The 115,343-nt window shown below is 70.4% G+C and carries 98 protein-coding genes and 1 riboswitch (2 of these 99 running past the window's edge); of the genes, 58 read left to right on the forward strand and 40 right to left on the reverse strand.

Annotated features, from left to right (window positions below):
- The 5 genes from eccCa to KIK06_RS23675 all read right to left on the reverse strand — a co-directional run.
- Positions 1-748 carry the 5' portion of a type VII secretion protein EccCa gene (gene eccCa, locus KIK06_RS23655; RefSeq protein WP_268645150.1) on the reverse strand. 3,251 nt of this gene lie to the left of the window's left edge, so only the first 748 of its 3,999 coding nucleotides appear in the window; its start codon is at positions 746-748; the stop codon falls past the left edge of the window.
- 87 nt (positions 749-835) lie between these two features.
- The gene (locus KIK06_RS23660) at positions 836-2,290 is read right to left on the reverse strand and encodes a DUF6177 family protein (protein WP_268645151.1); all 1,455 of its coding nucleotides are present in this window, start codon (positions 2,288-2,290) and stop codon (positions 836-838) included.
- A 115-nt stretch (positions 2,291-2,405) separates the two neighbouring features.
- Positions 2,406-2,867 carry a hypothetical protein gene (locus tag KIK06_RS23665; protein ID WP_268645152.1) on the reverse strand — a complete coding sequence of 154 codons (462 nt, stop codon included), beginning with the start codon at positions 2,865-2,867 and terminating at the stop codon, positions 2,406-2,408.
- A 2-nt stretch (positions 2,868-2,869) separates the two neighbouring features.
- Positions 2,870-5,731 (reverse strand): DNA/RNA non-specific endonuclease, encoded by a 2,862-nt coding sequence (locus tag KIK06_RS23670; protein ID WP_268645153.1) that lies wholly within the window; start codon positions 5,729-5,731, stop codon positions 2,870-2,872.
- A gap of 259 nt (positions 5,732-5,990) precedes the next feature.
- Entirely contained in the window at positions 5,991-6,365 is a 375-nt protein-coding gene (locus KIK06_RS23675) for a DUF6507 family protein (protein ID WP_268645154.1), read from the reverse strand.
- A gap of 371 nt (positions 6,366-6,736) precedes the next feature.
- On the opposite strand from KIK06_RS23675, the gene KIK06_RS23680 reads away from it, so the two are divergent.
- The 6 genes from KIK06_RS23680 (at position 6,737) to KIK06_RS23705 (ending at position 12,610) form a co-directional block, all read left to right on the forward strand.
- Entirely contained in the window at positions 6,737-7,066 is a 330-nt protein-coding gene (locus KIK06_RS23680) for a hypothetical protein (protein ID WP_017599161.1), read from the forward strand.
- Between the two features lie 24 nt (positions 7,067-7,090).
- Complete coding sequence (locus KIK06_RS23685; protein ID WP_017599162.1) at positions 7,091-7,393, forward strand: pore-forming ESAT-6 family protein; 303 nt, start codon at positions 7,091-7,093, stop codon at positions 7,391-7,393.
- Between the two features lie 76 nt (positions 7,394-7,469).
- On the forward strand, positions 7,470-8,447 hold the full coding sequence (locus KIK06_RS23690; RefSeq protein WP_026127711.1) for a TNT domain-containing protein: 978 nt from the start codon (positions 7,470-7,472) through the stop codon (positions 8,445-8,447).
- A gap of 68 nt (positions 8,448-8,515) precedes the next feature.
- Positions 8,516-9,841, forward strand: a complete 1,326-nt coding sequence (gene eccD / locus KIK06_RS23695; RefSeq protein ID WP_026127712.1) for a type VII secretion integral membrane protein EccD — start codon at positions 8,516-8,518, stop codon at positions 9,839-9,841.
- Between the two features lie 13 nt (positions 9,842-9,854).
- Positions 9,855-10,763 (forward strand): ATPase, encoded by a 909-nt coding sequence (locus KIK06_RS23700; protein ID WP_268645155.1) that lies wholly within the window; start codon positions 9,855-9,857, stop codon positions 10,761-10,763.
- Between the two features lie 1,379 nt (positions 10,764-12,142).
- On the forward strand, positions 12,143-12,610 hold the full coding sequence (locus tag KIK06_RS23705) for a hypothetical protein (RefSeq protein WP_268645156.1): 468 nt from the start codon (positions 12,143-12,145) through the stop codon (positions 12,608-12,610).
- Between the two features lie 260 nt (positions 12,611-12,870).
- Here KIK06_RS23705 and KIK06_RS23710 read toward each other — a convergent pair whose 3' ends face one another.
- Positions 12,871-13,614 (reverse strand): hypothetical protein, encoded by a 744-nt coding sequence (locus KIK06_RS23710; protein ID WP_268645157.1) that lies wholly within the window; start codon positions 13,612-13,614, stop codon positions 12,871-12,873.
- A 209-nt stretch (positions 13,615-13,823) separates the two neighbouring features.
- Between KIK06_RS23710 and KIK06_RS23715 the strand changes: the two genes are divergently transcribed.
- The 5 genes from KIK06_RS23715 to KIK06_RS23735 all read left to right on the forward strand — a co-directional run bounded on the left by KIK06_RS23715 (position 13,824) and on the right by KIK06_RS23735 (position 23,748).
- Positions 13,824-16,778 carry a sigma-70 family RNA polymerase sigma factor gene (locus tag KIK06_RS23715; RefSeq protein WP_268645158.1) on the forward strand — a complete coding sequence of 985 codons (2,955 nt, stop codon included), beginning with the start codon at positions 13,824-13,826 and terminating at the stop codon, positions 16,776-16,778.
- A gap of 197 nt (positions 16,779-16,975) precedes the next feature.
- Complete coding sequence (locus KIK06_RS23720; RefSeq protein ID WP_268645159.1) at positions 16,976-18,727, forward strand: NYN domain-containing protein; 1,752 nt, start codon at positions 16,976-16,978, stop codon at positions 18,725-18,727.
- A 26-nt stretch (positions 18,728-18,753) separates the two neighbouring features.
- The gene (locus KIK06_RS23725) at positions 18,754-19,326 is read left to right on the forward strand and encodes a hypothetical protein (RefSeq protein WP_026127714.1); all 573 of its coding nucleotides are present in this window, start codon (positions 18,754-18,756) and stop codon (positions 19,324-19,326) included.
- A gap of 305 nt (positions 19,327-19,631) precedes the next feature.
- Positions 19,632-19,824: riboswitch (cobalamin riboswitch) on the forward strand.
- A gap of 152 nt (positions 19,825-19,976) precedes the next feature.
- The gene (locus KIK06_RS23730) at positions 19,977-22,526 is read left to right on the forward strand and encodes a ribonucleoside-diphosphate reductase subunit alpha (protein WP_268645160.1); all 2,550 of its coding nucleotides are present in this window, start codon (positions 19,977-19,979) and stop codon (positions 22,524-22,526) included.
- Between the two features lie 139 nt (positions 22,527-22,665).
- The gene (locus tag KIK06_RS23735; protein ID WP_017599170.1) at positions 22,666-23,748 is read left to right on the forward strand and encodes a ribonucleotide-diphosphate reductase subunit beta; all 1,083 of its coding nucleotides are present in this window, start codon (positions 22,666-22,668) and stop codon (positions 23,746-23,748) included.
- Positions 23,749-23,926: 178 nt separating this feature from the next.
- Here KIK06_RS23735 and KIK06_RS23740 read toward each other — a convergent pair whose 3' ends face one another.
- From KIK06_RS23740 to KIK06_RS23760, 5 genes are read right to left on the reverse strand one after another with little or no spacing between them, the layout of a single operon-like run.
- Positions 23,927-24,127, reverse strand: coding sequence for a hypothetical protein (locus tag KIK06_RS23740; protein WP_268645161.1), 201 nt, complete (start codon positions 24,125-24,127; stop codon positions 23,927-23,929).
- Complete coding sequence (locus tag KIK06_RS23745) at positions 24,124-24,342, reverse strand: hypothetical protein (RefSeq protein ID WP_017599172.1); 219 nt, start codon at positions 24,340-24,342, stop codon at positions 24,124-24,126. The genes KIK06_RS23740 and KIK06_RS23745 overlap by 4 nt, the downstream gene beginning before the upstream one ends.
- Positions 24,339-24,587 (reverse strand): hypothetical protein, encoded by a 249-nt coding sequence (locus tag KIK06_RS23750; protein ID WP_017599173.1) that lies wholly within the window; start codon positions 24,585-24,587, stop codon positions 24,339-24,341. The genes KIK06_RS23745 and KIK06_RS23750 overlap by 4 nt, the downstream gene beginning before the upstream one ends.
- Positions 24,584-24,727, reverse strand: coding sequence for a hypothetical protein (locus KIK06_RS23755; RefSeq protein WP_017599174.1), 144 nt, complete (start codon positions 24,725-24,727; stop codon positions 24,584-24,586). Before KIK06_RS23755 ends, KIK06_RS23750 begins: the two co-directional genes overlap by 4 nt.
- Positions 24,724-25,116, reverse strand: coding sequence for a hypothetical protein (locus KIK06_RS23760; protein WP_268645162.1), 393 nt, complete (start codon positions 25,114-25,116; stop codon positions 24,724-24,726). Before KIK06_RS23760 ends, KIK06_RS23755 begins: the two co-directional genes overlap by 4 nt.
- Positions 25,117-25,334: 218 nt before the next feature.
- On the opposite strand from KIK06_RS23760, the gene KIK06_RS23765 reads away from it, so the two are divergent.
- Both KIK06_RS23765 and KIK06_RS23770 read left to right on the forward strand, forming a co-directional pair.
- Positions 25,335-26,162 (forward strand): helix-turn-helix domain-containing protein, encoded by an 828-nt coding sequence (locus KIK06_RS23765; protein WP_268646155.1) that lies wholly within the window; start codon positions 25,335-25,337, stop codon positions 26,160-26,162.
- 12 nt (positions 26,163-26,174) lie between these two features.
- Positions 26,175-26,375 (forward strand): DUF397 domain-containing protein, encoded by a 201-nt coding sequence (locus KIK06_RS23770; protein WP_017599177.1) that lies wholly within the window; start codon positions 26,175-26,177, stop codon positions 26,373-26,375.
- 137 nt (positions 26,376-26,512) lie between these two features.
- Here KIK06_RS23770 and KIK06_RS23775 read toward each other — a convergent pair whose 3' ends face one another.
- Together KIK06_RS23775 and KIK06_RS23780 are read right to left on the reverse strand one after the other, a co-directional pair.
- On the reverse strand, positions 26,513-27,175 hold the full coding sequence (locus tag KIK06_RS23775; protein ID WP_017599178.1) for a class I SAM-dependent methyltransferase: 663 nt from the start codon (positions 27,173-27,175) through the stop codon (positions 26,513-26,515).
- A 135-nt stretch (positions 27,176-27,310) separates the two neighbouring features.
- A complete protein-coding gene (locus tag KIK06_RS23780; protein WP_026127715.1) occupies positions 27,311-27,754 on the reverse strand; it encodes a glycine-rich domain-containing protein in 444 nt (147 codons plus the stop codon).
- Between the two features lie 182 nt (positions 27,755-27,936).
- Between KIK06_RS23780 and KIK06_RS23785 the strand changes: the two genes are divergently transcribed.
- Positions 27,937-29,247, forward strand: coding sequence for a helix-turn-helix domain-containing protein (locus KIK06_RS23785; protein ID WP_268645163.1), 1,311 nt, complete (start codon positions 27,937-27,939; stop codon positions 29,245-29,247).
- Positions 29,248-29,250: 3 nt separating this feature from the next.
- Here the strand turns inward: KIK06_RS23785 and KIK06_RS23790 are convergent, their stop codons facing one another.
- Together KIK06_RS23790 and KIK06_RS23795 are read right to left on the reverse strand one after the other, a co-directional pair.
- Positions 29,251-29,466 (reverse strand): DUF732 domain-containing protein, encoded by a 216-nt coding sequence (locus tag KIK06_RS23790; RefSeq protein WP_268645164.1) that lies wholly within the window; start codon positions 29,464-29,466, stop codon positions 29,251-29,253.
- Positions 29,436-29,882, reverse strand: coding sequence for a hypothetical protein (locus KIK06_RS23795; protein ID WP_268645165.1), 447 nt, complete (start codon positions 29,880-29,882; stop codon positions 29,436-29,438). The genes KIK06_RS23790 and KIK06_RS23795 overlap by 31 nt, the downstream gene beginning before the upstream one ends.
- A 412-nt stretch (positions 29,883-30,294) precedes the next feature.
- Between KIK06_RS23795 and putP the strand changes: the two genes are divergently transcribed.
- The 5 genes from putP (at position 30,295) to KIK06_RS23820 (ending at position 36,020) form a co-directional block, all read left to right on the forward strand.
- Positions 30,295-31,863 carry a sodium/proline symporter PutP gene (gene putP, locus KIK06_RS23800; RefSeq protein ID WP_268646158.1) on the forward strand — a complete coding sequence of 523 codons (1,569 nt, stop codon included), beginning with the start codon at positions 30,295-30,297 and terminating at the stop codon, positions 31,861-31,863.
- A gap of 135 nt (positions 31,864-31,998) precedes the next feature.
- Entirely contained in the window at positions 31,999-32,583 is a 585-nt protein-coding gene (locus tag KIK06_RS23805; protein ID WP_017602008.1) for a putative glycolipid-binding domain-containing protein, read from the forward strand.
- Between the two features lie 82 nt (positions 32,584-32,665).
- On the forward strand, positions 32,666-33,505 hold the full coding sequence (gene nadE / locus KIK06_RS23810) for an ammonia-dependent NAD(+) synthetase (RefSeq protein WP_268645166.1): 840 nt from the start codon (positions 32,666-32,668) through the stop codon (positions 33,503-33,505).
- A gap of 270 nt (positions 33,506-33,775) precedes the next feature.
- Positions 33,776-35,194, forward strand: coding sequence for an acyltransferase family protein (locus tag KIK06_RS23815; RefSeq protein WP_268645167.1), 1,419 nt, complete (start codon positions 33,776-33,778; stop codon positions 35,192-35,194).
- Positions 35,195-35,204: 10 nt separating this feature from the next.
- Positions 35,205-36,020: an alpha/beta fold hydrolase gene (locus KIK06_RS23820; protein WP_268645168.1), complete on the forward strand. Its 816-nt coding sequence runs from the start codon at positions 35,205-35,207 to the stop codon at positions 36,018-36,020.
- Between the two features lie 186 nt (positions 36,021-36,206).
- Here KIK06_RS23820 and KIK06_RS23825 read toward each other — a convergent pair whose 3' ends face one another.
- Both KIK06_RS23825 and KIK06_RS23830 read right to left on the reverse strand, forming a co-directional pair.
- Positions 36,207-37,298: an IS110 family transposase gene (locus tag KIK06_RS23825; protein WP_268641451.1), complete on the reverse strand. Its 1,092-nt coding sequence runs from the start codon at positions 37,296-37,298 to the stop codon at positions 36,207-36,209.
- A 303-nt stretch (positions 37,299-37,601) separates the two neighbouring features.
- On the reverse strand, positions 37,602-39,590 hold the full coding sequence (locus KIK06_RS23830) for a cation:proton antiporter domain-containing protein (RefSeq protein WP_268645169.1): 1,989 nt from the start codon (positions 39,588-39,590) through the stop codon (positions 37,602-37,604).
- A 309-nt stretch (positions 39,591-39,899) separates the two neighbouring features.
- On the opposite strand from KIK06_RS23830, the gene KIK06_RS23835 reads away from it, so the two are divergent.
- Positions 39,900-41,222, forward strand: a complete 1,323-nt coding sequence (locus KIK06_RS23835; RefSeq protein ID WP_442789795.1) for an AGE family epimerase/isomerase — start codon at positions 39,900-39,902, stop codon at positions 41,220-41,222.
- A complete protein-coding gene (locus KIK06_RS23840) occupies positions 41,219-42,214 on the forward strand; it encodes a carbohydrate kinase family protein (protein WP_268645171.1) in 996 nt (331 codons plus the stop codon). The genes KIK06_RS23835 and KIK06_RS23840 overlap by 4 nt, the downstream gene beginning before the upstream one ends.
- A gap of 64 nt (positions 42,215-42,278) precedes the next feature.
- Here KIK06_RS23840 and KIK06_RS23845 read toward each other — a convergent pair whose 3' ends face one another.
- A complete protein-coding gene (locus tag KIK06_RS23845) occupies positions 42,279-43,451 on the reverse strand; it encodes a carboxylate-amine ligase (RefSeq protein ID WP_268645172.1) in 1,173 nt (390 codons plus the stop codon).
- Between the two features lie 386 nt (positions 43,452-43,837).
- Here KIK06_RS23845 and KIK06_RS23850 point away from each other — a divergent pair, with 386 nt between their 5' ends.
- The 6 genes from KIK06_RS23850 (at position 43,838) to KIK06_RS23875 (ending at position 51,705) form a co-directional block, all read left to right on the forward strand.
- Complete coding sequence (locus tag KIK06_RS23850) at positions 43,838-46,690, forward strand: helix-turn-helix transcriptional regulator (protein WP_268645173.1); 2,853 nt, start codon at positions 43,838-43,840, stop codon at positions 46,688-46,690.
- A 157-nt stretch (positions 46,691-46,847) separates the two neighbouring features.
- The gene (locus tag KIK06_RS23855; protein WP_268645174.1) at positions 46,848-47,690 is read left to right on the forward strand and encodes an ABC transporter ATP-binding protein; all 843 of its coding nucleotides are present in this window, start codon (positions 46,848-46,850) and stop codon (positions 47,688-47,690) included.
- A complete protein-coding gene (locus tag KIK06_RS23860; protein ID WP_268645175.1) occupies positions 47,687-48,406 on the forward strand; it encodes an ABC transporter ATP-binding protein in 720 nt (239 codons plus the stop codon). The genes KIK06_RS23855 and KIK06_RS23860 overlap by 4 nt, the downstream gene beginning before the upstream one ends.
- A gap of 10 nt (positions 48,407-48,416) precedes the next feature.
- The gene (locus tag KIK06_RS23865; RefSeq protein ID WP_268645176.1) at positions 48,417-49,268 is read left to right on the forward strand and encodes a branched-chain amino acid ABC transporter permease; all 852 of its coding nucleotides are present in this window, start codon (positions 48,417-48,419) and stop codon (positions 49,266-49,268) included.
- Between the two features lie 5 nt (positions 49,269-49,273).
- Positions 49,274-50,365, forward strand: a complete 1,092-nt coding sequence (locus KIK06_RS23870) for a branched-chain amino acid ABC transporter permease (RefSeq protein WP_268645177.1) — start codon at positions 49,274-49,276, stop codon at positions 50,363-50,365.
- Positions 50,366-50,379: 14 nt separating this feature from the next.
- The gene (locus tag KIK06_RS23875; protein ID WP_268645178.1) at positions 50,380-51,705 is read left to right on the forward strand and encodes an ABC transporter substrate-binding protein; all 1,326 of its coding nucleotides are present in this window, start codon (positions 50,380-50,382) and stop codon (positions 51,703-51,705) included.
- An 88-nt stretch (positions 51,706-51,793) separates the two neighbouring features.
- Here KIK06_RS23875 and KIK06_RS23880 read toward each other — a convergent pair whose 3' ends face one another.
- Positions 51,794-52,156, reverse strand: a complete 363-nt coding sequence (locus KIK06_RS23880) for a hypothetical protein (RefSeq protein ID WP_268645179.1) — start codon at positions 52,154-52,156, stop codon at positions 51,794-51,796.
- Between the two features lie 108 nt (positions 52,157-52,264).
- Here KIK06_RS23880 and KIK06_RS23885 point away from each other — a divergent pair, with 108 nt between their 5' ends.
- Both KIK06_RS23885 and KIK06_RS23890 read left to right on the forward strand, forming a co-directional pair.
- A complete protein-coding gene (locus KIK06_RS23885; protein ID WP_268645180.1) occupies positions 52,265-53,071 on the forward strand; it encodes a helix-turn-helix domain-containing protein in 807 nt (268 codons plus the stop codon).
- The gene (locus tag KIK06_RS23890; protein WP_086003059.1) at positions 53,011-53,247 is read left to right on the forward strand and encodes a DUF397 domain-containing protein; all 237 of its coding nucleotides are present in this window, start codon (positions 53,011-53,013) and stop codon (positions 53,245-53,247) included. The genes KIK06_RS23885 and KIK06_RS23890 overlap by 61 nt, the downstream gene beginning before the upstream one ends.
- A gap of 74 nt (positions 53,248-53,321) precedes the next feature.
- Here KIK06_RS23890 and KIK06_RS23895 read toward each other — a convergent pair whose 3' ends face one another.
- Together KIK06_RS23895 and KIK06_RS23900 are read right to left on the reverse strand one after the other, a co-directional pair.
- Positions 53,322-54,260 carry a poly(ethylene terephthalate) hydrolase family protein gene (locus tag KIK06_RS23895; RefSeq protein ID WP_268645181.1) on the reverse strand — a complete coding sequence of 313 codons (939 nt, stop codon included), beginning with the start codon at positions 54,258-54,260 and terminating at the stop codon, positions 53,322-53,324.
- A gap of 305 nt (positions 54,261-54,565) precedes the next feature.
- Positions 54,566-55,975, reverse strand: a complete 1,410-nt coding sequence (locus KIK06_RS23900; RefSeq protein WP_268645182.1) for a cytochrome P450 — start codon at positions 55,973-55,975, stop codon at positions 54,566-54,568.
- Between the two features lie 466 nt (positions 55,976-56,441).
- Between KIK06_RS23900 and KIK06_RS23905 the strand changes: the two genes are divergently transcribed.
- The 6 genes from KIK06_RS23905 (at position 56,442) to KIK06_RS23930 (ending at position 66,214) form a co-directional block, all read left to right on the forward strand.
- Positions 56,442-57,695 (forward strand): SWIM zinc finger family protein, encoded by a 1,254-nt coding sequence (locus KIK06_RS23905; RefSeq protein WP_268646161.1) that lies wholly within the window; start codon positions 56,442-56,444, stop codon positions 57,693-57,695.
- Positions 57,692-59,260: a DUF5691 domain-containing protein gene (locus KIK06_RS23910; protein ID WP_268645183.1), complete on the forward strand. Its 1,569-nt coding sequence runs from the start codon at positions 57,692-57,694 to the stop codon at positions 59,258-59,260. The genes KIK06_RS23905 and KIK06_RS23910 overlap by 4 nt, the downstream gene beginning before the upstream one ends.
- Positions 59,261-60,376, forward strand: coding sequence for an ATP-binding protein (locus KIK06_RS23915; protein WP_017602030.1), 1,116 nt, complete (start codon positions 59,261-59,263; stop codon positions 60,374-60,376).
- A complete protein-coding gene (locus KIK06_RS23920; RefSeq protein WP_268645184.1) occupies positions 60,376-62,820 on the forward strand; it encodes a DUF5682 family protein in 2,445 nt (814 codons plus the stop codon). Before KIK06_RS23915 ends, KIK06_RS23920 begins: the two co-directional genes overlap by 1 nt.
- The gene (locus tag KIK06_RS23925) at positions 62,817-63,989 is read left to right on the forward strand and encodes a VWA domain-containing protein (RefSeq protein WP_268645185.1); all 1,173 of its coding nucleotides are present in this window, start codon (positions 62,817-62,819) and stop codon (positions 63,987-63,989) included. Before KIK06_RS23920 ends, KIK06_RS23925 begins: the two co-directional genes overlap by 4 nt.
- An 836-nt stretch (positions 63,990-64,825) precedes the next feature.
- Positions 64,826-66,214, forward strand: coding sequence for an MFS transporter (locus KIK06_RS23930; RefSeq protein ID WP_268645186.1), 1,389 nt, complete (start codon positions 64,826-64,828; stop codon positions 66,212-66,214).
- 82 nt (positions 66,215-66,296) lie between these two features.
- Here KIK06_RS23930 and pulA read toward each other — a convergent pair whose 3' ends face one another.
- A complete protein-coding gene (gene pulA, locus KIK06_RS23935; protein WP_268645187.1) occupies positions 66,297-69,083 on the reverse strand; it encodes a pullulanase-type alpha-1,6-glucosidase in 2,787 nt (928 codons plus the stop codon).
- A gap of 171 nt (positions 69,084-69,254) precedes the next feature.
- Between pulA and KIK06_RS23940 the strand changes: the two genes are divergently transcribed.
- Positions 69,255-69,998, forward strand: coding sequence for a spermidine synthase (locus KIK06_RS23940; RefSeq protein WP_268645188.1), 744 nt, complete (start codon positions 69,255-69,257; stop codon positions 69,996-69,998).
- A 15-nt stretch (positions 69,999-70,013) separates the two neighbouring features.
- On the opposite strand, the gene KIK06_RS23945 is transcribed toward KIK06_RS23940, so the two are convergent.
- The 4 genes from KIK06_RS23945 to KIK06_RS23960 form a co-directional block, all read right to left on the reverse strand.
- Complete coding sequence (locus tag KIK06_RS23945) at positions 70,014-70,316, reverse strand: hypothetical protein (RefSeq protein WP_268645189.1); 303 nt, start codon at positions 70,314-70,316, stop codon at positions 70,014-70,016.
- A gap of 15 nt (positions 70,317-70,331) precedes the next feature.
- Positions 70,332-71,096 carry a hypothetical protein gene (locus KIK06_RS23950; protein WP_268645190.1) on the reverse strand — a complete coding sequence of 255 codons (765 nt, stop codon included), beginning with the start codon at positions 71,094-71,096 and terminating at the stop codon, positions 70,332-70,334.
- Positions 71,097-71,187: 91 nt separating this feature from the next.
- Positions 71,188-72,990, reverse strand: coding sequence for an alpha/beta fold hydrolase (locus tag KIK06_RS23955; RefSeq protein WP_268645191.1), 1,803 nt, complete (start codon positions 72,988-72,990; stop codon positions 71,188-71,190).
- A 71-nt stretch (positions 72,991-73,061) separates the two neighbouring features.
- The gene (locus KIK06_RS23960; protein WP_268645192.1) at positions 73,062-73,634 is read right to left on the reverse strand and encodes a TetR/AcrR family transcriptional regulator; all 573 of its coding nucleotides are present in this window, start codon (positions 73,632-73,634) and stop codon (positions 73,062-73,064) included.
- Positions 73,635-73,923: 289 nt separating this feature from the next.
- Here KIK06_RS23960 and KIK06_RS23965 point away from each other — a divergent pair, with 289 nt between their 5' ends.
- The 3 genes from KIK06_RS23965 to KIK06_RS23975 are packed head-to-tail and all read left to right on the forward strand — an operon-like array spanning position 73,924 to position 77,263.
- Positions 73,924-75,231, forward strand: coding sequence for an aspartate kinase (locus KIK06_RS23965; RefSeq protein WP_268645193.1), 1,308 nt, complete (start codon positions 73,924-73,926; stop codon positions 75,229-75,231).
- Positions 75,232-75,259: 28 nt separating this feature from the next.
- A complete protein-coding gene (locus KIK06_RS23970) occupies positions 75,260-76,081 on the forward strand; it encodes a 2-amino-3,7-dideoxy-D-threo-hept-6-ulosonate synthase (RefSeq protein WP_017600514.1) in 822 nt (273 codons plus the stop codon).
- A gap of 30 nt (positions 76,082-76,111) precedes the next feature.
- A complete protein-coding gene (locus KIK06_RS23975; RefSeq protein ID WP_394296861.1) occupies positions 76,112-77,263 on the forward strand; it encodes a 3-dehydroquinate synthase II family protein in 1,152 nt (383 codons plus the stop codon).
- A 109-nt stretch (positions 77,264-77,372) separates the two neighbouring features.
- Here KIK06_RS23975 and KIK06_RS23980 read toward each other — a convergent pair whose 3' ends face one another.
- The 5 genes from KIK06_RS23980 to KIK06_RS24000 all read right to left on the reverse strand — a co-directional run bounded on the left by KIK06_RS23980 (position 77,373) and on the right by KIK06_RS24000 (position 82,547).
- Positions 77,373-78,290: a tyrosinase family protein gene (locus tag KIK06_RS23980; RefSeq protein WP_017600512.1), complete on the reverse strand. Its 918-nt coding sequence runs from the start codon at positions 78,288-78,290 to the stop codon at positions 77,373-77,375.
- A 21-nt stretch (positions 78,291-78,311) separates the two neighbouring features.
- Positions 78,312-78,638 carry a tyrosinase family oxidase copper chaperone gene (locus tag KIK06_RS23985; RefSeq protein WP_268645194.1) on the reverse strand — a complete coding sequence of 109 codons (327 nt, stop codon included), beginning with the start codon at positions 78,636-78,638 and terminating at the stop codon, positions 78,312-78,314.
- A 237-nt stretch (positions 78,639-78,875) separates the two neighbouring features.
- Complete coding sequence (locus tag KIK06_RS23990; RefSeq protein ID WP_268645195.1) at positions 78,876-80,261, reverse strand: MFS transporter; 1,386 nt, start codon at positions 80,259-80,261, stop codon at positions 78,876-78,878.
- Positions 80,258-81,670 (reverse strand): FAD-binding oxidoreductase, encoded by a 1,413-nt coding sequence (locus tag KIK06_RS23995; protein ID WP_268645196.1) that lies wholly within the window; start codon positions 81,668-81,670, stop codon positions 80,258-80,260. The genes KIK06_RS23990 and KIK06_RS23995 overlap by 4 nt, the downstream gene beginning before the upstream one ends.
- A 106-nt stretch (positions 81,671-81,776) precedes the next feature.
- Positions 81,777-82,547, reverse strand: a complete 771-nt coding sequence (locus KIK06_RS24000) for an AfsR/SARP family transcriptional regulator (protein WP_268645197.1) — start codon at positions 82,545-82,547, stop codon at positions 81,777-81,779.
- Positions 82,548-83,059: 512 nt separating this feature from the next.
- On the opposite strand from KIK06_RS24000, the gene KIK06_RS24005 reads away from it, so the two are divergent.
- The 8 genes from KIK06_RS24005 to KIK06_RS24040 all read left to right on the forward strand — a co-directional run bounded on the left by KIK06_RS24005 (position 83,060) and on the right by KIK06_RS24040 (position 91,691).
- Positions 83,060-84,193, forward strand: a complete 1,134-nt coding sequence (locus tag KIK06_RS24005; RefSeq protein ID WP_268645198.1) for a helix-turn-helix domain-containing protein — start codon at positions 83,060-83,062, stop codon at positions 84,191-84,193.
- A 121-nt stretch (positions 84,194-84,314) separates the two neighbouring features.
- Positions 84,315-85,409, forward strand: a complete 1,095-nt coding sequence (locus KIK06_RS24010; protein ID WP_268645199.1) for a phenazine antibiotic biosynthesis protein — start codon at positions 84,315-84,317, stop codon at positions 85,407-85,409.
- Positions 85,409-86,782: an aldehyde dehydrogenase family protein gene (locus KIK06_RS24015; RefSeq protein ID WP_268645200.1), complete on the forward strand. Its 1,374-nt coding sequence runs from the start codon at positions 85,409-85,411 to the stop codon at positions 86,780-86,782. The genes KIK06_RS24010 and KIK06_RS24015 overlap by 1 nt, the downstream gene beginning before the upstream one ends.
- Before the next feature lie 16 nt (positions 86,783-86,798).
- Positions 86,799-87,854 carry an NAD(P)-dependent alcohol dehydrogenase gene (locus KIK06_RS24020; RefSeq protein WP_017600503.1) on the forward strand — a complete coding sequence of 352 codons (1,056 nt, stop codon included), beginning with the start codon at positions 86,799-86,801 and terminating at the stop codon, positions 87,852-87,854.
- Between the two features lie 3 nt (positions 87,855-87,857).
- Positions 87,858-88,619 (forward strand): amidohydrolase family protein, encoded by a 762-nt coding sequence (locus KIK06_RS24025; RefSeq protein WP_017600502.1) that lies wholly within the window; start codon positions 87,858-87,860, stop codon positions 88,617-88,619.
- A 27-nt stretch (positions 88,620-88,646) separates the two neighbouring features.
- Positions 88,647-89,948 (forward strand): phenylacetate--CoA ligase family protein, encoded by a 1,302-nt coding sequence (locus KIK06_RS24030; protein ID WP_268645201.1) that lies wholly within the window; start codon positions 88,647-88,649, stop codon positions 89,946-89,948.
- Positions 89,949-90,794: 846 nt separating this feature from the next.
- Positions 90,795-91,130, forward strand: coding sequence for a MerR family transcriptional regulator (locus tag KIK06_RS24035; protein WP_017600500.1), 336 nt, complete (start codon positions 90,795-90,797; stop codon positions 91,128-91,130).
- Between the two features lie 78 nt (positions 91,131-91,208).
- Positions 91,209-91,691, forward strand: coding sequence for a hypothetical protein (locus tag KIK06_RS24040; RefSeq protein WP_268645202.1), 483 nt, complete (start codon positions 91,209-91,211; stop codon positions 91,689-91,691).
- Positions 91,692-91,700: 9 nt separating this feature from the next.
- Here KIK06_RS24040 and KIK06_RS24045 read toward each other — a convergent pair whose 3' ends face one another.
- Positions 91,701-92,210, reverse strand: a complete 510-nt coding sequence (locus tag KIK06_RS24045) for a hypothetical protein (protein WP_268645203.1) — start codon at positions 92,208-92,210, stop codon at positions 91,701-91,703.
- Positions 92,211-93,076: 866 nt separating this feature from the next.
- Between KIK06_RS24045 and KIK06_RS24050 the strand changes: the two genes are divergently transcribed.
- Genes KIK06_RS24050 through KIK06_RS24060 form a run of 3 tightly spaced genes read left to right on the forward strand, consistent with a single transcriptional unit; the run spans position 93,077 to position 99,409 of the window.
- The gene (locus KIK06_RS24050) at positions 93,077-95,044 is read left to right on the forward strand and encodes a type I restriction-modification system subunit M (RefSeq protein ID WP_268645204.1); all 1,968 of its coding nucleotides are present in this window, start codon (positions 93,077-93,079) and stop codon (positions 95,042-95,044) included.
- Positions 95,041-96,267 (forward strand): restriction endonuclease subunit S, encoded by a 1,227-nt coding sequence (locus tag KIK06_RS24055; RefSeq protein ID WP_268645205.1) that lies wholly within the window; start codon positions 95,041-95,043, stop codon positions 96,265-96,267. Before KIK06_RS24050 ends, KIK06_RS24055 begins: the two co-directional genes overlap by 4 nt.
- Position 96,268: 1 nt before the next feature.
- Positions 96,269-99,409, forward strand: a complete 3,141-nt coding sequence (locus tag KIK06_RS24060; RefSeq protein WP_268645206.1) for a type I restriction endonuclease subunit R — start codon at positions 96,269-96,271, stop codon at positions 99,407-99,409.
- Positions 99,410-99,670: 261 nt separating this feature from the next.
- On the opposite strand, the gene KIK06_RS24065 is transcribed toward KIK06_RS24060, so the two are convergent.
- Together KIK06_RS24065 and KIK06_RS24070 are read right to left on the reverse strand one after the other, a co-directional pair.
- Positions 99,671-100,066, reverse strand: coding sequence for an NUDIX domain-containing protein (locus tag KIK06_RS24065; protein ID WP_268645207.1), 396 nt, complete (start codon positions 100,064-100,066; stop codon positions 99,671-99,673).
- A gap of 78 nt (positions 100,067-100,144) precedes the next feature.
- Complete coding sequence (locus KIK06_RS24070; RefSeq protein WP_268645208.1) at positions 100,145-100,624, reverse strand: GNAT family N-acetyltransferase; 480 nt, start codon at positions 100,622-100,624, stop codon at positions 100,145-100,147.
- A 270-nt stretch (positions 100,625-100,894) separates the two neighbouring features.
- Here KIK06_RS24070 and KIK06_RS24075 point away from each other — a divergent pair, with 270 nt between their 5' ends.
- Together KIK06_RS24075 and aspS are read left to right on the forward strand one after the other, a co-directional pair.
- Positions 100,895-101,683: an alpha/beta hydrolase gene (locus KIK06_RS24075; RefSeq protein WP_268645209.1), complete on the forward strand. Its 789-nt coding sequence runs from the start codon at positions 100,895-100,897 to the stop codon at positions 101,681-101,683.
- A 432-nt stretch (positions 101,684-102,115) separates the two neighbouring features.
- Entirely contained in the window at positions 102,116-103,438 is a 1,323-nt protein-coding gene (aspS, locus tag KIK06_RS24080; RefSeq protein WP_268645210.1) for an aspartate--tRNA(Asn) ligase, read from the forward strand.
- 53 nt (positions 103,439-103,491) lie between these two features.
- Here the strand turns inward: aspS and KIK06_RS24085 are convergent, their stop codons facing one another.
- From KIK06_RS24085 to KIK06_RS24100, 4 genes are all read right to left on the reverse strand, one after another.
- Positions 103,492-104,172: a hypothetical protein gene (locus KIK06_RS24085; RefSeq protein WP_268645211.1), complete on the reverse strand. Its 681-nt coding sequence runs from the start codon at positions 104,170-104,172 to the stop codon at positions 103,492-103,494.
- 123 nt (positions 104,173-104,295) lie between these two features.
- Positions 104,296-105,153, reverse strand: a complete 858-nt coding sequence (locus KIK06_RS24090; protein ID WP_268645212.1) for a radical SAM protein — start codon at positions 105,151-105,153, stop codon at positions 104,296-104,298.
- Positions 105,150-106,454 carry a radical SAM protein gene (locus KIK06_RS24095; RefSeq protein WP_268645213.1) on the reverse strand — a complete coding sequence of 435 codons (1,305 nt, stop codon included), beginning with the start codon at positions 106,452-106,454 and terminating at the stop codon, positions 105,150-105,152. Before KIK06_RS24095 ends, KIK06_RS24090 begins: the two co-directional genes overlap by 4 nt.
- Positions 106,455-106,458: 4 nt before the next feature.
- A complete protein-coding gene (locus KIK06_RS24100; RefSeq protein WP_268645214.1) occupies positions 106,459-106,815 on the reverse strand; it encodes a hypothetical protein in 357 nt (118 codons plus the stop codon).
- Positions 106,816-107,083: 268 nt separating this feature from the next.
- Here KIK06_RS24100 and KIK06_RS24105 point away from each other — a divergent pair, with 268 nt between their 5' ends.
- The 3 genes from KIK06_RS24105 (at position 107,084) to KIK06_RS24115 (ending at position 112,445) form a co-directional block, all read left to right on the forward strand.
- Entirely contained in the window at positions 107,084-110,611 is a 3,528-nt protein-coding gene (locus KIK06_RS24105; protein ID WP_268645215.1) for an NB-ARC domain-containing protein, read from the forward strand.
- Positions 110,612-110,639: 28 nt separating this feature from the next.
- On the forward strand, positions 110,640-111,833 hold the full coding sequence (locus KIK06_RS24110; protein ID WP_268645216.1) for a damage-control phosphatase ARMT1 family protein: 1,194 nt from the start codon (positions 110,640-110,642) through the stop codon (positions 111,831-111,833).
- Positions 111,834-111,974: 141 nt separating this feature from the next.
- Positions 111,975-112,445: an NUDIX domain-containing protein gene (locus tag KIK06_RS24115; RefSeq protein WP_268645217.1), complete on the forward strand. Its 471-nt coding sequence runs from the start codon at positions 111,975-111,977 to the stop codon at positions 112,443-112,445.
- 4 nt (positions 112,446-112,449) lie between these two features.
- Here KIK06_RS24115 and KIK06_RS24120 read toward each other — a convergent pair whose 3' ends face one another.
- Together KIK06_RS24120 and KIK06_RS24125 are read right to left on the reverse strand one after the other, a co-directional pair.
- The gene (locus KIK06_RS24120; protein ID WP_268645218.1) at positions 112,450-112,626 is read right to left on the reverse strand and encodes a DUF397 domain-containing protein; all 177 of its coding nucleotides are present in this window, start codon (positions 112,624-112,626) and stop codon (positions 112,450-112,452) included.
- Positions 112,619-113,446: a helix-turn-helix domain-containing protein gene (locus tag KIK06_RS24125; RefSeq protein WP_268645219.1), complete on the reverse strand. Its 828-nt coding sequence runs from the start codon at positions 113,444-113,446 to the stop codon at positions 112,619-112,621. The genes KIK06_RS24120 and KIK06_RS24125 overlap by 8 nt, the downstream gene beginning before the upstream one ends.
- A 180-nt stretch (positions 113,447-113,626) precedes the next feature.
- Between KIK06_RS24125 and KIK06_RS24130 the strand changes: the two genes are divergently transcribed.
- The 3 genes from KIK06_RS24130 to KIK06_RS24140 form a co-directional block, all read left to right on the forward strand.
- Positions 113,627-114,124, forward strand: coding sequence for an ATP-binding protein (locus KIK06_RS24130; protein WP_268645220.1), 498 nt, complete (start codon positions 113,627-113,629; stop codon positions 114,122-114,124).
- A 272-nt stretch (positions 114,125-114,396) separates the two neighbouring features.
- On the forward strand, positions 114,397-114,888 hold the full coding sequence (locus tag KIK06_RS24135; protein WP_268645221.1) for a hypothetical protein: 492 nt from the start codon (positions 114,397-114,399) through the stop codon (positions 114,886-114,888).
- A gap of 202 nt (positions 114,889-115,090) precedes the next feature.
- Positions 115,091-115,343, forward strand: the 5' portion of a protein-coding gene (locus KIK06_RS24140) for a replication-relaxation family protein (protein WP_268645222.1). It continues 587 nt past the right edge of the window; the window shows 253 of its 840 coding nt (coding positions 1-253); it begins with the start codon at positions 115,091-115,093; its stop codon lies off the right edge, out of view.

Below are 115,343 nucleotides of genomic sequence, written 5' to 3' on the forward strand. Positions count from 1 at the left end.
CCGGGTAGGAGACCGCCAGGCCCGCGTCCTCGGGCGCGTGGAAGGCGCCGAACTGGGCGGCCAGGGAGCGGACGAGGCGCATCACGTCGTCGCGTTCGCCGATGACACTGACGTTCCCGGCCATGTCCAGGGGCAGGGTGAGCGGCATCTCCGGGATCGACTCGAACCGCCGGATCGCGGCCTGGGCCTCGGAGAGCATGAAGGGATCGGTGGGGGTGAGGGCGGTGCCCTGCTCGGCCAGCCGCAGGAGACGCCCCTCGGTCAGCCCCGTCCCGACCCGCACCCGCAGGAAGTCGCGATGCCTGCGACGGCGTTCCCACAGCCGCGTGGGGTCGCGAATCACGTCGTAGAGGGCCTCGGGCGGGGGATCGAGGAGCCGGGCGTGGGCACGCGTGCGCTGTTCCCATCCGCTGAGCTCCTCACGCAGCTCCTCCAGGTACTGGAGGTAGAGCTCCCGCTGGTTGCGGCGCTGCCGGGCGACCTGCCCCCGGCGGGAGAACAGCATCGCGAGCGCGCCCAGCAGCGCGACGCACAGGAGCACGCCGCCCAGGGCCATGAACGCCGGGTTGCGCATGACCATCATGATCGTCAGCGACGCCATCATGCCCACCATCGGGAGGATGGACATGAGGGGGTTTCCCTGCGCCTTGCCGTCGGGAAGGGTGGGCGGCGCCTCCACCTCGTGGGTTTCCTGAACCGGAGCGGGGTGGACGGTCCGTGTCGGCCGGTGCACGACGCGGAGGCTCATCGGCGTTCCTCTCGGCTCGGGCTGCGGGGTGCGCGGGGAGGGGCGTGCCGGAGGGGGCACGCCCGGCGCCCACAGGACGCGGAAACCCTATCGAAGTCGGTCCGGACGTGATGTTTCGGCGGAATCCGTGGAGCCGTCGGGGCGCAGATGGGCCATGAGTGCCCGGAACCGGTCCCAGCCGTCGGGCTCGACCCCGTCACCGACGCGGAACCAGACCGAGGGGGTCAGGGGCGGACCGAAGGGGACGCCGTCCACGGGCGCGGACAGGGCCCGGTCCCGTCCGATGTCGGAGACGGCGTCCGGGCCGATCGCCATTCCGACGGGCACGGGCACGCCCGACCACCGAGGGGCGTAGGTCAGGTCTGCGCGTCCGGCCAGGCGCCGCACGACCATGGTCTGAAGCACTCCGCGCGAGGTGAGCTCCCCGACCAGGGGCGCCAGCGACTCGAGGTCGGGCTCCTCACCCGGAGCGTGGCCCACCGCGAAGGTGACGCTCTCCCGGACACCGTGGGCGGTGCGGCTGACGCGCTGGGTGCCGCAGAAGGGCCGGACCCCCTCATCGCGTACGGCCTCCGGAGGGCCGGCGAACACGGTCCAGGTCTGACCGGGGGCACGGCGGCGGCACGTCGCGGTGAGCTCGGCGCGGTCCCAGGCCCGGGGGAGGGGCTCACTGGTCCCCCACAGGGAGGGAGGGGCCCCGCCCAGGGCCTCCGCCAGGAGCTCGGTCGCCGCGCCCAGGACCAGACCGTCCTCGGCGGGGTGCTCCACGTGCAGGTCGATGAGCAGCTGGGCGGCCAGGTCGCGCCCCGACCCCCGGAAGGCCTCGTGGGGGCCGTCCTCGACGCGTGCCGTGGAGTCGACCACGAAGCCGGACTCGGGGTCCCAGACGAGGGGGACGCCGTGGAAGCCGTCGTAGTGGGCGCCGTCCGGGGCGCGCACCACCCAGCGGGCCGTGGGGGTGGCGAGCATCGAACGCAGGGCGTGGGTGACGCGGCTGGTGGAGGGCGTGACGAGTTGGAGTCGGCGCCCCTCCCTCCCGTGGGTGGCGACGGCGTCGACGAGCCAGGGGGACATGGGCACGAGGGGGCGGTCCTGGACGACGACGAAGCTCGTGCGGGTGCTCGCGGCGACGGCCGGATGGTCGGTGGTCCCGGACAGCGGACCGCCGTCCCGGTCCAGACGCGCCTCGGGTTCCCACACGGTGCCGCCGTGCCGGGCGGCCAGGGAGCGCGCGAAGCGGCGGGCGATCGCGGCGGTGTCGGTGCCGGCGAGGTCGGTTCCCCGGGCCTCCACCCAGTAGGGCTGTGCGGGGAGGTCGTCGCTGATCCCGTCGGTGAGGAGACGGTCGGCCTCGGCGGACAGGGCCAGGCGCTGGGCGGCCTGCGCCGCGGCCACCAGCCGCCCGGAGTCGTCGCGCAGCTCGACCACCGCGCCGTCCGCGACGAGCCGGACGCGCAGCCGGGGGCCCGCCTGGACCAGGGCCTTGATCAGTGAGTCCCGACCGGGGGAGCTCGACAGCAGGGCGACCACGTCGTGGCTCACGGGGATCTCCTCGGGGTGTCGTGGCGTGTGTGGGACGCGCCACGCGGACCGGCGGTGCGTGGGTGGCGGGGGTGTCCGGGGCGGGACCGGTTCCGGCCCTCCCCGCCCGGGGGCGTCAGTTCGGGTCGCCCTCCTTCCGCTTCATGGCCTGGTGCGCCTCTACCAGCTTCTCCCTGAGCCAGTCCGGCAGGCTCTCGAAGGGACGGGGGAAGTGGTCGAGGTCCTCGAAGAAGGTCTTCGGGTCGACCTCGAAGCCGAAATCCGGTTCGGAGTCGTAGTCGTAGTCGACGGAGAAGCTTCCCGGACGCCGAATGGTGTACGCGGCCGTGTACCACGTGCCCTTCCCGTCGTCGTGCATTCCCGCGCGGAGCCTGCTCATCAACGGCACCGCCTGGAGGGGGAATTTCCCCTTTCTCGTCTCACCGGTGTCCGTGGTGACGGTGAGATCCGTCGTCGACATTCCGACGACGGCGGAGAACTCGGCCCTGATCTCGGACCAGTCGTCCGGGACCGAGTCCAGGATCAGCCCTCCCACCTGCTGGAGGATCTCGTGCTGTTCGTCCGGGGGCATCGTCATCGTCAACTGCTCGTTTCGGTCTCGGACGCCTCCGCGGCGATGCGCTCGGCGTAGGTCCGTGCGGTGGGGGAGTCACTCCTGCGGTCCGGGACGTTCTGGTACTGGATCGGCTTCTGAGGCTGACCGTCGATGGAGTAGTTCACCTCGACGACGGTGGGGACGTCCCCCTCGTCAGGGTAGACGGCCTCGAACGACACCCGGACGTCGTGGCCCGCGTCCAGTTGGTCGCGCCAGAACTGCTCCAGCCTGAAGAAGTTCGTCTCCTTCGTCGTGCCCTTCTGGATCTGGTTGAGTTCGCGGAGTTGGGCGTACAGGTTGATGGTGTGGCCGCTGCCGCCGAAGCCCGTGCCGAAGAAGTGCCCGCCGTCCCAGTCGGCGTCGTGGAATTCGGGGTCCGATCCGTATTCGGCGCCGCCCTTGCGGCCCTCGGCGCCCTGGTCGGCGGCACGGTAGATGTCGTTCTTCTCCTCGAGGCTGAGGCCGCCCTGGTCCGCGTCGGACCTGACCCGCTGGAGCTCGCCGTGGGCGTGCACGGTCCGGCTCTCGGAGTCGGTCTCGTAGTGGTACCGGTGGCCCCTGTTCTCCAGGACCTCGACCGAGTAGGTGGCGTTCTCCCGGGGGTACTTCAACTCCGGGTTGCGGTTGCCCTTCTCCCCCGCGTGCGTCTCGACGTGGGTGATCCTCCCCTCGTCGTCGGTGTAGAACTTCCCGCGGCCCTTGACGTCGTACATCGAGTTCGGTTCGAGCGGCCACCTCGGGTTGAAGCGGGAGTTCGGGCCGGGGTATCCCTTGTCCCCCTTTCTGAGCTCGTGGACGTTGTCCTCGTGGACCTCGGGAGGCCGGTAACGGGCCTCGGGGTCGTTCCCGCCCCCCGCGCCGCCGGGCCTGTCGGAACCGCCCCCGTCGGAGCCGGAAGCGTGGTCGGAACCGGTGGACGCGGTCCGGAGCACGCCCTCGTGCGGATCGGCGGGGTCCGCGCCGTCCCCGTCGCGGGGCGCGTCCGGGCCCCCGCCGTCGGGCGGGTTCGGGCCCCGGAACGGCGTGGTGTTCCCGGAACCGCCGTTCCCGTCCACGCGCTCGCCCGAGGTCGGAGCGTCCTGGCGGACGATCGGACCGCCGTTGTCCACGCTGTCGGTGACCCCGTTGCGGGGGGTGGTGCCGCCGTCGCCCGCGCTGTTGGTGACCACCGGGCTCCCGTGGGAGGCGTCGGCGTCGGGCACGCGGTCGCCGTCGAGGCCGTCGGGCAGGTCGTCGCCGGTGCCGGTGAGGTTGAACTGGTTCCGGCCGGTGCCGCCGTCGTGTTCCATGGCGTCCGCGCGGGCGACCGCGCCGACGGGCACCTTCGGCGGGGGCGCGTCGGAAGGGGAACCGGGGGTCTGCGACATCTCCCAGGCGGGGTAGTCCCCGGCCGTGGCGTCCATGCCGTCGAAGGTCCGGCTCAGGGAGGGGTCCAGCCCGAGTTCCTCCAGCAGGCGCTCGCTCTCCGAGACCTGCTCGACCGTGGGGTCCCGCGTGGCGTCGTCGCTGTCTCCCGCTCGACTCCGGTCACCGGTGTCCGGGACCTGTCCCTGTCCGTCGTGGGCGTTCAGGCGCAGGAGCCGGTCGATCGTGCCCCGCAGGTCCGGCATCCGCCCCAGGTCGACGTTCCTCAGCGGGTTCAGGCCGCTCAGGTCGACACTGATCCTGGGCATGCCGGGATTGCCGTAGGCGGGCAGGCCGCGCGACAGGTCGATCCCGTCCAAGGACACGTCCGGAACGCGCGATCCGCCCATCTTGTCGAGCATCGCGGCACCGCGCCAGGCCATGAGCGGGACGCCGACCACCGCGCCCACACCGGTCGCGGTCAGGACCGCGCCACCGACGGTCGCGCCGATGTTGAGCAGCGCGGTGCCGATCACGTACCCGGGCCGTTCGCCCCACTCCTCCCAGGGCACGACCGCGTGCGCGGCGTCCTTCCACGCCGAGCCGACGCTGTCCCATCCGGACCAGCCCCAACTGTCGCCCTCGGCGTCGTACATGCCCACCAGGGACGCGGCGGACTGGACCGTGCCCTCCCAGTGCTCCCACATGGCGTCGCCCCAGGAGGCCTCGAACCAGCCCTCGGAGCTGTAGGCGCCGACCATGCCGCCCAGGCCCTCGACCGCGCCCACGCCGTAGTCCCACACCGCGTGTCCCGCGTCCACCCACCAGCCGTGATCGGTCTCCACGGGGGCGCCCCAGGCCATGGGCACGTCGGACAGGTCACCCTCGTAGCCGTGGACGTAGTCGTTCCCGTCCAGTTCCTGTTCCCCGCTGAGATCGCCGGCGACGAAGTTGGTGCGGCCCGTGATACCGGCGTTGATCGCGTTGGCGCAGTTCCGCTCGGCCTCCTCGTACTCCTGCTGGAGCGCGACCGCCTCGGCGTGGAGTTCGTTGTTCCGGCCGACGTTGCCGCTCTCCTTACCCCAGAGCCGGTCCCACCAGCCCTCCGCCTGGCGCCACTCGTCGGTGCTGGTGTCGATGGTGGCGAGGAAGGCCTCGGCCTCCGTCTTCAGGGTGTTCCAGCGTCCCTTGATGTCCCGTGCCCGCTCGGCGAAGTCCTCCAGGGCGCTGGCGGCGTCGTCCATGGACTCCTCGACCTCGTCGCCGTCGGTGGCGACGGGGTCGAGTACCGCGAACAGCGTCTCGGACTCGGGCGCCGCGTAGCACGACGAGAGCCCGGCCCACTGGGACTTGATGTCCTGTCCCACGCCGGCGAGTTCGGATCCGTGGGACCGGAGCCGGGAGGCGAGTCCCTCCAACGCGGAGGGTGAGACCTTGGGGATCGGCCAGGCTTCGGGGTTGACGGCGCCACCCGGGTTGGGCGTACACATGTCAGCGGTCACTGGAGGGTCTCCATCTGAGGCTGAGGTCAGTCAGTGATCCGGGCACGGGTGCGGGGGCCCGACGGTCATGGGTGGACGGGGCGTGCGGGGGAGAGGACGGACGGGTGCTACCGGTGATGATGCCGAACGGCGCGCGAAGGTTCCCTGTGTGTGCGCTCACACACGGAGCCGTGGGGCTGGGTCCTGTTTTCGGGAACGGTGACCCGAGGGGCGTCGTCACACGGTCCGCAGCGCGGCGGAGGATCCGAAGAACACCGCCCTAGAGGTACTGCGCGCCGTCGGGGTTCTGGGGGGCCGGCTCCGGCTCGGGGACCTCGCCCGCGCCCGCCTGTGCCTCGGCGGCCATGTCCAGCTGGCCGTTCACGTAGTGGGTGGTGGCGTCGCTGGCTCCCTGGATGGCACTGACCGTCAGGCTGGCCATGCCGCCCATGAGGCCGAACTGCTCCGTGGCGAACTCGCCCAAGGCGATGGAGATCGGGCCGCTGTCCGCCTCCTCGCTGATCTCCATGACGCGGTCCTCGATCTTCTCCATGCATCCGACGAGGCCCTCGGAGCCGCCCTCCTCGCCGATGAGACCGGCGACGGAGGACAGGACTCCGCCGACCTCGCTCGGCTGGATATCCCATGTCGACATGGTGGTCGCTTCCCTTCGTGAAGTTCGGTGACGGGAGCCGGTGGTGCCACCGGCGCGCGAACGGGGGCGCGCGTCCGGAAAGCTTACGGACGGCCCCGTCCCCGGAGGTCGGAGGTACCCGCGGGGAGGACCGGGGCACGGTGGGGCCGTGGCCGGTTCCGGTCAGCTCCCACGCTGTACCCTCCCCTTTTCCACAGGCGCTGATTCGCGCTTTTTCCGTCGTTATCCACCGCTGTAGTATTTGGAATTCCCACCAGTGGGATGACTGCGACCCGCAGTCGGTTTCGTGGACTCGGAACCGCCACGGCACCGCGCGCGTCTCCCCCCTTGGAGGCGACCGCCTCGCGAGGACCCCGAGGAAAGGTGAACGGATGTCACGCTGGGACGTCGGCGAGTCGACGCTGGCCACCCTGTCGCAGAACACCGCGGGCAGCGGTGACGAACTATCCACCCTCATCACCCAGCTCGTCCAGGCGGCCGAGCCCCTGTCCGGCAAGTTCGACGGACCGGGTAAGGCCGCCTTCGACTCCTTCAAGAGCCGCGCCGACGCGATCACCGCCGACCTGCGCGCCGGACTCGGCTCCGTCCAGGAAGGGCAGTCGGGCATGAACGCGGCGTTCCAGACCGGCGCCCAGACCATGGCCGACGACGCCAACCAGAACATGTCCGCGGCCAACTTCGACGCCGCCAAGTTCAAGTAGTCCCCCGACCTGAAGGAGCTCCAGATGTCCTACGGACGCAACGCCTTCGACACCGGTGCCTCCGCGGAGGTGCAGGGCGACATCAACACCATCACCAACCGCCTCGAGGCGATCATCGGCGAGCGCGACACCGACGTCAGCCAGGCCCTGGCGGACTTCGAGGCCGACGGTGTCTCCGAGGAGTACAGCGCGAAGGAACTCAAGTGGCACCAGGCCGCCAACGAAGTTCGTGACATCATTCGCCTGGTGCGGTCCACGTTGGAGACCAACGACGCCACCGCCCAGGAGTCCCTGAGCCGCGCCAGCGCCGCCGTCGCCAACATCTGACCGGCCGCGGCGAGACAGGCGGTGACAAGGCTGCCCCTCCCCAAGGGGCGGTCCGTGAGCAGAACGAGGAGTGCTGTTGGCCCGCGACTACGACAGCCAGCTGCTTGAGTCCATCGCGGTCCGCCGCCAACGCCTGCGCGAGGCGGTGCTCTTCGGCGGCCAACGCACTCGGCGCCGCCTCGACGAGAACATCGGCAAGGTGGTGATCAGCGCCTGTCTGGCCGCCGTGGTCTGCGGGGCCACGGTCGGCTGGTCGTTCGTCACCACCACGCTCAGCAACCAGCGGATCGAACAGGAACAGGCCGCGTCCGGCCCCGCGAGCAACGCCATCCCGCAGTTCCCCGGGGACTGGGTGGGCGCCGAGGTCACCCTGGAGATGGCCCGTGAGGAGCTGGCGGCGGAGGGCGTCCCCGACTCCCTCTACGTCCTGCCCGGCGACGACCGACCGGAACCCGGGACGGTCGACAGCTACTACCTCCTCACCCAGGACGACGAGGGCTACCTGGACTCCTCCGTCATCGCCTTCGACCAGGGCCGCACCGGGCTCCAGTTCAGAACCGAGGACGAGGCGGCCCGCTGGCTGTTCCGGGAGCTGGCCACCACCGAACCCGAACCCTCTCCGCTGACCGCGGCCGAGGAGGAGGCCATCGCCGCGTCCGCCGCGGAACTGACCACCGAGGTGCGCGAGAACCTGGAGGAGCGCAGCGGCGACTCCTACCGCCACACGCTGGAGGTCGGCGACGTCGTCGACGCCTTCGGCCAGGAGAGCGGCCGGTTCCTCTTCCCCGACGGCACCCCCTTCCCCGCTCGGGGCCTGCCCGAGCACGCCCGCACCGGCCTCGACGGCGAGGACCTCTACCACCGCTACCGGGTCATCCACCCCTTCCAGGTGGGCGCCACCACCGCCCCCGCGAACGGGGCCAGCCCGGGCGGGGGCGTCCGGTTCGGTCTCGACACCGCCGGGTTCGCCGAGGTGCCGCCGGTACCCACCGTGCGCTGGCTGATCGGCAATGGCTACCTTGAACGCGTCGCCGTGGGCGACGTGCCCTCCTGACCACCGCACGATGTCGGACCCCCGACCTGGCGTGACCCCCGCCAGCGAGACAGCACGATTGGAAGGCCATGACCGCTTGGAGCCGGGTGACGCTCGTCGGCGAGGAGCGACGCGTCGACGCCGTCCTGCCCGCGTCGGAGCCCGTGGGCGCGCTCATGCCCGAGGTACTCGACCTCCTCGGTGACGAGGTGAGCAACCCGGCGCGGTTGCGGCACCTGGTCACGGCCTCCGGATCGGTTCTGGCGGGCGACACCACCCTCGCGGACCGGCAGATCACCGACGGCGCGGTCCTGCGGCTGGTCAGTGCGGAGGAACCCGTACCGGCACCCGTCGTGCACGAGGTGCCCGAGGCGGTGTCCATGGCACTCGACGGACACCAGGGGCGGTGGACGCCCGCCGCGGCCCGGTGGACGTCCACACTGGCGCTGGTCGTCCTGACCCTGAGCACGGGTTGGGTGGTCCAGGGCTTCGCGCCCGGAGGCGCCGCGATCGGCGCGATCGGCGCCGCGGCGGCCCTGCTGGTGGCCGTGGGCGCGTCGATCGGACCCACGTGGCGCGAACCCCTCGGCACGGCACTCACGATGAGCGGCGCGGCGATGGGCGGGCTGGGTCTGTGGCTCGCCTGCGACCTGTTCGACTGGCCCCAGTGGGTGCGCTGGGGCGGGGTCGCCGCTCTCGTCGCGGGGCTGGTGCTGCTGCTCGGTCTGACCTCCGGACTGGGCCGGGGCGGGTTGACGGGGGGTGGAGTCGGTCTCGCGCTGGCCGCCGTGTGGTCGGCGGGTGCGGCGCTCGGGCTGCCCCAGCACCAGGTGGCCGCGATCATGACGGTGGCCTGCGTGATCCTGCTGAGCATCCTGCTGCGCCTGGCCCTGATGTTCTCGGGGCTCGCCGTCCTGGACGACAACCGCAGCGCGGGCGGCGCGGTCACGCGCGCGGACGTGCTCACCTCCGTGGCGGGCGCGCACCGCAGCCTGGTCATCGCGACCGTCGCGGTCGCCGTCGCCGCCGCGATGGCGGGCATCGGACTCGCCGGGCGGTTCAATCCCTGGACGGTCGGCCTGTCGGCGGTCCTCGCCATCGTGATCGCCAGCCGGGCACGGCAGTTTCCCCTGATCGCCCAGAAGTCCGCACTCATCGTCGCGAGCCTCGTGGTCCTGGTGAGCGCCCTGTTCTCGCTGGCGGACGCCGTGCCGTGGGGTGCGTGGCCGGCTCTGGGAGCGGCGGTCGCCGTGGCGGCCATCCCCACCGTGGTCCTGTCCATCGAGCAACCCGAACACGTGCGGGCCCGCCTGCGCGGTGTCGTCAGCAGGTTCGAGGCGATCGCCGTCGTCGTGCTGATCCCGTTGGCCGTCGGCGCGTTCGGAACCTACGAGCGGCTCCTTGCCACGTTCTGACCTTGGAGGGACGTTGAGCGTTACGCAGAAGGCGGCCGCGTCCGCCGGTCGGGCGGTCCCGGGTGACAGCGTGCCCCGCAGGGTCGGGCGCGCCGCGTTGCGCCCCTTCCGGCCGGCGGACCAGGTGGCCGAGGCGGTGGAGGTCGGCCGACGGTTGCAGCGGTCCACCGCCACGGGGCGGCGGATCGTCGTGGACGACCTCGGGACGGGCGCGGACACGGCGGTGGTGACCGCCCTGCTCGCCCGGTCCTACGCCCACTACCGGCACGACCGCGTGCTCGCCGTCGACGCGACCGGCCGGTCACCGTCGTTGGGGACGCGGTTGGGCGCCGAGGAGGCGCCGGACCTGGCGGAGGGGGTGGACGGCGCCGCCTTCGAGGTCGCCCGCGAGGGGTTGGCGCAGACCGGTGACGGTCTGTGGACGGTCGCGACGGCCCGGGACGACGCCGCGGTCTACGCGTCCCGCCTGCTCCCGCTGTCCCGGTTCTTCGGGGTGACCCTCGTGGCGGGCGGGGCGGGTGCGGCCTTCACGGACGTCGTCGGTGAGTCGGCGCATGCCCGGGTGTGGGTCGTACGCGCGACCCGTGCCGCGACGGCCCGGGTGGGCCGGGCCCTCGACCTGTTCGTCCAGGGCGGTCGCGAGGACGAGGCGCGGCGGACGGTGGTCGTCCTGTTCGACGAGCGGCGGCGTGAGGATCCGAGGCTCGACGCGGTGCGTGCCGGGCGGATCGTGGCGGAGAGCGGGGCGGGGGTGGTGCGCCTGGCACACGACCGCCACCTGGCCCAGGGGGGAGAGGTGCGCACGCGCCGGATCGCCGAGGCCACGCACCGCACGATTCTCGATGCGGCGGCCGAGGCGCTGAACAGGGCGGTCGACGGCGACCACCCGTACTCGGAGACGCGGAAGGGAGAGCGCCTGTGAACCGACGGGATCCGCACGAGCCCGAGGACCCGGAGCGGCGGGAGCGGCCGACCGGGCCCGAGAACGACCAGCGGCCGGGCCCGCCTCCGCACGGGGCACCCGGTCAGGGGCCCGCGAACGGGAACGGCCAGACGTACATCCCGCCGACCCCGTACGCGATCCAACGGCCGCGACCGTACGAGCCGACCGGACCGAACCAGAGTCCGTGGGAGGCCGCCTCGGGCCCGAACCAGGCGTGGTTCTCCGACTCGGGACCCCAACAGGTCCAGCGGCCTCAGGATTCGGGGCCGCAGCGGCCTCCCACACCTCCTGGGAGGACCCCGCCGTCCTCGCGCGTCGTCGCCCAGGACTCGGTGGCCGAGGCGTTCCTGTCGGGTGCGCCCCGCCCGGAAGCCCCACCCACGAACCCTTCGACACCCCGAGGGACGCCGACACCCCCGGGGGCGCCGACGTCACCGGGCGCCCCGGGGCCGTGGCCCCCGCCACCCGACCCGGCGCGGCGACCCGTGCACGGGGGCGCGGCGGTGCCTACTCCCGGGGTTCCCGGTTCCGCGCCCCCGCCGCCCTCCGGTCCCCCCGGTCCTGGAGCGCCGCGGTCGGGTGCGTCCGGGCACGGCCCATCCGTTCCGGCGGCTCCGCCCTCGGGCACTCCCGGGCGGGGGATGAGGGCGCCGGGCGCACCCGGCTCCGGCGTTCCCCCAACGCCCGTGCCGCGCGGTCCCGGGCAGGGGACCCCACCCTCGGGCACACCTACCCACGGGGTCACCGACCCCGGCATGTCCGTGTCGGGCACGTCCACGTCCGCCGGGGCTGCACACGGGGACGCCCCCGTGTCGCCCTGGGCGCCACCGCCCCCTCCCGGACCGTCCGAGCAGGGGGCTCCCGCGTCGGAGGCGCCCGTGCCGGGGGCACCCGGTCCCGGCGCCGCGGCGCCCGCGGCACAGGGTTTCGCGGCCCCGCCCCCCGGTACCCCCGGGCAGGTGACGCCGGACCCGGACACGTCCGGGCGAGAAGCCGGGGCGTCCGGCGCATCCGGGCCCGGCGTCTCCCCCGCACCCGCTTCGGATGAGCCCCGACCGGCCGACCCCGTGCCCGGTGCGGACACCCCCGACCAGGGTGGGACCGGGAACGGGTCGCCCGAGTCCGAAACCGTGACACTGACGCGCGGTGACCTCGCGTCGGCTGCTCCCGGCCCAGGGGGGACCGCGACGCCGGAATCAGCCGTGTCCGGCGACTCCGGTCCACCCGCCTCCGACACCTCGGGTACGGGCGGCTCCGCGTCGCCCGCGCGGGTGTGGTTCGGGACGGCGTCCCCGCCGGAAGCCCCCCGTCGGGCTCCGGGCTCCCCGCGCCCACCGGTCGACCGACAGCCCCGTCAGGTGGGCGCACCGCGCCCGGCCGACCCCCCGGTCGTCGGTGCTCCGGGGGCGGACGACTCCACGCACCCCGACGCGGAGGAGACGGACGTCTTCGTCGTCCTCGGCTCCGAACGCAGGGCGCGTAAGGAGAGGAGACAGGAGGAGGGTCCGGACCCGCTCCCGTACCTGGGCGCCCCCGTGTCCGAGACCGAGTCGGAACCGGCGGAGGGGGCGGCCGAAGCCGCGCCACCGGAAACCGGGACCGCCCCGGCCACCCCCGCGGCTGGTGCTCCGCCTGTCCCGGACGACCGGGAAGTCCAGGAGGGGGCGGGCGCTCCGGCGTCGGCCGACGCCGGTTTCCTCACCGCCTCCTACACGGCGGTCCCCGGCGGGTACGAGGCGCGCATCACCGAGATCACACCCGTTCCGGTCTCGCGTCTGCGCCGCGCCGTCTTCACGGTGACCGGGGGCCGGGTCAACCTCGGTTGATCCCGTGGTCGGGTGGCATGCGGGGAGGCGCGCCCGCCTCCCCTTGCGGACGCGCCTCCGGGGGCGCCGCGTGGCGGCGCTCCCCTCACCGGCTGGTTCCGTGGGTCGCCCTCACCGAGGGCCAGAAGACCCGGGAACCGTTCCGGCTCGCCGACCCTCCAGCGCCCCTCCCCTCAACGGGGCGGGGGGTCGGCCAGCCGCCCGTGCCGGATCTCGCCTCCCTCATGGCGGACCGCGCGGCACCGGGCGGCGTCATGTGGTCATCCGTCCGCCCTCCCCAATCCGTCGATCAGGGTCATCGCCTCCCTGAGGGCCGGTGGGAGCGGGACCGCCCACACACCGGCGCCGTGTTCCCAGCCCGGTCCCCCGCGCAGCTCGCTGAGCCGCCCGTCCAGGTCCTCCGCCTCCTGCGCGATCACCGCGATCCGGCTCCGGCTGAGCAGGCACACCGACTCGCCGCGGTCGAAGAACCGGCGCAGCTCGTAACCGAGCACGATCAGCCGCGCCGCGCGCCGCCACGGGTCGAGCGTCGGGTCGAGCGTCACCACGATCAGCCGGTGGTCCACGGTGGGGGGTCCGTCGTCACCGATCGGATACAGCTCCCCGAGCCGTGTGCGTAGGTAGGCCGGTGTCGCCAGCCCGGTCAACGCGTCCTGGCAGGTGTTGGCGGCCCGTGCCCCCTCCGCCCACCCCTCGGCCATGGCGCGTACCAGCCTCAACGGGGGGTCCCCCCACTCCACGGCCTCCGTGAACGCGGCCAGGTCCGCGAGGCTCCGCCCGATCCCGATCCCCGCCCGTGCCCGCGCCGCTCCCAGACGTCCGGACGCGTCCGCCGGATCGGCGCCGGTCGCGAAGGCCGCGCAGACGGCGTCCACCGCGGGCGTCCACCAGTCCTCCGTCCGGTCCCACACCGTCTCCCGGCTCCGACTTCCCCACAGGGCACGGAGTTCCCGGACGCGAACTCCGCGGTCGCACGCCCCGGTTCCCCGTCCTTCGTCACCCATGGCACCGCTCCCCCCTGTCGCCCGGACCTTCGGCACGCGGTCGGGGCCCGTACCCTCGCGGTGGGCCGTTCCGCTCGCCTCTGTCTTGGATTACGGAGAACGGTGGCGGTCATGACGCCGATCAGGGATATTTTTTTCGGGGACCTGTAAGTTCGACGCCGATCCGGCGTTTCTCCCAGCTGGCAGGGGATGTCGAGAAAGGACGCCGTGTGACCGACGCCGACGGCAGTCACACAGAGCTACTCACTGGTGACGAAGAATTCATCAGGCGCGTACGCGGTGGTGACACCGCGGCCTACGGTGTGCTCTACGAACGCCACGCGACCGCCGCTCGCGGTCTCGCCCGCCAGCTCCTGCGCGGCGAGGCCGAGGTCGAGGACGCCGTCGCGGAGGCCTTCACCCGGGTGCTCAGCGTCATCCAGCGGGGTCAGGGCCCCACGGACTGCTTTCGTCCGTACCTGCTGACCGCCGTCCGCAACGCCGCCTACGACCGGGGGCGCGGCGAGAAGCGCCAGGTCGTCACGGACGACATGGAGAGCCTCGATCCAGGACAGCCCTTCGTCGACCCCGCTCTGGCGGGCCTCGAGCGCTCCCTCATCGCCCGTGCCTTCCTTTCCCTTCCCGAACGCTGGCAGGCGGTGCTGTGGCACACCGAGATCGAGGGGGTCAAGCCCTCGGAGGCCGCCCCCATCCTCGGTATGAACGCGAACGGCGTCGCCGCCCTCGCCTACCGTGCCAGGGAGGGCCTGCGACAGGCCTACCTCCAGATGCACCTGGCGGGCGGAGGCGCCGCGGAGCCGTGCCGCCCCACCCTCGGCCTGCTCGGCGCCTACGTCCGGGGCGGTCTGGCCAAACGCGACACCGCCAAGGTCGGCGCGCACCTGGACGAGTGCGCTGACTGCCGCGAGGTGTACGCGGAGCTGATGGACGTCAACGTCGGGCTGCGCGGGACCATCCTTCCCCTGGTGGCCGGTGCCGGAGCCGCGGGTTATCTCGCCTCCGTTCCGGGCGGCGCCGCCACCGGCGCCTGGTGGGGGCAGATGTCGCGCGGCCAGCAGCAGGCGACGGTGGGCGCCACGGCCGCGGCCGGGGTCGCCGTCGCGGTCGCCTTCGCGCTCGTCGGCGGACAGGAACCCCTTCCCGACCCGCCAACCGCCGCGCCACCCGTCCAATCAGCTCAGCCCGTCCCCCAGGACGATCCCCCGCCAGCCGACCCGCCGCCCGTGAACCCGCCGCCCGTCGCACCGGTCACCGCCCCGTCCCCCTCGGAGGAGCCCGAGCCCGCGCCGGACCCCGTTCCCGAGGTCGTGCCGCCCGCCGACGTTCCAGAGGCCGAGGTGTCCGGGGAGGAGGCGCCGGAGCCCTTGTTCGCGGCGGGCATCGACCCGGTCGGTTCCCTGGTCCCCGGCGGTGACGGGATCATGGTCATGGACGTGCGCAACATCGGCGCGGCCACCGTGGACGAGGTCGTCGCCCTCATCACGCTGCCGCCCGGTGTCGAGATGGTCTCCTCCGGTGGCGCGGGCAACGCGCTTCCCGGAGCGGCCGGACACGGGGACTGGAGCTGCTCGGCGGGCAGCAACGGGGGCCGCTGCGTGCACCCCGGCCTGGACGCCGGACAGGACAGTACGCAGTTCTTCGACGTCCGTGTGGCCGGGGACGCCGACACCGGAGTCCCGGCCACGGTCGCTCTGTCGACCGGGGACGTCTCCGCCACCGCGACGGGTGAGCGGGGGGTGAGCGCCGACGGGGTGGCCGCGCGCTACGCGACGGCCGGCCGGGTCCGGGCGGAGACCGTCGGCAACGCCCTGATGACGTGTGTCGAACCGGAGCTCCCCGAGCCTCCGGTGATCCCCTGGCCGTGGCCCTGGCCCGAGCATCCGCACGATCACGGGCACGGGCACGGGCACGATCACGACGGCGGCCAGGGGCACCCGGACGGTCGTTCCGACGAGGCTCCGGGCGGGGACGCGTCGGAGGGCCCCGTTCCGTCACCCGAGGCCGACACACGCCGTGCCCCGAGCGACGAACCGCTCGACCCGGGGCTGGACCCGCTGCTCGAGGAGGCTGACGGCGTCGGGGACAACGGGGACGGAGGGAACGGTGAGTCCTCTGGGGACACCGGAGCGACCGAGGGCGACCCCTCCCCGGTCGGCGGGGAGGTGGGCGGCCCGGTGACCGCTGACGGTGGCGACGGCGCTCCGGACACCCCGGGTGTTCCCGCGCCCCCCGTCACCTCCGGGAATTCCCGGGCTTCCCAGGTGCTGGACTCCTCGGAGGGCCAGAACGGCCCCGCGGACGCGGAGAGCCCGGAACCCACGCCCCGCACCGGGGAGGAGGCCACCGAGTCCACCGCGGAGGGACCCTGTGCCCGGGCCCGGTCCCGGGAGGGGTACCTGCTCGACAACGACCACTGGTCGATGGGCCCCCTCGACCGTGACCGGAACCCGGACACCACCTCCTCCAGCTCCGCCGCCTGGGAACTCCCCGAGGGCGGTGAGGTGCGCTGGGCGGGTCTGTACTTCTCCGCGGCCGGACGGCCGCAGACGCCGACCGCGCGGATCAAGGGGCCCGCGGCGGACGAGTACCGGACCGTCGCGGCGGACGAGGTCCACGTCGCCGACCTGCCCGGGTACCCCGTTTACCAGGCCTTCACCGACGTCACCGACATCGTGCGCGCCCACGGTGGCGGTGAGTGGTGGGTCGCCGACGTCCCCTCGGTCGAGGGCCGCGGCGTCTACTCCGGGTGGAGCCTGGTCGTGGTGATGGAGGACCCCGAGGTCAGGTCCTACAACCAGGCGATGGTCCTGGACCACGCCGACGTCGTCTTCCGGGGCGGCGGGGCCGGCTTCCCGGTCTCCGGGCTGCTGCCCGCGGCGGTGCCCTCCACCGTGGACGTCGTCGCCTGGGAGGGGGACGCGGGCCTGGCCGGGGACTCGGTGACGGTGGACGGGACGGTCCTCGCGCCGCACGGCGGACGCGCGGGTGCGGGCAACGCCTTCGTCAGCTCCGCGCGCGGGGCGGTGGGGGACCCCGCCGCGTTCGGGACGGACGTCGTCCGATTCGACGCAGTACTCGGACGGGAATCGGACATCCGAATCCACTCCCAGCAGGATGCCTTGGTGGTCGGTGTGATCGCGCTGACCGCGCCCATGCGGACCTGAGGCCCGACTCGGCATGACATCCCGGTCACGCTGCGTGGGATGCGGAAAGCCCGAGTCACCTCGGATGTTCGTTCATGCGTAGCGTGACCGTAACGGTGGGTGTTCGCGGCTGGCACGCAAAACGAGACAGACTTGGCTAGGCTGTGGCCCGGTCATGGGTATGGCCCCAGAATCAACAGGGAAGGGGGCGGTGTCACGTGGACCGCTGCGCGTTGTTCGTCGACGCGGGATACCTTCTCGCGGACGGCGCGATGGCCGTACACGGAACCCGCAACCGGGACTCCGTCTCCTGGGACTACTCCGGTCTCGTCCAGTTCCTCAACGAGGTGGCGCGGGATCGCACCGGCCTGCCGCTCCTGCGCTGCTACTGGTACGAGGCCGTCGCCGACGACCGGCGCACCCAGGAACAGGACGGCATCGCCGACATCCCCGGCATCAAGTTCCGCGCGGCCCGGATACGGCCCGGTCGCCGCGAGGGAGTGGAGAGCTACGTCCAACGCGATCTCACCACCCTGGCCCGCACCGGTGTGCTGTGCGACGCCGTCCTGGTGAGCGGTGACGAGGACATGGCGTCCGTCGTCGCGGACGTGCAGGACCTGGGCGTCCGCGTCACCGTCGTGCACATCTCCGTCGAGGGCAACTGGACCATCTCCCGCACCCTGCGCCGGGAGTGCGACGACCTCATCGAGATCGGCGCCGGTCACCTGCGCCCACACGTCAACCTGCTCACCAGCGGCGGATCCTCCCAGGAGAACGCGGCCAAGACCACGACGCCGTTCGCGAACGGCCGTGCCCGGTCGGCTCCCGAGACCCCCCGCCAGCCGGTCGAGGCCCAGCCCGGGGGCAGCCGGGTCGAGCCCGCCGGGACCACGGGCGGCGGTCTGGAGGGGATCTTCGCGGGAACCGGGCCCCAGCCCGTTCCGCAGGGCAGTGCCATGGAGCAGTTGCGCGCGATGCGGCGGTCCCTCGCCCAGCAGCGCGGCGACCACCTCGCCGGTCCGGCCACGGACACCCGGCAACCGGGCCCGATCGACGCCAACGGCTTCCCCTCGGGCGCCCAGACCCCGATGAACGGCAACGGCGCCTACCCGGGCACGACGCCGTCGCCGACCGGACCCGGCGGGCAGAACGGCCAGGGGGTCTATCCTCCCGGAGACCAACCGGTGCGGGGCGCGGAGCAGAACGGATACGGCCTTTCCGGCAGACCAGCCTCCCCGCAGCCCGGTGCCAACACCCATGCCGCGGCGGGCCCCCAGCCCGCGTTCACGGCCGGCACGGGGCCACAGCAGTCCTTCGCGGGCGGGACGGGGAGCCAGCAGTCCTTCGCGGGCGCGGCCGACGCGCAGCAGCCGTTCGCCGGTGGGACGGGGCCCCAGCAGTCCTTCGCGGGGGGAACCGGGCCGCAGCGCTCCTTCGCCTCCGACAACCCCCAGGGCCACCCGCCGCCGCAGAGAAGCGGGCCGCCGCCCCAGGCGGACCCACGCTTCGGTCCGGGGGACAATGCGGGTTTCGGGGGTGCGAACGACGCAAACCCTACCTATGGGACCAGTACGGAAACTGACGCCGCCCGCCGCGGCGGGGCGGCTCCCGGATACGGGGGTCCGCCACGTACTGGTCCCGAACACGACGAACGCTTCGATCCTCGGGGACACCAGGAACCCGGTTCCAGTCCTGGATATCCCCAGCAGACACGCGCCGCCGCGCATACCGTTGACGATGCGGTGCATGTCGCACGCAAAGAAGGGAACGACTTCGCGGAGTCGATCGCGCGCGAGGCGCCCGCCCTGTGGGTCGAGGCGGTTCTCGCCCGGAGACCCCGGATGCCCTCCGACCTGGAGGCGCGTCTGCTCCAGGGCTCTTCGCTGCCGATCGACCACCTGTTGAGGGACGAGGTCCGGGACGGACTGCGCCAGGGGTTCTGGCAGGCACTGGAGCGCGCCAGGCCCTGATCGGCGCGTGGGAGTGCGAGTAGGGGATGGGGGCGATGCGGTTGACCCACGTGACGACGGCAGATCTCGACCGTATGGAGTTCCACGCCGTCCGGTCGGGTGAGCACGGCCCCGTCGCCGCCCAGTTGCAGGACCTGGCCAACCGTGTGGACGCCGGGAGCGAGATCACCCGCGCCGAACTGTTCGTCCGCGCGGGGGAGCAGTGGGAGATCGCCCAGGAGTACGAGCACGCGTGCGCGGCCTACCAACGGGCGATCGACGACGGCGGCCCGACGGTGATCGACGCGCGTGCCCTGAGCGCGGGCGCCCTGCTGCAACTGGACGAGGCAGACCGGGCCTATGCGCAGCTCAAACGCCTGGAGAACGAGTCGTTGCTGGGGCTGCCCACCCACGTGCACATCGCGGAGGTGCTCTACGCCCACGACGACCTCGGGGGCGCTGAGCGCTGGGCGACCGCCGGGATCCGCGCGCATCTGGACGCCACCGCCTCCCCGTACGTGCGGGACCTGCTGGACGAGCTCCTGAGGATTCGCTTCCGCATCCGCACCGACCTGGGACTGGGGGAGGACGACCTGGACGGCCTGCTGGACGGCGACTGACCCCCGGCGGGCCCGGTCCGGGCGCCGGTCGTCGGCCGGGTCCGGAGCGCGCCCCCGACGTGACCCGCGACGCGGTCGTGAGCTTTCTGACGCGCCTGGTGCGTCACACCCCTCGCGGGCCCCTAGGCTGTGTCCGGTCGCGGTCGCGAACACCCCCGGATCGGTGAGCGAAACCCCCACGAAGCAGATGGATCGACGCGCCCCATACCACGTCTCGGGCGTGCCCTCAGCCATGGTCGCCGCGGCCAGAAAATCGATGACACGCCATCATCTTGCGGTGTTCCAACGCCCCATCCCCTAGATGTAGTATCTCTCCCGCTGGTGGTTCACCCCCCAGGGGTGAGGCAAGAGGGAACCCGGTGTGAATCCGGGGCTGCCCCGCAGCGGTGAGCGGGATCGATCTGCGTCGCACACGAGACTCCCCCGAGTGACCCCCGGGGAGCGACGGTCAGGAGGGCGCCCGTGAGCCCGAGGACCTGCCGCCAGCGCGCACCGACCGTGCGCCGACGACGGGGCTTCGAGAGCGGGCCACCGCGACCCACCGGTCACGTGACCACGCGCACTCAGCGTGTCGGACCACCGGTGTGCCGTGGCCGTGTTTCTCGTGTCCCTCCCCGCCGGGACTCTTCTACCGAGGTTGGAGCCGCTGTATGACCCTTGACGTCGAGGCCGTGCCCGCATCCGTTCGGCCCGAGCCGACCCACGACGGCGCGCCCCCCGCCGCCGTCGACCGGATCGAGCACGTCGTAACCGAGGCCTGCGCGCGGCTCACCGGTGTTTCGGCGGACAAGGTCCTCACCGAGGCGCGCCGCGGGTTCTACCCCGGCATCTCGGACGCCGAGGTGGAGCTCGCCCTGGTCATGGCAGCCCGCAGCTTCGTGGAGGTCGATCCCGACTACTCCTACGTGGCCGCCCGCCTGCTGCTGGACAAGCTCCGCCGCGAGGCCCTCACCTTCATCGCGGGCGCCCCGCAGGCCGCCAGCCAGTCCGAGATGGCCGACCGCTACGCCGCCTACCTGGCCGCCTACGTCGGCCGCGGCATCGACCTCGGCCAGCTCGACCCGGCCCTGGCCACGTTCGACCTGGAGCGCCTGGGGGCCGCCCTGCGCCCCGAGCGGGACGAGAACTTCACCTTCCTCGGCATCCAGACCCTCTACGACCGCTACTTCCTGCACAGCGACGAGGTCCGCTACGAGCTGCCGCAGGCGTTCTTCATGCGCGTCGCCATGGGTCTGGCCCTGAACGAGGACGACCGCGACGCCCGCGCCATCGAGTTCTACGAGCTGCTGTCCTCGTTCGACTTCATGGCCTCCACGCCGACCCTGTTCAACTCGGGGACGGTGCGCGCGCAGCTGTCGTCCTGCTTCCTCACCACCGTCGGCGACGACCTCCACTCGATCTTCCACGGCATCAGCAACAACGCGATGCTGTCCAAGTACTCGGGCGGCCTCGGCAACGACTGGACGCCGGTGCGCGGCCTCGGCTCGCACATCCGCGGCACCAACGGCAAGAGCCAGGGCGTCGTCCCGTTCCTGAAGATCGCCAACGACACCGCCGTCGCGGTCAACCAGGGCGGCAAGCGCAAGGGCGCGGTCTGCGCCTACCTGGAGACCTGGCACATCGACATCGAGGAGTTCCTCGACCTCCGCAAGAACACCGGTGACGAGCGTCGCCGCACCCACGACATGAACACCGCGAACTGGGTTCCGGACCTGTTCATGAAGCGTGTGGAGGAGGGCGGCTCCTGGACGCTGTTCTCGCCGGACGAGGTCACCGACCTGCACGACAAGTACGGGACCGAGTTCGCCGAGGCATACGCCCACTACGAGGCCGAGGCCGAGGCGGGGCGGATCAAGGTCTTCAAGAAGGTCCAGGCCGTCGACCTGTGGCGCCGCATGCTCACCATGCTGTTCGAGACCGGCCACCCGTGGATCACGTTCAAGGACCCGTGCAACCTGCGCTCCCCGCAGCAGCACTCGGGTGTCGTGCACTCGTCCAACCTGTGCACCGAGATCACGCTGAACACCAGCGCCGACGAGGTCGCCGTCTGCAACCTGGGCTCGGTCAACCTGGCCCAGCACACCGGCCCCAACGGCCTGGACGCCGAGCGCCTGCGCCGCACCGTGCGCACCGCCGTGCGGATGCTCGACAACGTCATCGACGTGAACTTCTACACGATCCCCGAGGCGCGCCGCGCGAACATGCGCCACCGTCCGGTGGGTCTGGGCCTCATGGGCTTCCAGGACGCGCTGTTCAAGCTGCGCACCCCGTTCGCCTCCGAGGGCGCCGTCGACTTCGCCGACGAGAGCATGGAGCTGATCAGCTACTACGCCATCGAGGCGTCCATGGAGCTCGCGGCCGAGCGCGGTTCCTACGAGACCTTCGACGGGTCGCTGTGGAGCAAGGGCGTCCTGCCGATCGACTCGCTGCGCGCGCTCGCCGAGGCGCGGGGCGGTGACCTGGACGTCGACCGGGGCGAGACCCTGGACTGGGACTCGCTGCGTGAGCGGGTGCGCGCCACCGGGATGCGCAACTCCAACGTGATGGCGATCGCCCCGACCGCGACCATCGCCAACATCACCGGTGTGGGCCAGTCGATCGAGCCGGTCTACCGGAACCTGTTCGTCAAGTCGAACATGTCCGGCGACTTCACCGTCGTCAACCCGTACCTGGTCCGCGACCTCAAGGAGCGCGGCCTGTGGGACGACGACATGGTCTCGCAGCTGAAGATGCACGACGGCAGCCTGGGCGCCATCGACCGTGTTCCCGCCGACCTCAAGGCCCTGTACGCCACGGCCTTCGAGGTCGACCCGAACTGGCTGGTCGACGCCGGGTCGCGCCGCCAGAAGTGGATCGACCAGGCTCAGTCGCTGAACCTGTACATGGCCGCTCCCAGCGGTCGCAAGCTCGACGCCCTGTACCGTCGGGCGTGGCGCTCGGGTCTGAAGACCACGTACTACCTGCGTTCGCAGAGCGCCACCCACGTGGAGAAGAGCACGCTGAAGGGAACGGACGGGCGCCTCAACGCCGTGTCCGCGACCCCGGCCCCGGCCCCCGCGCCGAGCCCGTCTCCCTCCCCCTCGCCGAGCCCGAGCCCCGCTCCGAGCCCCGCGCCCACCGCCGCCGGTGAGGACGAGTTCGAGATCGTGGACGGCCAGGCCTGCTCCATCGAGGACCCCGAGTGCGAGGCCTGCCAGTAGCGGGCCCCACCCCGTCGGGGAGCCACGAACCGAGGGGCCGTCCGCGCGCGTCGTGGGCGGCCCCGGTTCGGGCCCCGGCCCCAGACATCACGCAACACCAACGTCCGGCCCGGCCGGAGACACGGAAAGCGACCGCAGCATGACCACAGCAGCCGACAACAGTGCCAGCGCGACCAGCGGTCTCGGGGAGATCGAGCGTGACGCCGAGCGCGTCAACGTCGACGACAAGGCGATGATCAACGCCCGCGCCGACGTCAACCAGCTGCTCCCGCTCAAGTACACGTGGGCGTGGGAGAAGTACCTGGCGGGTTGCAACAACCACTGGATGCCGACCGAGGTCGCGATGCAGGCCGACATCGCGCTGTGGAAGTCCAAGGACGGGCTGACCGAGGACGAGCGCCTGATGCTCAAGCGCAACCTCGGCTTCTTCGCCACCGCCGAGTCGCTGGTGGCCAACAACATCGTCCTGGCCGTGTACCGCCAGCTGACCAACCCGGAGTGCCGCCAGTACCTGCTGCGCCAGGCCTTCGAGGAGGCCGTGCACACGCACACCTTCCAGTACATCTGCGAGAGCCTGGGCCTGGACGAGGGCGAGCTCTTCAACATGTACCGGGAGATCCCGTCGATCACGGCCAAGGACGCGTGGGCGCTCAAGTACACGCAGAACCTGGAGGACCCCGACTTCAGGACCGGTACGCCGGAGGCCGACCAGGCGTTCCTGCGGGACCTGGTCGCGTTCTACGTGATCTTCGAGGGCATGTGGTTCTACACGGGCTTCGCGCAGATCCTGTCGCTGGGCCGCCGCAACAAGATGGTCGGCATCGCCGAGCAGTACCAGTACATCCTGCGCGACGAGTCGATCCACCTGAACTTCGGCATCGACGTGATCAACCAGATCAAGATCGAGAACCCGCACCTGTGGACCGAGGAGTTCCAGGCCGAGGTCCGCACGATGCTCGCGGAGGCCTGTGAGCTGGAGGTCGCCTACGGCCGCGAGACCATGCCGCGCGGCGTGCTGGGCCTCAACGCGGAGCTGTGCGAGAAGTACATGCACTTCATCACCGACCGCCGTGCCGAGCAGATCGGTCTGGCGCCCATCTTCGGCGAGACGGAGAACCCGTTCCCGTGGATGTCGGAGATGATGGACCTGCAGAAGGAGAAGAACTTCTTCGAGACTCGCGTGATCGAGTACCAGACCGGCGGCGGCCTGGACTGGGACTGATCCGCACCGACCCGGCCCTCCCTCCCCGTCGGCGGAGGGGGCGGAGGGCCGATGCGAGAGGAGGCCCGGTAGGCGCGACCGGGCCTTCCCCGCCCGACGGGCGGACGCGGGGGTGCCCCCGTCTCTTCGGAGGCGGGGGCACCCTTTCTCGTGTCCGGGTGTGCTGCCGTGGTCCGCGTCAGAGCGGGGGGTTCGCGGCGGCTCGGAGTACGGCCTGGACGCGGCCGATCGGATCGGTGGCCGCGCGGGGCGCGCACACCAGCGCGAGGCCGACCGCGTCCACCGCCGTACCGGGCGTCGGGGGTGCCTCCTCGTGCCGTCTGGGAGGCCCGGGGTCGGGGCCCTCGAAGTTGTCACCCCACGGGTGGTCGTCGATCACGCGCCCTCCCGCTGGCGTCGGGTGAGCAGTGCCCACATGGTGTGGTGGTCACCGGCCACGAGGCGTTCGTGCGGGTTCCCGGGCCCCTTCCAACCGATCGGCCGATGGGCGACGATCACGCTTCCACCGTTTTCGGTGTTCTCGGTGGTGAGGATCCACCGTCCGGCGATCAGGTCGTCCAGGGCTCGCAGCAGGGCCTGGTCGGTGGCGGTCACCGCTCCACCTCCGGGGTGAGCCGCTCCAGTGGGGAGTGCCAGACGAGCGTGTGGGTGTGCGGGCCGGGGCGCGTGGAGCGGGCTACGCGGACCACCGGCCCCACGATGGCGGCGTAGACGGCGCGGCTCTCCAGATCCGGCCCCAGGTAGCGGACGTCGGCTCCGCGCTCGGCGGCCCACCGCTTCAGTTTCGGCACGTCGGGCAGTTCGCGCAGGTCGCAGACGCGGGTGATCCTGTTCGTCACCGGGTCCTCACCACCCACCTGGCGAGGGCGGTCACGGCGGTCTCGGCCACCGACAGCAGGGTGATCTCAGGCTGCCGTGGCTTCTGGGCGTAGGGGCGTACGCGGGTGAGGCGGCGCGGGCGGCGGCGAGGGGGAGTCATGCGCTCACCCCTGTCAGGGCCCGCCAGGTGCGGACTGCGGTGGCCAACTCCTCCAGATCGACGGGCGGGGCTTCGGAAGGCGGCTCAGGGCGCACGGGGTCGGGGGCGAGGAGGTCGTACTCCTCCGGCACGGCGGGCTGTCCGACGCGGCGGCGCTCGACGGCCAGGAGGTAGGGGCGCGCGAGGTGGGGGTCGTCCATGGGGACCGGGGCCACCGGGAGTGGGGTCGACGCCGGGTCGACGGGTTCCACCTGGAGAGCCGGGGGCCTGGGGTGGGGGATCGGGCGGCCGCCGTCGGGCGCGGCGGGCTGGACGTTCTTCGAGCGGTGGGCGTGGCGTCCACGGGGTGGCTCGAACAGCGCTCGCCACAAGGTTCGCAGGTATCGCATGCGCGACTCTCCTCAGTGACTGCGGTTGGTCAGACCGCTCTTGTTCTGGTGGCTCCATCATGACCTCGATCCACAAAACTTTCAATACAAAGATTAGGATTGCTCTAATCAGATGATCCAAAGTTTCGCGAAACGGGTGATCTACCATCAGCACAGGACGACGAGATACCAGTACGACCAGGGGAGCGCGCGCTGTGCCGGACCGATACAGCCCGACGGTGAGGCGGCGTCGTCTCTCTGCCGAATTGAGAAGGCTGCGGGAGGAGTCCGGCCTCACCGCCAAGCAGGTGGGAGACCGCCTGGGTTGGTCGGGCGGCCGACTCACCAACATGGAGCAGAACAAGTGGAAGCGGCCCGACCCGGTGATCATCCGAGCACTGGCGGGCCTCTACAGCGCCACTCCTGAGGTGACCGAGGGGCTGGTCCTACTGGCGAAGCAGTCCAGGGAGAAGGGCTGGTGGAGTCGGTACAACGACGTGTTCACCGATTCCTACGTGGGGTTCGAGGCCGAAGCATCCGCCGTCAGTACATATCAGTCCATGGTCGTTCACGGGCTTCTCCAGACCCCGGAGTACGCTGCGGCGTCGACGAGGATCGGGAAGTCCAGGTCGCCGAAGACCATCGAACGAGTCGTTCAGGCCAGACTGGAGAGGCAGGAGATCCTTGACCAGGACGATCCGCCCAAACTGTGGTGTGTCCTGGATGAGAGCGTGCTCCTGCGGCCCGCAGGCGACAAGCAGGTGATGCGGAACCAGATCGAGAAGCTCATCAGGCTGATCGAGACGGCCGACCACATCAAGATCCAGGTACTGCCGTTGACTATCGGGTTGCATCCGGGGATCGCCGGATCGTTCACGATCCTGGACTTCGCCAACCCCCTCGACCAGTCCATCGCCTACATCGAGACCCGCACGGACGGCCTCTACCTGGAGGAAGGTGAGGAAGTACAGGTGCACAGGGACGCCTGGGACGAGATCCGGGTGATGGCACTGCACCCGGATGCGAGCGCGGACCTTATGGTCCAGACGCTCAAGAAGTACGAGTAGTAGGAAACCAACGTGTACCAGACAGACCAGAACGAGCTGACCTTCCGTAAGTCGTCCTACAGTGCGACACAGAACGACTGCGTCGAGGTCGCCCACCTGTCGCGCGGTGCTGCCGTCAGGGATACGAAGTCCCGCGAACTGGGGCACCTCGCGTTCGCCGACGCGCACGAGTGGCACGCCTTCCTGGCAAGCGCCAGGCACGCCGACGTGTAGGACCGACGTTCAGCACAACGAGAGGCCCCGGTGACCAAACCGGGGCCTCTTCGTATACCAGAACGCCCCAACTCTACCGACCACCGCTGACTCGGACCAGCGCCCGAACGATCCTGAACGGATCGAACCACTGTCACCTAACGTGACGCGGTCCCGATCAGCGTGCCCACGTGGTCCGGCTCCGGAGCGGGCTCGACCCACACCCGCACGTCCGTGAACCCGTGTCCGGCCAGGATGTCCTCCCACACGTGCGGTTCGTAGGCCCACCGGTACACCCACACCTGCCGCCCGAGGAACCCCTGACCGTACATGCCCTGCACGCCGTAGGAACCGGGGACTGCGGGGGCGTGGGAGAACACCAAACGCCCACCTTTCTCCAGTCGCTCGCGCACCAGCGGGAGCAGTGCCTCCGGGTCGGTGAACCAGAGCCCTCCCCAGATCGAGTAGACGGCTTCCCAACGGCGTTCGGTGTGGGTGAGCGTCTCGACGACGTCGCCCTGGTGGAACTCGGCCGCGGACAGGTGGCCCCACTGGCTCCGAGCCTGCTCGACCTGGACCGGGGACAGGTCCACTCCGGCGGCCTGGATGCCCTTGGTGGCGAGAGAGGCGACGGCGTTGCCGCGGCCGAACCCGAGCTCCAACGTCGTGGCGGGATCGCCGAGCAGTTCCTCGCCGGGACCGTGGTCGTCGTACTGTGTCCACCCGAACGCGGACTTGAGCGCGTCCTCCGGGGTCTGGGGCTTCATCCCAGCCCCGTACCGGTCCCAGTATCCGACGAGGTCAGTGGTGGTCGTGGCCATGTGAGGGTCCTCTGTGACAGGAGGTCAGGACCCGTCTCACGGTAGTCATGTCACGTCCGGTGCGGCAGGGGAACGGCACAAGAGGCCGGAGCCTCCAAGGCTCCGGCCTCTGTCCGGTTCCGGCCGCTCAGGGCATCAGTGGCAGTCGCTCCCCGGTGCGCAGGGGCTGCACTTGGCGGCGTCCCGGTCCCACAGCGGCCAGTCCACGGCGAACCCGTTGGCTTCGATGACGCGTGCGGTGCGCTCCACGGTTCCGTCGTACTTGAACGCGATCTCTGGGACGTGCTCCAGGAACCGGCCGTCGAAGTGGCGGGCGCAGAACTCGCGGTAGTTCACGGTGTCGAGGATGAACCCGTGCACGGCGATGTCCACGAGCGGACCACACCCGATCTCCAGGCTCTGGCCCCACGTCTCCATCGAGGTGATCAGGTAGGCGACCGCCTGTCCGAAGCACCGGTTCGCCATCACGCTGTCCCAGGGGTAGTCCCGGGTGAGCAGGGCGATCTGCCGGTCCCACACTTCGGGCTCGACGAACTGTCGGGGGTCACGGGTCATGGTCGGGGCCGTCGTTGCCGTCATGCCGTTCTCCTTCCCAACCCCGGGTGGCGTCCCGGGGGCTGTCTCCAGGAGACGCCCACACACGTGAGCGCATCAATGCCGCCATGGGTGAGCGAACATTGCCTCGCGCGGCAATGGCCCGGACACCTCACTCCGGGTTACCGTGCGGTCCCTGACCCTCGTTCCGACCCTCGGGAGCCGGATTGGTCACCATCAGCCGCCAGACCCGCGCCCAACTCGCCCGCGACGCCTCCCGCATACGCGCCGACCTCCAACGCCGTGGCGCGTCCGTGGCGGCCATCGCCGCCGAGATCACCCGGCACCTGCCGATCTCGCCCCTGGAGGCGTGGCGTCTCGCCTACGGGTGGTCGCGTCCCCACGTCGTCGAGGCCGTCGGGGAGTTGTACCGCTCCGACGGGTTGGCCGTGCCCGGCCTGACCGCCGCCATGCTCTGCCGGTGGGAGCACGGCACCGTGCGCCCCAGCGCGGAGTACGCGCACGCCCTGGCCAGGATCTACGGTGTTCCCCTGACGCACCTGGGCATCCCTCTGCCCGGCGGCCCCTCGGGTTGGTACGGTCACCTCACACCGCACCCGCGACAGGAGGGCCCCATGCAGCCCGACGCCCACCCCGACCTCACCGCGGTCGCCGACAGCATCGCCCTGAACGGCCCCGGAACCGGGGCGGTCGACCTCGCCGAGCGGGCGGTGGAGTTCTACGCCGCCCGTTACAGCGACTACCCGCCGCGGGTGCTCGCCGCGGAGGTCGCGCGGTGCCGCTCCCTGCTCATCGACGGCAGCGCCACCTCCACCGACACGCGCCGCGTCGTCGGCTGGCTGTCCGGGCTGCTGGGCAGCCTCGCCCACCACACGGGTGACGTGCCCGCCTCGCTCATCCACTTCGGGACCGCGGCCAGGGTGGGCGAGGACCTGGGCGAACGCCGACTGGCCGGGTGGGCGCTCGGCGCCCAGTCGATGGTGACCATGTCCCAGGACCGCCACACCGAGGCCCTGGAGCTGGCGGACCAGGCCGCGGAGTTCGCCGACGACGAGCTCCGCCGCGCCCAGATCACCGCCTGGTGCCGACTGCGTCCGCTGGCCGCTCTCGGCGACCGGGCCCGGCTCGACGACGCCATCACCGAGGCTCGACGGCACATGGACGCCGCCGACCGTGAGGAGCCGGGCCGGTTCGGCTTCGACCGCGCCGAGTTCCACCAGCACCTCGCCGAGTCCCTCGTCGGCCACGACCCCAGCGAGGCCGCACGGCAGGCCGAGACGTCCATCCGGTTGAAACGGGTGGGCTCGCCGGGGTGGGCGGCGGCCACGGCGATCCTCGCGCGCACCCACGCGGCCAGACGGAACCCCCAGGACGCGACCGCCGTGGGCATGACCGTCCTGGAGACCGTCCCGCCCGGGGCGCTGCGCGCGAACACGCGCTCCCGGTTGTTCCGCCTCGTGGAGGACCTGGACGGACACCCCGCTGTGGGGGAGTTGGCCGACGCGCTCAGGGCCTGACGGCTACTCGCACGGGTACGCCCGTGCGCGCCCGACGAGCCCGGTCGCCGCATCAGCGATCGGGCCGTCCTCGCCCTGGAGGGACCGCACGACCTCGGTCGGCGCCATCCCGGCGGCGATGTCGTCGCACACGGCCTGCCCCGACGTCAGGTTGTCCTCGTCGCCGAACCCCCGAAGCGCTGGACCGATCAGTACCCTCCCGTGTAGTACCGGGCGCACGCGCCGTCCAGGTACATCTCCAGTTCCTTGCCGACGATGCCCTCGTCCCGGGCGGTGTACTCGGCGACCAGGCGCATCTGGTGGACCAGGCCGGAGTCCATCGGCAGTCGGAACCGACCCGGGGGCGGCGCTCCCGGGCCGATCTGGTCGAGGACGACCTGAGCCATTCTCTTCGGCTTCACCTTGTCCATCTCCGACGGATAGGAGCGCTTGAGCGCGGCCAGGTGGTTCTTGATCTCCTTCTCGTCCTCATGTCCGGTGAACGGGCGTTCCATGACGTTCCGGAAGAACGCGGACAGCACTCCCAGTAGGGCGTACCCGGCGATCGCGGAGTCCTGCGGGAAGTCCGTCGCCTGTCTGCCGTGGACGAACACTTCCCGCAGCACCCGGTGCGCCGCCTCGATCTCTGGTGTCATCGGCTCTCCGTCCTGAGATTCCACCGTGGAGGCGCATACTGTCACCGCTTTCCGGAGAGCGGCAGGGGTGGGATGCGCGATGGCCGGACACGGCCACCGGTCGGGAACGAAGGCCACCGCTCGATATTTCGCGGTGTCGGGTGATGACGCGTACACACTCGGGCGCAATCAAAGATCCCATCACGGGCTGTCATGTATGTCCGACCGGACAAACGCAACCGCCCCGGCGTGGTGGGGGGAACAATCATGCCTGGTCAAAGACTCGGCCAGGTATCAAAGAGGTGATGTTCCACCAACGGGCGTTGTGACTCGGCGAACACGGGGTCATGATCACCCACATACTTCATAAGTAGCGCGTAAGGGTCACGGCCGCGCGCGTTTGGGAAAGGAGGGGACGATCTTGAACGGTTCCATGCTCGGTTCGGTGGCGACCTTCGCGGTGTACCTCGTCGTGATGGTGGGCATCGGCCTCTGGGTGTACCGGCGTACCGTCTCTCAGTCCGACTTCGTGCTCGGTGGTCGGCAGCTCAACAGCTGGGTCGCGGGCCTCAGCGCCAACGCCAGCGACTTCAGCGGATGGCTGCTGCTCGGCCTGCCCGGCGCCATCTACGTCTCCGGTCTGGGCGAGGCCTGGATCGCGGTCGGCCTGGCCTGTGGTTTCGCGGGAAGCTGGATCCTGCTCGCGCCCCGCCTGCGCGTGTACACAGAACGCGTCACCGACGCCCGGACCGGCGGTGAGTCCGACTCGCTGACCCTGTCCTCCTTCCTGGAGAATCGGTTCAACGACCCGACCCGCCTGCTGCGCGGTGTGTCGGCGGTGCTGATCGTCGTCTTCTACTTCTTCTACGTCGCCTCCGGCCTGGTCGCCATGTCGGCCCTGTTCGACCAGGTCTTCGGCCTCAACCCCGCCCCCGCCATCGCCATCGGCGTCGGCATCGTCGTCCTCTACACCGTGCTGGGCGGCTTCCTCGCGGTCTCCTACACCGACGTCGTGCAGGCCGTCATGATGTGGCTCGCCCTGCTCATCGTGCCGATCATGGCGATCGTCGCCCTCGGCGGCTTCGGCGGTCTCACCTCCGGTGTGGCCGAGCAGAGCGACGGCCTGCTGTCGGTCGTCGGCGGCACCTCGCTGAACCCGGAGACGCTCGCCTGGGAGAGCACCGACACCCTCGGCTGGGTCGTCATCGTCTCCGGTCTGGCCTGGGGCCTGGGCTACTTCGGCCAGCCGCACATCCTCGCCCGCTTCATGGGCATCCGCTCGGTCAAGGACATCCGCCACGCCGGGATCGTCAGCGTCTCCTGGGCCGTGACCGCCATGGCGCTGGCCCTCGTGGTCGGTTTCGTCGGCATCGCCTACTTCGAGACCCCGCTGGAGAACCCCGAGCAGGTCTTCCCGCAGCTCATCGCTGCTCTGACCCACCCGCTGGTCGCGGGCGTCCTGCTCGCGGCGATCCTCGCCGCGGTCATGAGCACCGCCGACTCCCAGCTGCTGGTCGCGGCCTCCGCGCTCACCGAGGACGTCTACCGGGGCTTCGTCTCGCGTGACGCCGACCCGCGCGTCCTGCTGTGGATCAGCCGCGGCACCGTCGTCGCCGTGGCGCTCGCCGCCGCGGGCATCGCCCTCTGGGGCAACGCCTCGGTCATGGAGCTGGTCGGCTACGCCTGGGCGGGCTTCGGCGCGGGCTTCGGTCCGGTGCTGCTGCTCGCGGTGTTCTGGAAGCGCATGACCTGGGCGGGCGCGCTCGGCGGCATGGTCGTCGGCGGCGCCACCGCGATCGTCTGGGACATCGTCGACAGCAACTACCTGGGCATCGGGCTGTACGCGATGGTCCCGGCGGTCATCCTCGCCTTCGCGGCGATCTTCCTCTGCAACGGCCTCGGCCGGGTCACCGGCGCGATGGCGCAGGACTTCGAGCGGATGGAGACCGAGGTCAAGGGTGCCGCTGTCAGTGGCGACGGCCCCGTGGGCAAGGTCGGCTGACCGGCGTGCGACCGGCCCGGAACCCCCGGGGCGGCCGCACCCCCCGAGTCACCCGTGATCCGGGCCCGTACCGCGCGTCGGTACGGGCCCGGACCCGTCTGGCGTGGTGACCGCGCGGAACGGTAGAACGGTGACATGTCGTCACTGACGGAACACCCCGCCGCGTGGACCCGGACCGACGTCCCCGAGGGGCTCGGCCTCGGCACCCTCCTGCCCGAGCCCGACGGGTACCGGCTGGAGGCCGGGGAGGTCGTCGTGGAGGGCGACGAGCGGTTCCTCACCCGGTTCACGGTCCGCGCCGACCTGGCCTGGACGACGCGGGAGGTCCGCGTCGAGGTCGTCACCGCCCGGGGAGCGGAGTCGGTCACGCTCACCGTGCGCGGAGGCACCTGGACCGACGGCGAGGGCAGACCCAGACCCGACCTCGTGGGGTGCCTGGACGCGGACGTCGCCGCGACCCCCCTCACCAACACCCTCCCGATCCGGCGCCTGGGGCTGAACCCCGGCGAGTACCGTGACATCGCGGTGGCCTGGATCGACGTCCCCTCCCTGCGGATCCGGCGCGTCCGCCAGCGATACACCCGCCACCCCTCCGAGGGCGGCCTGGAGCGCTACACCTACCGCGACCCCCAGCGCGGCGAGTACCGGCTGTCCGTGGACTCCGAGGGGCTGGTCGTCGACTACGAGCGGTTCGCCCGGCGGGTCGGCTCCCAGACATGAGGTCCCGCACCCCGGAGTGCGCGCACCGCGCCGGACCGGCGATAATCGGCGGGCACACCCACCACACCCACAGGGGACCGCAGTGACCGAAACCGAGCTGAGCCAGGCCCGCCGCGAGATCATCCGCGACCTCGACGTTCCCGCGCGCTTCGACGTCCACGCCGAGATCGAGCGGCGCGTCTCCTTCCTCGCCGAACGCCTGACCACCACCGGGGCCGCGGCACTCGTGCTCGGCATCAGCGGCGGCGTCGACTCGCTCACCACCGGCCGCCTCTGCCGCCTCGCCGTGGACCGCGTCCGCGCTTTTGGGCACACCGCCGAGTACGTGGCCATGCGCCTTCCCTACAAGGTGCAAAAGGACGAGGAGGACGCCACCCGCTCCGTCGGGTTCACCGCCCCCGACCGCTGCCTCACCGTGGACGTCGGCCCGGCCAGCGACGCCATGGCGGACTCCCTCACGGCCTCCGGGATGTCCTACGCGAGCGTGTCCTCCGAGGACTTCGTGGTCGGCAACGTCAAGGCCCGTCAGCGGATGATCGCCCAGTACGCGGTGGCGGGCGGTCTCGGCGGACTCGTCGTCGGCACCGACCACGCGGCCGAGGCGGTGACCGGCTTCTTCACCAAGTACGGCGACGGCGGGGTCGACCTGGTCCCCCTGACCGGTCTGACCAAGCGTCGCGTGCGCGCCGTGGCCGCCGCGCTCGGGGCCCCCGACGACCTGGTGAACAAGGTGCCCACGGCGGACCTGGAGACCCTTTCCCCGGGCAAGCCCGACGAGGAGGCACTCGGCCTCACCTACGAGCAGATCGACGACTTCCTGGAAGGGCTGCCGGTCGCCGAGCACGTCGAGACGGCCCTCGTCGACCGCTACCGGGCCACCGGTCACAAGCGCGCGCTGCCCACCCCGCCCCCCTCGGCCTGAGTCACCTTCCCCGCGCCGGCGGTGGTGTCAGCACCACCGCCGGCGGGCGGGTGGACCGCCCCGTGGAGAGTGGGACCAGAGCCATCGCGGCGCACCCCGCCGCGAACCTAGGGTCGTATTCGACGACGCACTGGCGGGGACGGCCCCTTCCGTCCCTCCCGAGGCCCGTCGGACCACGTGTCGTCGCCCCCTGAGCCCGGTCGGCGCGACACCTCCTCCACCGCGCGGCGTCCGCACGCTCCCGTGGTGGACACGACCCGGGAGCGACCGATGACCACGACCCTCCGACCACGCGCCAGGGGCGGGACGCCGGTCCTGCCGGCGCCCCCGTCCGGTTCGCCCGCCCTCCCCGTGCCCGGGCGCCGTCCCGGACCCGGGCACGCCTCCCCTTCCCGACCCGGCCGCGACCGTTTCCTCGACGTCCTCCGCCTGCTGGTCATGGTGCTGGTCGTCCTCCAGCACTGGTGGTTCCCCGTCCTCGGCGACGGACCCCGGGGCCTGTCCACCGACAGCGTGCTCTCCGTGCCGGGCGCGTCCGCCATGACGTGGGTCTCCCAGGTCATGCCGCTGATCTTCTTCGTCGGCGGCGCGGCCAACCTCATCAGCCGGCGCTCGGCCTCGTCCGGCGGCGTCGCGCCCACGACCTGGGTGGCGCGGCGGCTGCGCAGGCTCGCCTGGCCGGTCGTCCCGCTCGCGGCGGTGTGGCTCGCCGCCACCCACCTGCTGGCCCTGGGCGGCGTGCCGGAACAGCCGGTGGCGGTCGCCGCGGGGGCCGCGGGGATCGTGCTGTGGTTCCTGGCCGTGTACGTCCTGGTGGTCGTGGCGACCCCGGTGCTCCTCCCGCTTCAGGACCGGTTCGGCTGGCGGGTGGCGGCGGGGCTGTTCGCCGGTGCCGCCGCGGTCGACCTGACCCGCTTCGCGACCGGGGTGGACGGCTTCGGTTACGCGAACGTGGTCTTCGTGTGGCTGGGCGTGCACCAGCTCGGCCTCCTGTACGGGGCGGGGGCCCTGCGTCCGCGCCGGGCCGGAGCGCTGGCGGCGGGCGGCGCGGTCGCGGTGACCGCCCTGATGCTGACCGGTCAGTACTCGCCGAACATGACGGGCGTGTTCGCCATGGAGGCCTCCAACGCCGGTCCGCCGACCCTGGTCCTGGCCGCGCTCGGCGCGGTACAGGTCGGGGCGGCGGTCCTGCTCCGCCGGTGGATCACCGCCTGGGCCGACCGCCCCGGCCCCGCGCGCGTCCTGGACGGGGTCTGCCCGAAGCTGATGACCGTGTACCTGTGGCACATGCTCCCGGTCAGCCTCGTCGCCGGAGTCCAGGTCTACGTCTTCGGTGTCGACACCCCCGAGCCCCTGACGGCCGCGTGGCTCGGGTGGGGTCTGGCGGGGACCGCGGCGCTACTGCCGCTGACCGCCGCGCTGGCCTGCCTCACGGCGCGGTTCGAGACACCCCCGGCACCGTTGCGCGGAGCTCCGGGGACGCTCCGCGCACTGGCGGCGGCCGCGCTGGTCGGAGGAGGCCTGGGCGTGCTGGTGGCGGCCGGACTCGGTACGGGGTGGACGCCCGTGCTCGGCATGGGGGCCGTGGTGGCCGGTCTGCTGTTCACCCGGGGCGCACACGGTGTCCGAGCGGTCGACTTCCCACGTCCCTGGCACGTCGTGTGGCCCGGAACGGTTCGGGCACGGTAGACCGATACACGTGGATCCCACACGTATCGCGTTCGAACGGCGCGGCACCGGGCGCCCGCTGGTCCTGCTGCACGGCCTGGGCGACCGGCGTCAGTGCTGGCGCGCCGTGACGGCCGGACTCGTCGGGGAGTACGAGGTGGTCTGCGTCGACCTCCCCGGTTTCGGGGCCTCCCCGGCGCCGGAGCCCGGTGATCCCTACGACGTCGGGACGCTCACCGACGCGCTCCAGGGGTTCTGCGAGCTGCACGGCTTGGACCGGCCCCACCTCGCGGGCAACTCGCTCGGTGGGTCGGTCGCCCTGGAACTGGGGGTGCGCGGGGTCGCCGGTTCGGTGACCGTGTTCTCTCCCGTCGGTTTCTCCGCCGGGTTCTCGCGGTCCGGGATCCACGCGTTCGGTGCCCTCACCCGCCTGGTCGCCCGTGTCCCGGGGCCCCTCAAGGAGCGGATCGCCGACAGCGCCCCGGCCCGGGCGCTCGCCCGCGCCGTCCTGCGCGGGAACCCGTCCACGCCCGAGGCCAGGTCGGTCCGGTTCGGGGTCGGCGCACTGGAGCCGGGGTCGCCCTTCGTCCGGATGATGCCGAGCGTCGCCGAGTACGCGTTCACGCCCCGCTCCCTCGACTGCCCCGTCACCATCGCCTGGGGCGACCGGGACCGGACGCTGTCGCCGTCCGGCGCCGTGTGCGCACGCCGACGCGTGCCCCACGCGCGCATGGTGTCGCTGATCGGCAGCGGGCACATCCCCATGGCCGACGATCCGCGCACGGTCGCCGACCACATCCGGTGGACCTGCCGGACCGCCGACCGGGACCGGGTGCTCCCGGGCTGACCCGGGGCCGGGCCCTGGGGCGGTCGCCCGAGGGGGCTACCGTCCGGGCGCTGGCAGGGTTCTGCACGACGAGGCGAGCCGCGTAGCGAGGAACGAGCGATAGGCGTGGCCGAGGATGAGGAATCCCTGCCTTCGGGGCGCTCGACGAGAGCGAGTACCGCGCCGCAGGCGATGCTCCTATGGGTGTCAAACGGCTTGGGTGAGGTCTTTGCGTGGGGTGCCGCAGACGGTGCTGGTGGTGCGGATCGACCGCATCAGGACGGGATAGACCTCGCGGGCCACATAGCGTTTGAGGCAGCGCATGATCTCCTTCGTGGACAGCCCATCGCGGGTGCGGCGTTCGACGTAGGCGCGGGTGCGCCCGTCGCAGCTCATCCGGGTCAGCACGATGGTGTGCAGCGCGTGGTTGGCGGCCCGGTCACCGCCCCGGTTGAGCCGGTGCCGGTCCCGCCTGCCGGAGGAGGCCGGGATCGGTGCGGCCCCGCACAGGTGGGCGAAGGCCGCCTCCGAACGCAGCCGGTCGGGGTTGTCCCCGGCGGTGGCCAGTAGCTGCCCGGCCACCTCGGGGCCCACCCCCTTGAGGTTCAGCAGGCCAGGAGCGGTCTGGGTAGTCAGGGGCTTGAGGTGGGTGTCGAGCTCGGTGATCTCCTCGTCCAGGGCACCGATTCGCTTGGCCAGGCGGCGCAGCGCGGCCTTGGTCGCCTGGGTCGGGTCGGCCAGGTCCGGCCCGGGCCGCAGCCGGGCGCACGCCTGGACCAGGGCCTTGGGTGAGAGCCCGCGCAGCGTCGAGCGGAGCTGTTCGGGAGCGGTGACCAGCAACTGGTGGAGCTGGTTGAGGGCCTGGGTGCGGGCTTTGACCGCTGAGCGGCGTGCCACGCGCAGGGCGCGGATGGACTCCACAGCGCCGTCGCGGGTCTTGGGGGTGCCGCTGGCCCGGCCGGAGGCCACTGCTTGGGCGGCGGCGTAGGCGTCGATGGGGTCGGACTTGCCCTTGGACCGGCGTGTCTTGCGGTCGGGGCGGTCGACCTCCACGACCCTCAGGCCGGTGCGGGTCAGGGTGCGGGCGAGTTCAGCGCCGTAGGAACCGGTGCCCTCCACGCCGATGGCGGCCAGGGGGCCGAAGGAGTCCAGCCAGGTGAGCAGTTGTTGGTAGCCGGTGCCGGTGGCGTCGAACTCCTTGTCGGCCAGGTGGCGGCCCAGGTGGTCGATGACGGCGGCGTGGTGGGTGTCGTGGTGGGTGTCCACGCCCGCTGTGACTTTCAGGGCTTGATCGGTCATGCTGGTTACCGCTGTCCTGTCGTTGGTTCCGGTGGGGTGGCACGCGTCGGCCGGGCGGGCGGACAAGACTGTGGTGGGGCTTGTTGGGCCAAGCTCCTATGAGGTCACATGCCCGTCCGGTCGTGTGCGGTGGTTTCCCCGTACGGGTCGACAGATCGTCTGCGAGACAGTCGCTGAGGGCGTCAGTCCGTTGGTGGGTCAGAGCCCGTTGGAGAAGCCACCACACATCCTCACAGTCCGTTGAGGGTGGTGGAGGGCGACGGGCGGGCCGAAGCGAAGCGGCAGGCCCAAGGAAAACAGAGCTCACGCCCCGGCCGGGGTCTCCGCGCTGTGGACCAGATGCGAGTCCAGGACGCACCAGGCCCAGTCGTCGCCGGGCTCGGCGGAGAACATGACGGGGTGGCCGAACGCGGTCGCGTGCGCGCTGGCGTGGCGATCGGGGGAGTCGTCACAGCAGCCCACGAAGCCGCACCCGGCACAGATCCGCAGGTGGACCCAGTCGCGCTTGCCCCTGCGGAGGCAGTCGGTGCAGCCGGGGCTCTTGGGAAGGACGGGTGAGAGGTCCTCCATGTGCGCGCACGCGGCGTCGGGGTCGGGGGAGAACCGGGTGACCACGGTCGGGTCGGGGTGCCCGCGGTGCGTGTGGTCGATGCCGAGGAGGTCCAGGACGGTCCCGCCCAGCGGCTCGGTCGCCGCCCGGTGCGGGTCCACGATCCGCTGGACGTTGGCGTCGTACAGGCCCACGATGTCCGGGGAGTCGGTCGGACGCACCACGATCGGCACGCCCGGCGCCAGGCCGTTGAGGATGTGGGCGATGTGGGTGGCCTCCTCCGACGAGTTCTCCGCGATGACGATGAGCCGCACGCGGTCCATGTCGATCTCGTGCAGGACGCTCGCCTTGGTGACCTCACCGCGCACGACGGTGTGGCCGAAACCCTCCGCGTCGGCCGCGAGGTCGGGGCTGAGCGTGGTCACCGTCGACGGGACTCCGTTGGCGTTCAGGTAGGCGCCCAGGTTCCGGGCGACCGGCCCCCATCCGGAGAGCAGGACGCGGTCGCGCGTGTCGTCGGCCTTCCCGGCGGGCTCGGCGGCGGGGGCGCCCGCGCGCTCGGGCAGGCGGTGGGAGATCGCCTCGCCGAGAGCGCCGAGCGCGGGTGTCAGGGTCATCAGGGCCACGGTGACGGCCACGAGGAGCTGGTCGCCCTCGGGGCCCATTCCGGCGGGGGAGAGCCCGTACTCGGCACCGGAGCGCTGGAGCACGAAGGAGAACTCGCCGATCTGCGCGAGCATGAAGGCCGACGCGACCGCCGTACGGGTGCCCACCCGCAGCGACGAGACCGCCGCGAAGGTCGTCGCCACCTTGACCACCACGACCACGATCGCGGCGATCAGGACCATCCACCACAGCTCGGCCAGGACGGAGACGTCGAGCAGCATGCCGACCGACACGAAGAAGACGGCGCTGAAGATCATCTGGAGCGGCATGATCTCGCTGAGCGCGTGGGCGCTGTGCCGCGACTCGCTCAGCACCATGCCCGCCAGGAAGGCGCCCAGGGCGTTGCTGACCCCGGCGAGCGAGGTCAGGTAGGCCACCCCGAGCGCGATGGCCACGACCGACAGCAGGAAGATCTCCGGTGAGCACAGCCGCGCGATGCGCTCCAGCAGCGGCGGCATGACCTTGCGCGCCACCACGATGACGGCGGTGAGCACCAGGGCCGCGGTTCCGAGGGCCTGGACGATGCCCCAGGTCCCGTCGCCCTCCCCGCCCAGGATCGGGATGAGCAGGACCATGACGACGATGGCGAGGTCCTGGAGGATGAGGGTGCCGACGGACGCCTGGCCGACGGGGCGCTGCGTGATCCCCTTGGCGGCGATCACCTTGAGCACGATCGCCGTGGAGGACAGGGCGACCAGGAAGCCGGTGAAGACGCCGACGCGCCAGTCGAGACCGAACAGCAGGCAGAGCCCGGACACCACCGCGGTGGTCAGCGCGACCTGGAGGGTGCCGCCGCCCAGGACGAACCTCTTGATCCTTCCCAGGCGTTCGATGGAGAACTCCACGCCGATGGTGAACAGCAGCAGCATCACGCCGATGTCGGCGGCCGCCTCCACCTGTGCCTCGTCGGCGACCACTCCGAGCTGGTGCGGGCCGATGAGGACGCCCGCGAGGAGGAAGCCCACGATCGGGACGACCCTCAGCCGGACGAAGAGGGCGCCGATCAGTCCCGCCGCGACCAGCAGCGCGACGATCGGTCCGAGGTAGACGGGGGTCTCCCCCGCGGCGAGCATCATCAGGCGCCTCCTTCTCACTGCCCGGTTCCGGCACGTCGAGCGGCCGCCGCCGACCGGCGCCGACGTCCCCCTGGTCCGGTGGTGTCCACTCGGAGCGTACCGAGGTGGGTTCCCACGCGTCCCGGTGGCCTCGCCGGTCGCGTGGGACCACGGGAGGGGCCACCGGCTCCGCCCGGTCGGGGACGACGTGCGGGAACCGGTCCTCGGGAGGGCGGAAGGGGCGGTCCACAGGCGTCGGTGGGCCCTTCCCGGGGGTGGGGCGGCGCGGATATCGTGAACCGCGTACCGATTCGTGGAAGAGGCAGTGGATTGATGACATCACGACGTCCCGGACCGGGGCACCCCGACTGGTTGCGGACCGAGGAACGGCGCCTGTACTCCTTCGCCGCGGGTGCGGTCGCGGCCGACGGCTTCGGCTGGCTGGACGCGCGCGGTCGGGTGGAGCCGGACCGGCCCACCGCCACCTGGATCACGGCGCGCATGACGCACGTGTTCTCCCTGGCGTCCCTGCGTGGTGAGGAGGACGCCGGGCGCCTGGCCGACCACGGGGTGTCCGCTCTCGCCGGGCCGTTGCGGGACTCCGTGTGGGGCGGCTGGTTCGAGGAGGCACCCACTGAGCAAGCTCTTTGGGAGCGCTCCCATGCAGTGGGTGGGATCGAGGACCGAGCGCCCGGCGGCCTCCGCAAGTCCGCCTACACGCACGCCTTCGTCGTCCTCGCCGCGTCGAGCGCCGTCCTCGCCGGCCGTCCCGGCGCGCGCGACCTGCTGGACGAGGCGCTCCGGGTGGTCGACACCCGTTTCTGGGAGGAGTCGGCGGGCGCCGTCCGGGAGAGCTGGGACCGGGGGTGGACCGAGACCGAGGACTACCGGGGCGCCAACAGCAACATGCACTGTGTGGAGGCGTTCCTGGCCGCGGCCGACGCGACCGGTGACCACGGGTGGACGCGCAGGGCGCTCGCCATCGCCGAACGGCTCGTGCACGGGGTGGCCGCCGAGTACGCCTGGCGGCTGCCGGAGCACTTCACCGCCGACTGGCGGGCGCTTCCCGACCACAACCGGGACCGGCCGGACGACCCGTTCCGGCCCTTCGGCAGCACCACCGGCCACCTCCTGGAGTGGGCGCGACTGCTGGTCCATCTGGAGGCGTCCCTGAGGCAGGCGGGGGACCCCGTGCCCCCCTGGTTGCACGAGGACGCCGTCCGCCTCTTCGACCACGCCGTCCGCCGGGGCTGGTCCGCGGACGGGGAGGACGGGTTCGTCTACACGCTGGACTGGGCGGACACCCCCGTCGTGCGTGAACGCATGCACTGGGTGGTCGCCGAGGCCACGATGGCCGCGTGGGCGCTCGGCGCGCGGACCGGGGACGACGCCTACGCACGCCACTACGACCGCTGGTGGGTGTACGCCGACCGCCACCACCTCGACCGCGAGCACGGGAGCTGGCACCACGAGCTCGACCCGGCCGGTCGTCCCTCGGGCGCGGTGTGGCCGGGCAAACCGGACGTCTACCACGCCTACCAGGCGGCACTCCTGCCCCAGGTCGGCCTGGCCGGTTCCCTGGCCGCCGCGCTCGGGAACGGTTCCGAGGCAGTCCCCGACGAGCGCGTGACCACGGGCGGAGGAACGGCGTGAGCGGCCCGAGCGCCCGGCTGGTGGTGGTCGGGGAGAACGTCATGGACCTGTTGCCCACGTCCCACGGACCCGACGTCCTGCGCGCCGTTCCGGGCGGCGGGCCCGCCAACACGGCGGTGGCCGCCGCCCGCCTGGGCACGCCGACCCGTCTGCTGGCGAGGATCGGGGCCGACGGGTTCGGTGAGCGTATCCGCGAGCGCCTCCTGCGGGAGGGACTCGATCCGGGCGGACTGCTCGCCGCCGACGAGCCGTCCGCCCTGGCGGTGGCCACGGTCGGCCCGGACGGGGCGGCCCGCTACGACTTCCGGATGGACGACGCGGCCGACTGGCGATGGCGCGCCGGGGAGCTGCCTGATCGGCTGGAACCGGAGGTCAGGGCCGTGCACGCCGCATCGGTGGCCCTGTTCCGGGAGCCGGGGGCCGCACGGATCGAGGCGCTGCTGCGGCGCGAGCACGGGAGGGGCCGCGTCACGATCACGCTCGACCCGAACATCCGTCCCGACGTCATCGGTGACCCGGCCGAGGCCCGTGCCCTGGCGCTGCGCCACGCCGCGCAGGCGCACGTGGTCAAGGCGAGCGACGAGGACCTGGCCTTCCTTCATCCCGAGCTGTCCCCGGTGCGGGCCGCTCACGCGATCGCCGCCCTGGGCCCGGCACTGGTCGTGGTCACCTTGGGGGCGGAGGGCGCCGTCGCCGTCACCCACTCCGGTGAGGTGCGGGTCCCCGCGCCCAGGGTCCCGGTGGTCGACACCGTGGGCGCGGGCGACGCCTTCATGGGCGCCCTCCTGCACGGGCTCGACCGAGCCGGCCGGCTGGGGGAGGGACCGCGCGCCCGCCTGGCCGGTCTGGGCGACGGCGACGTTCGCGCGTTGCTGACCCTCGCGACAGCGGCCGCCGCGTGCGCGGTGACCCGCGAGGGGGCCGATCCGCCCCGGTCGGACGAACTCGCCGCCGTGTTGGGGGAGGTGGGCGCCAGGGACACCGTCGGCTGACACGAACGAGGCGGGCGCCGGAGGCCGTTGGTCGAGGGCGCCGGAGGCCCACGGCGGGCAGGCCCTAGGGGAGCCCTTCCCCGGTCTGGGCGGCCAGGTGGTCCACGACGTCGGTGATGCGGCCCCGCCGCTCCAGGTACGCGCGCTGGCGGGCGGCGCCCGACCCGGCGGCGCGCACCCGGTCGAGCAGCCCGACCACGAGGTCGGCGTCCCGGTTCGCCTCCAGTCCAGGCAGAGCCGCACCGAGCATCCGGTCCATGGCGAGGAACCCCGGTAGGGACTCGCCGGTCAACGGGTCGGGCACCCGCCCTTCCAGGCCGTCGCGGGCGGCCCGCCAGATGGCGGCGCGCAGTGCCGGGGCGTCGATCTCCGGTACGGGCACCCCGTCGCGGATGTCGGTGAGTGCCCGGGAGACCAGTCCCCGGGTCAGCGCGGCGAAGAGCAGCGCCTCGTCGGCGGTGGCGGCGACGTCGCCCACGCGGATCTCCAGCGTGGGCAGGTGGTCGGAGAGACGGACGTCCCAGTAGACCATGTGCCGGTCGAGGATCGCTCCGCTCCCGGCGAGCGCGCTGACGGCGCGTTCGTGTTCGGCGAGGGAGCGGAAGAGCGGCGGAGGACCGGCCGACGGGAGCCGGTTCCAGGTGATGGTGCGCCAGCTGGCGTATCCGGTGTCCCGGCCCGCCTGGAACGGCGAGTTGGCCGACAGCGCCACGAGGAACGGAAGCCATCGGCGCAGGTGCCCGCCGACCTCGACGGCGGTCCCGCGGTCGGGGATGCCGACGTGGATGTGGCAGCCGCACACCACATGGGATTCGCGTAACGCGCCGAAGTGGGTGGCGATGTCCGCGTACCGCCGCCCGTCGCTGACCCGGGCCTCCGCCGGGTCGCCCAGGACCGGGGTGCCGGAGGCGACGACCGCCAGCCCGGCCCCGGCGGCGGCCCGGACCAGTTCGAGGCGGGCCGAGCGGAGGAAGCGCGCCGCGTCCTCGGAGGTGTCGCACACGGGGCTGTTGGCCTCCACCTGGGTGCGGGTGAACTCACCGCACAGGTGTCCGTTGAGGTGGCGGACGTTCGCCAGGACGTCGGGGGCCCGGGACAGGATGCGTCGGCTGCGGGGGTCGACGACGAAGAACTCCTCCTCGACACCGAACGTGGGAGGGCCCGTCCGCGCGTCGGCACGGGCGCCGACCGGTGAGCGTTCCCGCGTGCCGTGCGCGGCCAGGAAGCGGTTCTCCATAGACGTGGATCCCTTCTGGTGTCCCGTCCCCCGGCCCCGGGGGAGCGTCTCGCACTGGATATCCCGTGCCGGGCGCCCGCGACAGTGTCCCCGGGAGGACAAAACGCTATCCGAGGGCCGTTATGCCCTAAATGTCGGTATCGCGTGGCGGTGTTGTCGGGAGATTACGGCTTGATAACCGGCCGGTGGCCGCCGAGGGGCTTGGAGGTGAGTCCGTCGCCACCCCCTCCTGTGACTCGTGCCACCATCCCCGTGTGGAGGATGCGCAGGTGAACGCTCTGGTGCCACACTGGGCGCCCCGGCCGACACAGTGCCCGCCCACCCGTCCGGAGACGCCGCGCACCCGTTCCGTGCGACTCCGTCCGGGGATCGGTGAATCGACCAGTATGTGTGCTCGCACCTGCCGTAACGGGGTCCTCATGTGCGATCGTCGGCGTGTGGCTGGCAGGAACACGGACCCCCAGGACATCCGCCTCCGGGGTCGGGACGAAGAGCAGCGGATCCTCGCGGACGCACTGGACGGAGCGAGGTCCGGGAGCGGTGTGTCCGTCCTCCTCTCCGGAGGACCCGGACGCGGCAAGACCGCCCTCCTCGATCACGTGCGCTCGTCCGCCGACGGCCTCACCGTCCTGCACGCGGCCGGGGTCCCCTCCGAGAACGACCTCCCGCTCGCCGGACTGCACCGGCTCCTGCGCCCCGTCGAGGCCGCGGCCGAGCGGCTCGCCGCGCACCGCCGCGACCTCCTCCTCGGCGCCCTCACCCAGGGCATCCTCCAGGCCCCGGACCGGTTCGCCCTCTACACGGCGGTCCTCGACCTCCTCCGCCGCGCCGCCGAGGAGCGCCCGGTCCTGGTCTGCGTCGACGACGCCGACCAGCTCGACGCCCCCTCCCTGGAGGCCCTGTCCTTCGTCGCGCGTCGTCTGTCCGGGCTCCCCGTCTCGGCCGTGTTCACCGCCCGCGGCGGCCACGGCAAGCCCTCGGGCGCAGACCATGACGAGCCCGCCCCCGACACCCTCGTCCCCGGCGTCGCCGAACGCGTCCTCCCGCCCCTGGCAGAGCGCGCGGTCCACGACATCCTCACCGACCGGGCTCCCCTCACCCCGGCGTCGGGCGTGCGCACCGTCCTCGTCCGGGCGGCCCACGGCAACCCGGCGGTGGCCATCAGCCACCTGCGGTCCCTGTCCGACGTCCAACTGCGCGGGGAGGCGCCGCTCCCCGAACCGCTGCGCCTCCCCACCCGGTTGCGTTCCGCCCTGCTCACCGCCTACCGCGGACTCCCCGAGGAGGTGCGCCACCTCCTCCTCGTCGCCGCCCTGGCCACGGACCCCGGCGTGCGCCTGCTGACCGAGGCCGGCGGCAACCCCGACCTGACCGTCCACGACCTGGAACCCGCCGAGGAGCTCGGGCTGATCCGGGTCGAGGGCGCGATCGTCGTCTTCCCCGACCCCCTCGTCCGCGAGGCCATCGCCCAGGACGCCCCCGCGGGACGCCTGCGCGCGGTCCACGGCGCGCTCGCCGGCGCGATCGACCCGGAGTACGCCCCGATCGAGTTCTCCCGCCACGCCGCGGCCGGCGCGGGCGCCCCCGACGCCGGGCTCGCCGACGCCGTCGAGGCCGCCGCGTCGCGCGCCCAGCGGCTGGAGGGCCCGAGCGCCGCCTCCCACGCCCACGAGCGCGCCGCCCACCTGACCCCCGATCCCGATGTCCGCGCCTGCCGTCTGGCCACCGCCTCCTACCAGGCCTACTCGGGCGGCGGCACCGCCCGTGCGGCGCGCCTGCTCGACCAGGCCCGTCCGCTCGCCGTGTCCGACCGCCGCCGCGCGATCATCGACCTCGTCGACGCCCAGCTGTCCATGCGGGGCGGCAACGCCATCGACGCCGCCGAACGCCTGCTCGCCGTCGGCCGGGAGCTGATCGCGCACGACCGTGCCCTGGCCCTGCGCGCCCTGGTGCGCTCCGCGGACTCCGCGTCCCTGGCGGGCGACCCGGTCCGCCACGGCCGGGCCGCCGAGCTGGCCGTGCCCTTGGTGCGTCCCGACGACTCCGCGTCGATGCGCCTGGTCGCCGCCTTCCTCAAAGGGTGCGCCCTGTCCTTCCGGGGCGACTACGTGACCTCCACCCCGCTCCTGCGGGAGGCCGTGCGGCTGTCCGAGGGCATGGACAAGCCCTCCGAGCTCATCTGGGCGGGGGTCAGCGGGCTCCGGCTCGGGGACGCGCCGTTCGTGCGCGCGGTGACCACCCGGGCCGTGGACGTGGGCACCGCTCAGGGCGAGTACGCGATCGTACCGGCCGCACTCGGTTTCCAGGTCTTCTCCGAGTTCTGGAGCGGCCGTTTCCCCTCCGCGGCGGGGCACGCGCTCCACGGCCTCAGGGCGGCGCGCGAGTACGGGCAGCCGGTGTGGGCGACGCAGCACCTCGCCTCCCTGGCGATGATCGCCGCCATCCAGGGGGATGTCGACACCTGTCGTATCCGGGCGCGCGCGGTGACCACCCAGGCCGGGGAGAAGAGCCTCGGTCTTCCGGCCGCTCTGGCGGCCTGGGCGCTGGCCGTCCTGGAGCTGTCGCGCGGCAACGCGGCCGACGCCTTCTTCCGGCTGCGCGCCCTGGTCCACGCCGGTCCTGGGCACGGGCACCCCACGATGCGCCTGCTCACAGCCCCGCACTTCGTGGAGGCGGCCACCAGGATGGGGGAGACCGAGTGGGCCCGCACCTCGCTGGCCGGTTACGAGCGGTGGGCGGAGGGGATCGGGAGCCCGAGCGCCCGAGCCCTGGCGGCGCGCGGCCGCGGGTTGCTGGCGACGGGGGACGAGGCCGCCGACCACTTCGAGAACGCGCTGGCCCTGCACCGGGAGAGCGGTGACGACGACGTCGAGCAGGCACGCACCCACCTGCTGTTCGGCGCCTTCCTGCGTCGAGCCCGCCTGCCCGGTCGGGCGCGCGAGCACCTGTACGACGCGGTGGAGTCCTTCGAGCGCTTCGGCGCGCGGCTCTGGGTCCGCCAGACGCGGGCCGAGTTGCGGGCGATCGGAACCGCCGAGCGCGACCCCGACGCGTCCGCCACCAGCGACCTGACCGCCCAACAGCAGCAGATCGCCCGGTTGGTCGCCGAGGGCGCGACCAACCGCGAGGTCGCCGCGCACATGTTCATCAGTCCGCGCACGGTCGAACACCATCTGCGCGGCATCTTCCGCAAGCTCAACATCAGATCCCGGGTGGATCTGGCCCGTCTCCTCAACTGACGCGGGGCGGGCTCCACACCCTCGGAGCCCGCCGCACGGCCCGAACCCCCCGGGGCACGCATCCCCACTGGCCCGGCCACGACGGAGTGGACGGGCACCCGACCCGTACCAACTGGTCGGTACGTACCTCCGGACGGCAACCGCGAGAGAGGCAGTCATGACAACGACCGCAGGCGATCAGCTCCTGAGCGCGGACGGGGTGACCGTGCGCTTCGGGGGCCTGACCGCCCTCGACGGCGTCGGACTCCGGGTCGCGCCCGGGACCGTCGTCGGGCTGATCGGGCCCAACGGTGCCGGTAAGACCACGCTGTTCAACGTCCTCTCCGGTGTCCTGCGCCCCAGCGCCGGGACACTCTCCTGGAAGGGGAGGCCCCAGCCCGGACGCGGCCCCCACCGCCTGGCCCGCTCCGGGATCTCCCGCACCTTCCAGGGGCTCAACCTCTTCGCGAACATGACGGTCCTGGACAACGTCGTCGCGGGCGCCGACCGCCTCGCGCGTGGCGGACCCCTGTCGATGGTCACCGGCCTGGGACGGCACCACCGGGACGAGCGCGCACTCCGGACACGCGCCCTGGCCACCCTCGACCGCTTCGGCGTGGCGGAGCACGCCCACCGCCTGCCCGCAACCCTGCCCTACGGGATCCAGAAGCAGGTCGCCCTGGCGCGTGCCTGCGTCAGCGATCCCGAACTCCTCCTTCTGGACGAACCGGCCAGTGGGCTGTCCGGACGGCAGATGGACACGCTGGCCGAGCAGATCCGCTCCTTGAGCCGAAACATGGCGGTCGTGCTCGTCGAGCACCACATGGACCTGGTCATGGACGTGTGCGACCACATCGTCGTGCTCGACTTCGGCCGGGTCATCTCCACCGGGACCCCCGACGAGGTCCGCGCCGATCCCGCCGTCACGCGCGCCTACCTCGGCGCCTCCGCCGACGGCCCCGACACCGCCCCGGACACCGACCGGAGCGCCACCCCCACCGATGACGGAGCGGCCCGATGAGCACCGAACCCCTCCTGCGCGTGGACGGCCTCCACGCCCACCACGGCGCCGTCCGGGCCCTCGACGACGTCTCGCTCGCCGTCCCCGCGCGGGGTATGTGCGCCGTCCTCGGCGCCAACGGCGCCGGCAAGACCACCCTCCTGCGCACGCTCACCGGCCTCCACCCGGCCACCTCCGGCCGGGTCCTGCTGGACGGGGAGGACCTCACCCGCCTGCCCGCGGAACGCGTCATCACCCGAGGGCTCGCCCATGTGCCGGAGGGCGGCGGCGTGATCGTCGAACTCACCGTCGAGGAGAACCTCCGACTGGGGGCGCTCTGGCGCTCCTCCTGGCGCGACACGGCGGCGATGGACGAGGTCATGGACCTCTTCCCACCGCTCGTCGAGCGCCGTCACCGGCTCGCCAGCACCCTGTCCGGGGGCGAGCGCCAGATGCTCGCCATCGGCCGCGCCCTCATGGCCAGGCCGCGTGTCCTGCTCCTGGACGAGCCCTCCCTCGGCCTGGCGCCCCTGGTCACCCAGAAGATCCTCACCCTCCTGCGCGACCTGCGCGACGGCACGGGGCTCACCGTCGTGCTCGTCGAGCAGAACGCCGCCGGGGCGCTGTCGGTCACCGACCACGGCTTCGTCCTGAACCAGGGCCGCGTGGTCACCGAGGGGAGTTCCGCCGAACTGCTCGCCGACGACCGCACGCGCCACGCCTACCTCGGCTTCTGAGGAGACCCCCATGACCCACTTCGTCAACCTGACCCTCAACGGGCTGGCGTCCGGGGCCGCCTACGCGGCGCTCGCGCTCTCCCTCGTCATCATCTACCAGGCGACGCGCCTGGTGAACTTCGCCCAACCGGCGCTCGCCCTGATATCGGTGTACACCGCCTACACCGTCACCCAGCTCACCGGCTCCTACTGGATCGGGTTCGCCGCGGCGCTCTTTGCCGGTCTGGTGGCCGGGGCGCTGGTGGAGCGGGTGATCATCCGGCCCATCGCGCGCACCTCGGAGCTCAACGCCGTCATCGTCACCCTCGGACTCCTCCTGGTCGTCCAGGGCGCGGTCGGGATGGTGTGGGGCAACGAGCAGCACGCGCTGGGCTACGCGTTCAGTTACGTGGGGCGCTTCTCCCCGGCCGACGCCTTCGCGCTCGCCTCGGTCGCCGCCGTGGCCGGGCTCCTGTTCGCCCTGTACCGGTTCACGCCGCTCGGACTGCGCATGCGCGCGGCGGCCTTCCACCCCGAGGCCGCCCGGCTCAGCGGGGTCAGGGTCGGGCTCATGCTGACCGTCGGCTGGGGCGTGGCCGCCTTCATCGGGGCCCTCGCGGGGATGCTCGCCGGCCCGCCCTTCATCTCCCCGAACGCCTTCGACGCCGTGTTCGTGTTCGGCATCACCGCCGCCGTGGTGGGCGGGCTCGACAGCCCCTTCGGCGCACTCCTGGGCGGGATGCTCATGGGCCTGGCCATGTCCTACGTGTCCGGCTACGTGGGGCCCGAGGTGGCCACGCTCGCCGCCCTGGCCGTCGTGGTCCTCGTCCTGAGCGTGCGCCCCGACGGAATCCTGTCCCGCCCGACCGCGCGAAAGGTGTAGCCGCCGTGACCTCACCCACCCGCGAGCGCGCCGAGCGCGCCCCCGCTCCCGTCCCGACCACACCGACCACCCCCGCCGACCGCTGGCGCGCCCTGCCCGCGCCCCTGCGGCACCTGCTGCTGGCCGTGCTCGCGCTCACCGGGGTGTGCGGCCTGGTGCTCGTCACCGGCGACCTGGCAGCCCTGCGGTTCGCCGCCGTCGGGTACACCCTGCTGGCCCTGGCCGGGCTCCAGCTCCTGGTCGGCGGCAGCGGCCAGATCTCCCTGGGCCACGGCGCGTTCCTGATGATCGGCGCCTACGGCATGGCACTGCTGGTCCTGCACCAGCCCATGCTGCCGCTGGCCGCCAACCTGGCGATCGTCGTCGCCGTGTCCGCCGTGGCCGGAGTCGCCGTCGGCACCGCGACGGCCCGGCTGCACGGCCCCTACCTGGCGGGCGCCACGCTCATCCTCGCCGTGGGGCTGCCGGGGCTGGCCCACCGCTACCACGAGGTCCTCGGCGGCAGCAACGGGCTCAACATCCGGGCCGCGGGAGCGCCCCCCTTCCTCGAGGGGATCGTCAGCACCAGCGACTGGAGGGCCCTGGTCGTGTGGACGACCGTGCTGCTGGCCCTCACCGTGCTGGCCACGATCTCCTCCGGCCGTCTGGGCAGACGGATGCGGGCCGTCCGTGACGACGAGACCGCGGCGGCCATGGCGGGCGTCCCGGTCGGTTCGACCAAGGTGGCCGCGTTCGTCATCGCCTCCACCGCGGGCGGACTGGCCGGGGGCCTCCAGGCCTACGTGCTGGGCACCGTCACCCCCGGCAGCTTCACGCTCGCCCTGTCCCTGAGCCTGCTCGCCGCCCTGGTCCTGGGCGGGATCGGCGGCATGTGGGGCGCCCTCTGGGCCGCCCTCGCCCTCGTCTACTTCGAGGTGTGGGCGGCGGACCTGGCCGGTGCCCTCGACCTCGGGCGCGACGTCGAGAACAACCTCCCCGTGGTGTTCTTCGGCGTCGTCCTCATCCTCGTCCTGCGCTTCTGGCCCCTCGGGATCCAGGGCCTGGTCCAGCGCCTCCTCGAGCGACGCGGGTCCTCCGCGTCCGCGCCCACCCCCTGACGAAGGAGAACACCATGCGCATCCGCAAAGGAACGACGGCCGCCACGGCGGCGGCCCTGACCCTGGCCCTGCTGGCCACCGCGTGCACCGGCGCCGGTGAGGTGACCGAGGGCGACGCCGTCGACCTGGACGTCGCTCCGGGCGTCACGGACGACGCCGTCGTCATCGGCAGCCACCAACCGCTGACCGGGCCCGCCGCCCCCGGTTACGCGGCTGTCTCCCAGGGGGCGGCCGCCGTGTTCGACTACGTCAACGACCAGGGAGGGGTGAACGGGCGGCGGATCGACTACCGGCCCGAGGACGACGCCTACGACCCGGCCCAGACGATCGACGTGACCCGGGAGCTGGTGATCGAGGACGAGATCTTCGCGATGGTCGGCGGTCTGGGGACCCCGACGCACACCGGTGTCCTGGACTACCTGAACGACGAGGGCGTCCCCGACGTGTTCCCGTCCTCTGGCGCCCTGGCCTGGAACAACCCGGAGGAGCACCCGCTCACCTACGGGTGGCAGACGGACTACACGAAGGAGGCGAAGATCCAGGGCGAGTACATCGCCGAGAACTTCCCCGGGCAGAGCGTCGGCTACCTGTACCAGAACGACGACATCGGCGTCGACGCCCAGGCCGGGCTCGACCAGTACCTCAGCGAGGAGGTCGTGGCGCGGGAGCACTACGAGACGGAGGTCACCGACCTCGGAGCGCAGATCGCCGAACTGGAGCGCTCCGGCGCCGAGGTGGTCGTGTGCTCGTGCATCCCGGCGTTCGTCGCGCTGGCGCTGCTGGAGTCGGCGAGCATCGGCTACGAGCCGCAGTGGGTGGTGTCCAGCATCGGCGGTGACACCGCGACCCTCCAGGGGCTCCTCGCCCGGTTCACGGAGGGCGGCGACGCCGAGGAGGTGCCCGCGGACGCCTTCCTGGACGGGCTGCTCATCACCAGCTACCTGCCCAGGGTGGAGGACACCGAGGACGAGTGGTCCCAGTTCTTCATCGAGGTGCACGAGGAGTACGGGGACGGCGCTCCGCTGACCAACACGCACCTGTTCGGGATGACCCAGGCGGTGATGTTCGCGCAGGTCCTGAAGTCGGCGGGAGAGGACCTCACCCGCCAGTCGCTCATCGACGCGCTGGAGACGCAGGAGTGGCGCGGACCCGGGCTCGTCCCGTTCAGCTCGTCCGGCGACGACCACGGCGGCCACCAGGGCGTGTACGTCACCCAGTACTCGGAGGGTGACGAGATCGAGCTGGTCCAGGGGGCGCGGGTGACCGACCGCTCCGGTGGGTCCGTCGAGGAGATCGACTTCGAGCGGCTCTCGCCCGAGGAACTCGACTTCCACGACTGACGCGCCCACCTGAACCCGGTCCGAGGCGAAGCGGAGGACCAGGAAGACACGGCGGCCCGGGAACCTTCCCGGGTCGCCGCCGTCCGTCCTAGGCCAGGTCGCGGACGAGGCCGACCGCGGCGTCGGTGTACTGGACGGGCACCGAGCCCGTCTCCAGGACGGAACCGTCGTCGAGAACGCGTTGGGTGAGGAAGTATCGGCCAAGGACCCGGGTGCGTGTGTTGCGGGTGTACACCGCGGGTTCGCCGTAGAGGTCGAGCCTGGTACCGGGGACGTCGGCCCGTCGGAGGGCGGCGTACAGCTGCTTGAGCGCCTCGTCCCGGCGAACGGCCAGCGCGCCGTACGTCGTCACGGCGCGGACACCCGCGTCCGGTCCGGCCGGTACGCGTGTCCACCGGCGTCGGCCCTCTTCCGGGGCGGTCCCTTCCGCGTCGGTGCGTGTACTGGTCATGCTGAGAGGTTCGCACCTGCGACGACGCGAGGGAAGGGAGGATACAAAGAGATCACGCTCTGGGCAGTTCCATACACATCAGTACCGAATTCTTGACAGGGTCGGTACATGGTGGACCGACTGAAGCCCGCGTGGGTCGAGTTTGGCAAGCACGTCCGTCGTCTCCGCACCCAGGCGAACTTGTCCCTCGACCGCCTCGCCCGGCTGACGACGTACTCGGCCACCTACCACAGCAAGATCGAGCGCGCGGTTCGGGCACCCAATGTCGGAATTGTCGAGGCCCTGGACCGGGAACTCGGTACAAGGGGCGCTCTGCTCAGGATGTGGCGGGACGTCGAGCGCTCGGAAAGCGGGTCCTGGTACGAACAGCCGGACGAGTATGAGAAGGAAGCGACTGAGATAAGGTTCTTCCATCCCTTTGTCCTCCCCGGCTTCCTCCAGACCGAGAGCTACTCGCGGATCATCACGTCCCACTCCGTTCCGAACATCGACAGGGAGAGCCTGGAGAAGACCGTCGACATGCGTAAGGCATGGCGGCGGCTCCTGCGGGAGAACGAGGAACTCAGGCTGAGCGTCGTCATCCCGGAGTTCGTCCTCACCCGTCTGGTGGGCGGTGCCGAGACGATGCGGGAACAACTGGAGAGACTGGTCCAGGAGTCGCAGACCGAGGGGCTCACCCTCCAGGTCCTTCCGGAGGGGATCAGCGACTTCGCGTGGACCGTGGGGGCCTTCTGGCTGGTATACATTGAGGACCAAAGTCCCATTGTGTGTACCGAACACTGTATCGGCGGACACATGACGAGCGAGGCCAAGTACGTGCGGAAACTGGAGTCCGCGTACAACAGGCTACAGGTATGGGCACTTTCTCCGAACGACTCGTTGCACAAGATCAAGGCACTGAGGGACCTACTGTGAACGAATGGCACAAATCCTCTTACAGCGCGACCGATGTTCGATGCGTTGAGGTCAGGGAGATGTCGGACGCCGTCCTCATGCGTGACACGCAGAACCGGGAACTCGGTCACCTGAGCTTCACCCTTCCCGAGTGGGGTTCCTTCCTCGGGGACCTCAAGGCCGGCTCCGCCGGATAGCGGGGACCCCCGACAGCGGCAGGGGGCGGCGGACCGCGCGGCGCGGCCCGCCGCCCCCTTCGGGCGGGGTGGGGTCAGGAACCGTGCGGGCAGGAGTCCCGGTAGTCCGAGAAGTCCGTGCCCCAACCGGTCCTGGGCGGCGGGCACAGGAACTGCTCGTACCGCAGGTCGTCGTCGACGAACCGCTTCAGCCAGGAGATGCTGAACCGGGCGATCGTCGTGTCGGAGAAGTTCGGCGCGAAGTGGCTCGCGCCGCGCAGCTCCAGGTAGGCCGAGTCCAGGTTCGGGTCCAGACTCTCGTAGAACGGGATGGAGTGCGACCAGACCGGCGCGACCGCGTCGTTCTCCGCGCCGATGACCAGCGTCGGCACCTCCACGTCCGACCAGTCCTTCTGGGTGTGCCAGGGCGTGAGCGGGATCGCCGCCCGGAGCTCCGGGCGGTCCTCCGCGACGGCCAGTGAGCCGCCGCCGCCCATCGAGTGGCCCATCACGGCCAGGCGGTCCTCGTCCACCCGGTCCGCGACGTCGCTGTCGTCCACCAGGTAGTCCAGCGCGGCGTCGAGCTGGCGTCCCCGGCTGTCGGGCTGGTCGTACCGGGTGTTGGTGTCGATGGTGAACACCACGAAGCCCTGCGAGGCGATCCGGTGCCCGTACCAGGACATCGACGACTGGCTCGCCGTGTACCCGGGAGCGATCACCACACCGCCGAAGGTGCCCTCGCTGGTGTCGGTGGGGTAGTAGATCGTGCCGCCGCCGAAGCCCCACACCAGGGACGACACGGAGGTCGTGTCGGTGTCGAAGGGGCCGCGCACGGCGGTGACGCTCTGCTCCGTGGGGTCTGGGCCACGCTCGTAGGGGTTGTCGGCCGCGTGGGCGGGGGCGGCCAGCCCGCCGGCCGCGCCCAGGGTCAGAGCCACGGCCAGGGCCGCCCTCGCGGTGACGCGGCCCGCCCAGGAGCGCGCGGCGCCGGCGGTGTTCGTGTCGGATGGGGCGGGGGGATTCTTCGTTCGCACGTCGTTGTCCTTTTCGTGCAGCGGGAAACGCGGACCGAGGTCGCGTTCCAGGGGGGTTCGTCCGTTGCCGAAAACGGTCGCGCCGTCCGTGTTCGGGGTTCTCCCGGAGGTTCACGTGGAATATCGGATTCCGGTTTCCGGGAACTGCCGGGGGTGGCGGTCGGGCTTCTCCTCTCTGTGTGTCCTGTTTCACTATGGTGTCGTTTCGGTGAAATGGAATCCGTGTGATCACCAGTGGTTCCGACCGACCAGTTCAGCCGCTGTGCCCGCCGCGGAGGACGCCGCCGTGCCCGGCCCCGCCGCGCTCAGTCCCGTTGACGCGGACCCCGCCACCAGGACAGGAGGCGGTCGAGCAGGTCCGGTTCGCGATGACCCTCGTCCGGCTCCGGGCGGGGCTGGGGGAGACGGGGTCCACACTGCGGTTCCGTGGTCTCAGGGGCGGTCCGGCGCGAGGGTTCACCGGGGACGAAGGCGACGGGCAGCTCCCGCAGACCCCGGACGAACACCGAGGGGACCGCGCGCAGTTCCTCGGGCGGGACGGCCAGGTGCAGCCCGGTGAGCCGTTCGTTGAGCGTGCGGACGGCGACGGCCGTGATCATCCGCGCCAGCTCCCGGGCCGGGCAGGCGTGCGGGCCCGCCCCGAACATCAGGTGCGCGCGGTTGCCGCTGACCACCCCCGCGGTTCCGTGCCGCGGGTCGGGCCGGACCGCGGGGTCGCGGTGGGCGGGGGCGAAGCCGATCAGCAGGGCGTCGCCCGCCCGCACGTCGGCGTCCCCGATCCGCACGTCGTGCAGGGCGAACCGGGCGGCGATCAGCTGGAACGGCATGTCCGTCCACATCACGTGGTCGAGGAGGTCCTGGACCGACACGCACGCGTCGGCCTGGGCCTGCCGGAGTCCCGGGTTGGTGAGCAGAGTGCGCATGGTGTTGCCGATGAGGTGTGTGGTGGGTTGGTGGCTGGCGTTGTTGATCAGCGCGGCCTGGTGGGCGACCTCGTGGTCACTGAGCCCCGACGGGTGCGCCAGCATCCACGACACGAGGTCCTCACCCGGGCGCTCCCGCTTGCGCACCACCAGGCCGGCGAAGTACTGCTGGATCCGCGACACCGCGTCCGCGCCCCGCTTGGCGTCCTCTCCGAAGACGATCGAGGTCAGGTCGCCGAGCATGTGGCCGTAGCTGTCGGACAGCCCGTACAGGCGGTTGACCACCAGGACCGGCAGCGGAGCGGCGAACTCCGTGATGAGGTCGGCCCGGCCCCGTGCGACGAACGCGTCCACCAGGTCGTCGGCGATGCGCCGGACCACCCGCTCGGTCGTGGCCAGGTCCACCCTGGACAGGGCGTCCACGATGGGGGCGCGCAGCCGGGTGTGGGCGGCGCCGTCGGTGTACAGGGCGTTGGGGCGCCAGGAGAGGGTGGGGCGGGAGGTGGCCAGGTCGACGCGGCCCTCGACCACCTCGCGCCAGCGGCGGGTGTCCCTGGAGAACAGCCGCTGGTTCCGCAGGACCGTCAGGTTCTCGTGGTAGCCCAACAGGACCCACACGCGGACACCGTCCTCCAGTTCCGCCGGGGCGACCGCGCCGTGGCATTCCCGCAACCGCTCCCAGAGCCCGTCGAGCCCCCTGTCGGGCAAGGACCCGTACAGGCGGGTCAGCTGGTGAGGGCAGTGCGGGGAGGGCTGGTGAGGGTCGTCGCCGTCGGTTCGGATGGTCGTCATCGGGTGCGCGGTCCCCGGCGCGCCGGGGCCGCCTCCCTCCCTTCGAGGAGAAGACACGTCGTCGCGGTGACGGGAGGGGAGGGCGGACCCGACCGGACGTCGGGGCGGGGCCGTGCGGGTCAGCGCTCCTTTCGGAAGGGGCGGGCCGGGCACGGCGGGAAATGGGGATGTGCGCCCTGGTCGTGGAATTCTAGAGGGGAGTCGGTCCTTTCCTCAACAGGCCGGGGAGCCTCGCGGCCCGGTTTTTCATGAGCGGCGGGAGCGGCATGGGAATTCTGATATGTCCGCTGTTGTATTCTTTTTCCGCCGTTCCTCGCGCCCTCGCCTTCCCGCGTGACCCGGTCGGGCGCCCCGCCCCGGACTGTCGGTGCCGGGCCGTAGCTTCGTCCACGTGAGCGATCGATGGAGTACCGACGACGTCTGGGCCCTGGCTCCGGACCCCCCGTCACGCAAGGCGGCGCTCAAGGTGGCCAAGCCGGGTTCTTGGCCCCAGAGCGGAGTGATCACCGACCCCTCCGGCGCCGCCTCAGCCGTGTGGGGCGAGTGCAAGGGGAGCGGCGCCAAGCCCTACCTCGCCGCCGCCCACCTGGACGGTGACGGCGGTCCGGCCTACAAGTGCAGCTGCCCCAGCCGCAAGATCCCCTGTAAGCACGTCCTCGCCCTGCTCGCCCTGTGGGCTCAGGGGACCGTGGACGTTCGCGACGAGCGCCCCGAGTGGGTCGCCACCTGGCTGACCGGGCGCGCCACACGCCAGGCCAAGGCGGCGGAGAAGGCGGCCAGGCCCGTGGACCCCACACGGGCGGAGGCCACGCTCAGGGAGCGGGAGAAGGCCGTCGCGGGCGGCATGGACGAGCTCCGGCTCTGGCTCAACGACCAGATCGACGCCGGGCTCGCCGAGGCGCCCAAGCACCGCTACGACCACTGGGACCGCATGGCCAAGCGCTTGGTGGACGCCAAGGCGGGCGGCGCCGCCTCCGCGGTCACCGAACTTCCCGGAGCCGTCCGGGCGACCGGCTGGCCCGAGGTCCTACTGGAGCGCCTCAGCATGATCCACCTGCTGGTCGGCGCCCACCGCGCCGGAGACGGCCTGGACGAGCGCACGCGCGGTGTGGTCCGCGCCAGGGTCGGCATCACCACCAAGGCGGATGAGGTGCTGGCGGACGGCGAACGCGTCCGCGACACCTGGTGCGTCCTGGGGGCGAGGAACACCCCCACCCCCGAGGGCGACATGACCGCCCACCGCGTGTGGCTGCGGGGCACGGACAGCGGCCGTCTCGCCCTGTCCCTGAGCTTCGCGCGCTCGGGGCAGGCGCCGCGGACCCCCTTCCGGGTCGGAACCGAGGTGAGCACGGAGCTCGCCTTCTACCCGGACGGCCAGCGCGTGGTGCCCGTGGCCGACGGCGACACCCGCACAGCGCCCCCGCCGCGGGGCACGACGGTGACCGAGGCGCTCGACGCCTTCGCCGCGGCACTCGCGGTCGACCCCTGGCGGGACACCTGGCCGATGGTCCTCGACCGGGCCGCCCCCGCCCACGACGACGACCGATGGCACCTGGTCGACCCCTCCGGCACCGCGCTCCCCCTCGTCACCGGTGTGCCCTGGCGGCTCCTCGCCGTCACGGGCGGCCACCCCTCCACGGTGGTCGCCGAGTGGTCTCCCCGCCACGGACTCACCCCCCTGACCGTGTGGGACACGGACGGAAAGGTCGACGCACTGTGACACCGGACCCCCTGGGCACCACGGTGCCCGCCCCCCTCACTCCCGACCCCCCGGCCCCCGCCGACTCGTGGGACCGACTGGTCTCCACCGCGCTCGTGGGCACCGCCCGGCGCGCCGTTCCCCCTACCCCCGACCTCCCCGAGACCCCCTCCGCAGAGGGCGCCGAGGCTCTGCTGGACCGCGCCGCCCTGGCCACGGTCCGGCGGGCGGCCGGATACGCGCCCGGGACCGCCGAACCCGTCACCCCGGACCCGGGGGGCGAACCGGCCCGGATCGAGGGTGCGGCCGCGCACCGGCTCTCGCTGATCCTGGCCCAGCGGCCCGAGCTCCTCCCCGAGTGGTTGGAGCTGGTCGCGGCGAGCGGTCGCGAGGTGGACCGCGCCAACATCCCCGCCCTGCTCGAACGCGGTGAGCGCGACAGCCGGCTGCGCCCCGCGATCGCCGCCGCCGTCGGCACCCGGGGCCGCTGGCTGGCCGGACTCAACGATCGGTGGGCGTACGTGACGGCGGAGACGTTGCCCGGCGACGCCTTCGTCGAGCAGGACTGGGCGGACGGCGGCCCCTCCGAACGCCGCCGCGCCCTCGCCGTCCTGCGCGCCACCGACCCGGACGCCGCCCGTGCGCTCCTGGAGGCGGAGTGGGACGCGCTCAGCAGGGCCGAATGGCGTCGCCTCCTGCTCGACACGTTCTCCGTCGGCCCGGTTCCCGGCGACGCCGCCTTCCTGGACCGCGTCCTCGACGACAAGGCGGCCAACGTGCGTGGTCTGGCCCTGTCCCTGCTCACCCGGCTCCCCGGCAGCGCCCACGCCGACCGTCTGCGCGGCTACGTCCGTGAGCACGCCCGACTCGGCGTCCGCGGGGAACTGGTGGTCGACGACGTCGCCGCCACCCGCACCGACGTCCTCCGCGACCTGGCCCTGGTCGTCCCCGAGGCGTCCCGCTCCGGCGAGGTCTTCGAACGGACCTGGTCCCTGATCACGCACGCGCCCCTGGACATGTGGACCGACCTGTTCGACACCACCCCCGGCGAGGTCTTCGCCGCGGCCGACGCGGCGCGCGAGGTCCGCCTGCGGGACGCGTTCGGCAACGCGATCGGACTCCAGGGGGATCCCGAGTGGGCGCGGGCGGTCATCGGTTTCCTGGGCCAGGGGCTGGTGGGCCAGCTCGCCGACACAGCCCGGGGCCGCGAGGCCGTCCACGTGGAGGCCCTGCTGGGAGTGCTCCCCGCCGAGGAGCGCTGCGCCGCGGCCCTGGCCGCCGCGCGTGACCGGAGCCGTGCCAAGACCCGTGACGCCGACCTCGCCCACCTGGCCCAGGCGGTCGGCGCGCCCTGGAACCGCGACCTGTGCGAGCTGTTCCTCGACCACCTGGGCGGGCCGGCCCCCAAGCACGGCCGCTCCCCGTCCGCCTACCGTTCCCTCTGCGACCTGGCGGCCGAGCGCCTGCGCCCCGAACACCTCGCCTCCCTGCCGGAGGCCCCTCCGCGCGGCGGCGCCGAGGCCGACGCCTTCCTCCGCCTGAGGGAACTCCTCCGCTTCCGTCTCGACATGCACAAGGAGCTCTAGTTGACCAGCAGCACCCCCTCCATCAGCACCGACGCGTCGCAGGCGCTGCGCCCCCACGCCGAACAGACCTACGCCGCCGAACTGGAGGCGCTGGCCAAGACCGACGACCGCCAGCGCCCGCCCGGCTGGCGGCTCTCCCCCTGGGCCGTCACCCAGTACCTGCTGGGCACCACGCTGGAGGACGGAACGGAGATCACGCCCAAGTACATCGGGTCGCGCCGCGTCGTGGAGGTCGCCGTGGCCACCCTGGCCACCGACCGCGCGCTGCTGCTCATCGGTGTGCCGGGCACGGCCAAGACCTGGCTGTCCGAGCACCTCGCGGCGGCCGTCGCCGGTGACTCCACCCTCCTGGTGCAGGGCACCGCGGGCACCTCCGAGGAGGCCGTCCGGTACGGGTGGAACTACGCCCGGCTGCTCGCCGAGGGGCCGTCCGAGGCGGCGCTCGTGCCCAGCCCGGTGATGACGGCGATGGCGCGCGGGTCGATCGGGCGCATCGAGGAGCTCACCCGCATGCCCTCCGACGTGCAGGACGGCCTGATCACCGTGCTGTCGGAGAAATCGCTGCCCGTCGCGGAGCTGGGGATCGAGGTCCAGGCGCAGCGCGGGTTCAACATCATCGCGACCGCCAACGACCGCGACCGCGGCGTCAACGACCTGTCCAGCGCGCTGCGCCGCCGCTTCAACACGGTGGTGCTGCCGGTCCCGGACAGCGTGGAGGACGAGATCCGCATCGTCACCCAGCGCGTGGAGCAGCTGGGGCGGTCGCTCGACCTGCCGGAGGTACCGACCAGCCTCACCGAGATTCAGCGCGTGGTCACCGTCTTCCGCGAACTGCGCTCGGGCGTGACCGAGGACAACGGGACCAAGGTCAAGTCCCCCAGCGGCACCCTGAGCACCGCCGAGGCCATCTCGGTCATCACCAACGGCATGGCGCTGGCCGCGCACTTCGGCGACGGCCGGCTGCGCCCCGCGGACGTCGCGGCCGGGATCCAGGGCGCCGTCGTCCAGGACCGGGTGTCCGACGGCGTGGTCTGGCGCGAGTACCTGGAGACCGTCGCGCGCGCACGCGACGGGTGGGGCGAGTTCTACCGGGCGTGCCGCGAGGTGGGCGCCTGATGGCCCGAGCCCGACTGGACACGAGCGGACTGCACGTCCTGGGCGTGCGGCACCACGGCCCGGGCTCGGCCCGGGCCGTCCGGGCGGCCCTGGAGGAGATCAAACCCGACGCGGTGCTGATCGAGGGGCCCCCGGAGGCGGACGCGCTCACGCACCTGGTGGGGGAGCTGGAGCCCCCCGTGGCCCTGCTGGCGTACGTGAACGACGCGCCCAAGGGCGGTTCCGCGTCGGCCCCCTCGGCCTCCCGTGACGAAGAGGGGGGTGCTGCGGCCGGAGGCCGTCCGTTGAGGGTGGCGGCGGGTGACGGGTGGGCGTTCTGGCCGTTCGCGAGCTTCTCCCCGGAGTGGGAGGCGCTGCGGTACGCGGTCTCCGCCGACGTCCCGGTGCGCTTTTGCGACCTGCCCGCCGCCCACACGCTGGCCGACCGGGTCGCCCGTGCCGAGGCGCGGGCCGCGCAGGAGAAGGAGCGGGTGTCCGGGGGAGGGCGGGACGCCGACGGCCCGCCCTGGGACGAGGACTCGGACGGCCCGCCCGCGGGGGACGAGGACGCGTCCACCGGGCCGACGGCGGCCGGGGACGACCGCGTCCGGGTCGACCCGCTCGGGGTGCTCGCCGAGGCCGCCGGGTACGACGACGCCGAACGCTGGTGGGACGACGTCGTCGAGCAGCGCCGTGACGGAGAGCCCTCCCCGTTTCCCGCGATCGCCGACGCCATGGCCGCGGTCCGCGCCGAGGCCGGTCCGGAGACGGGCCGGGACGCGCGCCGCGAGGCGTACATGCGCCAGACCCTGCGCGCCGTCCTGAAACAGGGGCACGAACGCGTGGCGGTCGTGTGCGGCGCCTGGCACGCGCCCGCCCTGCGCGACGTCGCCGACTACCCGATCAAGGACGACACCGCCCTGCTCAAGGGACTGCCCAAGGCGAAGGTCACCGCCACCTGGGTGCCGTGGACGCACGGACGCCTGGCCGCCGCCAGCGGTTACGGGGCCGGTGTGACCGCTCCCGGCTGGTACCACCACCTGTTCACCGCCCCCGACCGGCCGGTGCACCGGTGGCTGGCCGACGCCGCGCGGCTGCTCCGCGAGGAGGGGCAGCACGTGTCCTCGTCACACGTCATCGAGGGGGTGCGGCTGGCCGAGAGCCTCGCCGTCCTGCGCGGGCGGCCGCTCGCCGGGCTCGACGAGATGTCCGAGGCGCTCACCGCCGTGCTGTGCGAGGGCGAACCGACCCGGGCCGCGCTGGTCCACGGGAGGATGTCGGTCGGCGAGCGTATGGGGTCGGTGCCGCCGTCGACCCCGATGGTGCCGTTGCAGCGCGACCTGATGGCGGCGCAGAAGCGGTTGCGGCTCAAGCCCGAGCCGTTCGACCGCGACCTCGACCTGGACCTGCGCAAGGACAGCCAGCGCGAACGCGGGGTGCTGCTGCACCGGCTGCGGCTGCTCGGGGTCGAGTGGGGCGTGCCGCGCACGCCCGACCGCGGGCGGAGGGGGACGTTCAACGAGTCGTGGCGGATCCGGTGGGAACCGGACATGGACGTCGCGCTCATCGAGGCCAGCCAGTGGGGGACCACGGTGGAGTCGGCGGCGACGGCCAGGGTCGTCGACACGGCCCGGGAGGCGTCGCTGCCCACGCTGACCTCGCTCACCGAGCGGTGCCTGTTCGCCGAACTCGGCGAAGCCCTGCCCGAGGTGCTGTCCCTGCTCACCGACCGGGCCGCCACCGACAGCGACGTCACGCACCTGATGGCGGCCCTGCCGCCGCTGGCGCGGTCGGCGCGGTACGGGGACGTGCGCGGCACCGACGACACGCACCTGCGGGCGGTGGCCGAGCAGATCCTGCGCAGGGTGTGCGTCGGGCTCGCCCCGGCCGTGCGCGGACTGGACGACGACGCGGCGGCGGAGTTCGTCGCGCGGATCGACGCGACCCACACCGCCGCCACGCTGCTCGGTGGCGAGGGCGAGCGGGCGTGGACGGAGACGCTGGTCGCCCTGGCCGTCCGCGACTCGCTGCCGGGCCGGATCGCCGGGCGGGTCAACCGGATGCTCCTGGACGCCTCGCTGCTGGAGGCCGACGAGCTGCGTCGCCGCCTGGGCCTGGCGATGTCGCCGGGCACCGAACCCGCCGACGCCGCCGCCTGGCTGGAGGGCTTCCTCCAGGGGAGCGGGCTCATCCTGGTGCACGACGACCAGCTGCTCAAGCTGATCGACGCCTGGCTGCTGGGACTGCCGGAGGACCGGTTCACGTCGGTCCTGCCCCTGCTGCGGCGCACCTTCGGGGCGTTCGACGGGCCCGAACGGCGGGAGATCGGCGAGGCCGCCACGCGGATCGGGGGCGGCGGCGCGCGGCCGCCGACCGCCGACCGGCGGCCCGTGGACGCGGAGCGGGCCGCCCCCGCGCTGGCCGCCGTCGCGGCCATCCTCACCAACGGAAGGAGTGGGTCGTGAACGCCGTGGACGAACGCGAGCGCCGCTGGCGGCTGGTGCTCGGCAGGGAGGCCCAGTGCTCCGGCCTGAGCGCGGCCGACCAGGGGATGGACGGCGCGCTGGAGGCGCTGTACAACCGGTCCGACCAGGGGTCCGGTAGGGGGTCGAACGCGCTCACCTCCGAACGCGGCGCGGGTCTCGGCGGCTCGGCGCCCCGGGTGGCCCGCTGGCTCGGGGACATTCGGGAGTACTTCCCGACCTCGGTCGTGCAGGTCATGCAGCAGGACGCCATGGACCGGCTGGGGCTGCACCAGCTCCTGCTGGAACCGGAGATGATGCAGGCCGTCGAACCGGACGTGCACCTGGTGGGGACGCTGCTGTCGCTGAACCGGGTGATGCCGGACGAGGCCCGCGAGTCGGCCCGCGCCGTGGTGCGCAAGGTCGTCGACGACCTGGAACGGCGGGTCGCGCAGAAGACGACGTCGGTGGTACGGGGGGCGATCGACCGGTCGGCGCGCACGCACCGGCCGCGCCGGGTGTCCGACATCGACTGGAACGCCACGATCCGCCGGAACCTCGCCCACTACCTGCCCGAGCACAACACGGTCGTGCCGCAGACCCTGGTCGGGTACGGGCGGCGGAGCCGGGGCGTGCAGAAGGAGGTCGTGCTGGCGATCGACCAGAGCGGGTCGATGGCGGCCTCCGTGGTCTACGCGAGCGTGTTCGGCGCGGTGCTGGCGTCGATGAGCGCTCTGAAGACCTCGCTCGTGGTCTTCGACACCGCCGTGGTGGACCTGACCGAGCAGCTGACCGACCCGGTGGAGGTGCTGTTCGGGACGCAGCTGGGCGGCGGTACGCACATCAACAAGGCCATTGCCTACTGCCAGGAACTGATCACCAAGCCGGACGACTCGGTGTTCGTGCTGATCAGCGACCTGTACGAGGGCGGTGTCCGGGCGGAGATGCTCAAGCGGGTGGCCGCGATGAAGGCCGCCGGGACGCAGGTCGTGGTGCTGCTCGCCCTGTCCGACGAGGGCGCGCCCTTCTACGACCGGGAGAACGCGGCGGCGCTCGCGGAGATGGACGTGCCCGCGTTCGCGTGCACGCCGGACATGTTCCCGGAGCTGATGGCCGCCGCCATCCAGGGCCAGCCGCTCACCGCCTGGGTGGACAAGCACCAGGACGCCTGACGTGTGCGGGCGGGGCCGCGCGGGGGCGGCCCCGCCACGGAGGTCGCCTCCGAGACCGTTGCGGGTCCGGCCGAGGTCGGCGCGTCACGGCTGTTCGTCGTCCGTCCGCTCGACGGGGGAGGGTCCTCTCCGAGTGCCCTCCTGACAGCCGACACCGGGTCGTTCGGTTGACCGGCGTCCTGGAAGTCCAGGTCGCCCACGAGAAGAACCCAGACCGGGCGCCACGCGGAGGGGAACTCCGGGATCACCGCCGCACCGAGTCCGGCAGTGGCCCGGCTGCTGGGGGGTCGCAGCCGGACCACGCGCGGGATCCGAGGCCGCCATCGGTGCGAACCGCCGTCCGCGTGCGCGCGGAACCGGAGAGCGGCGGCGGTCCGGCACGGGGCGGGAGACCCTCCCACCAGGCGTGTCGCCGGCGACGAGGCTCTTTTCGGATTCCGTTCCTCTCCTGGTCGGTACGGGCCGACCGAAAGGCATTATGGCATTTTCGCCAGGAGCGTTCCATGGGCTTTCTCACGAGAACGGCGGCGACGCCTCGGCGCCGCGCGCGAACGGGGGGAGAACGGTTCGTCCCGGTAGCGCGGTCCCGTGACGTTCCGCCCGGTGGGACGCGCTTCCCGGGGTGACGGCCCCGCAAAACCGGTGGCACCGCCCGGGGCGGGCTCGCTACCCTTCCCCCGTGCCCGAGTCGAAGGATCCGGCCGCCTAGGGCGATTCCCCCATCGCGCGCCCTTCCGGCGGCCGAAGCCCACAACGATCCCAGCCGTTTCCGCGTTCCACGCCGGTGCGGTCCTCAGTGCTGCCCGGCTCCGATCCCGACTCCTGGAGCACCTTCCTTGCCCGCTCGAAAACGCGACGCTCTCGTCCTCGTCGCCGTTCTCACGTCCATCTTCGTCCTCCCGCTGTCCATCACCGGCGCCTCCACCGCACTGCCCGCCATCCAGGCGGAGTTCGGCGGCGGGTTGGCCGGAACCCAGTGGGTCGTCAACGCCTACAACGCCTGCTTCGCCGCCTTCCTGGTGTCCGCGGGCTCCGTCGCCGACGCGATCGGCCGCCGGAGGGTCTACACCCTCGGTGTCGGCCTGTTCTGCGTCAGCGGCCTGTCCGTGCTGCTGGTCCAGGACATCGTCGCCCTCGTCGTCCTGCGCACCCTGGGCGGTGTCGGAGCGGCGGCGGTCGTCGCCGGAGGTGCCGCGATCCTCACGGCCGTGTTCGAGGGGCCCGCGCGCGCCCGTGCGTTCGGCCTCCTCGGCACGGTCGCCGGGGCGGGCACCGCCTTCGGCCCGGCCGCCGCGGGTCTGCTCATCGACACCCTCGACTGGCGCTCCGCGTTCGCCGCCCCCGCCGTGGTCGCCGGTGCGGTCCTGTTGCTCGTACCCCTGCTCCCCCCGGTCCGGGGGACCGGCCGCCGGGTCGACCTGCTCGGCGGCGCGCTGTTCACGGCGGCCCTGCTCACCCTGATCACCGCGCTGGTGGAGGGACCCGCGCGCGGGCCCGTCCTGACGGTGGGGGCCCTGGCGGTGTCGTTCCTGCTGTTCGCCGTGTTCGCCCTGGTCGAGCGCGGACGGCGGGACCCGCTCGTCGACGTCGCCGTTCTGGCCAACCGCCGGTTCGTGGCCTACGCACTGGCCGCCGCCACCTTCATGGTGGTGCTCGTCCCGCTGCTGGTGTACCTGCCCTCCTACCTCATCGCGGTGGTCGGTCTGGGGCCCGCCCAGGCGGGCCTGTGGCTGCTGATGCTCACGGTGCCCACGCTCGCCCTGCCCACCGTCGGCGCCGAACTGGCCGCACGCCTTCCGCATACGGCGGTCGTGATCGGGGCGCTGGCACTGGTCGGGGCCGGGGCCTTCACGCTCACGACGCTGGGCCCGGACGCCACACCCCTGCGTCTCCTCGTGCCGTTCCTTCTGATCGGATCCGGGGTGGGCCTCACCAACGGCCTCATCGACGGCCTGGCGCTGGGTACGGTGCCCGCCGAGCGGGCGGGGACCGCGGCGGGCGTGTTCAACGCCTCCCGGCTCACCCTGGAGACGGTCTCCCTGGCGGGTGCGGGCGCCGTGCTGGCGGTCCTCACCGGCGGGAGCCTGTCGGGGGCGGCCTTCACCGACGCGTTCCACGTCGTGGGACTGGCCCTGGGTGGGTGCGTCGTCCTGGTCGTCGCGGTGGTCGCCGTGCTCGGCCGCGGGGTGTCGGAGGACGAGGGGAGTCCGGCCGCGGTCGACTGACGCCCGTCGACCGCGCGTGCGTGAAGCCGCCCGCGGCCCCGGCCAAGGGGTGCGGGCGGCTTCGCCGTACCGGGACCGCTCGTCAGCCCTCGACGAACACGGCGACGGTGCGGGGCGGCACCGTCAACGTGCCCGTCGCCGGGTCGAAGGCCGCCTCGCGCACCACCGGGTCCGTGGAGTCCGCCTGCACCGGGTGCAGACCGATGTCCGCGCCGACCAGGGCGGCCACGCCCTCTTCGGCGGTCTCGACGCCCGCGTTGAACACGACCGTCACCGACTCCCACTCGCCGCCGAGCCCCGAGGTGTCCACGCGCATCGTGATGACGCCGGGGGTCTCGTCCGCACCGCTGGTCGGGAAGGTCAGCCGCGCCTGGATCTCCTCGGCGGTCCCCAGGGAGAAGGCGGGCGTCGACTCGCGGATCCGCAGCAGCTCGCCGAACCTCTCGCGGCTCGCCTCCGTCGCCGCGCAGTCCGCGACCAGAGCCGGGTCGGCGAGGAGCGGTTCGGCGTAGGGCCACTTGTCCTCGTTGTCCCACGCCGGGGGCAGGCCCACGCCGAAGTTGTTGCCCTCCTCGCAGTCCCGGTCGAACCGGTTGAACCAGTCGCCGGAGTCGTAGGAGTTGCGGTCCAGCGACTTCGACCGCAACCGCTCCGAACCCGCGTGCACGAAGGCCGTACCCTGCCCGAGCAGCGCCGTGGCCAGGGACAGGGACTGCATGCGTACCCGGTCCTCCATCGTGGTGTCTTGGGGCAGCTTGTAGGCGAGCGCGTCGTACAGGGTCTCGTTGTCGTGCGCGTCGACGTAGGTCACCGCCTCGCCCGGGGCGAGCGTGTAGCCGGCCGGGGCTCCGTTGTAGTCGACCTCCCCTCCGGTCACCTCCGCGCCCGAGGAGGACGTGAACCGGTAGTCGCGGAGGTTGCCGGTCAGTCCGACCCTGATCAGGTCGTGGTAGCCGAGCAGCCGGGCGCGCTGCTGGTCCTCCGTGCCGTTGGCGGGGGAGGGGTTCGGGTCGGTGTACAGACCGCTGCCGAAGCCCTGCACGCGCGGGTCCGCGTCGAAGGGGCCTCCGCCGCGCACACCGTCGCGGAGCCGGTCGTTGAAGGTGCCGATGCCGGTCCCGGCCATGTTGAGCTGCGTGGCCTGCTCGAACCGGGCGTCGTCGGCGACCTCGCCGAAGTTCCAGCCCTCCCCGTACAGGATGATCTCGGAGCCGTCGACCCCGTCCTCCTCCGGGGTGAGCGCGTCCAGCGCCTCGCGCACGTCCAGCATGTTCTGCTTGGGGTGGTGGCCCATGAGGTCGAACCGGAAGCCGTCCACGCGGTACTCGCGGGCCCACGTGGTCACCGAGTCCACGACCAGCCGCCCCATCATCAGGTGTTCCGGGGCCGTGTTGGGACAGCAGGTGGAGGTGGCCACCGAGCCGTCCTCCAGGAGCCGGTGGTAGTAGCCGGGCACGATCCGGTCGAGCACCGACCGCTCGTCCTGCCCGGCCGCGTAGGTGTGGTTGTACACGACGTCCATCACCACGCGCAGCCCCGCTTCGTTGAGCCCGCCCACCATGGAACGGAACTCGGTGACACGGGCGGAGCCGTCGGGGTCGGTCGAGTACGAGCCCTCGGGCGCCGTGTAGTGGACGGGGTCGTAGCCCCAGTTGAACGAGTCCCCGCCGCGCGTGTCGCCGACGCACGCCTGCTGTTCGGGGGAGTCGGGCGCGAACGAGGCCGGGTCGCAGTCGGGTTCGGTCCGGTCGGCGGGGTCCTCGGGGACCGAACCGATGTCGTAGGCGGGCAGCAGGTGCACGTAGTCGAGGCCGTCCTCGGCGAGCGCGGCGAGGTCGCGCATCCCCTCGGAGTCCTGCTCGGCGAAGGCCCCGAAGGTTCCGCGCAGCTCCTCGGGCACGGTCGGGTCGCTGACGGAGTGGTCGCGGACGTGGAGCTCGTAGATGACCGCCTCGTTCACCGGCACGGCCTCGGGCTTGGCCCGGTCGTCCCACCCCTCCGGGGCGAGCGCGGGATCGTCGAGGTCGACCAGGTGGGTCCGGGCTGAGTCGGTGGCCAGCGAGACGCTGTAGGGGTCGGTCACGCGGTTGTCCTCCACCCGTCCGGTGGTGGGGGCGAAGACGCGCACGTCGAACGTGTAGTAGCGGCCGTTCCAGTCCTCCCGGCCGGTGACGGACCACACCCCCGTACGCCGGTCCAACCGCATCGGGACGGAACGGAACTCGTCGGTGGCGGAGTCGTCGTACAGTTCCAGGCTGACCGACTGCGCGGTGGGCGCCCACACGGAGACGGTCGGGCGGCCGCGGTCGTCCCAGACGGTGCCGAGGTCGGCGTCGGCGGCGTCCGCGTAGAGGTCGTCGAGGACCCCGGGGATCTGGACGCCGGTCGCGGCGGTGACGCGGCCGTCGCCGTCCTGCTCGACGACGGCGAGCTGGCCGGTCAGGGCCTTGCGTATCCGGGGGGTGATGACGCGGTCCGGGGTGAGGACGGAGAGGTCGGCCAGGTGGGGCCAGGACGCGCGCTGGGCCTCGGTCGGGCCGTCGGGGTCCGCGCTCAGTTCCACGGTGATGTCGGAGCCGTCGAGCGCGCCGCCGGAGACGTCGAGGTTCGCGCCCCGGGAGGACACCAGGGAGTAGGTGCGGTCGGGGTCGAGCGCGGCGGGCCACAGCAGGGTGTCCGTCTCGATCCAGTGCGCGCGCTGGGAGCTGAGGTCCGTTCCGGCGGGCTCCGTCGTCGCGGTCGCGCTGGGGGCGGTGGAGGTCAGCGGGAGTGCCACCAGCAGCGCGATCAGTCCGGAGGTGATCGTCCGCGCTGGTCGTGGGTGGTCTGGGCGGTCAGGGGCGTCGGTTCGGATCCACGGAGGTCTCATGGGGGAGGCCGGTCCTCTCGCCGGGGGGCGGTCACCGGAACGGTAATGAGGGTCGAGCCCGGCCTGCAAGAGTTTCCAGAAAATTTCCGTAATTTTGCGAACCTCCGTGGGGAGGGCCACCGTGCCGTAGTGTCGCCAGCGGACCTGTTTCCTTCCAGGCCAGGAGTGCCCGTGGCGAGACCGAAGATCGAGGAACTGGGCTGGTGCCCCACCCCCATGGGTGAGATCAGCCTGCGCCGCCGCTGGGACCCCGTGGCCGAAACCGACGTCCACGAGATCAGGCTCGACGACGAGTTCCTCATGTCGAGCCTGTTCACCGCGGCGGAGGAGGAGATGGCGCGGCTCGCCCTCGCCGAACTGCGCTCCGGGGGCGCGGACGGCGGGTTCGACGTGGTCGTCGGCGGGCTCGGCCTGGGCTACACCGCCGCGACCGTGCTGGACGACCCCGGGGTGCGCTCGCTGACCGTGGTCGAGGCGCTGGAAGCGGTGGTCGACTGGCACGAGCGGGGCCTGGTCCCGGCGGCGGGGAACCTGTCCGCCGACCCCCGCTGCCGTCTGGAGCACGGCGACTTCTTCGCCGCGGTCGCCTCGCCCGGGGGCCTGCTGTCCGACGAACCCGACCGCGTGTTCGACGCGGTCGTCCTCGACATCGACCACTCGCCGCGCCACGTCCTCGCCCCCGCGCATGCGGCGTTCTACACGGTCGAGGGGACCCGTCGGCTCGCCGAGCACCTGCGCCCCGGCGGGGTGTTCGCGCTGTGGTCCGACGACCCGCCCGACGAGGCCTACCTGGAGGTCCTCGGCGCGGTCCTGGACCGGGTGCGCGCCGAGGTGGTCGACTTCTCCAATCCCTACCGCGACCAGCCGTCGGCCAACACGGTCTACCTGGGCACGCGTCCGGGCCGTCCGGTCTGACCGCCCAGGGCCGGGTCATGTGCCGGGGGCGTCGGGCTTTCCGCCCGCCTCCCGGACGAACTCCTCACCCAGCTCCTCGACCAGGCGTTCGCGCGCGGCCCGCAGGCGCTCGGTGTAGTCGGGCGCGAAGACCTCGGACAGGCCCTTGTCGAGGGTGCCGGAGATCCGGTGCAGGGCGCTCCACACCGCGGGGTCGTCCACCACCCGCGCGAACGCGTCGGCGCCCTCCATCCGGTCCAGCCAGTCGGAGAGCACCAGCGCCTGGTCGCGGGTGAGGCGGAGGGTGACGTCGTCGCCCGCGCCGAGGGCGTCGTCCACGCGGGGCCGTCCTCGCTACTCCTCGTCGCGCTCGGGCAGCAGCCCCCGCGCGATGACGTCCTCGGTCAGCGCGTTCAGGACCTGGTCTGCGTCACCGTGGTGCCCGGGGTGCCCGGTCGCGCGGCGGACCTCCTCGCGGACCGCCGCGACCACGGACTCCGAGCGCAGGACCGCCGCGAGCGGTGCGGCCTCCAGTGCCTCGTTCCACTCGCGCAGCGTCTCCAGGCGTCCGTGCTCGACCGCCTCATGGGTGAGGTGGAACAGGGCGTCGATGTTGCGGTCGTGGGAGTCGGCGTCCATGAGATCGACGTCGACGATGAGGACGGGGCGGGTCGACTCGCCGTCCTCGTCGGGGCGCAGGTGGTAGGCCTTCCACAGCCGTCCGTTGGTCAGCACGATCCACTCGGCCCCGTGCTCCGCGGCCACCTTGCGGGCCGTCTGGATGTTGCGGACGTCCAGGTCCTGCGCGCAGCCCTTCACCTCGACGGGCGCGAAGAGCTTCTCCTCGAGGAGGATCGCGTAGTCGACCGACTCGCCGCCCGTGCGGTACTCGGTGGTCAGGTCCTGGTACTTGCTGTAGTTCATGCCGACGCTGAGGATGTCGGCGACGAGCATGCGGGTGTCGCCCTCGTTGGCGTCGCGCTCGACCAGCTCGGCCAGTGGGCCGGAGAGGCGGTCGATCGCGGCGGCGAGCCTGCTGCGTACGGGGGTTTCCCAGCTGACGGTCGTGGTCGTGAACTGACCGGTCCTGGTCATCACCTGGGTTGCCTCAGCGTCCATGCCCGTCCGTTTCCGTGGTCGCCGTGGACCCCGCCGCGAGCCACCGGGGCGGGGGTAGTGCCGCAACGATCGTACAACTCGCGAAGGCCCCTCAGCCCACCGCCGTGCGGCCGGCTCCGGCCCCGGCGACGGCCTCGGCGACCGTTCGCGGGTCGACCAGCTGGGGGTGGTGCCCGGCGCCCGGAACCCGGATCACCCGGTGTCGGGGGTCCACCGCCTCGACGGGATCGTGCTCGCCCGCGACCACCGTCACGGGGACGGGACAGGAGGCGAGCAGCGCGCGCAGTTCCGTCCGGGAGGACGCGCGCCGCCCCTCGGACAGCGTGCGCGCGACGCGGGCGGCCACCCCTGGGCGCCGCAGGTCGAGGACCGCGCTGGCCACGGCCCGGTCCAGGTCGTCCCGGCCCTCGTCGACCCCGGCCATCCGGCGCAGCCGCTCAGCCGACAGCCGCGGCAGGGCCGCGCGGACCAGCGGGCGCGTGTGCTCGGGTCGCAGGGACCGGCCCTGGAGGAAGGCGGGGGCGACCAGGACGAGGCCGCCGACCCGCTCGGGGCGCGCGTGGGCGTACCGCACCAGGGGCGCGCATCCGGCCGAGTGGCCGACGAGGACCGGTCTGGACACCACCGAGCCGAGCAGTTCCTCGAACCACACGGCGTCCGGAACGGGGGAGGGGCCGGAGCGTCCCAGCCCCGGCAGGTCGGGGACGAGGACGGGGGCGTCGAGGAGGTTCGCCACCGGACGCCAGGACTCGCCGTCCAGTGGCAGGCCGTGCAGCAGGACGTAGGACGGGGACACCTGGTCCCCGGTCAGGTACGTACGGGTTCCGGCGACCGGACGCAGGCCCCCGGGAACCCCGTCGGGCAGCGCCCCGAAGCCCTCCGAGACCAGGCGGTCCGCCCAGCGGGTGAGGGACGTCCACACCGGCGGATGGGCCAGACCGGCGGCCGCGGCGAGCGCGTTGGCGGACGCGGTGTCGTAGCGGTCGTCGCTGAGGAAGGTGAGCGTCTCGGGTTCGGTCCGGGTCACCGCGCGGGGCAGGCGGCGCAGCAGTCCGACGGGCACGGATCCGCGCGGCGGGCGCACCCCCAGGTGGCGGGCGAGGCCGTGCAGGAGTTCGCGCAGGTTGGGCGTGGACTCGTCGAGGACCCAGTGGGCACGGACACCGCCGGTGTCGTGCTTGGGGACCGCGGCGAGGAAACGGGCGAGGTGGTCGGCGGTCACCACGGGGACGAAGGTCGCGGGACCGCCCGGAGCGAGCGGGAGACGGCCGAACCACAGGTCGCGGATCGTCTCGGCGAGGCCGATGTACTGGCCGGACTCGCCCGTCACCGAGTCGCCGATCACGGTCGCCGGGTTGACGACGGTCAGCGGTAGGCCCTCGCGCTCCGCCAGGTCCCGGACGGCGGTGTCGGCCTCGATCTTGGACGCCTCGTAGGCGCCGTGCTCCCGGTAGAGCCGGTCCGTGTCCGCCGTGGTCGGAGCACCCGCGCGGTAGCCGGTGACGTGGACGACGCGTCGCAGGCCGGGCAGGCGCGCGGCCCAGTCGAGGACGTGCAGGGCGCTGTCGACGTTGGCGGTCCTGGCCTCCTGTCGGCCCATGCCGAAGCGGTACACGGCGGCGCAGTTGTGGACGTCGCGGACGGACTCCAGGGTTCGCGCGTCGTCCGCGCTGAGGGCGAGTCCGGGGCGTGTGGCGTCGACCCGGACGGTGGTCAGCCGGCCGGTGGGGAGCCCGCGGTCGCGGAGCCACGACAGGAGCGCCTCCTCGCGGGGGCCGCCCCTGGTCGCGGCGGCGACGGACCGCCCGCTCCGGAGGAGTTCGGCCGTCAGGTGGCGGCCGATGAGGCCGGTCGCGCCGAGGACGAGGGTGTCGGGTGTTCGGATCGCTGTCATGACTACTCCTTAAGTAGACCTGTCTACATATTTTTGAAACACGAAAGCCCCGAGGTACGGGGTTCTTCCGTCTACGCGCCGAGGATCCGGGTGACCGTGCTCCGTGCGGCGTCCAGCGGGGCGCGGCTGCGGGTCGCGCGGGCCAGCAGGAGCGCCCCCTCGATGACGGCCAGGACGGACCAGGAGTCCGTGTCCGCCCTCGCGCGATCGAGCCCGTCCGCGGTCAGGTGTTCCGCCAGGGCACGCTGCCAGGACGAGTAGACGTCACGGCAGACCGCGTGCACGGCGTCGTTGGTGGCCGCGACGTCCAGGGCCGTGGCGGCCAGGGGGCAGCCCTTCGTGAACGCCGATCCCTCCATCCTGGCGGTGAAGTGGTCGATCAGCGCGTGAACGAGGCCGACCGTGTCGGAGGCCTCCTTCGCCGACTCGCGAAGGAGCGTTTCGATCTCCGCGCCCGCCGCCGCCAAGGCCGCCGTCACGAGTTCGTCCTTGCCGCCGGGGAAATGGAAGTAGAGGGAGCCGCGCGGGGTGCCGCTGGTGCTCAGTACCTGGTTGAGTCCGGTGCCGGAGTACCCGTGCGCCTCCAGTAGTTCGCGCGCGCCGTCCACGAGCCGTGCCCGTGTGGCCGCTCCCTTGGTTCCCATGGGGATGAGACTAGACCGATCTGCATATTTTTGGCAATCGGACGGGGCGGAGGGCCGGTCCCGTCACGCGGCCTTCCCTGGTGCCGGTGAGCACGCGGATCCGGGGGCCCACTCCGATCCGGCAGCCCGCGCACGCATCGCAGACGTGTTCGATATCTCCCGATAAGCGGTTCGATAGGCGCTCGCCGCAGGCTGGTGTCGCTGGAGGAACCCAGCTACCGGACACATCCTCGCTCCATGAGAGAGGTTCGACGAATGGCTTACGCGGAGAACGAAGGCGGTGCTGTCCGTGACGCGCTCCGGACTCGGTCCTGAACCCGTCGCACCCGCGCGGCGTCGCTCGAGGGGGACACCACGTCGCCTCACCACACCCGTATGGAAATTCGGGGGCAGCTCCCTGGCCACCACCGAACGTGTGCGTGCCGCCGCACGACGGGTCGGCGCCGCCTATCGTTCGGGCGGCCCGCTCGCCGTGGTCGTCTCCGCACAGGGAGACACCACCGACGCACTGCTCAGCAGGGCCGCCGACGTCGGCTCGACCGCCGCCGGCAGGGAACTGGACCAGCTCCTGGCCACGGGTGAGAACGCCTCGGCGGCCCTGATGGCGATCGCGCTCCAGGGACTCGGCGTCCCCGCGGTGGCGGTCACGGGCTCCCAGAGCGGGATCCTCGCGACGGGGCGCCACGGAACCGGAGTCGTCGTCGCCGTCGACCCGGAGCGGATCCTCCGCGTCCTGGACGGCGGGAAGGTGGCGGTGGTCGCCGGTTTTCAGGGGACCAACGAGGAGGGGGACGTCATCACCCTCGGCAGAGGGGGCTCGGACAGCTCGGCCGCCGCGCTGGCGGCCGGACTCGGGGCGCACGACTGCGACATCCTCACCGACGTCGCCGGTGTGTACACGGCGGACCCGCGGATCTGTCCCTCCGCGCAGCTCATGCCGGTCGTCCCCAACGACGTGATGGCGGAGATGGCCTTCGCCGGCGCGCGTGTGATGCACACGCGGGCCGTCGAGATCGCCGCCCTGCACGACGTGGAGCTCCGGGTCAGGAGTTCCTTCGAGCAGACACCAGGCACACGGATTCCGTTGAGAGGTGACGGGGGCATGGTCGAGACGGTCCCGGCCGCGTGGGCGGTCGTGCACGACCTGGACGTGGCGCGTGTGGAACTGAGCGCGGGCGGAGCCGGAGGGGCCACCGTGGCCGACCTGTACCGCCGTCTCGCGGGGCGGGGGATCACGGTCGACATGGTCGGTTCGGCGAGGGACGGCCGCGGCGGCCTCACCTCCGGGATGACCGTCCGGCGCTCCGACGTCCCGGAGGTTCGCCGCGCTCTCGAACGCGTGGCGGGCCCCTCCCGGGGGCGGGTCGTGGTGGACGAGGAGGTCGCACGGGTGTCCGTGGTCGGCACCGGGCTGCTCAGCCGCCCGGAGTACACCGCGCGGATGCTGTCCTGCCTGCGCACCGCGGGGATCGAGGCATCCGCCCTGTCCACCTCCCAGGCGAGGATCTGCGTCACGGTTCCCTCCGCCTCCGCGACCCTGGCCGTCCGCAGGCTGCATCAGGAGTTCGGTCTCGACGGCACCCGGAACGACCAGTAGACCCACCAGACGACAAGGGGATGAGCACGTGTTCTCGAACAGCTCCTTCGGCCGCAGACTACGGACCCAGCGCCTCTTCCGACACGACGAACAGCGCCTGCTGGTGGTTCCGTTGGACCACTCGGTCACCAACGGGCCCATCACCGGCGGGAACAAGCTGAACATCCTCGTCGGACAACTCGCCACCAACAACGTCGACGCCGTGGTGGTCCACAAGGGCAGCCTGCGGCACATCGACCCTGAGTGGTTCACCCGGACCTCCCTGGTCGTGCATCTGAGCGCCAGCACCATGCACGCGGTCGACCCCGACGGCAAGTACCTCGTCTCCAGCGTCGAGGAGGCGCTGCGGCAGGGAGCGGACGCGGTCAGCGTGCACGTCAACCTCGGCTCCCTGGAGGAGCACCGGCAGATCGCTGACATGGCCGCCGTGGCCGACGCCTGTGACCGCTGGAACGTTCCGTTGCTCGCGATGGTCTACCCGCGCGGCCCCAAGGTCGCCGACCCCCAGAACACCGAGATGGTCGCGCACGCGGTCTCGCTCGCGGCGGACCTGGGCGCCGACCTGGTCAAGACCGAGTACGTCGGTTCGGTGCCCGACATGCTCGAACTCACCTCCAACGCGCCGATCCCGGTCATCGTGGTGGGCGGTCCCCGGTCGCGGGACGACGGACGTGTCCTGCGTTACGTGGAGGACGTCATGGCGGGCGGCGCCGCCGGGGTCGCGATGGGCCGCAACATCTTCCAGGCCCCGAACCCCGGCGAGATGGCCGCCGCGGTCGCCGAACGCGTGCACCGGGGCTTCGGCCCCGCGCCGGAGGACACCCGGCACGCCGACACGGCCGCCGACTGAACCCGCCCCACCCCCAGCTCCAACGGCCCGGTGCACCCGGCCGGGCCGGCCACGCCCCAACAAAGAACGAGGAGTTCTCAAGTGAAGCTCACCTGGCTGGACATCCGCGACTCCGGTGAGGCCAAGCAGGCCATGATCCAGGAGGCGCTGCACCACAGGATCGACGGTCTGGTCAGCGCCGACCCCGCCGACCTGGCGGATCTGCCACCGACCGTGACCAAGGTGCTGAAGGTGGACGGCGACCTGCCTGAGGGGCTGGAAGCCGCCGATGTGGTCATCGTGGACACGGAGCGGCACGGTTCGACCGCTGAGCTGTCCCTGCGCCACCCGGAGGTCGAGTTCGGCCGCTTCGTCGAGATCGTCGACGCCGAGACCCTGGAGGAGGCGTGCCAGGCGGCGCGCACCGAGCGGTGGAGCCTGCTGCTCTTCCGGGACCCGACCAAGATCCCGCTGGAGATCGTCATCGCCGCCGCCGCGCGGTCCACCGGCAGCATCTTCACGATCGCCGCGGACATCGAGGAGGCCGAGATCATCTACGGGGTGCTCGAACTGGGCTCCGACGGCGTGATGATGGCGCCGAGCGCGGTGGGCCAGGCCGCGGAACTGAAGGCCGCGGCGCAGACGGACACCGAGGACCTGGAACTGACGGAGCTCCAGGTCGTCGACACCGAACACATCGGTATGGGTGAGCGCGCCTGCGTGGACACCTGCACGCACTTCCGGGAGGACGAGGGGATTCTCGTCGGCTCCCACTCGAAGGGCATGATCCTCTGCGTGAGCGAGACCCACCCCCTGCCCTACATGCCGACCCGCCCGTTCCGGGTGAACGCCGGGGCCATCCACTCGTACACGCTGTCCAAGGACGAGCGGACCAACTACCTCAGCGAGTTGAAGGCAGGAAGCAAGGTCATGGCCGTGGACGTCAAGGGCCAGACCCGCATGGTGACGGTGGGCCGGGTGAAGATCGAGTCGCGTCCGCTGATCTCGGTCAACGCCGTCGCGCCGAACGGCCGAACGGTCAATCTGATCCTTCAGGACGACTGGCACGTGCGGGTGCTGGGTCCGGGCGGCGCGGTGCTCAACAGCACGGAGCTGAAGCCTGGTGACACGGTCCTGGGCTACCTGCCCAGTGAGGACCGGCACGTGGGGTACCCCATCGACGAGTTCTGCCTGGAGAAGTAGTCCACGGCACGAAGGGGGGCGCCGCCGGAGGTCCGGCGGCGCCCCTCGCGCCGTGCCCCGCTGATCGGTGCCCGCCGTGGTCGGGTTCCGGGGACGGGCGCGCCCGCGGTCAGGTGTCGTAGGTGTAGAACCTGGTGTGGTCGATCAGGTCGGCCGGGGTCTTCGTGAACCACGGGGGCAGCCACGTGTGCAGCGACGGCACTCCCCGCGTCCGCTCCACGGGAAGGTAGTGCGGCACGTTGGGATGCTCCTCCTGCCACATGGCCCAGATCTTGTCGACGAACGCGTGGTGGAGGAAGAACACGGGGTCGTTGGGAGAGCCGATGTAGAGCATGTGCCCGCCGACCCACACGTGCGCGCAGCCGTGGAGCTTGCCGAGCTCCGTCTCCCAGGGGAACTTGGCGTATCCCTCCGCGTGGTTGCGGAAGCTCTCGTAAGGGGCTTCGTACCCGGAGGTGTGGTTCCAGGGCGGGCTGTCGTACACCGGGAGGGCCAGGGTCTCCTGGAGCTCCTCGGGGGTACTCAAACGTCCCATACCGCCCAGGTCGCGAACCAGGTAGGGGCGGTCGTCGTGCGTGTAGTTGCCCTCCAACCACGGGTCCTCGGGGCCGTCGGGGAGGACGCTGGTGTTGATGACCCACCCGTTGCGGTGGGCGAAGGGGCCGGTGGTCACCTGGAAGTCCCCGGGGCGGCCGGTTCCCCCCAGGAAGTCGTCGGCCCACAGGGGTGAGTCGGTGCCCTGGTCCTGGGTCCAGTCCCAGTAGGGGAGGCTGACGGTGGGGTCGACGAGGTGGAGCGCCTTCTCGAACTCCAGCAGGTACTGACGGTGCCAGGGCATCAGGCCGGGGTTGATGTGCCCGTACCTGCGCCCACCGTCCTTGTTGAGGTAGTCCCTGGAGTTCATCCGGATGTGGAGCTTGACGAACCGGTCGTAGATGCCGAGTCGTTTGATCTCCAGGACCGCCTCGATGAAGCGTTCCTTCTCCTCCGCGGACATGTCGAGGTGGTTCTTGCGGACGTAGGTCATGGGTGACCTCTCTGGTTCGGATCAGGCGTGGTGGGACGAGGAGGGCAGGAGGTCGGCCCCGCGCAGCTCGTCCACGGCGACGCGTGCCGCGTCCAGTGGGGTTCTCTGCAGGCGGTAGTGGCACAGCGAGCTGAGGTAGGCGCCCTCGCCGATGCGCATCAGGTGGAGTTCGCGGCCGTCGATGTGGACGGTCTCGCCCGCGACCCTGATCTCGCGATCCTTGTACCGCTCGGTGTGCACGTCCTCCTGGTCGCCGAAGATCTGGGGGCCGAACGTCACCAGCGTCGGAGGCACGCTGATGAGCGCGGTCGCGCCCACGGAGTACAGCAGCAGGTCCCGTCTCTTCATGGCCGGTTCCTCTCCGGCGCGGTCGCCAGCTCACGGAACGGCGGACCGCGCGCACGTCGTACGTAGGGCGGGACTCCCCGCCTGTTCCATGCTGACCTGCTCCGTTATTGACCTGATATTGCCGATGTATCCGTTTTCCGCATCCGTCGACGCCGCCCCGGACGGACGCCGCCCCGGACGCACGTCGGGCCCGGAACCGTTCGGAAACGGTTCCGGGCCCGGTGAAGGGGGCTGGACTCAGCCGGCGGGCTGGGGGCGGGTGGGAACCAGAAGGGCGAGGAGGCCGGCCGCCAGGGGGGCCAGTGTGACCACGGCCAGGCCGGTCGACGGTCCCAAGGGCTGGGCCAGGGCACCGGCCGCCGCCGAACCGACGGCGCCGCCCACGAAGAACGTGAGGTTGAGCAGGCCCATGCCCGTGCCTCGCAGGGGCAGGGGGATCCTCGGTGACATGAACCCCGTCATGACCACCTGTGTGACGGCGAACGCCGCCAGCGCGAAGGACGCTCCGGCCACCAGCACGATCGCGTTCGCGCCCAGGACACCGCCGATCCCCAGGAGCAGGGTCGCCGCGAAGGCGGTTCCCGCCACCAGGAAGGCGGCGCCGGCACGGGCTCCGAGTCCGCCCGCCAGGCGCGAGAGGACCGCGCCCACGACCGCGCCCGGAAGCAGGGACAGGCCCACCCACAGCACGTTCCAGCCGTGTTCGGCCACCAGGAGCTGGGGCACGGCGTACATGGTGGCGAACAATCCCGCGTAGACACCCGAGCCGATGGCGACGGCCAGTCGGAAGTCCTTGTTCGCGATGAGGGAGCGCGGCACGAACCCGTCGGCGTGCTTGGCGACGCGGTAGGCCAGGAGGCCGATCGAGACCACCGCCAGCGCGGCCACGACGGTGCCCACCGCCGTGGTGAGCGCGAGCACCGGCGCCTGGATGAGGATCAGGACGGCGGCCACACCCACGGTGAGCAGGCTCGCGCCCAACGCGTCCACGGACTTCCCCGAACCGGGCCGGTGAGCGAGGCGCAGGCACAGTGGGAAGGCGATCAGCGACAGGGCCGGCAGGATCAGGGTCAGCCGCCACGAGAGCGCGGCGGTGACGACCCCGCCGGCCAGCGTCGCGCTCGCGGCGAAGAACGCCATCGTCGCGCCGAAGATCATCAGCACCACGGGGCGGCGGTCGGGGGCCGAGCCCGCGGCGATGGCCAGGGCCACGGCGCTCATCGCCCCCGACCCCGCCGCGAGGACGAGGCGGCCCGCGACCAGCACCGGCAGGCTCGGCGCCAGGAGGCACAGGGCCGATCCGGCGAGCAGCCCGACCGCTCCGACGACCAGGGCGCGGCGCATGCCGAGCGTGTCGGACAACCGTCCGAACAGGGCGGTGCCCACACCGAGGGCGAGCGCGTGCGCGGTCAGCACCCAGGCGGTGGCCGAGGGTGCGGTGCCCAGTGAGGCGGACACGTCGGGAAGGGCGACGCCCGCGGCGGTCACACCGAACACCGCGGGGCCGAAGAGCAGGGCGAGCCGGACACCGGTGGAACGGGCGCTGATCCCCGGATCCGGTGCGGGAGGCGGGGGGCCGGGAGCCTGGTTCTGATTGGACTGGGACGTGGGTTCCGTGGTCATCGGTCACCAACCGGAGGGACGTTGTGGTTGACGCGGAAGAGGTTGCGCGGATCGTGGTCGTTCTTGATCCGGGACAGGCGGGTGAAGGTCTCGACGTCGAAGGCCTCGGATGTGAGGTCGGCGGCCTCGGGTCCGCTGAGGAAGTTGACGAACCGGCTGCCGCTGGAGCGGTGTCGGATCCTGCCCAACACGGTGTCGGTGTGGTCGGGCGGTGGTGATCCCGGAGGCGCGAAGGACAGCGTGGTCAGGGTGAACTCGGCCTCGCGCGCCCCGACGGCGTTGGGCACCCGGGGCGGGCGGGTGAGCGCGCCGCCCAGGTGGCGCAGCTCCACGATCATGTCGGTGCAGTCGGAGTCCGGACCCGCGATCTCCAACAGGGAGTCGACCGTGTCGTGGTCGAGACGGGCCAGGGACAGGCTGCACTGCCGGTAGGGCGAGGGGTCGGCGGGATCGTTGTAGACCGTCGCGATCTCGGCGTAGGGCATCTCTCGGACGGTGTCCACGACGGGCGGCCGATCCATTTCCCGGAACGGGGCGATCAACCGCTCCCCCTCGACCGGCGAGCCGAGGTGGACGATCCGTAGATGCGCCATGAGCCGCCCGCGCAGGGGCTCGGGTACCGGCGGGGCGTCGGGCAGGCGCAGCAGGGCCAGCGAGGACGTCAGATCCTCGGGGCAGTCGGCGGTCCACGCGTGCCACAGGCGCAGGACGTCCTCGGACGCCTCACCGGGGAAGATCAGCCCCCCCGCGTACACGGTGGGGGCCGGGAAGAGTGAGAACTCCATCGACGTGACCACACCGAAGTTGCCCTTGCCGCCGCGCAGCGCCCAGAAGAGGTCGCTCCGCTCGTGCGGGGTGGCCCTGACCAGTTCACCGTCGGCGGTGACCACGTCCATGGCGTGGACGTGGTCGGCCGCGTACCCGTACTTGCGCGAGAACAGGCCGAGCCCGCCGCCGAGGGTGTAGCCGACGACGCCCACGGTCTCGGAGGAACCGTTGAGGGGGGCGAGTCCGTGGGGCGCAGCCGCGACGATGACGTCCCGCCAGAGCGCCCCCGCCCCGACCCGGGCCGTACGGGTGTCGGGAAAGACCTCCACGTGGTTCATCCGGCGCGTGTTGATCAGCAGTGCCTCGTCCGCGGCCACCGTCGCGCCGTGTCCGGTCGCCTGGACCGCGATCGGCCGGTCCTGGCGGGCCGCGAAGGACACCGCCTCCCTGACGTCCTCGGCGTCGGCGGCGGTCACGACGATGGCGGGCCGGGACGGGACCGAGGTGTTGTAGACCGCGGTCTCCTCTTCGTACCCCTTCTCCCCGCGTCGGAGCACGGTACCGCGGAGCCGTTGTTCGAGCTCCGGCAGGGTCAGGGCCGGTGGATCGGTGCTGGTCCGGCTGTAGTCGGGTAGGGGCACGGGATTCCTCCAGACGTGTGTACGGGGTCGCGTCCGTAGTCTGGTCCCGGCCCGGGGGAGGGCCACATCCCTCACTTGGGGGGAATCAGGTGGGAGGAACGGTCCCTCAGCGGGCGGCGAGGTCGGGGACGGCTCCCGTGAGGATGGTGTTCTCCAGTTCGCGCAGATGGTGGCTGGGCTCCAGCCCCAGGTCGTCGGCCAGGCGCCTGCGCGTGCTGTGGAACAGCTCCAGTGCGTCCACCTGGCGGTTGGACTGGTAGAGCGCCAGCATGAGCTGGCCGCACAGCCTCTCCCGGAACGGATACTCGGCCACGTAGTGGGTGAGTTCGCCGATGATCCGGTGGTGGCCTCCCCGGCGCAGCTCCAGGTCGAAGTACTCCTCCAGCACGGACAGCCGGTTCTCGTGGTGCTGGGTCGAGATGGACCGCACCAGCGGACTGTCGACGCCGGAGGCGATCGGGCCCTGCCAGAGCCCCAGCGCCGTGGACAGGGTCTCGGCCGCCGCCGAGGTGTCCCCGGTGTGGATGGCCTGTCGCCCCCGAACGACGAGGGCACCGAAGCGCGTCAGGTCCAGGGAGTCCTCGGGGATTCGGATCAGGTACCCGGAGGAATGGGTTTCGATGATGTCGTGGAGACCGTGTGACTGGAACTTGCGTCGAAGCTCCGACACGCATATCCGAATCTGGTTCTTGGCTGTCGCCGGTGGCCTGTCCGCCCAGGTGGCGTCGATTAGGCGATCCATGTCGACTATGTTCTCAGAATTTAGCAGGAGCATGGTGAGAAGGATTTTCTGGCGCTTCCCCCGGGGTGCCGTCTCTTTGTTGAAAATTCTCACTGACAGTGGGCCGAGTATGCGAAAGTGGATGTTGTTCTGCATTGCTTTGGACTCCAGGATGAGTTTTGCGTGGCCGGTGGTCGGCGAATCTGAGTTGTCCGGCCAGCTGTAGAGAGGGTCGAGCAGGTCCGCCGCCCGTTCGATCGTCTGTCCTGGTTAAAGCGCTCGCTGCTCCCCGTTGCTTTGGGCTTTAAAACGCTTTTTCGGCGCTGATGGATGGTTTTTGGGTGGGGCGATCATTTGTGGGGGATGCTTTTTTGTGCTTTAAGTTTTCATGGTTTCCATTGTGGAGAATATCAGATTCTCAACCTTGCGGTGTGGTCGCAGGTGGCCGAAGTCGGCCAGAACTCTGGATGTATTGTGCTGAACTCGTGGGATGTCAATCCCTCGTTTGGGGGATGCGCGGACGGAGCTTCGCAAGGAAGGAAGTGGGTTGATCCAGGGGGCGTTTCCTGCCACGCTCTGGGGGAACCGCGGGGGCGTTTCGCCCGCCGTGTCGAACACGAGAGAGGGGGAGGGCGCCGGTCCGTCTCCCGGGAGGAGCAGCGAGGACGATGACCCAGCCCACTCCCTCCGAGATCCAACACCAGCATCGGGCGCTGCTCGACCTCATCTCCGACGCCCCCGACGCCCAGGCGCTCTTCGCCCGGTCCTCCGCCCGCCTGCGGAGGCTCATCCCCTTCGACGCGGCGGTGTGGCGGGCGACGGACCCCGCGACCGGGCTCGTGACCGCTCCGATCCGCACCGAGAACCTCGACGAGGGCGGGTGCGGCACCTACTGGCGGCACGAGCTGTTCACCGAGGAGGTCAACCGGTTCCAGGACCTGGCGAGGGAACCGGTGCCCGCGGCGGCCCTGCGGGAGAGCACTGGGGGCCGCCCCGAACGTAGCTCCGTGTACCGCGACTTCATGCGCCCGAACGGGTTCCACGACGAACTCCGCGTCGTCCTGCGAGTGGGGGGCAGACCCCATGGTCACGTCAGTTTCCTGCGGGAACGTGGCCACAAGCCGTTCTCGGCCGCCGAGACCCTGCTGGCGGCGGGGTTCTCCGTCCCGATGGCCACGCGGCTGCGCCGGACCTACGCGGAATCCCTGGTCGAGGTCCGGGAGGGTGCGTCGTTCGGCCCGGGGCTGCTCCTCTTCGACGATGCGGGATCCCTGGTCTCGCTCAACGACGACGCCCGCCACCACCTCGCGGACCTGATGGACGGACCGTCCACCGGGACCTCCTGGGGCGTGCGGATACCCGAGTGGATGCACAGCACGGCGGTCCACGCCCGGGCGGTCGCGAAGGAGAGGGCCAACGGCACCACCCAGATCCGGCTGCGTGACAGGGCAGGGCGGTGGCTCGTCTGCCACGCCTCGTGTATGCGCGACACCGAGGGCGGTCTGGGAGGCGTCGCCGTGGTCATCGAACACGCCAAACCCTCCCAGGTCACGCCGCTGCTCCTGGAGGCCTACGAACTCTCCCGGCGGGAGCTGGGCATCACCCAGCACATCGCGCGAGGACTGCCGACCGGGGAGATCGCCGAGATCCTCCACCTCTCGCCGCACACCGTGCGGGACCACGTCAAGGCCATCTTCGAGAAGACGGGGGTCACCAGCCGGGGCGAACTCGTCGGGAAACTCTTCACCGAGCACTACGCCCCGCTCGGGCAGGAGGGCACCGTGCGTGTCTTCGACGAGTGACACGGCGGCACGACCCGAACACGAAAGTCACATCTCACTCAATATCGGTCGATAACACGTCCGATAGTCGTGCCACCCACGCTGGAGGTGCCCTGAGCAACCGTCCACGAGGGGAACACGCATGTCCCACGACCCGGTACTCGACTGCCCGGTGGGTGAGGAACCAGAGCCCGAAGCGCTGATCGAGGCCGCGATGCGCTGGCACTTCAGCCCGCGGACGGGCTCCCCCTTCTGGCTCCGGCGCGCGGAGACGCTCGGCTTCGACCCCGTCCGCGAGATCCGCACCCACGAGGACCTGAGCCGCTTCCCGAACGTCGTCCACGAGCTCCGCGACGCTCCGGCCCGGGACCTCATCCCCCGCGGCTACGGACCCGATCCCGACGTGGTGGGGGTGTACGAGAGCGGCGGTACCACCGGATCCCCCAAACGCGTGGTGCTCCTTGGCGACTGGGCGGAACGGTCCGTGCACCAATCCCTGCGCGCCATGACCGAACGCGGGCACCCGGAGGGCGTCGACTGGTTGTCCATGGCGCCCACCGGTCCGCACCTCTTCGGCGAGATCATCGCCCGCCAGGCCAGAGCGCGCGGCGGATTGCTGTTCACGATCGACATGGACCCGCGCTGGGTCAAGGGCAGCATCGCCGAGGGCCGGCGGGAGGAGGCCGACCGCTACTCCCGTCACCTGCTCTCCCAAGCCGAACACGTCCTGTCCACCCAGAACATCGGCGTCCTGGTCACCACACCACCCATGCTGGAGCGCATCGCACGCGACGAACGCCTCACCGCTCTGGTCAACGACAAGGTCCGACTGATCCGTTGGAGCGGTGCGCGCATGGACCCCGACGTCCACCACCTGTTGACCACTGAGGTCTTCCCCGAGGTGGCCTTCAGCGGCGGCTACGGAAGCACGATGATCCTCGGTGGCGTCGACGAACGTCCGGAGCCCGGGCCCGACGGCACCAGCGTGTTCGACCCCTACTCTCCCTACTGCTCCTTCTCCGTGGTCGAACCGGGTGGCGGCCGCCCGGTGGAGTACGGGGAGCGCGGCCAGGTCGTCATGCACCACGTCAGCAAGAGCGCCCTGCTCGTGAACAACCTGGAGCGCGACACGGCCGTCCGGGTCCGTGCCGGGGAAGGGCGGGTCGGGGACTCCGTCGCCGACGTCAGACCCCTGGAGACCTTCGAGGGGAGAACGGCGATCGAGGGCGTGTACTGATGGCCCGCCCCCTGATCCGGCTCGACGCGCTCGGCCCCTCCGGTCCGTACCGCGCCCGTGCCCTCCGAACCGTGACCGACGTCGCCGGGACACCCATGGCCGAGCTCAGCCTGGTACCCGGTCTGTTCGTCCACCGCGCGCTCGCCGCTCTGCGCTCCGCCGCCCCCCTCACTCCGGACGAGCGCGCGGAGGCGCTCAGCAGGGCGGGCCGGGCCTTCGCGGCGGACGAGGTCGGCGGCGTCTCCGTCCAGGAGTACGAGCACGCCGTCGCCCGTGTCGCGGGCATCCCCGTGCGAGCGGTCCGCGAGACCACCCGAACCATCGCCCACGCCGCGGCCGAGTCCTACCGCGCCGCCCACGCCGCCCGCCCCCAGGCGGCCCTGACGGACTGGCGGGATCCGCTGACCCGGAGGGGGAGGGCCGTCTGGACCCGCCGCGGCGAGGTCCTCGCCGTCCACGCCCCGGGCAACCATCCGGGCGTGCAGGCCCAGTGGCTGGAGGCCCTCGCGCTCGGTTACCGCGTGGCGGTCCGGCCCTCCCGCCGTGAGCCCTTCACCCCCCACCGTCTCGTGACCGCGCTGCGTGAGTCCGGGTTCTCCGGGGACCAGGTCGTGCTCCTGCCCACGGAACACGACGTCGCCGACGAACTCGTCCGCGAGGCCGACCTCGCGATGGTCTACGGAGGGGACGAGGTCGTCGACCGTCACCGGGGCGATCCGAACGTCCTTCCCCAAGGGCCGGGCCGTTCCAAGATCCTGCTCACCGGGGAGGACTGGCGGGACCACCTGGACATGATCGTCGACTCGATCGTCCACCAGGCCGGTGTGGCGTGTGTGAACGCCACAGCCGTGTTCGTCGACGGCGACCCGGCGCCGGTCGCCGAGGCGCTCGCGGCGCGTCTGGGCCGGCTGGCGGAACTGCCTCCGGAGCACGGCGACGCGGTCCTTCCCGTCCAACCGGAGGAGACCGCCCGCGCGTTCGAACGCCACCTGGTCGCGTGCGCGGACGGAGCCGTCCCCTGGCACGCACCCGACGGGATCGCGCGGCCCCTCGGAGACGGCAGTTCCGTGCTGTACCCCGCCGTCCACCAGGTGGCCCGCGGTGACGCCCCGCAGACCCGTATCGAGCTGCCCTTCCCCTGCGTCTGGGTGGCCCCCTGGTCCCCCGAGGACGGGATCGCCCCGCTGCGGGACACCCTGGCGCTCACCGTCGTGTCCGAGGACGAGCACCTCGTGGACCGGCTGGTCGCCGAGCCCAGCATCGGCAATGTCTACGTCGGGGACCACCCGACGCACTGGACGGAGCCGGGATCTCCGCACGACGGCTATCTCGCCGAGTTCCTCATGCGCAGCAAGAGCGTCTTCCGCAACTGACACCCGAAGGACGACCATGATTCGAACCATCGGATGGGGTTCCAGAGGCAGGGGCCTGCCCCTGGAACCCCTGGAACTCGAACGTCGTGACCCTGGTCCACGCGACGTCGTGATCGACATTCTCTTCTGCGGGATCTGCCACACCGACATCCACCAAGTGCACGACGACTGGGACAGCACCGAGTACCCCGTCGTCCCCGGACACGAGATCGTCGGACGGGTGCGCGCCACCGGCGGCGGCACGGGTCGATTCGCCGTCGGTGACCTGGTCGGTGTCGGGTGCATGGTGGGCTCCTGCGGAAGGTGCCGATCGTGTGAGGAGGGGCTGGAGCAGTACTGCCGCACCGGGCCGATCCTCACCTGCAACGGCAGGGACCCGGACACAGGCCGGACCACGATGGGCGGCTACTCGGGGGCCATCGTGGTCGACGAGGCGTTCGTCCTGAGCCTGCCCGACGGGCTGGCCCCGGCCGCGGCGGCGCCCCTGCTGTGCGCCGGGGTCACCGTCCACTCGCCGCTTCGCCACCACGGCGTGGGTTCCGGGAGCAGGGTGGGGATCATCGGCGTGGGCGGGCTCGGCCACCTCGGTATCCGCATCGCCTCGGCGATGGGCGCGCACACGGTCGCGTTCACCACGACACCGGCCAAGGCCCGGGACGCTCTGGCGCTTGGCGCCTCCCGCGCTGTCGTCACCACGGAGGAGGGGGCGCTCGACGACCTCGCCGACGGGTTCGACCTGCTGCTGAGCACCATCGGCACACCCCACGACATCAACCCGTTCCTCCCTCTGCTCCGGCGCGACGGCAGCTACGTCCTGCTGGGGTCACTGGAACCGACACCTCCCGTCGTGGGCGCCCTCCTGGCCATGCCCCGGCGGTCGATCACCGCTTCCCTCATCGGTGGGATCGCCGAGACCCAGGAGACCCTCGACTTCTGCGCCGAACACGGGATCACGGCCGACGTCGAGACGATCCGTGTCCAGGACGTCGGGACCGCCTTCGAGCGCACCGTGGCCAAGGACGTCAGATACCGGTTCGTCATCGACATGTCCTCCCTCACGGAAGGTCGGTGACCGGTGGACACTCGTGTCTTCGACGCCCACGCCCACCTCGCCCCGGGAGCGGAGGCCACGGACCGCCTCCTGACCACGATGGACGGATGCGGCATCGACCGGGCCGTCGTCGTCGCCGGCGGCACGATCGACCCACTCCGGCTGTCCCGCCAGATCATCGAGGGCGGCGGCAGTACCGAGGACGTCGACAACGACGCCGTGCTCGCCGGTTGTGAGCGCTCGGGCGGGCGCCTGGTCCCGTTCTTCTTCGCCAACCCCCACAGCGGCCCGGACGCCTACCGGGAGGCGGGCGCGGGGTTCCGCGGTCTCAAACTGGCGCCGGGCGTCCACGGCGTCAGGATCTCCGACCCCCGCACCCACGCGCTCGTCGGGGTCGCGAAGGACCTGGGGCACCCTGTCTACCTGCACTGTCTTGCCAGAGCCGGGTTCGGGGTGACGGATCTGGTGGACCTGGCCGCGCGTGAACCCGACGTCACCTTCGTGCTCGGTCATGCCGGTGTGGGCGACATGGATCTGTACGGCATCGAGTCGATCCGACCGAGGCCCAACATCCTGTTCGAGACCTCTGGCGGGTATTCGGCCGTGGTCGCGGCGGCCCTGCGCCGCCTGGGGCCGGAACGGGTGCTCTTCGGTAGTGAGTACCCGCTCCAGCACCCTGAGGTGGAACTGGTCAAGTACCGCCTCCTCGGCTTGGAAGAGCCCGCCTGGAGACGGGTGACCTGGACCAACGCCCGCCTTCTGGTCGGTGAGGAACCGGCGCCCTGACCGGTCGGACCCATGAAAGGCAAGGACATGACCCCCACCAGCCCGCCCCGTCTGGGGGACTGGAACAGCATCGGGGAGTTGCGCGAACTCCAGGAGAAGGCCCTGCCGCGGGCCATGGAGCTCGCCGCGCGGTCTCCCCGCTACCGGGACCTTCCCATCCCGGCCAGCGTCGAGGAGCTCGGTGCGCTCCCGCTGACCGGAAAGGGTGACCTGCGCGCCGCCTATCCGTTCGGACTGCTGGCGGTGGAACGGGAACGGTTGGCGACCTACCACGAGTCCAGCGGCACCTCCGGAGCCCCCACCTCCTCCTACTTCACCGACCATGACTGGGCCGACGTGGCGGACCGGTTCACCCGCGGCGCCGTGGGGATCGACGCGGCGGACACGCTCATGGTGCGTACGCCGTACGCCATGCTCACCACCGGCCACCAGGCGCACCTCGGTGGCCGGAGCCGCGGTGCCACCGTGGTGCCCGCGGACAACCGTTCCGCGGTCGTCACCTACGCCCGGGTGGTGCGGATGCTGCGCGACCTGGACGTCACGGTGACGTGGAGCCTGCCCACCGAGTGCCTGCTGTGGGCGGCGGCGGCCCGGACGGCCGGGCTCGACCCGGGACGTGACTTCCCTTCGCTACGCGCGCTCCTGGTCGCGGGGGAGCCGCTCACCGCTGCCCGGCGCAACGCCATCAGCCGCGCCTGGGGCGGGATTCCGGTCATGCAGGACTACGGCTCCACCGAGACCGGGAGCCTGGCGGGAGAGTGCGGGCACGGGCGTCTGCACCTGTGGGCCGATCGCTTCATTCCCCAGGTCATGGATCCGGACACCGGGCGCAGCGCGCGGACCGGCGTGGGGAACCTGGTCATCACGACCCTGTACCGCGAGGCCATGCCCCTGGTCCGCTACGACCTGGAGGACCGGGTCCGGGTGTCGGAGGAGGAGTGCCCCTGCCGGTGGCACCTGCCGACGGTCGAGGTGCTCGGGCGCGACGCTGGGACCCATGCGGTCGCGGGGGTGAGGGTCACACCGGGGCAGATCGAGCGGGCGGTGTTCTCCCTGCCCGGGGAACACGGGGTCCTGTTCTGGCGGGCGCGCGCCCGGGAGGATCTTCTGGAGGTCGAACTGGAGGTGGATCCCCGGTACGAGGCGGCTGCCCGCGCGCAGGTCGCCTCGGCCCTGCGCGAGGACCCGAGGGTACGGAGTCGGGTGCGCGGGGTGCCGCCGGGAACCCTGGTCCCGGAGTCCGTCCTGCGGGGGGAGCAGAGGTTCGTCAAACCGCGACACCTCTTCGGGCCGGGGGAGGACTGGGACGAGGCCGTGCTCTACTACTGAGCCCCTCGGGTGGGGAAACGCCCTTCTCCGGTGGATGGCTGCCCTGTGCGGACCATCGCTTGTGCGGGGCGGGGGCCAAGGGGATCCGTGGAGGATCTTCGGCCCGGGCGCTGGAGGTCGGGCCGGCCGGCAGCCGAACGATCTCGGGACTCCAGGAAGCCTTCCCCGACAAGCATCGCAAACCTGTAGCGGCGAGAGTAGACATGGCTTCCCCGTGCTGCTACATTTCCTGTCGTAGCCGAAGAGATCCACGGCTGGGCCACCGGATACGCCGGTGGAGAGCAGGACGGCCCGACCGGCGCGCTTGGCTGTACGGCGCCGGGGGCCGGTAGCACCGCAGTACCGGTGTCCCGCCCGTTTGGGGGACACCGCGCAGGAAGTGAAGCAGGACGGCTCGACGGTGTGCACGTGCTTGAAGACACCGGGAGCCGGTAGGACAGCAGTACAGAAGGTCAAGCAGTACCGCAGGACCGGTCTCCCGCTCGTACGGGGGAGGCCGCGGCAGGAAGAAGGACGCGGCAGGGCTCGACCGGCGCACGCTCCAACCGCGCCGGTCGAGCCGCCAGGGCCGCAGTCGAAGAAGTAGTGCACGAAGTGAGATCGAGAGGAGTAGATGCCATCAGGATCGCCCGGGCGAGGCGGGAATCCCGCTCGGGTACCGCAGGGCCCTGTTCTGGAAGAGGGTGGTCCACGGTCACACAACCGCGATCCCCGCGATCCCGTACCGGCTTGACTTCGGGAAGCGGAAGACCGGCAGCGGCCGGTAGGTGGTATTGAACTCTCGGGCCCCAGCGCCGTTCGGCGTTGGGGCCCTCGACGTGCGTTCACAAGAAGGAAGACACGCACTTGTCCCGTCCCGACACCGGTGACCGGTTCGACGATGACGACTACCCCGCCTACACCGTGGGCAGCGCCGCGGAGATGATCGGCGCCACGCCGGCCTTCCTGCGCGCCCTGGGCCAGGCGAAACTGATCGAGCCCCTGCGTTCGGAGGGCGGGCACCGCCGCTACTCCCGCTACCAGCTCAGGCTCGCCGCCCGGGCGCGCGAACTCGTGGACCAGGGCACACCCATCGAGTCCGCGTGCAGGATCATCATCCTGGAGGACCAGTTGGAGGAGGCCCACCGGATCAACGAGGAGCTGAGGGCCGCTGCCCGAGGACAGGACCGAGACGAGGACTGACACTCACCACACCCGCTGCGACCCTGTGGGGCGGCCTCCACCGGGCGTCGGGTCGGGCACGGCCAGTAGGATTCCCGCGTGATGACGCCCCCTCCCTCCCCGTCCGCGAACGGTTCCGGCAGGATCCTCGTCGGGGTGCTGGTCTGCGTCCTCCTGCTGCTGTCCTCCCTCCCCGGGCTGTTCCAGGCCGCGGAGGGCCTCTCCGGCCGGGAGACCCTGGTGAGCGGTCCGGTGGGCACGTTCACCCCCGTGGACAGGTCGTGCAACAACGGTGGCTGCGCCCTGGTGGGGACGTTCACCAGTGGTGACGGCAGCATCATCCGGCAGGACGTGGTCCTCAGCAGGGACGCCGTGCGGCTCAGCCGCAGCGACCCGATGCCGACCGCCATCGGCGACGTGCGCCTTGGCCCCAGCGGGTTCTTCAGGACGTTCGCCTACACGACCGACTACTCATGGCAGTGGGCCGTGACGAAGGGGGTCCTGATCGCCGTCCTCGTACCGGTGGCGCTGCTCGGTGTGATCGTGGGGATACGGCGTCGCCGGGCCCGGCGACGCCCGTGACGATCGCGCTCATCGTGATGGGAGCGACCCTGCTGGTGGGGGCGTGGCCCACCACCTCGTACCCGCCCAAGCGGTGGGCCGGGCACCCGGCGCGGTGAGCGCGGCCGTCGGGACCGGCAGCGGCTCGTTCCGCAGGTAGACCCGCTTCAGGGCTTGGGAGGCCTCGTCGTCCTCTGCGCTCATGTCGAGGACCGCCTCGATGTCACCTTCGGTGCTGTCCAGCAGCATGCGCATGACGTAGAACATCTTGCCGACCAGGCTCGCCGCCGTGATGCGCGTCTGCCCGTTCAGCTCGACCACGAGATCCTTGCCCAAGGCATGGGTCTCGTCGGGGAAGACGGTCACGGCAAGGCGCTGGATCAGACCGTCGATGACCTTACTGACGGCGGCCTTCTCCTTGGGAGCCAAGGTGTAGGTGGACCGTAGCTCCACATCGCTTCCCGCGGCCAGGTTGGCGCCGAACCTGGAGACGCCGATCGTGCCGCCTCCTGACCGCCTTCTCAACGGTCTCGGCCTCATGCGGGAAGGGCACGTCGTCGTACTCAGCGTGTGCGAGCAGGGCGTCGGCATCAAGGTGGATCGGGTTGCGTAGCGCCCTGGTTCAACGTTCGTATCGCCTGGGCGACAACCGATGATCCAGCGCTGTCGGGTGGAAGGTCGCCGAGGCGTGGCCCTCCGTCCACCCCCGTGCACCCGCTGGTGCGCCCCCAACGCGAAAACGGCCCCTGGTGCGCGAAGCGTTCTCGCGCGTCAGGGGCCGTCTTTCGAACGGAGCGGATGACGGGAATCGAACTGGGGTCGGCAAGTGCCCTGACCTGCGAAGGTGCGAGAAATTGCAGGTAGGGGCGTTGTGATTTCCCTGGTTGTGCCGGGTTGGCCTGTGTTCCGCCGGGCCCCGTCCACCCTCCGGGTGCACACCTCGGCCCGTTTCGGTGCACCCGCGCGGGTGCACCGGGAGCCTGCCGCTGCTAACGGATTAAAAGTCCGCGGGAAGGCGAGCGGTTCGTGGCGGTATGACCCGGTTCGCTCCGACCTGACCGGGGGCCGTCATGCCACCGGAGACCACGTGAGACCGCCCCGTGCCACCGGGTTCCGGAACACCGGAGCCGCAACGGAGCGATTCCGGCCTCGCCCGAGGTGCGGATCAAGTCCGCTGGCGACTCGAGGTGCTGTTCCTGAGATCACACCCCCGCATGCTGAGAACACAGCGGAGTCGATGCTTGCGGTGACCAGTCGCCTATCGCGCGTTCCCTGCCGAGAGCGGGACTACCCCACGACGGCTGCGAGCCAGACCTTCGCTCACAATCACGACCATCTCACCGGTAGACGTCGGTAGCCTCTGCGATGATTGCCCCACACCACCGGCGTCAGAGAGCGGGACCGAGTTGAGCACCCTGGGTAACTTCGTATGGTCGATCGCTGACCAGCTGCGAGGCGTCTACAGGCCGCACCAGTACGGCGGCGTCATCCTCCCGTTCACCATCCTGCGACGCCTGGACTGCCTGCTCGAACCCACACGGGACGAGGTTCGCGCCCTGGCCAAGAAGTATGACGGCGGTGCCCTCGACGTCCAGGTCAAGCTCAAGACCGGTCTGGCCTTCTACAACACCTCCAAGTTCGACTTCGAACGGCTGCTCGAGGATCCCGAGGGCCTGCGCGCCAACCTGATCGACTACATCTCGCACTTCTCCGACAACATCGATGTCTTCGAGCGCTTCGGCTTCGAAGCCGAGATCAATAAGCTCGACGAGAAGAACCGGCTGTACCTGATCGTCTCCAAGTTCGCCGAGGTCGACCTCCACCCCGACACCGTCCCCAACGCGGCGATGGGTGACCTGTACGAGCACCTGATCTACAAGTTCGCCGAAGCCTCCAACGAGGAGGCCGGTGAGCACTACACGCCGCGCGACGCGATCCGCCTCATGGTCGACCTGCTGTTTGCGGAGGAGAACGAGGCCCTGCTGGAGCCGGGGACTATCCGCTCGATCTACGACCCCACCGTCGGCACGGGCGGCATGCTCTCGGTGGCCGAGGAACGCCTGCTGGAGCGCAACCCGAAGGCCCGGCTACGCCTATACGGGCAGGAGATCAACGACCAGTCCTACGCCATCTGCAAGTCCGACATGATCGGTAAGGGCCAGAATGTCGACAACATCAAGCTCGGCGACACCCTTGCCCACGACAGGTTCTACAACAAGCACTTCGACTTTTGCATGTCCAACCCGCCCTATGGCGTGGACTGGAAGGCCTCGGAAGCCGACGTCAAGGAGGAACACAAGAAGGGCGGTCCGAACGGTCGCTTCGCTCCGGGCCTGCCGTCGGTCTCCGACGGTCAGATGCTCTTCCTGACGCACCTGGCCCACAAGATGCGCCCCGCCCACGAGGGCGGTGGCCGTGCGGGCATCGTCCTGAACGGTTCCCCGCTGTTCACCGGCGCTGCCGAGTCCGGCCCGTCAGAGATTCGCCGGTGGCTGCTCGAGAACGACCTGGTGGACGCGATCGTCGCGCTGCCCACCGACATCTTCTTCAACACCGGCATCTCCACCTACATCTGGGTCCTCGACAACACCAAGCAGCCCGAACGCCGGGGCAAGGTCCAACTGATCGACGCCTCTGACATGTGGACCAGAATGCGTAAGGGCATGGGCTCCAAGCGCAAGGAGGTCGACGCAGCCGCCCGAGAGCAGATCGTAAAGATCTATGACGCCTTCACCGAGGGCGAGAACTCCAAGATCCTGAACAACACCGACTTCGGATATTGGACGATCACCGTTGAGCGCCCCCTGCGCTTGAATTTTTCAGCGGCCCGCGTGACTGACCTGGATGACGGGGCGTTGGCCAAAGCGTTCGGCAAGGGCGCTGACCCGGCACCGTTCCTGGCTGCACTGGCTGGGATGGGTGATCAGGTCTACCTAAGCCAGGAGAAGTTCATCGAGGCTGCCCTCGAGAAGTTCGTCGAAGCGGGGCTGAAGCTGACCAAGGCGCAGTACCGCCACCTGGCCAGGTCCGTGGGCGAACGTGACGAGTCAGCGGAGATCTTCAGGGACGCCAAGGGCAACCCTGAGCCCGATACTTCCAAGCGCGACACGGAGAACGTGCCTTTCACGTATAGCGGCAACACCCTGGGCGATGTGGGGCGGGATGGGACCGTCAAGGCGTATTTCGAGGCCGAGGTGGTCCCGCACGTGCCGGACGCATGGGTCGACACGAAGAAGACGAAGGTCGGCTACGAGATCCCGTTCACCCGGTTGTTCTACACGTACACCCCGCCACGCCCGCTGGAGGAGATCGATAGCGACCTGGAAGCGCAGATCGCCAAGATCATGAGCCTGCTGCGGGAGGTCGAGGCGTGACCAACATTGAGCGTCCAGCATGGCTGGCTTCGCTTCCCTCGTACTGGAACGTTGCACCTGGGAAGACGATGACCAAGCTTATTCAGCGACCCGCGTCTGAAGGTGACGGGATTGTCACCGCTTTTCGCGACGGTAAAGTAACGCTACGCGCAAACCGGCGGATGGATGGGTTCACGGAGGCCATCCAGGAGATCGGATACCAAGGTGTGCGTGCAGGAGAATTGGTCATCCACAGCATGGACGGCTTTGCCGGAGCCATCGGAGTCTCGGATTCGGACGGGAAGATGTCTCCTGTTGTCCACATCTATCGGACGCCTGATGATGACCCTTACTACATTGCACACACACTACGTGTCGCCGCTCAGGCTGGATTCATCCAGTCTCTCGCCAAGGGGATCCGTGAGCGTTCTACCTCGTTTGATAAGGCGTCCTTCAAGTCGATGCTTCTTCCTCGCCCACCTCGAGCTGAACAGGGCGAGATCGTCGCGTACATCGACCGAGAGACAGCGCAGATCGACACCCTGATCGCCGATCAACAGCGACTCATCGAGATGCTGAGAGAGCGGCGCCAGGCGATGATCGACCATGCGTTCGGCAGTTTCTCAGAGAAGGGGATTCAACTTCGAAGGTTTATTCGATTTCTAACTAGTGGATCACGCGGGTGGGGTGAATACTACGCAGATTCTGGTGACGTGTTCGTGCGAATCGGAAATCTGCCGAGGGGTTCTCTTTCTCTGAGAGGTGAAGTGCAACGTGTAGACCTTCCCCCGAACGTCTACGAGGGGCAGCGCGCAAGACTGAAGGTAGGTGATCTTCTCTTTTCAATCACCGCCTATATCGGTTCGGTTGCAGTTGCTGATCAGGAGTGGGCAGACTCCTACGTAAGCCAACACGTCGCACTGTGCCGGATCGACATGTCCGTTCTTGACCCTAAGTTCACTGGTTACTTCATGCTCACTACCAAAGGGCAGAACCAGCTTTCCGGAGGTGCACTCGGCGGGACCAAAGTCCAACTTGCGCTTGACGACATTAAAGCACTTCGAGTCCCTGTGCCGTCTCTGAATGAGCAGCAGCAGATCGTTGAACGACTTGCCCAAGAGACTTCCCGGATCGACAACCTGATCGCCGAATCCGAGCGACTGATCGAGCTGTCTCAAGAGCGACGTTCCGCCCTCATCACCGCAGCAGTTACCGGCCAGATCGACGTCCGCCAGGAGGCCTGAGTTGGCGCAGCACAACGAGGTAGAGTTCGAGAACGAGCTGTGCGAGTACCTGGCCGCCCACGGCTGGCTGTACTCCAAGGACGACACCGGCTACGATCGCGAGCGCGCTCTATACCCGGCGGACTTCTTCGGGTGGCTCCAGGAAACGCAGCCGATCGAGCTGGCCAAGGTCGTCAAGCCGGGTGCTGCGGACGAGATCAAGCAGCGAAACCAAGTCCTGGACCGGTTGGTGAAGTGTCTGTCGATCGACATGGAGAGCGCTGGCGGCACGCTCAACGTGCTGCGCCAGGGGTTCAAGCACCTGTCAGCCCGGTTCCGCGTGTGCCACTTCAAGCCCGAGTCCACCTTGAACGCCACGACAGTGGCGGAATACGAGAAGGTGCGCCTGCGTGTGATGCGGCAGGTCCACTTCTCCACGAACGATCAGCGCAGCGTGGACCTGGTGTTCTTCATCAACGGGTTGCCCGTGGCCACAGCCGAGCTGAAGACGGACTTCACGCAGACGGTCGAGGACGCCAAGCAGCAGTACAAGACGAGCCGCCAGCCGAAGGACCCGGGCAGCAAGCACGTCCAGCCGCTGTTCACCTCCGGGCGTGGTGCGCTGGTGCACTTCGCGGTGTCCAACGACGAGGTCTGGATGACCACGAAGCTGGCCGGGGCTAGAACCCACTTCCTGCCGTTCAACCGAGGCACCGAGGATGGCGGGGCGGGTAACCCGCTCAACCCCGACGGGTCGCCGTCGTCCTACCTGTGGGAGCGGGTGCTGCAGCGGGATGCGTGGCTGAACATCTTCGGCCGGTTCATGTACATCAAACACGAACAGCGTACCGACCCGATCACCGGCAAGACCACGAAGTCGGCCACGCTGCGCTTCCCGCGTTTCCACCAGTGGGAGGCCGTCACCCAGATAACCGACGCCGTCATCGCCGAGGGCGCCGGGCGCCGATATCTGGTCCAGCATTCGGCGGGCTCGGGCAAGACCGACTCGATCTCCTGGCTGGCCCACCGCATGGCCCGCCTTCAGGTGGACAACACCAAGGTGTTCGACTCGGTCATCGTGGTCACCGACCGTACCGTGTTGGACAGCCAGCTCCAGGACGCGATCAAGCAGATCAGCAACGAGCAGGACATCGTGACGGCCATCGACCGAAGACAGGCGGCCCGCGAGGGCACCTCCAAGTCGGGGGTGCTGGCCAAGGCCCTGGCCGCGGGCAAGCTGATCATCGTCGTCACCATCCAGACCTTCCCCTACGCGATGGCCGAGATCCGCAAGTCCCAGGGTTTGAAGGACAAGAAGTTCGCCGTCATCGCCGATGAGGCGCACTCCTCCCAGTCCGGGCAGGTCGCCGCCAAGCTGAAGGCCGTGCTGACCTCCGAGGAACTCAAGGAGGTCGAGGAAGGTGGAGAGGTCGACGTCGAGGCGGTCCTGGCTGCCGAGGCCTCCGAGCGGGCCAACAGCCAGAACATCTCCTACTTCGCGTTCACCGCTACGCCCAAGGGCAAGACGCTGGAGCTGTTCGGTCGTGTGCCCAACGGCCAGGACGTGCCCCCGCAGCCATTCCACGTCTACTCGATGAAGCAGGCCATCGAGGAGGGCTTCATCCTGGACGTCCTGCGCGGTTACCACTCCTTCAAGCTGGCCTTCCAGGTCGGCCAGAACGCTCCATCCGGCGACACGGAAGTGGACCAGAACGAGGCGACGAAGAAGGTCATGGGGTGGGTGAAGCTCGACCCGCAGACCATCACGCAGAAGGCTGCGATCATCGTCGAGCACTTCCGCTCCAACGTCGCACATCTCCTGGACGGTCACGCCAAGGCCATGGTGGTCACCGACTCCCGCAAGGCCGCTGTCCGGTACAAGAGGGCGATCGACGACTACATCGCCAAGAAGAAGCTGGGCTACGGCACCCTGGTCGCGTTCTCCGGCAAGGTCGAGGACAGCGAGTCCGGGCCGGACGACTTCACTGAAGCGAACATGAACCCCGGTGTGTACGACCTGCGCTCGGCGTTCGAGGATGACGTTTACCGGGTCATGATCGTCGCCAAGAAGTTCCAGACGGGCTTCGACCAGCCGCTGCTATGCGCCATGTACGTCGACAAGCTCCTCTCGGGAGTAGAGGCGGTCCAGACCCTCTCCCGCCTGAACCGCACCTACGTCACCCCCTCAGGCAAGCAGAAGACCTCCGCGATGACACAGATCGTGGACTTCGCCAACGACCCGGCAGAGATCCAGAAGGCCTTCGAGCCGTACTACACCGACGTGCACCTGGAACAGGAAACCGACCCGAACCTGGTGCACGACCTGTCCGCCAAGCTCGACGCCTCCGGGATCTACACACTGGCCGAACTCGACCAGTGTGCTGAGGCATGGGTGACGGAGAAGGGCAACAACGCCCTGACTGCTGCGGTGAACCCGGGCAAGCAGCGGTTCCAGGGCCAGTACACAGCGGCCCTGGAGGCGAACAGCGGTGAGGGTGACAAGGGCGCACTGGACACCCTCGACACCTTCCGTAAGGACGTCGGCACGTTCGTGCGCCTGTACGACTTCATGAGCCAGATCGTCGACTACGGTGATGCGGACCTGGAGAAGCGCAGCATCTACCTGCGGCTGCTGGCCCGTCGGATTCAGCCCGGCAACTACACCGCCCCGATTGATCTGTCTGACGTCGTGCTGCAGAACGTTAAGCAGATCGACAAGGGTAAGGCGGACATCGTCCTGGGCGGGAAGGATGCCGCTCTCAAGGGCATGACGGGCGCGGGGTCGGCGGGCAAGAAGGATCCGAAGATGGTCGCGTTCCAGGACGTCCTGGAACGGCTCAACGACATGTTCGGCAACGAGGACTTCACCTCCTCGCAGAAGGTGTCCTTCGCTGAGGCTCTGCTTGCCGCACTGTTGGAGAACGAGGAGCTGGTGCAGCAGGCCAAGGCCAACACCCCCACCCAGTTCGCCGAGTCCCCCGACTTCGACGATGCTGTCACCATCGCGGTCGCGGAGAACCAGGGCGCGCACAACAAGATGAGCGACTACTTCTTCGCCAGTGCTCCCGGCAAGGCGCAGCTGGTCGCCGAGATCGCCAAGTGGTTCCACACCGTCGTCGTTGAACAGACAGAGGCAGCCAGCGAGGCCACAGAGCTCTCCTGACAGTGTGTTCCGTACCAGACGTGATGGGAGGCTCTGGTGTTTGTTGGGACCGTCTACTGCCCAGTGGCAGGGGTTGACCTGCATAAATGAGAGAGATCTCAGTCAGGGTCGTTGCGCGTTCCCTGGTTGTACCCGGTTACCCCGCCTTCTGCCGGTCCGTTCACCTTCAGGGTGCATGAACTCCCACCGGTATGGGGCACCCTTGAGTGCACGCGAGGCTGTATGAATGGGGGGTATGGCAGCTAGAGAACGCTTTGTTTCCTATTGGGCTTTTTGTTGTATGCGCGAATGTCCAGGAGAATCTGTATGGGCAGTCCGAGGTAGTCGCTGGCGACCCGCTATTCGGAATGCCGCCTCGAACTGCTGGCGGATCTCCCCGTCGGTGTAGGCGACGATGTGGGCCGGGTTGGAGTACACGCCGAGGAAGCCGGTCACCTCGGCGAGGACACCCGTCTCCTCGGCGCATTCACGCACCGCGCACTGGGCGGCGGACTCGCCGATGTCCTGGGCGCCGCCGGGCAGCGCCCACTGGCCGGTGTCCCTCCGCCGTTGGAGGAGGATGGCGCCCTGGTCATTGACCACCAGCAGGTTGCTCGCGGGGATCAGGGTATTGGCCTTGGGCGCGGCGGGGTCGTGGTAGTACTCGGTCCTGCCCATGGTGGATACGCTCCTCCGTCGTGGGGGTTCCAAGCGCCGTCGACACGCGGGGCGGAAGGACCCGCCACCGCGCGACGTTCAGTCCAGGCTCAACTGGTACACGGCGCGATGACGCCCCGGTCCCTTGAAATCGCTGATGACCGAGACACCGTTGACCTCCCGGTCACCGGGGACGTTGACGAAACCAAGCGCAGTCCAACTGGCGTGCGCCACGTCGTTGTCGGGCTCCGAGGTGAGGTACAGACGTCGGCACCCCCACACCTCGGCCTGGGAGCGCACGCTGTTCAGGAGCGCTCGTGTGATCCCCTGGCGCCGGTGTCGCGGGTGGGTCATGACGTCTTGCACGTAGACGTCCGCCGGGTCGTCCTGGCTGCGGAAGGCCATCACCGCTCCGGCGATGGTGCCGTCGTCGGCGACGGCGATGGGGCAGGTGGAGGAGAACAGAGTGGCGTAGAGCCAGTAGTCGGACAGGGTGCGCGCGGAGATGTACGGCTCGCCGAGCTCCATGAGGTGCAGGACTTCGCCGATCCGTTCGGGGTGAAGGGGTGTGACGATCATGGGCGTTCCTCGGTGTGGACCTGGTGGACGATGGTGGTCAATTGGTGTGCCATGTGGCTGAGCACATGCTGGGACGTTTGGTGCGGGACCGCCAGCGGAGGCCAGCTTCGCTCTCGTTCTGTCCGTAGTGCCTGTTGGCCAGTACCCTTTCGGCGTCGTCTGGTCCAGGGGCCGGTTCTCGTCCGAGTTCGCATCGCTCCGGGCAGAACGTTTGCACCAGCTCTTTGGAGGAGGAGTCCGCCCCAAACCCCTGCTCAGGGAGTCCAGCTCATGCGCATCCTCGACGTAGTCAGCGCCGACGGCGTCCCGCTCGATGCGGTCCTGCACCCTTCCAAAGGGGACCGCTCGAGGGGCACCGTTGTCCAGGCTCACGGCATCACCGTCGACAAGGACGAGGGCGGCATGTTCGTCCGCCTGGCCGAGGTCCTGTCCGACAGGGGGTTAAACGTCGTTCGGTTCTCCTACCGTGGGCACGGCAAGAGCGGTGGGACGCCCCGCGGTGTGACCGTCGCTGGCGAGATGTTGGACCTCCAGTCGGTCATCGAGCACGCTCTGAACGCTTGGCCCGAACCGCTCTCCGTTCTGGCCGCGAGCTTCGGGGCCGTGTCCTCTTCACTCCTGCTTCCTGTACTCGGTGATCGGATCGACTCCCTCGTCCTGTGGAACCCCGTACTCGACCTGAAGCACACCTTCCTCAACCCAGAGCTCCCCTGGGGAGTGGAGAACTTCGGTCCTGACCAACAGCGGGAGTTGGGCGCCAGCGGTCAGTTGTTGATCGACGGTGAGTTTCCCATCAGCCCGATCATGTGGCGCGAGTTCAGCCTGTACGACCCCCTCAGCGCCTACACGTCATCCCGCGTTCCCTCGCTCGTGGTCCACGGTGACCAGGACAGCTACGTGTCCTACGACATCGCCAGGGCCGCTGCCTTCGCCCGGGCCGACGCGGACTTCCACACGGTGCAGGGGTCCGACCACGGTTTCGATTCCACCGAGCGGGAGGACGAGGCGATCGGGGTTTCGGTGGACTGGCTCGTGGCGAGGGCACAGCGCAGAAGATGAGAAGCTTCGCGTGATCGGGGTGGACGAGTTCGCCTTGGGCAAGGGGCGTGTCCACGGCATGGTGGCCAACGACGCCGAACCACAGAATCTGTGCCATATCCTGTTTTTCAGTGGTCATGGCTTTCCTCGTTGCGCGGGCTGCTTCTGGCCTCCTATGCTTTCTCGCAACGCGTTGACGGAGACGAGTAGCCGCGGGACCACGTGAGCCGAGAGAACTGCCGGTAGCTGGGAAGGCAGTCTTGCGCCCCGGGTGAAGACCCTCCCGAGCGCGGGGAGGAACGGCCCTCTGTGGCCCCATGCCCCGCCGGATGGCCCCCGTCACAGGGCCCGAACGAGGTCGCTGCCCGAGCGACGAAAGTGCGGTGGCACCGCGAGTTGCCCTTCTCGCCCGCACTCCCAAGGGATCATGACGAGGTCCTTTGGAGGACTGCTGTGATCCATCCGACGAGCCGTGTACTGGTCGCTGACCTGCGAGAACACGTCGGAGAGTCTGTTTCGATCTCAGGATGGGTGAACACCCTTCGCCTGCAGAGCAAGATCCAGTTCGTGGTCGTGAGGGACCACACCGGCATGGCCCAGGTCACGCACAAGCGAGGTGGCGCTGGTGACGTTGTCGAGGCGGAGTTGGAGCGTCTGACCACGGAGTCAGCCGTCCGCATCACCGGCCGCGTGGTCGACAACCCCATCGTCAAGCTCGGTGGACTGGAGATCATCCCCGAGTCCGTCGAGATCCTGAACCTGGCCGAAACCCCTCTGCCCATCGACGAGCACACCGGGCTCGAGCAGCGTCTGGACTGGCGCTTCCTGGACGTGCGTCGCCGTTTCCCCGCTCAGTTGCTCTTCGCTGTGCAGACCACCCTCGAGCAGGGCATGCGCGAGTACGCCTACGCGCAGGGGTGCACCGAGATGCACACCCCCAAGCTGATGGGCACCGCCTCGGAGTCCGGCGCCGAGGTGTTCAAGCTCGGCTACTTCGACCGAGACGCCTATCTGGCCCAGTCACCGCAGTTCTTCAAGCAGATGGCGATCGCGGCCGGTATCGACAAGGTTTTCGAGATCGGTCCTGTCTTCCGTGCCGAACCTTCCTTCACCTCCCGGCACGCGACCGAGTTCACCGGCGTGGACGTCGAGCTGGCCTGGATCTCGGACGTCGAAGACGTCATGGCCTTCGAGGAGCGGATGCTCGCGCACGCGCTGGCCAAGGTCGCCGACGCCCACGGTGAGGCGATCCAGGAAGCGTTCGGCGTCGACGTGACGGTCCCGTCGGCGCCGTTCCCGCGAATCACCATGGCCGAAGCCCAGGACATCCTCCGCGCCGGGGGCTGGGACCCCGAAGGCGGCAAGGAGGACCTGGACCCGGAGGGGGAACGCGGGATCGCCGCCCACATCCAGCGAGAGACGGGGCATGAGTTCGTCTTCGTCACTGACTACCCGGCCAGTATCCGGCCCTTCTACCACATGCGTCCGGTCGGACGGCCCGACCTCACGTGCAGCTTCGACCTGTTGTGGAAGGGGTTGGAGATCACCACGGGTGCCCAGCGTGAGCACCGGTACGACGTCCTGCTCAAGCAGGCCGCCGAGAAGGACATGAACACCGGGCCCATGCAGGACTACCTGAACACCTTCCGGTACGGCTGCCCGCCGCACGGCGGTCTCGGTATGGGCCTCAGCCGTGTCCTGATGGTGCTGCTCGGTCTGGACTCCATCCGCGAGGCCAGCTTCCTCTTCCGTGGCCCCAACCGACTGACGCCGTAGAGACGCGCCTGAGGGTGGTCCTGCCCGTCGTGGCAGGACCACCCCGGTTCCCGTCAGTAGCGGGTGTTGCGCAGGTCGTGGAGCCAGGCTTCGGCGGGATGGTCGTCCCAGTAGCGGCGCAGGGCCACTTCCCGTTCGGCGTAGACGCCGTGGTGGCACAGGGCGCCGTGGGAGAGGTTGATGCTCATGCTGAGCGGTGTCTCACTGGTGACCCAGTGGGGTGTGAGGGCGTGGCTCCACAGCATGTCTCCCGGCTTCATGCGGATGGAGAGACGCTCAGCTTCGATATGGGCGGGCGGTTCTTCGGCTGTGGTTTTGCCGATGACGGCGTCCTCCGCCGCGAGGACTCGGTCAGGGTCGACGTAGCTGTGGAACGTCTTGACACCCTCGACCTGCCACACCAGTCCATGAGAGTTGTCGTTGTGGTAGGTCGAGGCGGCGCCCTGACTGGAGATGAACAGCAGTGGAGCACATCGCTGCCAGGTGAAGCCCTGCGCTGAGAGAAACGTGCGCCACGGGGTCATGACGTCGTCCTGGAAGCCCTCCAGGAAGTCCTTGTAGAAGCGGCTCAGGTTGAAGTGCACCAGCCGAAAGCGCCAGGTCAGCAGCTCCTCCAGCGGTGCGCTCCGGAAGGCCGCCGTGCGGTCCAGACGGACCTGCCAGTCGTCCGGATCGAGGACGGTGTAGCGCACCTCGTTGTCGCGTCTGATGTGGTCGAGGACGTCAACGGCCATCGGAAACTGGAAGTCGAAGGGGACCAAGGGGGCCGCGACAGGGAAGTTCGGTGGTGTCCGCCAACGGGCGATGAACTCTTCGGATGTCGTGACGGGTGTCTGCACGAATGACCTCGCACGGTGTCAGGGGCGGCAGATGGCAGCGCACTCTGTTGTGACCCGGTCGGTGGTCGGCCGGACGAGGAACTCCCTGACGTCAGACCGGGGTTGGTGGGTGCTCACGCCGACTTCGCTGTACGGGCAGCGCCTCAGCTGGCCCTCAGCGGAGACGTACAGCGCTCGCGACTGGCAGAGGTGCCGGCATCCTGGTGAGCTCCGCATGGACCGCAGATGGGCGAGGTAGTCGCGAAAGCCATCCCCGAGATTGAAGTGACGCTCGAGTACGGCCGCATCGAGTTGTTGCCGCTCCTCGTAGCCAGCCACGGTCATCCGGGCACGGTGGATCGCGTGCCCGTCGAGCAAGACCGGGCTGAACTGGAGCTCCGTGCCCGCCTCCGCCACGAGCCGCGCCAGCTCACGGCATTCGTCGTCAGTGAGGTCCCAGTAGCTGACGTGCAGGACGCTTGCGGGAGCGTCGATCGTCAGCAGGGTATTGATTCCCGACCCTACGCAACGCTTGGTCCGGCCCAGCTTCATCGCACCGCGCGAATCCGCGGAGACAGTCACGTTCTCCACGAGATGTACGACCTCAGCGAGAGCGGTGACCTCGGCCTCGGTACGGGCCGAGGTCACCACGGAGACGGGCAGGCCGAACTGGTGAGCGAGGCGGATCAGTTGGCGGAGCTCGGGGTGATGCGTCGGCTCACCGCCCGTGAGGCAGATACTCTCGACGCCGATCTCCCTGAGGCGGGACAGGGAACGGGTGTACGTCGCGACGTCCAGGAATCCGTGGGCCCGATCGGCCCGGAAGCAGAATCCGCACGCGACGGCGCAGTGCCCGGCGGTGGAGACGAGCGCGGTCCGGAACCGTAGGGTGCTCATTGCACCCCCGTGTTGTCCCAGACCGCGATCTCGACCGTTCCGGTGTAGAAGGCGCACATCTCCTCATCAGGCGCGTCCGCACCCACCAGGGCCTGCTCATTGCGTGACGGCCCGCCGCAGATGGCCAGCGCTGGACAGTCGCCGCATTTCTCGTACGGGGCGACTTCCTTGGCGACGCCACCCAACAGCTCCGGGCCAGCGCGCAACTCATCGAGCGTGTGGATGAAGCTGGGCTCGGTGAAGTTGATGTCGCACAGGCTGATCCTGTTGCCGGGCAGCAGGGCAGCGTTGAGGCTTCGGTCACCCTGCATGTGGTCGAAGAGCATCGGGCGCCGGGTATCGAGAGCCTGGAAGGCACGGTCGAGGACGGAGAAGAGCATGCCGCCCTTGCTGAGCGCGGTGAGCCGGGCCTCATAGAGTTCGCGCGCGAGGTCGCCTCCCTTGACGCGCCAGCGCCCTCCGGAGGGGATCGGGGTGTTGACGTAGATGAACTTCAGCCCGAGTTCCTCGATGATCCACGAGACCGTCTCGCCGAGCTGACCGATGTTGGCCGCCGTCGGTGTGAGGTTGCATCCCACGTAGAGGCCATCGGCCTCCAGCAGGCGCCCTACGTTGGCGCCGATGCGGCCGTCGGCGGATTGACCGCCGAGAAGCCTGCGGTTGACGGCGTTGATGGCCGGCGGGCCATCGACCGAGATGCCGATGCCGTACTGGTACCGGACGAAGTGCCCAAGCATCTCGTCCGTGAGACGGGCTCCGTTGGTGACGACGGTGCGGCGGATCCGCTCGACGTCGTACCGTGACGCGAGCTCGTCAGCCAGCGCATCGCCGTAGCGCATGAGGTCGAACCGGATCGTCGGCTCACCACCGAACCACTGGATCGAGACTTCCCGCTGCCCGGCGTTCTGTTCGAAGAGATACGTCAACCCCTCTGCGAGCTCCTCGTGTGTCATGTCGGGCTTGCCGGTGTTGGTGTCGACGAAGCAGTACGTGCACGCCATGTTGCAGCGGTCGGTGAGTACGACGCGCAGACCGCTGATCCGGCTGGGTGTCGGGGCCAGGCCCAGGTCGTGGAGGCGGGTACGGAGGGCTTCACGCCGGTCGGTCGGCGGTCCGTCCGGGGTGAAGCCAAGCCCAGCGAGGGCGTCATGAGTCGCGGTCGGGGGAACCGCGGAGAGGTCAGCGACCTCCCCGCGGTCGAGGTACACGCTGTCCAGACCGACCGGGTCGAGGAGCACGGACTCCCCGTCCCGGTCGTACTGGACGTACTTCCCCCACAGGAGCTGGGAAGAAGAGGTCATAGTGTCAGGCCGTTTCCTCTTCGCTGATGCCCAGTTCGGCCATGGCCTCGCGGATGGTCTTCTCGTACGTGGCTTGGAGTTCGGCCGAGGCGGCGGGCGAACCGCCATCCGCCAGGACGATCACGCCGGGCAGGGTGGGGTTGGGGGCGATGACGGCGATCCCGGCGGGCTCAGTGCTGATCGCCATGATGGCGCCCTCGACGGTCACCCAGTCGAGCTTGTCCTTGACGGCTTCGAGAATCCTGCTCTGCTGCTCCTGGAAGGACTCGCGCTCTCCCATCCAGACCCCGGCCTTGCTCTTGGAGTCCACGACGTCGGCGTAGATGAGGTGGTCGGTCTTGCTGCGACGAGCAGTCGGCATGTCCTACCTCTCTTCGATCGGTACGGAGCCGTTGTGCTCCGTGTGGCAGCAGACTGCCTGTAATCAGCGTCAAGCGCGCTGTCACGCCGCTGCACCCCTGCGGAACCGCCGTCGCTCACGCGTGCCATGAGCGGGAATGCGGCCATCGCACGATTCTCTGCCGCAGGTGTTGAAGTCGCGCTGAATGCCTGTCGCAGCGATAGGCATTCAGCACCGGTCGAGGCGCTCTACGCTATTAACGTCGTTGGTGTCGGTCGAAGGAGTTTCGGTGGGCTCAGTGCAGCGCTGGACCGGAAGGGAGGCGTGCGCACTGCGACGGGCGATGCGCAAAAGCGTGCGTGGCTTCGCCTCCTACCTCGGCGTCAGCGATCGGACGGTGTCCAACTGGGAATCCCGGGGCGGAAAGATCGAACTCGTACCGGACTCTCAAGCGCTGTTGGATACGGCTCTGGAACGCAGCGGCCCAGAAGTTCAGCAGCGGTTCTGGGACGCTGTCGGTGAGCCGAAGCCCGCTCCCACGGCCACACCGGACAGTTACTTCCCGATACCCATTCCGGAGCCCGGCTTGGTGCACAGGCCAAACGACTTCGAAGGACTCGTCTCCGTACTGCGGGAGGCGTCGACGGCCGAGGGCATCGCCACGGCAGCGGTCTGCGGTCCGGGCGGCTTCGGGAAGACCACGCTGGCAACCCAGGTATCCCACGACCCACGCGTCCAAGAGCTCTTTCCAGAGCTCTTGTGGGTGGAGACCGGTCAGGGATGTACCCCCGCCAGGGTGGTCGAGCTCATCTCCGATCTCTGTGTGCACCTGGACGGCAGCCGACCAGCACTCGCCGACCCAGAGCAGGCAGGTTTCCACCTTGCCCGACTTCTTCAGGGGCGCCGAGCACTCCTGGTCATCGACAACGTCTGGTCCGCCGCAGACCTCAGCCCATTCCTCTTGGGAGGAGAGGAATGCGTCCGGCTCGTCACCACCCGCAACATCCGCGTGTGTCCTTCCGCAGCCCGTGTCGTCCGCCTCGGGCCTATGACTTCCACCGAAATAAGAGAACTGCTCACCCGCAACGTCGCAACCCTTGACCAGCAGGAAGCGGCGCAACTGGCTCACGGGTGCGGTGGATGGCCGCTGCTGGCCGCCATCGTCGGCTCCAACATCTCGCAGGACGTCACCGCCGGAGCACCAGTAGACCGCATCGCCTTGGAAGCAAGCGAGACCCTCCGCACCCACGGTCCCCAAGCATTCGACGTCTGGGACACGGATCAGCGGAAGAACGCGATCGGACAAGCGATCGCGTCGAGTCTGCGCAGCCTCGACGAAAGCGTCGTCATCGCTGGTCGCTCCGATCTCAAGGACCGCTACCTCTCGCTTGCCGTCTTCCCACCCGCGGCGCCCATTCCCGTGTCGGTCCTCACGCACTGGTGGCACAACGCCTACGGGTGGCCTGCCCACGCCGTGCGGCAGTTCTGTCGGCTCCTGGCCGACAGGTCACTCCTCAGCGCCTACCTCGCCGATCGTGACGCGGTCATCCTCCACGATGTCTTCCGTTCCTACCTGCGGCACACGATCGGAGAAGACTGGTCCGCACTCCACCGATCCTTGATCGATACCTACCGGCAGACCACCGATGGCCAGTGGGAGACGCTGAACAGCGCTCACACCTACCTATGGCGAAACCTTCCGTACCACCTTCACGAAGCCGACTTGGACACCGAACTGGTCAGCCTGCTCGCCTCCCCTGAGTACATCGTGCACAAGGTGAATCGCGTCGGGCACCAGGCGCTGACAGCGGACGCGGCCGTGCTGGACTCACTACCTCGCCAGCACGAGGACTCGCATCCCCAGCACCATGTCTGGATGACAGCCCGCATGATGGCCGAGGCCGGGTACCTCCTGAGCGGGCTGGCCAACCCCGCTGACATCGCCGCGACCCTCGCCATCGCCTTGAAGCGATCGCCGCTCCCCTCTGCCGCCAGGGCGTTGGATGACCTGGCCCGATCCGGAACCACCCTCCAGGCCCAGTGGCTGCGCCATCCCGACGTCGAACAGCGGCCAGAGGAACCGGGCGGACACGTCGGGGCCGTGGTCAGCGTTTCCACCGCCAATCGCCTCGTAGCCTCGGGCGGGGAGGACGGAGCCGTCCGGCTGTGGGATTTCGACACCCGCAGACTGCTTCGCGCCCACCACGGACACACCGGCTGGGTCTTCGCCACCGCACTCTCCCCAGACGGGCTGATTGTCGCGTCAGCCGGAGACGACGCGGTGATCCGACTGTGGCGGACCGACACCGGCGAACCGGTCGGAGCCCTGACGGGCCACAGCAGACGAATCCGCAGCCTCGCCTTCTCACCCTCCGGGGCCTTCCTCGTTTCCGGCGCCGAAGACGGAGCCATCTGCGCCTGGGATGTCGAGCGTCTGGTGCTCGTACGCAAGATGCAGACAACCGGGACTCCGATCTGGTCCGTCGCAGTCGGAAGCGAGGCCGAGCCCGCCATCGCCGCGGCGGGCGAGGACGAGTTCGTCCGACTCTACGACTTGGGCACCGGCAACCTGCTGGATGAGCACGCCGCACACCGGGACTGGGTGCGCTCAGTCGCATTCGCTCCACAGTCTTCCGTACTGGCGTCCGGCTCCGGCGATCACTCCGTGCACGTCTGGAACACCAGCGAACGTCGCCTGACGCCCATACGCCAAATTTCGGACCTCAACGCGCGAGTGCGTGCCGTCGCCCTCTCCGCGCGGGCCGACGTCATTCTCGCCGCGACAGAGGAACCGAGAATCCAGGCATTCACTTCGAATGGGACGGCTGGCGATGTGCGGCTGCCTCCCGGGGTTGACTGGGTACGATCAGTCGCCCGCGCGAACGACGGCACCGTGGTCGCAGGATGTGAAGACGGTGGCATCCGCTTGTGGAATGCCGCCGGTCGCGGTGAGTTCGAGACGCTGGGCGTGGGCTCGAACACCGTATGGTCCACGCAGTTCGCCGCCGGAGGCCGGATCGCGGCGGCTGGCGATGGCGCGGGTTCTGTCGAACTCCTCGACGCGGAGACATCCGCACTCCGCCGCAAGCTTTCAGCAGCCCACGGACGGGTGTGGTCTCTGGCTGGGAGCGATGAGTACATGGCGGCAGCGTGTGGCGACGGCACGGTCAAAGCCTGGGCCTTGGGCAACGCGAGCTGGGAGCTCACCCTGAACCGGGACGTCACCCGCACCTGGGCTGTGGCCATGGCCAGGTCTACGCCGCGACTGGCCGCGAGTACGGGCGATGGATACATCCGCTGCTGGGACCTTCCCAACGGCGCACTGCTCTGGTCCCAAAACGTCCGTGCCGGCCGTCTGCGCTCGATCGCTTTCGACGACAGCGGTGAGGTACTGGCCGCATGCGGCGGCGACGGCTCCGTCCGCGTCTGGCAGGCGCCCGATGGGGAATTCAGGAGTCGCTTCACCAATCCCAGCGGGTGGGCTCGCTCGGTCACCCTCGACAGCAAGGGGACGCGGGCCGCCGTCGGGGCAGGCACCGGCGAGATCCCCGTGCGTGACCTCCGCGCTGACCGATTCACCGCCCACCTGTCCGGACACACCGGCCGCATCCTCATGCTCGGCTTCGCCAGCCACGAAGATCACCTGGTATCAGCCGCCGCCGATGGGACCGTGCGGCTGTGGTCACTCAGCGAGCAGCGGCAGATCGCCGAGGTCCGCGTCGACGCCTCACTGCACTGCGCGGCGTACGACGGGGCGAAGGACCAGGTGCTCGTCGGAAGCGCGGCGGGTGTCGTGGCGTTGAGGATCAGGAACTGACGAGCGGTACACGAGAAGCCGAGGAGAGATGGCAGTGGAAGCATCTGGCAGCACTAGCGGGACCGACGCTCCGGTGATCATGGGCGACACCCCCGGAACGTTCGCGTGGGGTGTCCTCACCAAGCGCCACCCGGCCCTGATCCAGCAGGTCCGCGACGCCTTCCCCTACGCTCCCGAACAGCACCAGGCCCTCGACACCCTGCTGGAAGAGATCACCGAAGGCGTCATCGAGCCGCTGCCGACAGCCGCGCACGACCACAGCACCTGGGCCGCCTGGGGGCGCGAACACTTCGGGTGTTCGTGGTTCGACGCCCCGTTCCTGTGGGCCGAGAGCTACTTCTACCGCAAGCTCCTCCAAGCCGTCGGATACTTCGCCCCCGGCCCCTGGCAGGGAGTGGACCCTTTCGCCCCCTTCAAGCAGGCCGAGCTGCGCAGCGAGGAAATGGCCGAGGAGCTGGGCGCCCTTGACGACCTGGCGGCACGGCCGGAACATGAGCAGGCCGAAGCACTGCTGCACGCATCGCTCTGGGGCAACCGCGCCGACCTCGGCTTCCGTATCTCCGCCGAAGACGCGGCGCACAGCGCTGCGGTCTCCTACTTGGTCGCCGACGACAGCTCCCTGCTCTGGTCACTCCTGACCGCCGACGAACCGGTCACCGTCAACGTGGTCGCGGACAACGCGGGTCGCGAACTCATCCCGGATCTGGTCCTCATCGACCACCTGCTCCGGCACCGCCACGCCAGTATCGTCACGCTGCACGTCAAGCCCTACCCCTACTACGTCTCCGACGCCATGACGGCAGACGTCATCGACTGCCTCCGGCGACTGCTCCAGGCTTCGGGCCGAGCCGGTGAGATCGGTCAGCGCTTGTGGCAGGCCATGAGCGCAGGCCAGCTCACGGTGGACGCCCACCCGTTCTTCTGCGCGCCGCTGCCGTACCGGGACATGCCCGAGGACCTGCGCGCGGAGCTCTCCGAGGCCGACGTCACCATCCTTAAGGGCGACCTCAACTACCGCCGCCTGGTGGGCGACCAGCTCTGGGAACCCACGATCCCTTTCCAAGACGTCACGGCATACTTTCCCGGGCCGGTCGCCGCTCTGCGCACCCTGAAGTCCGACGTCATCACTGGCCTGCGCGAGGAGACGCTGGCCGGACTTGAGGGAAGCGGCCAGGACTGGCGTACCAATGGCACCCACGCCCTCATCCAAGCTCGCCGGTAAGTAGGGGCAACGCTGCTCTCGGTCCATCTGATAGGAGAAGTGAGTTTCGTATTCACGCTCAGGGCGGCCTATGCCCCCTGCCAGAACGTCGCATGCGGTTTGGGTGCCGTGGCCGGACTCGAGCGCCTCTAGTCTCAGGACATGGCCTCTGATCCCACGGAATCCTTCGCCCGCCCGAGGGTTGCCGCTGGCGCTCTGTTCTTCGATCACCTCGGTCGGGTGATGATGGTGGTCCCCTCTTACAAGGACTACCTGGATATCCCTGGCGGCTACATCGAGCACGGGGAGACCCCGACCCAGGCCGTGGCGCGTGAGGTGAAGGAGGAGCTGGGGATCATTCCGCCGATCGGACGACTCCTCGTTGTCGACTGGGCGCCCAACCCCTCCGAGGGCGACAAGCAGCTCTTCGTCTTCGACGGGGGAGTGCTCGACCAGGGCTGGCTGGACCAGATCGTCCTCGACCCAGCCGAGCTGACCGGGTACGAATTCCATGACGTGGCCTCGATTACGGAGGTGACGATCCCCCGGCTCGCGCGCAGGATCACCCATGGCACTCGCGCCCGTGGGGAGGGCACGACGGTCTACCTGGAGAATGGCGAGACGGTCTCGTAGGCGTTTACTCGCTGGTGGAGTGGAGTGTGTCAACGAAGGCGTGCCATTCGAGGCCGTTGAAGGTCAGGTGTCCCGACTCGCGGTTCTGGGTGTCGCGCACGTCCGCTCCGGTGCTGTGCTCGCGGACCTCGACGCACTCGTTCGACCCGCCGCTGTAGCTGCTCTTGTGCCAGTCACTCATCGTCGATCTTCCTCATCTCGTCGCGGATGGCCTGCAAGGTCTCCTGCGGGTCGCGGGCCGCTCCCTGGAGGGCCGTGAACAGCAAGCGGCTACGAAAGATACCAGCGGAATCGGTGATGATTCGGCCTTCTTCAGCGGATTCCATGTAGACCACTTCCGGCTCGTCCGCGGTCGTGATGATGCGCCTGGGACCTGAGTTCCCCGCGTGACGAGAAGAGTTCGTCGGCACCATCTGCACGATCAACCGGTCGCTGTCCACAAGGCTAGCGACATGGGCGAGCTGGTCCCGTTGGATCCCCGGGGAACCGTAGCGGCGGGCTAGCACGCTCTGGTCGATGATCAACCAGAGTGAGGGGAGTTCGGTCTTCGCCATGCGCTCCGCGCGTTCTCGGCGCTCCTTGGCGAGTGCTCGGACCTCCTGACTGGACAGCCAGGGGGATCCGTAGCGGATGAGCGCGTGGGCGTACTCCTCTGTCTGAAGGTATGAGGGGAACACCAGGGGCTGGTACTCGAACAGGGCGTCGGCGGCGTGGGTGCGCTTGGTGACCTCGTGCAGCCACACCTGACGGCCGGAGCCCGTCAGCTCCTCCCAGAGCTGCTCCAGCCTGCCGTCGCTCTCCAGGATCTCGTCGAGGAACTTCCGTAGCCACGGCCGGGCCATCGCCCGGCCGTTCTCGATGTCGGACACGTGCGAGTCACTGATCGTCGTGCCGCGCTGGCTCACCCGCCGGGCCAGGGCCTGTTGGGTGAGCTCGGCTTCCGTGCGCAGCCTGCGCAGTTCCCGTCCGAAGGCCTTGAGGGCACGTTCGTCTGTGTGCATGAGGCCATGTGACCACAAAGAGTCACGGATGGTGGGGGATTCCACAGAATTCCAGAGGCCCATGGAAGATTCGGGAACTCTCCGTGCAGCCTTCACCGGGCGATCGTCCTAGCCACATCCTTTTCGCGCGGGCTCTCCCACAGCGGCCAAGGCGACAGCGAAAGGACCCGGTGGAAAACCATGGCTTCAGTCCAGCCGACGATCGATCTGCCCAGGCGCATCCCTCGCACGAACCCCGATGTGAGCGGCCTGGTGTGCGGTCCCGACCCCGAGCATGTGCGGACCGCACGCCGATGGGCCACGCACGCCATCAGGGCGACGCCTTCAGCGGCCCAACCCCTGGTCGTGTCGCTGGCCGAACTCCACACCAACGCCTTGAGGCACACCGCCTCGGGGCTTCCCTATGGTCGGGTGCGGATCGAGATCGAGCGGCGCCGCCGCCTCTTCCTGCTCCGTGTCACCGACGACGGTCCCCGGCCGGGCGCGAAGGTCACCGTTCCCGAAGTCGCCACCGCGGCCGGCCCGGAGAAGCGGGGAGCCCTCGTGGCTGAAGGCGGGTACGGGTTGGCGCTGGTGGACGCCCTGGCCCTGTACTGGGACTTCACCGGCCAGCGGGGCGGGCCGTTGACGGTTCGTGCCGCTTTCGACCGGTCCGGGCGCACCCGTCAGCCATGGTGATTCTGGGTCCGGTGATGTTTCCGGGCCACAGGTGTTGAAGAACCTCGTTCACCCAAGCCACCATCAACCACCCCAGCGAAACCGGCACCGTTTTCGCTGGTAGTGGGAACTTTGTTCCCTTTGTGTGGCGTGGGTGGGAAGCGCAGTTTCGGGGCGTGCGACCCCGGGGCCAATGACACCCGCCCCGCCCCAGTGGCAGAGATGAAGGTGCCCCGATCGGTGTTGGAGTCACCGAGTCGGGGCGTGATCAACCACCTGAACACAGCAGGAGGATGACCGTGCAACACACTACCGGCCGTCACCGCAGGCGGCAGCGAACCCTCGCGGGCCAACTGTGGGCCCTTGCCACCGCGACGTTGGCCGCGATGCTGACGTTCGTGTTCGTCCCCGACCCACCCAAGCGGGAGAGGACCGCGACCTCTCCGGTACCTGAACGCCCCCGGCCGCCTGCTCCGGCCGTGTCGGCAGCCGTGTCCGAACCGAGTACCTCTCCGAGGCGGGTGGCGTCGGTCGACGAGGTGGCCGGGTACTGGGAGCGCGACGACCAGGTGGAAGAGCTCGACTCGGTGCCCGAGTTCGACCCCGAGGAGGAGTGGGGTGCGCTCGTGCGCCCCTACATGCCCCCGCCAACCCAGATTTGGGCGCGGGTTCCCCGCCCCCGCGTTCCTGAGGGTGACCTGTTGGCCGCTCCGCCGCAGCGGGCTCCGGACGACCTGGCTGATCTCGCCGCGGTGGTCCGGACCTATCTCAACACGGTTGGCTGAGCGGTTCGGATCAGGATGAGGGTGGTGTCGCTTCAGCGGCACCACCCGCCTACTTCATGGGTGGGCGTGATCGCAGCAACATCCACCCACGCCTGGATCTCCGAGGGCGGAGATTCGGGTGCTCGGTGTCGCATCCGGGCCTTCCTCGTCTCCATAGGGAGGTGAAAGGCGGAGAAGGGCGACGACCCCTTGGAGGGTGCGTGTGAACGAGTACGAGCAGACACTGTCGAGGTTGGCTCCCCGGATCACCGACCGGGATCGGCAGATCCTGGTCGGGTTGTGGGAGCACCAGGTGATGACCACCCACCACCTGCACCGCATCTACTTCCCCGAGGCCGGACCCCGCCGGGCTCGCTCCCGGCTGCTGTCTCTGTACCGGTACGGGCTGCTCAACCGGTTTCGCCGCCACGCCCACGACCGCAACGCCCCTGACCATTGGATCCTGTCCCCGACCG

The organism is Nocardiopsis sp. EMB25, assembly GCF_026797795.1.
Classification (GTDB): domain Bacteria; phylum Actinomycetota; class Actinomycetes; order Streptosporangiales; family Streptosporangiaceae; genus Nocardiopsis; species Nocardiopsis lucentensis.

Bases quoted from the DNA above. Each gene is read 5' to 3' on its own strand.
- KIK06_RS23665 (WP_268645152.1), bottom strand. From the start codon at position 2,867: ATGACGATGCCCCCGGACGAACAGCACGAGATCCTCCAGCAGGTGGGA.
- KIK06_RS23675 (WP_268645154.1), bottom strand. From the start codon at position 6,365: ATGTCGACATGGGATATCCAGCCGAGCGAGGTCGGCGGAGTCCTGTCC.
- KIK06_RS23680 (WP_017599161.1), top strand. From the start codon at position 6,737: ATGTCACGCTGGGACGTCGGCGAGTCGACGCTGGCCACCCTGTCGCAG.
- KIK06_RS23685 (WP_017599162.1), top strand. From the start codon at position 7,091: ATGTCCTACGGACGCAACGCCTTCGACACCGGTGCCTCCGCGGAGGTG.
- eccD (WP_026127712.1), top strand. From the start codon at position 8,516: ATGACCGCTTGGAGCCGGGTGACGCTCGTCGGCGAGGAGCGACGCGTC.
- KIK06_RS23710 (WP_268645157.1), bottom strand. From the start codon at position 13,614: ATGGGTGACGAAGGACGGGGAACCGGGGCGTGCGACCGCGGAGTTCGC.
- KIK06_RS23725 (WP_026127714.1), top strand. From the start codon at position 18,754: ATGGGGGCGATGCGGTTGACCCACGTGACGACGGCAGATCTCGACCGT.
- KIK06_RS23730 (WP_268645160.1), top strand. From the start codon at position 19,977: ATGACCCTTGACGTCGAGGCCGTGCCCGCATCCGTTCGGCCCGAGCCG.
- KIK06_RS23735 (WP_017599170.1), top strand. From the start codon at position 22,666: ATGACCACAGCAGCCGACAACAGTGCCAGCGCGACCAGCGGTCTCGGG.
- KIK06_RS23755 (WP_017599174.1), bottom strand. From the start codon at position 24,727: ATGACTCCCCCTCGCCGCCGCCCGCGCCGCCTCACCCGCGTACGCCCC.
- KIK06_RS23760 (WP_268645162.1), bottom strand. From the start codon at position 25,116: ATGCGATACCTGCGAACCTTGTGGCGAGCGCTGTTCGAGCCACCCCGT.
- KIK06_RS23775 (WP_017599178.1), bottom strand. From the start codon at position 27,175: ATGGCCACGACCACCACTGACCTCGTCGGATACTGGGACCGGTACGGG.
- KIK06_RS23780 (WP_026127715.1), bottom strand. From the start codon at position 27,754: ATGACGGCAACGACGGCCCCGACCATGACCCGTGACCCCCGACAGTTC.
- KIK06_RS23795 (WP_268645165.1), bottom strand. From the start codon at position 29,882: ATGACACCAGAGATCGAGGCGGCGCACCGGGTGCTGCGGGAAGTGTTC.
- putP (WP_268646158.1), top strand. From the start codon at position 30,295: ATGCTCGGTTCGGTGGCGACCTTCGCGGTGTACCTCGTCGTGATGGTG.
- KIK06_RS23805 (WP_017602008.1), top strand. From the start codon at position 31,999: ATGTCGTCACTGACGGAACACCCCGCCGCGTGGACCCGGACCGACGTC.
- KIK06_RS23815 (WP_268645167.1), top strand. From the start codon at position 33,776: ATGACCACGACCCTCCGACCACGCGCCAGGGGCGGGACGCCGGTCCTG.
- KIK06_RS23825 (WP_268641451.1), bottom strand. From the start codon at position 37,298: ATGACCGATCAAGCCCTGAAAGTCACAGCGGGCGTGGACACCCACCAC.
- KIK06_RS23830 (WP_268645169.1), bottom strand. From the start codon at position 39,590: ATGATGCTCGCCGCGGGGGAGACCCCCGTCTACCTCGGACCGATCGTC.
- KIK06_RS23845 (WP_268645172.1), bottom strand. From the start codon at position 43,451: ATGGAGAACCGCTTCCTGGCCGCGCACGGCACGCGGGAACGCTCACCG.
- KIK06_RS23850 (WP_268645173.1), top strand. From the start codon at position 43,838: ATGTGTGCTCGCACCTGCCGTAACGGGGTCCTCATGTGCGATCGTCGG.
- KIK06_RS23855 (WP_268645174.1), top strand. From the start codon at position 46,848: ATGACAACGACCGCAGGCGATCAGCTCCTGAGCGCGGACGGGGTGACC.
- KIK06_RS23860 (WP_268645175.1), top strand. From the start codon at position 47,687: ATGAGCACCGAACCCCTCCTGCGCGTGGACGGCCTCCACGCCCACCAC.
- KIK06_RS23865 (WP_268645176.1), top strand. From the start codon at position 48,417: ATGACCCACTTCGTCAACCTGACCCTCAACGGGCTGGCGTCCGGGGCC.
- KIK06_RS23875 (WP_268645178.1), top strand. From the start codon at position 50,380: ATGCGCATCCGCAAAGGAACGACGGCCGCCACGGCGGCGGCCCTGACC.
- KIK06_RS23880 (WP_268645179.1), bottom strand. From the start codon at position 52,156: ATGACCAGTACACGCACCGACGCGGAAGGGACCGCCCCGGAAGAGGGC.
- KIK06_RS23885 (WP_268645180.1), top strand. From the start codon at position 52,265: ATGGTGGACCGACTGAAGCCCGCGTGGGTCGAGTTTGGCAAGCACGTC.
- KIK06_RS23890 (WP_086003059.1), top strand. From the start codon at position 53,011: ATGGGCACTTTCTCCGAACGACTCGTTGCACAAGATCAAGGCACTGAG.
- KIK06_RS23900 (WP_268645182.1), bottom strand. From the start codon at position 55,975: ATGACGACCATCCGAACCGACGGCGACGACCCTCACCAGCCCTCCCCG.
- KIK06_RS23920 (WP_268645184.1), top strand. From the start codon at position 60,376: ATGGCCCGAGCCCGACTGGACACGAGCGGACTGCACGTCCTGGGCGTG.
- pulA (WP_268645187.1), bottom strand. From the start codon at position 69,083: ATGAGACCTCCGTGGATCCGAACCGACGCCCCTGACCGCCCAGACCAC.
- KIK06_RS23950 (WP_268645190.1), bottom strand. From the start codon at position 71,096: ATGGACGCTGAGGCAACCCAGGTGATGACCAGGACCGGTCAGTTCACG.
- KIK06_RS23955 (WP_268645191.1), bottom strand. From the start codon at position 72,990: ATGACAGCGATCCGAACACCCGACACCCTCGTCCTCGGCGCGACCGGC.
- KIK06_RS23960 (WP_268645192.1), bottom strand. From the start codon at position 73,634: ATGGGAACCAAGGGAGCGGCCACACGGGCACGGCTCGTGGACGGCGCG.
- KIK06_RS23980 (WP_017600512.1), bottom strand. From the start codon at position 78,290: ATGACCTACGTCCGCAAGAACCACCTCGACATGTCCGCGGAGGAGAAG.
- KIK06_RS23985 (WP_268645194.1), bottom strand. From the start codon at position 78,638: ATGAAGAGACGGGACCTGCTGCTGTACTCCGTGGGCGCGACCGCGCTC.
- KIK06_RS23990 (WP_268645195.1), bottom strand. From the start codon at position 80,261: ATGACCACGGAACCCACGTCCCAGTCCAATCAGAACCAGGCTCCCGGC.
- KIK06_RS24000 (WP_268645197.1), bottom strand. From the start codon at position 82,547: ATGCAGAACAACATCCACTTTCGCATACTCGGCCCACTGTCAGTGAGA.
- KIK06_RS24005 (WP_268645198.1), top strand. From the start codon at position 83,060: ATGACCCAGCCCACTCCCTCCGAGATCCAACACCAGCATCGGGCGCTG.
- KIK06_RS24010 (WP_268645199.1), top strand. From the start codon at position 84,315: ATGTCCCACGACCCGGTACTCGACTGCCCGGTGGGTGAGGAACCAGAG.
- KIK06_RS24015 (WP_268645200.1), top strand. From the start codon at position 85,409: ATGGCCCGCCCCCTGATCCGGCTCGACGCGCTCGGCCCCTCCGGTCCG.
- KIK06_RS24020 (WP_017600503.1), top strand. From the start codon at position 86,799: ATGATTCGAACCATCGGATGGGGTTCCAGAGGCAGGGGCCTGCCCCTG.
- KIK06_RS24030 (WP_268645201.1), top strand. From the start codon at position 88,647: ATGACCCCCACCAGCCCGCCCCGTCTGGGGGACTGGAACAGCATCGGG.
- KIK06_RS24045 (WP_268645203.1), bottom strand. From the start codon at position 92,210: ATGAGGCCGAGACCGTTGAGAAGGCGGTCAGGAGGCGGCACGATCGGC.
- KIK06_RS24065 (WP_268645207.1), bottom strand. From the start codon at position 100,066: ATGGGCAGGACCGAGTACTACCACGACCCCGCCGCGCCCAAGGCCAAT.
- KIK06_RS24070 (WP_268645208.1), bottom strand. From the start codon at position 100,624: ATGATCGTCACACCCCTTCACCCCGAACGGATCGGCGAAGTCCTGCAC.
- KIK06_RS24075 (WP_268645209.1), top strand. From the start codon at position 100,895: ATGCGCATCCTCGACGTAGTCAGCGCCGACGGCGTCCCGCTCGATGCG.
- KIK06_RS24085 (WP_268645211.1), bottom strand. From the start codon at position 104,172: ATGGCCGTTGACGTCCTCGACCACATCAGACGCGACAACGAGGTGCGC.
- KIK06_RS24090 (WP_268645212.1), bottom strand. From the start codon at position 105,153: ATGAGCACCCTACGGTTCCGGACCGCGCTCGTCTCCACCGCCGGGCAC.
- KIK06_RS24095 (WP_268645213.1), bottom strand. From the start codon at position 106,454: ATGACCTCTTCTTCCCAGCTCCTGTGGGGGAAGTACGTCCAGTACGAC.
- KIK06_RS24100 (WP_268645214.1), bottom strand. From the start codon at position 106,815: ATGCCGACTGCTCGTCGCAGCAAGACCGACCACCTCATCTACGCCGAC.
- KIK06_RS24110 (WP_268645216.1), top strand. From the start codon at position 110,640: ATGGCAGTGGAAGCATCTGGCAGCACTAGCGGGACCGACGCTCCGGTG.
- KIK06_RS24115 (WP_268645217.1), top strand. From the start codon at position 111,975: ATGGCCTCTGATCCCACGGAATCCTTCGCCCGCCCGAGGGTTGCCGCT.
- KIK06_RS24120 (WP_268645218.1), bottom strand. From the start codon at position 112,626: ATGAGTGACTGGCACAAGAGCAGCTACAGCGGCGGGTCGAACGAGTGC.
- KIK06_RS24125 (WP_268645219.1), bottom strand. From the start codon at position 113,446: ATGCACACAGACGAACGTGCCCTCAAGGCCTTCGGACGGGAACTGCGC.
- KIK06_RS24130 (WP_268645220.1), top strand. From the start codon at position 113,627: ATGGCTTCAGTCCAGCCGACGATCGATCTGCCCAGGCGCATCCCTCGC.
- KIK06_RS24135 (WP_268645221.1), top strand. From the start codon at position 114,397: ATGACCGTGCAACACACTACCGGCCGTCACCGCAGGCGGCAGCGAACC.